A 115,343-nucleotide genomic window follows, 5' to 3' on the forward strand; every position below is an offset into this window, starting at 1 on the left:
GAAAAGGCAAAAACTTACGGAGAATTCCTTGCCCTGCTCTTTGAAGGCCTGGTAGAGGACAAACTGATAAATCCGACTTTTATTTATGATTTCCCTGTTGAAAATTCCCCACTTGCCAAGAACCACAGGTCAAAAGAAGGCTTTGTAGAGAGGTTTGAACTCTTCCTGAACGGCTGGGAACTGGCAAACGGATATTCCGAACTGAATGATCCTCTTGAACAGCAAAAAAGGTTCGAAGAACAGGACAAGAAAAGAAAGTTAGGAGACCTTGAAGCCCAGACCATAGATTACGATTTTGTAAATGCCCTCGGATACGGAATGCCCCCAACTGGAGGTATGGGACTTGGAATCGACAGGCTTACCATGATCCTTGTGGGCCTGGAATCCATCAAGGAAGTAATTCTCTTCCCGCAGATGAAAAGAGAAGACTGATTGATTTCAGACTTAATTTTGTTCTGTAGGTCCGAGTTTGTCCTTCTAAGCGGACGGTCCAGTTGGGGGAGAAAGTCCCCTTCTTTTTTATTCCGGAGAAGCCTGAACGGTATCTTCCTCGGGCAGCATAGAACTTAATTCGGATGAAGTCTACTGCTGGATGGAACAAAGAAAGTCATAAAATTCCCTGAGTTTCTGGACGCATAATCTGGAACTTATATCCCGGATGAGGACTTTCGAAGAGTTTCTAAATTTTTGTAAAGGTTTTTTAGTCTGGTGCTTAACTTATTCTTTAACTTCTATTTTCCTGCATTTTACGGAAAGTTGTCAGATGCCAGATCTTTCAAAAATACACTGGTCATAGACTTCAAAAAATATTTCATCATTCAATCTACATTTTCCATATTTTTGTATTGTCATTTACCTTAGTATCCTGCATAATATCTTTAATCATATTTTCCCCAGATCTCATCTTCGACAAAAAAATCTTTATAATAAAATGTGATAAGTATTTTTACTGTATAAAATTTGTATAGTTGTTGCTTTAAAACTTTTTATAATCATTGATTATAATTTAAACTTCTTCAATCCCGGAAAAGTGCCTTTACTGAACCTGAGATAAAAATGAGAAAATAATCCGCTTTTAAGTAAACTGGCCGAGGATAATCTAATGGCTAAAGAAGAAATATATAAGGCTCTATTTGAGCAGTCCAATGATGCAATTTTTATAACAAATGGGAAGCGTATTCTAGAAGTTAACCCTAAAGGCTGTAAACTTCTCGGATATGATAGGGCCCATCTTGAAAAAATTTCCCTCCTTTCTCTGTTTACTGAAGAATCTCTTCCCAGCTTCCAGAATGCATTGAACGCAACTCTGGAGAACAGATCGGCGTTTTTTGAGACGAAGATCAAAAGGTCAGATAATAGTATCCTCGATGTAGAGGTTAATTCCTTAGCCATGTGTGACCAAAGAAAAACTCTCCTGATAATCATCCGGGACATAACTTTGCGTAAAGAATCAGAACGTTTGGTTCAAAAAGAAAGAGAGATATTGAGTGCTTTACTGGAAAAAAGCCTTTGCGGAATATTGTTAATCGAGGCTTCTAGCCATAAAATAGTTGATGTAAACACCATTGCAATTAAAACGATAGGGAGATCAAAAGAAGAGATTGTCGGAAATATATGTCACCAATTTATCTGTCCTGCAGAGGTTGGAAAATGCCCTATCAGTGATCTTGGACTGAGTGTGGATAACTCAGAAAGAAAGATCATCAATGCTCAAAAGGGAGTCATCCCGATACTTAAGAGTGTGGTTCCAGTAACTATAGAGGACAAAGCTTATTTTGTTGAATGTTTCATTGACCTTTCCGAGCGTAAAAGAACCGAAGAGAGACTCCTCCAGGCAAAACTGGAAGCGGAAGCTGCCAGCCGCACAAAGAGTGAGTTCCTTACCAATATGAGTCACGAGCTGAGGACGCCTCTTAACTCCATTATTGGTTTTTCGGATATCCTGCTCGAAAAAGTTTTTGGGGATCTCAACGGAAAGCAGCTAAAATATGTTAATAACATCTCTGTCAGCGGAAAGCATCTCCTTGGACTTATAAACGATATCCTTGACCTATCAAAAGTAGAAGCCGGAAAAATGGAACTTAACTACAGTGAGTTTTCTATTGGCTCGGTTTTCGATGAGGTGAAATCCACTATCTTGCCCCTTGCTCAGGTTAAATCCCTTGAAATGGATTTTAATATGGATCTGGATATTGGAGATATTCAGGCGGATAGAAGCCGCCTTATTCAGATCCTTTATAACCTCGTAAGCAACGCTGTCAAGTTTACCCCGGAAGGAGGAAAAGTCTCTGTCTACTGTAAAAAAAGCGGAAACAGAGCTATATTTTCGGTCACAGATACGGGAATAGGTATATCTTCTGAAGATCAGAAATACCTCTTTGAGCCTTTCAAACAGATCGATTCGGGCATGAACCGGCAGTACGGAGGTACTGGCCTTGGGCTTGTTCTGGTAAAACAGTTTGTTGATTTGCATAAGGGCAGAGTATGGTTTACAAGTGTTCAGGGAAAAGGGTCATCTTTCATATTTGAGCTGCCCGTAAATGGTCTGGATGAAATGGAAAAACCGGATAATATATTCAAAGATAGTGCCACCAAAGTTGGGATATCTGCTAACTTCTCAGGATGAATAATTTCAGATTTTAATACGGTATAGTTATAGGAAGGCTTTTCCCAGCCCCGGCGGTGAATAATGCATCATTTATTCTGAAACCGAGGATTTGAGGAGAGATGATTGGTAATCTTCTCTGCAATTAAGGAGGGTCTATCTTTTCCCACCTCGAATACAAAGCTGTTTTTTACATTCCATCTCTGGATCACGGCTTCAAGCAGGCTTTTTCGCACCACCCAGATCATCGGGAAATCCACGAGAGATCTCAACCTGTCCACATTTTCGGCCCAGACCTCCCCATTCAGTTCGAAGCGGCCTATTTCATCGATTACAACAAGGTCTTGATCTACTTTTTCCGAGGTTAAAAGGGCATTTTTTCCATGAAACACCCCGTCAGGGTTGAAGTAAAAGGAACCATGCCTAATCCAGGTCTTGTTTTCTTTGTTGCAGAGTTCAACTGATTTTCCTGTCCAGAGATCCTTTACGGAAAAGCCGTATCTTGCACCGTTCTTTATTTTTCCGGGGGCCAGGATTCCTGAATAGCGAATTCCTTTTGCTCCGAGGAAGCAAAGGGTTTGGGTAAGGAGGGTCGTTTTCCCCTCGCCTGGCTCCCCGGTTATTATAAATATCGGTTTATGGGCTTTATGTTCCGGATAATTCCCATTTTCTGAAATCATTTTTTCGGACATTGTTTTTCCTCATATATTGTATTTTTCAATTTAATTTTAGGGACGTTCTAGAGGCCTTTTTAGGGACAGTTCTATCTACAGTTTTATCTCAGTTCTAGCTACAGTTCTAGCTACAGTTCTAGCTACAGTTCTAGCTACAGTTCTAGCTACAGTTCTATTTACTGTTTTATGGGCTGTTCTAGGCTGTTCCATAGCTGTCTCACAGACCATTTTACTGATAATTCTCAAAAAACTATATATATCGATGTGTTTATCTGAACATAACGGTTGCGCAATTCCGGAATATATCGAAAAAGAAAATGCTATTTCACCTTCAGATTTTTCAGGAGCTTAGAATGATACAAAATGAATCTTCATTGTCATTATGCGCGCTCGCACTGGTTTTTTGTGTGCTGCTCTCAACACTCCCGGGCCAGGCTCTTGCAGCCGGAACAGACTCCTCCTGTACGGTCGAGCGAACGCTTCCGCCATCTGTGGCTCCGGGTTCGGAGTTTGAAGTGCAGCTGAATGTTTCGGGTTTTGAGACAGGGGGCATTGTTGAAACACTTCCACAGGGTTTCATCTATCTCAATAGCTCCCTGCCTGAAACCCGGGTGCGGGTTGAGGGGCAACATGTCATTTTTGCTCTTCTTGAAGAGGATAAAGTAAGCTACAGCGTAAAAGCCCCTGCTTCAGGAGATGGAATTTTTAGCGGGGAGTGGGAAGAGGTTCTCGGACAGAAGAAAGGAAAAGTACAGGGTAATTCGGAAGTAGTTGTCTCATCCTCCTCTTATTCCAAATCTGGGGACTCAACCGGCAAAGCCCGGGATATGGTCTCTAATCCTGGGAATGCCTCTGACCAAAAACCCGGCAGGTTGCCTTTTGCAGGCCCAGGACTTCTAGGAGGGGCAATAGGGCTTGCGGCTGGGTTCAGGGCTCTGGGAAAATCCCGTAAGGAAAAGAAGGAGGGAATTTTGTGAATCTCAAATCCTTTAAATTCAGAATCTTAAAAGAAAACTCTTTGCAACCTGTACGCTCATGGTTTTGCTTATTATTTATCCTGGGCCTTTTTTTGCCGGCCTGTATCCTGCCTGCAGGAGCAAGCGTAATTTCCGGTGATTCCAGCGGTGACACCTGCGTTTCAGACGAGGAACTTGCAAGTTCCATTTTATCCTACATGGAATACAGCTATCTTGGAAAAGAAGGGCCTCATCTCTCGGCGGAAGAGTTATCCCTTGCAGCTCACAACTTCAGGCATATTCCTTACGGCAGAGTAGTAATCCCGGTTTCCTCGGAGAAAGATTTCATCACGCCCAACATCTGGTACAAAATGGGAGTGCCCACAGGCTCTTTGATCTATGAAGGACTTGTAACCCGGAACAGGGACGGCAACTACGACTCCTGGCTTGCAGAAAGCTGGAGCTCCTCAGAAGACGCGAAGGTCTGGACTTTCCGGCTCAAAGAAGCAAAATGGCAGGATGGAGAAACGGTAAACTCCGAAGATGTCAAATTCACCCATGATTACCTCAAGGATAAAAAGCTCAAGCTTGCTTTTGTGCTCAACTCCGTTGAGAGAGTCGAATGCCCTGATGCGCAGACCGCGGTCTTTTATCTTGAAAACCCGGATCCGACCTTCCCGGATAGGCTTTCTCATTCCCCGGGCATTGCCATCTTTCCTAAACACATCTGGGAAAACGTTGAGAATCCCGCAAGCTATGACGAATACGCATCCGGCAATACCCACTTTATAGGGTCTGGCCCTTTCAGGTACAAAGCAGCCGAGAGAGGCCAGTACTTCCTTCTGGAAGCAAATGAAGCCTACCACGGGGATTGTCCCTATGTAAAAGAGGTGGCCCTGAAACTGATCCCGGACGCTTCAAGCCGGCTCTTTGCGCTTCAAAGTGGGGAAATCGACGTGCTGCCCGAAATAACTCCCGTAGAGGCAGAGAAACTCAAGGGTAAAGATAACATAAAAGTTTACAACATTCCGGATGCTACGGGCTATGAAATCGCCTTTAACTGCGAACAGTTCCCAGCAAATGATCCCCTCTTCAGGCAGGCCTTAAGCCATGCCGTGAACCGGGAAAATGCCGCTAATATGCTGGGGAACACGGAACCTACTGAGACCGTATTCCTGCTCCCGAATCTTGCGCATGATTTTGTAAACCCGGACTGCGTCGGGAAATATGACTACGACCTTGAGAAGGCAAGGTCCCTTTTTAAGGCCTCAGATAACTTTTCCGTGGATTCCGATGGAAAGATCCGGTATAAAAATGGGGATCAAATTCGCCTGAAAATCCCACTCGGAGGTAAGTCTCACCTGAACAGGGCTGATGAAAAACTCCTGAACGTCATAAAAATGGACTGGGAGGAAAAACTGGGTTTTGATGTGGAATTAGAGGCCGTCCCAGAGGATATCTATCTTGAACAAATAGGAGAGAGTCCAATCTTCATCGATGGCATGCCCGGCACCATGCACGACGATTTGGAAGACCTGAATAATTTCTACAGAAGCCCTGCAGGCAGCAACTACTACCACTACGACAGCCCCGAATATAACCGGCTGATGGAAGAGTTGAAAAACACCGCTGACCGGGACAAAAGGAAAGAAATCGGGTACCGGATGCAGGCCGTCCTGGCCGAAGACGTACCCACCATTCCGGTCTGCAGCACGGGTACGCTCGTGGCTTACCGCACTGACCGTTTTACGGGCTGGGAAAACGTTCTGCCTTTGCAGGCTGGAATCCTGGATAAAAAGGTCTTTTTGAACATCAAACCCGTGAGTTTCCAGGCTTCCTGAATCGAAGTTTGAGGACGCTTTACTCAAAGCTCGCAGATACATGAATCGATGAGGCAGTTTAAGCTGAGTTTCCGAATCAAAAGCGTATATCTGAATTGAAAAGGCATGGAGGGAAAAAAATGGTTTTAGAGATTGGGAACAGGTACATCCTGAGAAGGTTTTTCTCAGGTCTGCTGGCTTTCCTTCTCAGCATTACCCTTACTTTTTTCCTCCTCCGCTCTTTGCCCGGGGATTATATGACCGATTTGCTGCTGGAAATCGGAAGATATGCCCCCCCTGAACTGGTAGCTTCCTTCAAACATGAGGTTGGACTGGATCTGCCCCTGCCAAAGCAATACCTCCTCTACCTTACGGGCATCCTGAAAGGCAACTGGGGACATTCTTTTGAATATGGGCTTCCGGTTTTTTCCCTTATCCGGGAAAAACTATACTGGACTCTTGTGCTGCTTTTACCTTCGACTCTCCTTTCTGCTGGCCTGGGCATAGGGCTCGGAACCTGTTCGGGCTGGAAAAACGGTTCGAAAACGGATGCTTTCCTCCTCCATTCCTTGGTTTTTGTAGGAGCGGTTCCTTCTTACTGCTGGGGCTTTGCCGGGCTTTTCATATTCAGCTTTCGACTGGGGCTGCTGCCTTTTGGGGGCTACGTGAGCCTGCCGGGTACGGAACCTACCGGGCTTTTCCGGCATGCCCTCCTGCCCGTGTTGACCCTTACCCTCTGCTCGGTTCCGGGGATCTATTACCTTATGCGAAACTCCATGCTTGATACCCTGGGGGAAGATTATATCCTGGCCGCAAGAGCAAGAGGTTTTTCCGATAGCCGGATTCTTTTCCAGCACGCTCTCCCTAACTCCGTCCTGCCCGTGCTGACCATGACCTCTCTGCACTGCGCCCACATGCTTGCGGGCAGCGTCTTCATAGAAACCGTCTTTGCCTGGCCGGGGCTTGGGCTGCTTACATTTTCCGCTCTCGAAACCCATGACCTGCCCCTTTTGCAGGGGATTTTCCTAGTTGATACCCTGCTCACAATCATCGCCAATCTCACCGCCGATCTACTCTATCCCCTGATAGACCCGAGAATCAGAAGCCGAATTAGGGGGGAGTAAGCTGGCAGAAGGAAGTAAACTGTTCCGGGAAAAAGCCTTTCTTGCTGGGCTTGCCCTTTTGCTGCTTTATTTGCTCGTAGCCCTCCTGGCTTCCTGGCTTGCTCCTTATGACCCTTTGGAAATAAGCGGCAGCCCCTGTGAAAGCCCGAGCCCGGATCATCTTTTTGGAACCAATGATTTTGGGCAGGATCTTTTTAGCATGCTGCTTTTGGGGAGCCGGGCCACTCTGTTTTTCGGCTTTCTGGGCGCCTGCATCTCCACCGGGCTGGGTACAGGCCTGGGAGTCTTTTCAGGCTTTTTGGGCGGCCGCACTGACAGGGTGATTTCAGGAACTCTTGACGTGCTCATGACCATTCCCCAGCTGCCCTTGCTCCTTGTATTGAGCATTTACCTGAGGCCGGGACTCTATCTCCTCTGCGGGGTTATGGGGCTGCTCGGGAGCCTGACGCAGGCCAGGATAATCCGAGCAAAAGTACTCTCTCTTTCCACGGAAAATTTCGTATATGCGGCAAAGGGCCTGGGCCTCAGTGATTTTCATATCATGTTCAGGTACATTTTGCCTTCAGTCTTCCCACTTACGCTTGTAAAATTCCTGTTCGGGGCCCAGCACTATATGCTGCTCGGGGTAGGGCTAAGCTTCCTCGGGCTTGGAGACCCGGAAATTGTGGACTGGGGCCAGATGCTACACCAGGTATATTCGGGAGGCGGTTTTGCTCTTGGGTTGTGGAACTGGTTTTTACCTCCCTGTTTTGCAATGGTCGGGCTTTCTTTTTCCCTTTCCCTGCTGGGTTACAGCCTGGAGCCCTGGCTTTCCCCGCAGCTGAGGCATGAAAAACAAGCCTTCTTTGAATGTGATTGAGGAATTTTCAGATTCATTAGATCTTTCCAAAGGTGTGAGGACTTTTCAAATCAATCAGTAATTTTCAAACTTAGAAGGGCTTTCCAAAGCAAAGAGGTATTCAGATGGAGCTCATAGAGATAAAAAGCTTGAAAGTAACTTTCCCGACCGAAACAGGACTTGTTAGAGCTGTGGATTGCGTAGACCTGCAACTTGGAGTGCGGGAAAAGCTCGGGCTGATCGGGGAGACCGGGTCCGGTAAGTCCGTGCTCACCCATGCAATCCTGCGTCTGCTTCAGCCTGATGCCCTCTGTGAAGGGGAAATTCTTTATCAGGGCAGGAATCTCCTAGGCCTTGCCCCGACCGAAATGCGCAGGCTCAGGGGCAGGGAACTTGCTCTGATCCCGCAAAACCGCGCTTTAAACCCCCTGCAAAAGGTTGGAAAACAGCTCCTTGAAACCCTCCGGCAGGCGGGATATTCTAAAAAAGAAGCCGCAGCAAAAATGCCCGAATTGCTTCGCTCGGTCGGGGCGATTGACCCTGATTCCTGGACAAAAGCCTATCCCCACGAATGCAGCGGGGGAATGTGTGAGAGGATTGTGATTGCGCTCTCCCTTGCATTTTCCCCTTCCCTTCTGCTCGCAGACGAGCCTACGAAAGGGCTTGATTCCCTGAACCGGGCCCGGATTATAACCTTGCTTGGCGCAGTAACGAAAAATCAGGCCTTGCTCTTTATCACTCACGACCTGGAGGCTGCGGCTATGCTTTGCACCCGGCTTGCCCTGATGTATGCCGGGGAACTTGTGGAACTTGGAGATAAGGACACAGTTTTTGAAAATCCCCTGCACCCTTATACCCGGGGTCTGCTTTTTGCCCTCCCGGCAAGGGGCATGCAGCCTATTCTAGGTCGGAGCCCTCCTTTAACAGCTTTACCCGATGGTTGCAGGTTTCATTCCCGCTGTCCCGGAGCTATGGCCCGTTGCCGGAGGCAGCATCCTCCCCTGTTTGATACGGGAAACAGACATTTTTGCAGGTGCTGGCTCTATGTTTGAGGTGATTTGTGCATACCAGCGGCAATTTGTGTATGTTCAGGATTGTGCATACCTGAGGTGATTTGTGTATGTCAGTGGTAATTTGTGCATTCTTGAGGTAATTTTATGCTTGAGGTAAAAGATCTGACTGTTAGTTTCATGACCGGCCCCTCGATGGATAAAAATCGAAAACAGAATTTCCGGGCTGTGGACAGAGTGTCATTTTCCCTGAAAAAAGGCGAAGCTCTGGGCCTGGTAGGGGAGAGTGGTTCCGGAAAAACGAGCCTGGGGCTTGCCCTGCTCCAGCTTATCCGGCCAACTTTCGGAAGTGTGTGCTTTTGCGGGATCGAGCTTACGGCTTTGGACGGCAGGGCTTTAAGGGAAATCAGGCCACGGATCCAGCCACTTTTTCAGGATCCGACTTCTTCCCTCAATCCCTGTATGCGGATTGGGACAAGCCTAGAAGAGGCCCTGAGGCTGAAAGCTCCGCTTTCAAAGGAAGAAGCAAGGGCCAGAGCCCTGAAACTGATGGAACTGGTAGAACTTGAACCGGGCCTTTATTCTCGCTATCCCTTTCAGTTAAGCGGAGGGCAGAACCAGAGGGCTGCTCTTGCAAGAGCCCTTGCGCTGGAGCCGGATTTACTTGTGGCCGACGAACCTACCTCCGCTCTGGATGTCTCAGTGCAGGCCCAGATCCTTGGCCTGCTGCAAAAACTCAGGCAAGAACGGGGGTTGACCCTTCTTTTTATTTCCCATGACCTTGAAGTCGTGAAAAAGATGTGCGACAGGGTAGCGGTTATGCATGCGGGAAAACTTGTTGAACTCGGGAAAACGGAAGAGGTTTTCAAAAACCCCACACATCCCTGCACAAAAAGCCTGCTTTTTCCGGATTTGGAAGTAGGACCGGTTCCGACCAAACGGAGTTTTTCCAAGGCTGCAGCCAGGATTCCGGATGAAAAAGGTTTCTCCGGTCTCGCTGCCTGGACTGCGGCCCGAGGAAAATTAAACTCATGTTTTTCAGGAAACGGGCCAGAAATTTCCGGTTTTTCGCTGTTGTCATTTTTGAAAGAAAAGTTCAAACCCTGCAAAAAAAGAATGCAGCAGGAGCCAGGATGGGAAAATGCAAACAAAAATGAAGAAATGGTTGAAATTTCAAAAGGGCATTGGGTTTTGAGTCCTTCTAGTTTTTCTTTCTCAGACTGAAAAAAACAGGCTCAAAACTATCCTTTTTTTCGGTTTTTCATTTGGTTTTGCAGCCAGGTTTGGTAGTGTGCCAATTTTCTGTAAAGTCAAAAATTAAGAACTTATTATTAAGAATTTATTGGGTAGAAAATTCATATCTAAAAAACGAAATTATATACAGATACAAAAACTTGATTCCAGATTTACAGCGAATTCGCGACATTGCCGGATTTCCTAATAACTTCAAACATAGAATATTTAGCAGTGTAGATGATTATTTCTATATGAGATCTTCGTTTAATGAAATAAGGAATATTTTCCCTAATTTCACCCAAAAAGGATTATAACAGGCTGTCTCAAAACTATACCCGATCGTACATTTGGGTTAGAAACCTCATAATCTTTATATTTTTTTACAGAACTTAATCCAGTGTTCTACCATGTTTAAAAAATACTATCAAAAGCAGCAATTTTTACTTCCGTTAAACCTAGAAGAGGCTGGAAATTGGCCTTCTATAGCTTCTCCAGGAATTGAAGTATTTGATTCTTTAAATATAGAAGTATTTTTGAGTTAAGCAGTTCTACAGTAACTTCATGGTTGTATTATCCAATTATTTAAGAAGAATGAATTAGAATTATCGCTTTCATTATTATTTCTTCTTTGTCAATAAGAGAGTTGTGCTGCATAAAAGAGTTTAGAATAACAATGCTTACTAACGTTCGGCCCAACTTTTAAAATTGTACTTAAATTTTGTTTTAAATTATAATTTAATTTATATATTTGAACACTCATATTGATTTTCACGTTTTTCTGAAGCTCTTCTCTTTCCTATATCTATTTCTCTCGCCCACCTTATCCATGCTTGCATAGAATTATTTATACTGGTGTCGACTAACACAATAATTGAACATCTTAACCAAAAACCGATTACAAAAACATGATATTTCGTAACATTTTCAATACCTTTCATCCAAAAATACAGGAAGCTCTCAAAACTCTTGGTTTTACAAAACCCACAGAGCCTCAGGAGAGGTCATTTTCTCACATAATGGATGGAAAGCATACTCTTTTGATAGCTCCTACGGGCTCAGGCAAGACTGAATCCGCCGTACTGCCTGTTTTTAACAGTATCCTGAAAAAGAAGCCCGAAGCCAGAAAGGGGATATCGGCCCTTTATATAACTCCTTTGAGGGCCCTTAACAGGGATATGCTTTCTCGAATTGAGATCCTCGGGAAGTTGCTCGATATCAAGGTTCAGGTTCGGCATGGGGATACCCCGCAAAGCGAAAGGCAGCGCCAGTCAAGAAATCCTCCTGATGTACTGATCACAACCCCTGAGACCTTGCAGGCAATGTTTACTGGCTCCCGCCTGCGTCAGAACCTCGAAACCGTAACCCATGTCGTAATAGACGAAATCCATGAGCTTGCAGGTTCAAAACGGGGTGCTCAGCTCGCTGTCGGGCTTGAGAGGCTTGTGGAAATCTCAGGGGAGTTTCAGAGGATCGGACTTTCTGCAACAGTCGGGAACCCCTGGGAAATTGCAAAGTTCCTGGCAGGCAACGGAAGAGATTTCACTGTAATTGAGGTAGCCCTGTTGAAGCTGCTTGAGTTTGATGTGGTCAACCCTCAAGTTTCAGCCGAGGGGAAGATCCAGGATAAAGAAGTCCTGAAAATTGCGAAAACAGTAGGTTGCGAGCCCGAATTTGCCTCTCACCTGCTCTGCATCCGGAAAATTGTGGAAGATAGCCAGTCAACCCTTGTTTTTGTAAATACGCGGCAGAGTGCCGAGGCTCTAGCTGCCGGTTTCAGGAGACTCGGAATATCCATAGGTGTGCATCATGGGTCGCTTTCTTTTGAAGCCCGGGTGGAAGCTGAGGAAGCCTTCAAATCCGGAGCCCTGAAAGGCCTCATCTGCACCTCGTCAATGGAGCTTGGAATCGACATAGGAAATGTCGATCAGGTGGTCCAGTACGGGTCTCCTCGTCAGGTTTCAAGGCTGCTCCAGAGGGTAGGAAGAGCAGGGCATAAGTTGCATTCGATTTCGAGAGGTACTATACTTTCTATGGAAGCAGACGATACTGCGGAAAGTATGGCAATTACGAAAGCAGCACTGGAAGGCAGGGTTGAAGAGGTTTCTCCGCATATAAAATCCCTGGATGTCGTGGCAAACCAGATCGCAGGCATGGTTATGGATTTTGGGGAGGTTGATATTGATAAAATTCTCAGGATTCTTCGGCGGACGTACCCATTCCGGAACTTGCAGCTTGAGGAACTGCAACGGGTTGTGGACCAGATAGGAGATTACAAACTTGTCTGGCACGAAAAAGGCTCAAACGTGCTGAAAAAACGGAGGAAAAGCTGGGAATACTATTACGAGAACCTGTCCATGATCCCAGATGAAAAGAAGTACGAGATTTATGATATTGTAAGCGGGAAATCGGTCGGCGTGCTGGACGAAGCCTTTGTCGTGAATTTTGCAGAACCAGGCGCCGTTTTCATAACGAAAGGATATATGTGGCGGGTCGTTGAGATGCCGGACCGCGAGCAGGCAAAAGACAGGATCAAAGTCGAGCCTGTTGAAGGCATGGGAGAGGTTCCAAGCTGGACCGGCGAAGAAATCCCTGTGCCTTTTGAGGTAGCCCAGGATGTAGGAAAGCTTAGAGCGGAAATTGCAGCTTTTATCCGCGCAGAACTTGACGACGAAGCCATTGCCGAAAAGCTCCAGGCAAAATACCCCGTAGCAAGGAACGCCGTGCTCGAACTGATCCGCCTAGTGCGCGAGCATGTAGAAGGAGGCTTCCCCCTGCCTGACGCAGATACAATCGTGATCGAAAACGAAGGAGACGCTGTGACTTTGAACGCTTGTTTCGGCCATAATACAAACGGCACCCTTGCTCGAGTCCTGACCTCGCTCCTTTCGGCCCGCTTCGGGAGCAGCGTAGCCCAGGAAGTAGACCCGTACAGGATTCGGCTGACCCTTCCACGCCGGGTAGGCCCTATGCAGATTCGAGATATGCTGCTTTCCCTTCGCCCTGAACATGTTGAGCCGATCATAGAAATGACCCTGAAGAACACGACTCTGATGAAATGGAAAATGGTCCACGTGGCCCGAAAATTTGGAGCCCTATCCCGGGACGTTGACTACGACCGGATAAGCATGAAAAAGCTGCTGGAAATCTACCAGGGTTCCTCGATGTACGACGAGGTTATCCGGGAAATTTTCCACGACCTGCTTGACGTCCCGAGGACAAAAGAAGTCCTTACAAAACTCGCAGCCGGCGAAATTTCTGTCGAAGTATCAGGTCCGACCCCGATCGGCTCAGCCGGCTTTGCCATGAAAAAAGACCTGGTCGCCCCGGAGAAAGCCGACCGTTCAATTGTGCTTGCCCTTAAAGAACGCATTATGAACGACAGAATTGTTCTATTCTGCACGAACTGTAAGAAATGGACCTCCCGCCGGCAGGTCAAGAGCGTCCCTGAAGAAATCGTCTGCCCTGTCTGCGAGTCCCGAATGATTGCAGCCCTCAAGCCCTGGGAAGAAGAGGAAATCAACCTTGTTAAAAAACAGGCAAAAAAGGTGAAAGTCTCTGCCGAAGAAAAGAAGCGGATACAGAGAGTTTACAGAAACGCAAGCATAGTCCGCTCGCAGGGGAAGAAGGCGGTTATTGCGCTTGCCAGCCGGGGAATCGGGCCTGAAACGGCGTCAAGGGTGATTGAAAAGATGAGGGTGGACGAAGAGGCGTTTTACAGGGATATTCTGATTGCGGAGAGGAATTATGTCAAGACGAAGAAGTTTTGGGAGTGAAATTAGAAAGAAGAGTTTTTCTGTGAAATGTAAATTTGTGTGGTAATAAGTTGTAGCAATAAAACGTTTTATCTTCCATGAAATTCATTAATTTTTATTTCAAACTGCCTTTTAGCAATCTTTTCAGCTCGATCTTTCTCTATGTACCAACTTTCTGAATTCCTTTTTGTGAATCCGCAACTAAAACATTCCCATTTATATCCTCCCCAAAATTTCCTCTTTTCTTCCAATTCCGTTTTGCATTGTGGACATCTAGGCGGGGTTTTTACTTCTATATCTTCAGGCTCTATATCTGAATAACTTCCTCTCCATGAGTATTCATTTGGAGCTTGAATTTCCCAAATTACATCTTTATATGGAAATTCACCTATCTTATTCCAACCATAAGGGGGAACTCTTATCACAACAATTGGTGAACCTTGGTTAAATATTTGAACTTCACCATATCTTTTTTTTACCAACAGCCCAATAAGCCAGATGAGCATCAATCCGAGAAAGATAATATAGAAAATTGAAGGAATTTTTTCTAACAAATTCCTCCAGTTTCCAGTAGTACACCAGGAATAAAAAGACAATGCAAATGCAGAAAAAAATGTACTAATCAAAGGTGCTAAAGCATTATTCAACATAAAATCTTTTATTTTCATAATTATGATCCTTAATGTTCTTAAATCAAACAAGCGTATATAATGCCTTATACAGTAATTTACGTTCAAAAATTGCGATCTCTAAAAAACACTTTTATACTCTGATATATAGAAATCTTTTTCCATTTCAGCCGAATCTTATGAACCTGTAAAATAAGTGAGTTTCTTTGCAATGTTCTTTCAAAGTTAAATCACTTCAAATTAACGGCACAATCTTCGAATTTCCAATCGAAGGATTTGAGGGGGGCTGGGGCGGAAACATATTAAAAAAGCTATATCCTTCCAAACCTCTTCTTTGTCAAATCTATTTTCTCCTTCTTTTGCCATCATTTCGCTCCAGCATACCTTTAAATGATCACAACGAAAATATACTGACATGGAAAATGCTGCCCGGCACAAAGAGTTGTTCGAAAAAATCTCTTCATTCCTTGAAAAGGAAGGAGCAACGAAGGTAGCTGTTTTTGGCTCTTATGCAAGAGGAGAAGAAAAGCCGGAAAGTGATATAGACGTTCTTGTGGTGTTTTCCGAAACTAAAGGTCTGTTAACCCTTGTGCGGATTGAGAGGGAACTCTCAGAGTTGCTCGGGTTAAAGGTCGATTTGCTTACCGAAGAATCGATAAGTCCGTATCTAATTGATGGGATTAAGCGGGAAGCAAAAGTGATCTCAACATGAAAAAGAATGACTTGGTTTACATCTACCATATCCTTGATTCGATCGAGTGGATTGAAGAGTATACCAAAGGTATGGAAAGAGCTGATTTCCTCTCCAACAAACTGGTTCAGGAAGGGACAATCAGGCAGATTGAGATCATAGGCGAAGCTACCAAAAATTTATCCAAGGATTTTCGGGAGAAGCATCCACAGGTTCCCTGGAGTGACATCGCAGGTATGAGGGACCGATTGATCCACCATTATTTTGGGGTTAATCTCAAAGATGTTTGGTATACTGTGAAAGTAGATATCCCGGCTTTGAAAAATGAGATTCTGGCTATACTCGATGATCTTGAGACTGAAAAATAATTAAAGTTTCACCATTATTTCTGATTCAGAAGTCTCAATATACACGCTTTCTCAAAAAATTTCCCATAACTTATATCGAATATAAAAAAATAACGTAAATCTTATAATACATCCATTCCTAATTTATACAGTCATAGTTGGACTTTTAGGGGCGTGTATATGAAAAAATACATCTATTTTATATTGTTTTTTCTGGCAGTTGCACTGATTGTCAGGGGTTTCGCTGGATCACAAAACAATGAAAACACTTCTCAGATTCGACCAAATTCACCGCTAAATACCTTCAAGTCAGCCTACCAGGACATTGCATGGGGAACTAATGTTCAGAAGCATTTGAAGATACTTAAAACAGATTTGGACGGTGTATCCAACGCTACAAACAATTCTGATTATACCACGCTCGCAGTTTATGCACAACAAATAGTAAATGATACTCAGAACGCCACTCAGGAAAATGATCAATATACCGTATCTCCCAAACTCCAAGATGCGCAGAATGAATGGCGGGAGTCTCTTCAGGACTATAATTCTGCAGGTCAGTTTTTGTTGCAGGGAGCAAATGAAGCGAAAAATGGTACTGGAGGGCTTGAAAATTTTCAAAAGGCCAGTACATTTCGCAATTCTGGTACAGATCATCTTAAGAGAGCTTCTGAGTTAGCAGGAATAACATAACACTTTTCTTTTTGAAGCAGGGAAGATGTATTGAAAAACTGTCGCCCTTACGCGGGGTTTAATTATTAAATAAAAGTGTTTTTATATAATACTATTTTGTTGTAAAAATAGTTTTTTTGCTTGAATCCGACTTTCGGCAGGTAAATTATGTTGCAGGTAAATTATGTTTTTTCTTACTATTCTGATGATCACGTTTTCGCTGGAGACTTTAGCATATATACTCTTCATTTAATTTCCTGCTCGGGCTTCATAAGACTTAGATAGAATATAAGCGCTCCTAATCTGTGCTGATTAATAGAAAACTCGTAGTTATTATTCCTATAGATGAATAAACTTCAAAACGGCGGCTTAATTGGAGAAATTCGAGGAACCTGAGGAGGAAATATAATAAAAGGATATATCTATCCGGGTTCTGTTGATTTACAGGTAGCTTTAGGATACGTTGACAGGTTTAGGCTGCTAAATATCTTTTTCGTGTATCTTGGAAAAGCCGTGCTTCAGCGCAAAAAACAAACATTTTAAAATAATCGCCTTTTATTAAATATTAATATGCTAATTCTTATATATTTTTGGATATATGTTTTTATTACCATAAATTGCTTGTTTGATAAGCAGTTGAACTGAAAAGTTAACAAGATTGGACAATTAGTTGTTTAAGTCCAATTTAGATCCAGCTTTTTATTTTACTTGATGCTGTATTTCAAGTAAATAAGTCCTATTAATAAATCTAGGAAAATCTAGGAATCAGGATTTACAAAATAATGGGTTGAGAATAAATGAAGTGGGGGAGTAAATCATACATAGGATTTTTAGCTTTTATAACTCTTCTCTCGCTTATAATTATCTTTTCATATAAGTTCGTATCTACGCCATCATCTATTGACTCCCATACAGAATATGCATATGTACCAAACGGAAAAAGTGACAATTTATCTGTAATTAATACAACCACAAACGAAGTTGAATACTGTGCGGATATAGGAGATGATCCAGAAGGAGTTGCAATCGCCCCTGACGGAAAAAAGGTATATGTGACGAATAGTTACCTTAATACTGTTTCTATAATTGATACAGCAACAAACAAGGTTGTAGCAAAGGTGCCTGTAGGCGCCAATCCTATGGGAGTTGCAGTTACCCCGGATGGAAAAACGGTGTATGTAGCGAACTATTATAGCAGTAATGTTTCTGTGATTGATACAGCAACAAACAATGCCAAATACCATTTAGATGTACAAATCTATCCTACGGGAATTGTGGTCACGCCTGATGGAACAAAGGTATATGTGGCGAACCTGCGCAGCGGCACAGTTTCAGTGATAGATACAGCATCCCTCAGTGTTTTAAAACATATAGATGTAGGAGTCAATCCTTATGGAGTTGCAGTAACCCCGGATGGATCAAAAGTATACGTGACACATGATGAAAGCGATAAAGTATCTGTAATTGACACAGCAACTAACGTTGTTGTTGCCCAGGTGGAAATCAATACAGGTAACAATACAGAAAAAAGGGTAGAATTATCTCCTCACGGCGTTGCAGTCAGTCCTGATGGGACAAAGGTATATGTGGCGAACCATAAAAGCCCTAACAGAGGAATTTCTGATACTCCTAGAGGCAGTGTCTCTATAATTGACACAGCAACAAATAAGGTTACAGATATCATACATGTAGATAAATGTCCTTGTGGAATTTCAATCAACAAAAATGGAACAAAGGTATATGTGGCAAATAGTGACAGCGATACTGTCTCCGTGATTGACACCGTAACAAACAAAATTACTGCCACTGTGCCTGTAGGAGATATGCCTTCTGCCTTAGGTCAGTTTATAGGTTCTCCTCCAAAAGTTCCTGAGCATAACCCTATTAGGGAATCTATCAATAGTGTCATTGAATCAATTAGTAGAACCATTTTCAGAATTAATGAAGTCATTAATGGTGTTGAAGGATTGATTATTGGAATCATTAGTACTGTTTCTTATGGGATATTATTAGACTCCATATCTCCGAGCGTAACAGAAATATTAGAGCCTAGAGTCAGAAAGAAATTAAAACCTCTATTAGATAAGATACTTAATAAAAAACAGCTCTAATTACTGAAAGTACGGAAAAAGAAAATAATTATCTATCCATGTTCAGGATGGAACTATCAGAAAAATTTAGACCATAGATGAACAAAATAACTCTCAGTTGCTCATTTTCCAGGCTCTATAATTTTCCAGGTCATCTTTAATAAAATTAAGTGCAAAAGCAAGCACAGCGACATCATCCACAAGTCCGATTAAAGGAAAGATATCTGGAGCAATGTCAACTGGACTTATGAGATACAGAAAAGCGAGGATTAGCACTAATGCTGTCTTCTTTGGAAGTGGGTATTTCCCTTTAAAGGAATCTAGTAACATAGAAAACAATAGTCCTAAATAATCCCAAATTTTTCTGAAATCTGCTGAACGATAACGATAGTCTCTTACTTCTTCAGGAAAACCCAGGCTAGTATCAGAAGCTTTGTTTGGACTGATATTAAAATGTTCAAGATTAGCGTCAATCTGCTTCGTTCTGACATTATTGACTTTATCCATAATAATCCTCCAGTTTTATATTGAGTAAAATATAGGGAATTTTTATATTAATTACTCTATTGAACCTCATTTCTCTTTTTTGCATCAGTTAAGGTGATCAATGGTTGTTCCATAAAATTGAGATTTACCTTTCTAAGATGGTACCATTAAATTCAGTATACTTTTCCAAGAAAATATGATAACGGGTTAACAGGTAAAAAACATATTAGGCCGCAGTAAAAATCAAAAATGCTGTCATTATCTGATATACTGTCATTATCTAATATGCTTCATTATCTAATATGCTTCATTATTTAATCCGAAACAATTTAGAAACAATTTAATTATTGAAAACCCGAGATACCGGATTTCTTGATTTCTAGCTTGACAGTCCCGAGACTAAGTGGTTTAACGTGCACCTGATAAATTCCGTTTTCTTTCACGGAAAATTCCGGACGGTAAGGGAGATAGCTTTTTCCGGAATGTGTCAATACAAATGTACTTTGGAACGCAATATCGGAACCTTTGCTTATCTTCACATCTATTTTCTCGGGACCGTTAGGATTCTCAATCCAGAGTTTATAATGTACACCTTCATTCAGTTTAACCTGGAAATCCGACTCCTGAGATACGGACTCTGAAATGACAGTATCTTCACGTCCCTGAAATGAAGCAACCGTATAAAATAAAACGATCAATATATAGAGCGGTATAAGACTCCTGGACTTTTTTGGCTGTTCTGGCATTTTTCTCCCCCACTCGACAGCTTAAGTGATCAGATAACTTGCATCAATCGCTTTCACTGAAAGATATTCTTGATGCATTTTTTCTTACCACAGTAGAATTGTAGTTTTCCAGGCGAGGCTTTATTTTGGGTCCTCTGCAACGCGCAGGACAATCTTTCCGCGAGCATGGCCAGTTTCACTCATTTCATGTGCTTTTCTGGCATCGGTTAGAGGAAGCACGGTTGTTACGATAGGCTTGATTTTCTGTTCATCTATTATAGCTGCGATTTGAGCTAGTTCTCTTCCGTCAGCCTGAGTCATGAGCCTATCTGCACGTACTCCGTATTTTTCTGGAACTCCTTTGGGAATGCTAGCTACAGTAGTTACCAGGAATCCGCCGGGCTTTAATACACCCCAGGATCTCTCTAACGTATCTCCTCCTATCGTATCCAGAACAACGTCAAGGCTGCTCACGATTTCCTCAAATCGCTGGTTCCTGTAGTCTATTACCTCATCACAGCCTATACTCTTCAAGAACTCAGCGTTTTTACTCGATGCAGTGCCGATAACGTATGCGCCTTTCCATTTTGCGAACTGGACTGCAAAGGTTCCGACCCCTCCCGCGGCGCCGTGAATAAGCACAGTCTGCCCACGCTCAAGTCCTGCAATATCGAAAAGTGACTGCCAGGCAGCCAGGCCAGCAGTAGGAATGGCAGCACTTTCGATAAACCCGATACTGCTTGGTTTTAGCGCTATCTGTGTAGAACTGACAACCGTATATTCAGCATATCCTCCCTGCCCTGCAGATGCTTTTCCAAAAACTTCGTCTTCAGGCCGGAAGGAATCTACTCCCTGCCCTACCACGTCCACAATACCTGCAACATCAGATCCCACAGTCATTGGCAAGGGCAGTTCCATATAACCTCTACGTATCTTCCAATCTATTGGATTGACCCCGGCGGCAACAACTCTAATCCGAACCTCACCCGGTCCTGGCTGGGATTCAGGAATTTCCTCATATTCCAGAACGTCGGGCCCCCCAAACTCATGAATCCTTATCGCTTTCAGAATTTCACCTCAAAAAAGAATATTTAACAAGTTATATCTTATTAATTCCATTTTAGCATGCATAATTCCGTTTTAGCATTCATCTAAATGACTTAGCAAGAACTGTAACGAAAACAAAATTCGCCATGTGCAGTTGGAAATCCTGTATTTGTGAAGTTATCAAAGGGATCAATAATTCCATCCCTATAAACTCCCCCACTGTTGTTGTTGTGTTTAATTTCTCCTTCTCTTACGCTGTCTGATGGATCTACAGCCGCAGAACTCTTATTCCCTGTTCCGGCGTAAAATTGAGTGTTTAGAGTCTGGAATGTAAGAATTAAAATGAATATAAAAGAAAGCATAACTCTCCTCAAATTAACCCCCGCCATTTATATTTTCATTATGCTACTTTAATGTTCCCTTTTTTATAAAACAAAGTATAAATTATTGACCCTTACGTTTTCTAACCATACTTACAAATCTAAAAATTCAAGTGAAGCTAGAATTACAAGATCAATAGGGAAGCAGACTTCTGATTTCGATCTAGACAGATTATAAAGGCAGATTAAATTTAGATTTTTATTTTCCTAATGTCCTGTTCCTTTGAACGCACTTTCTAACTCTTGAGTTAATTTTTTATAACAGTACAATTTTTTTATATATGCTATCAGTTCCAAAATTTAGACAGTTTCTGATGAAAAATGCTGTCAATATACGTTATAGTAACAGCTACACCGTCAGGAAAAAACAAACCGGATAAGAATGAAAAAGAGTAATATTATTTTGAGCGTTTAGTTTTTCTCATCTTATTTTTTTAAGACTGACCTCAAAGTTTGGAGTTACTGGAGCTGTGAGCGATCTATACTATCCAATCTATCCAATCTATCCAATCTAATTAATCTGACCGATTAACCAGTCAAATTTGACTAATTAATCTTACCGATCTAACTGACTAATATCAGTTCCCTCGGTTCTGAAACATTCTGCGATACTTTACATAAATTCTTTATATCCGGTTATTAACTCCAAAAATTGCTGCAAAAACAAAACCTCACGTCTTCGTGTAAAATTTAATAAGGGATTTACCATGATGCACGTAAAAGCAATCTTGAAAAATATTTTTGTAGTAGTTCTCACGCTTCACCTAATGACTGCAGGTAGTGCAGCCGCTAATATAATTTCTGTAAATAACGGTGCTGGTCAAACTACAGATTTCACCACTATCCAGGCTGCTGTATCTGCTGCAAATCCAGGTGATGAAATAGTTGTCAAACCCGGTATTTATGAGGAGAATATTGTAATTAACAAAAGAATATCTATTGTTTCCGAATCTGGAAATTTCTCAGATACTATAGTCCGGGCAGCCGATGTTTCTCAAGATATTTTCGGTGTCTGGGCAAACGGCGTAAGCATTAAAGGTTTTGGCATAAGTGGATCCAACTCCGCAGGCATTCACGTTTTTGAATTTACTGATTGCAGCATTGAAAACAACAAATTGTTCAATAACAGCTGCGGTATTGATCTATATATAATGAGTTCAGGGAACACGCTTGACAATAATGAAATTTCAGACTGTGTGACCGGAATCAGTCTTGGTGGCAGCTTGTACAATAATTTGAGTAATAATCTAATATTAAAATGCAGTAATGGAATTTCACTTTTTGACTCCTCAAATAATATCTTGGAGAATAATACAATATCTCAAAATACAGAGGGTATTTATCTCACAGGAGAATCAAATGGGAATACCCTGATAGGTAATACTATAACTCTCAATAAGAAGTCAGGACTGCACATTTACGAAACTTCAAACAATCTGATTTATAATAACTGTTTCAATAATACGGTAAACGTAGAATCCCAAATGGATTCGGACACAAACTTATGGAATATAACTAAGACCAAGGGTATTAACATTGCTGGGGGACCTTACCTCGGAGGCAATCTCTGGGCAAGACCTGATGGAACTGTATATCCAGAAAAAACCAGGGATGTTGATCTTGACGGAATTATTGATTCGCAGTATAATATAGAAAGCAGCCAGTTCATAGATCATCTTCCTCTCAAAGGAGTAGAGTCAGTAGTACTTACCGTAAATAACAGTACAGGACCAGTTGCGGATTTTACCTCGATCCAGGATGCAATAGAGAACGCATTGCCAGGTGACACGATCCTTATTTATCCGGGAATCTATGAAGAAAACATCGACATATACGTAGCAAACCTGACCCTTATTTCCGAATCTGCTAGTCGTGGGGACACCATTGTCAAGGCAGCTAGCAGTCTAGATGATATTTTCTATATTGTTGCGGACGGAGTGACAATTCATGGGCTGAACATAGTAGGGCCTATAGACTCCTACAGTGCAGGCATCCATCTTAACGGAGTTAAGTACTGCAATATCGAAAGTAACCAACTATCCAACAGCAACAACAACAATATTCAAGATGTTTTCAGTGGAAACAGTTCCTCACCTCTCAATAACTCAGGTTCAAATGCAGGATTTGGAATCCGACTTGATTCTTCCAGCAGTAATCTCCTGGGCAATAATACAGTCTCAGGGAACGGAACCTCAATTCTCCTGCGTAATTCCACGGAAAATATGCTTCTTAACAACTCGGCATCCGGCGGCAATCATGGTATCTGGATAGATTCTTCAAGCAATAATACGCTGGACGGAAATATTCTGTCAAACAATAAAGTCGGAGCCTTTCTGAAAACTTCAAGCGGAAATGTACTTAACAACAGTAAGGTCTCAAACAATACAGACTCTGGCATCAATCTGTGGTATTCGGTCGGAAACACGTTAAGTAACTCTACGGCCTCGAAAAACAAGAATTCTATCGTTCTAAGGAATTCCAGTGAAAACCTGCTTAATAATAACACGGTGTCGGATAATGACTATGGCTTCTGGCTGTACTCTTCGAGCAACGATAATGAACTGAACGATAACAGGGCATCAAATAACCAGATAGGTATCCACGTGAAAGGATCAAGTGGAAATACGCTTACAGGCAATACTGCATTAAACAGCACCGGATCCGGAATCAGTGTATGGGATTCGGTTGAGAACGCAATAATTAACAATGCAGCCTCGAACAACTATGTCTCGATTTATCTGCAGAATGCCAGCAAAAGTACACTTTTTAGTAACGTGGTATCCGGCAGCAATTACGGGATGTGGATTGCCTTTTCCAGTAACAACAACCTGAGTGATAATAGTGTATCGAATAACAAATTCGGTTTCTATTTGAAAAATTCTAGTGATAACAGGCTGTCAAGTAATCAGGCAAATTCGAATTCCAGGTACGGAATCTATCTAGGTTTCTCAAGGAATAATATCCTGAACAGTAATAAGATCATTTCAAATTCGGAATATGGGCTCTACCAGTGGGATTCGGGAAATAGCTCAATCTATAATAATTATTTCAACAACGCAAAGAATATCTTCCTTCAAGGCTCAAACACAGGTACGAGCTTGAATACAAACCTGACACCGGCAAAGAATATTATTGATGGGGCTTACCTTGGTGGAAACTTCTGGGCTACCCCAAAGGGAGATGGCTTCAGCCAGACCCATGCGGATGAAAATGGTGACGGCATTTGTGATGTAACTTATGCTGTAAATAAAGAGAGTATTGATTACTTGCCTCTTGCAGGCTCTCGTACCACAAATTAATCTTTAGTGCTGCAAAAGAGATATCCCGACTGTCAGCATATAGACAGCAGGATAACTGGCACGACCGGAAATCAAGGCTGTACAGTTTCCTAATCGCTCTCTGAAGAAACTGTACAGTTTCTCAGGAATTCTTCTTTTTAGCATCCTAGAACAGAACGTCCAGCAGATTTGCTCCCAGGTCTTTTCTTTTATAGTCTGACCGCGCGAACTATCCGCTAAACTAATCCGGCAAGTATTTAGCTTACCGGATTCCAGAGTAAAAAGCTTAAGTAAAATAGAGAAAACATTTAACAAGATTTCATGACCGAGTTTGAACGCATGCTTGTAAACTCATTTAATGCATACATTGAAGAAAACGGGATAAGAGCTATTTCCTATAGGCTTAAACAGCATAGATTCACTCCGCAATTCCTTGATGTTCTTGTAGATTCTCTTAATCCGGACTTATACCTGGGAATCGAATGCAAAAGCATTTCAGTGGAAAAAGGTGCAAACGCACTTTACTTCTCTCAGCACTTTACCGTAGATAAAAATGGTATTCATCAGATAGAAAGGATTTCAGACTACCTGAATAAATCAGGGAGACGTGGGTTTCTTGCAGTGGAACTTCGCCTGGGACCCGGACATGGCAGGGAAGCATACATGGTTCCCTGGAATGAACTGCAAAAAAAATATTATTCTCAAGACCTCAAACTTACATTGCAGGAGATCCGAAGTTTTCCAGAAATTAAAAGAGAAGGAAAAGACTATAGGGTTGATCCGAGAGAATGGGAAAGAAAATAAGGTTGGGAATAGCACTTAAATTTAGGTAAGTAAAAAGTCATGGAGAAAATAATGTCTGAGACAATGAAAGCACTTCATAAAGAAGCAGCAAAGTGTGCCGAAGAGATTAAAAAGTACAAATCAGTCCACGTTGTATCCCATATTGACGCTGACGGGCTGACTTCTGCAGGAATTATTTGTACTGCACTAGAACGGAGTAATTTTGACTATACAACACGCTTCGTCAAACAGCTTGATGAAAAAGCTCTTGATGCCGTCGCAGATGAAAATCATGATATTGTCATTTTTACAGATTTGGGAAGCGGGATGTGCGAACAGATAGAATCTCGCGGAATTCATGCAGTGATCTCAGACCATCACCAGCCCCAGGGAAACCATAAATTTCACCTGAATCCCCATATCTTTGGAGCAAACGGTTCCTATGAACTGAGCGGCTCGGGAACTACTTACCTGCTGGCTTCAGCACTTGGAAGAAATAAGGATCTCTCCTCACTAGCCATAGTAGGAGCAGTGGGGGATATGCAACATCTAAAAATGGGACAGCTTGTTGGGATCAATAAAGAAATTCTTGAAGAAGGAGTTAAAGAAGGCATTCTCCAGTTCAAAAAGGACCTGGCCCTATTTGGAAAGCAAACCCGCCCTATTTACAAATTGATGCAATATTCTTCAGACCCTTATCTTCCTGGGCTTACAGGAAACGAGGAAGCCTGCGTTGAGTTTCTTCATTCCCTTAACATTTCCTTCAGCCAGGATGAACACTGGAGGCGATGGATTGACCTTGAAACCCCGGAAAAGCAGAGAATTGTCTCAGGACTTGTCCAGTACTGCCTGAAATCAGGGATGCCTTCGTATAAGATCGAGCGCCTGATAGGTGAGGTGTATGTCCTTCTAGGAGAAAAAGAAGGTACGGAAATGAGGGACGCTTCCGAGTTTTCTACCCTTCTTAATGCCACTGCACGATACGACCATGCCGAGATAGGACTTGCAGTCTGTATGGGAAACAGAGAAGAAGCTTATGAAGATGCCCGCAAATTGCTTGCTGAACATAGACAGAACCTTGTTAACGGGCTCATATATGTTAAAGAAAATGGAGTCGTCCAGCTTGAAAATATTCAGTATTTCGATGCAGGCTCGGAAATAAAAGAAACCATAGTTGGAATTATTGCAGGTATGAGTTCTACATTAGTTGAAAATAGAAATCTTCCTATTATTGCTTTTGCAAAAGCCGACGGAGGGATCAAAGTCTCAGCTAGAGGAACGCAGGATCTGATCCGCAGGGGAGTTAACCTTTCAGAAGCAATGTCAGTAATCTCGGCTGAAGTTGGAGGTGCAGGCGGCGGACACGATATCGCAGCAGGAGCAACTATTCCCAACGATAAAAAAGAAGAATTTGCAAGAAAACTGGATCTGTTTATTGGAGAACAAATTCGAAGAAAGGCAAATTCAAAGTAAAGAAGCCAGTTTTCAAAAATATACATCGAGAAACTGAATTGAATAGAAAATAAAAGCTCAATAAAAACGAAGAAATTTTAAAATAAGGTCTACCATTGAGCCTTAAACCAGATCTTCAATCCTGCTCATTTCTTTGAACGGAATTAGCTGTGACATTGCACTTGTATCTATGGCAATCCCATATTCCTGTACAACAGCCATAGGATTTGTACCTCCTATGACGACTATTCCGAGATGGTCTCTCTCGATTGGAACGTCCAGAACCCGTGTATTTGGTTCCCCAACTTCCAGAATTCCACTGAAGCCTGCATCCAGAAGATCAGAAAGACAGCTTTCAATTTCATCTCTTGCAACCATAGGAGCTTCCCTGAGATTTGCAAGAACCTTACCTGAGCCTGTCCTGAGCATTTCCGACACAGAAGTAATACCCTGTGACATAAGGATTTCAAGCGGATCTACAGTCGTACTTACATAGGTCAGCACATCAGTAAAACGCACCGGAATTCCGTTTCGAATCTGAACAACTCCTCCAAGTTTGGGGTTTACAGGAATTCCTGCCTTGAGCAATACTCCGTCAATAGTAATGCTGCATACTGTCCCGATGCCTACCTTTCCCTTTTCAATAGTCAGGTCTCCGATAGATTCTCCCTCGGAAACAATTTTAACATAGGGAGTCACCGAAAGCCCGCTTGAGATTACCATCTTAAAGATCCCAAGCACATCATCCAGATCTTTTTTATCAATAAGAGAGAGATTAAGTATAATATCTCCATCCATTTTTATAGGGTCAAATGTGGTCCTGTACATGAGATCCTTTATTCTGGACGACGTAAATTGAATACGGTATCCACTTTTTTGCATTTCAAACCTCAAGTAATTGAAGGTATTTATACCTATTATAAGTTATGTATTGGTTACCATAATATATTCTTGGGCCTTTATTATTTAGTTCCAAGACTATCACCTGCTCTTAGAATCAGGTTCTACTCTAAGGCAGGAAAGATAAAAAATAAAAGTCCAGTCTATTTAAACTGGAAAATAGCCTTATTCTCGAAGCACTCCTGTTAAGAATCCTGTAAAATCCTGAGGAGCAGTCAAGAATCTCAGTTTTTCAATTCTATGTACTAGCTCATACATACTTTCTCCAGAGCTAAGTCCTATTTCATTGTGTTCAAGTGGTTTAAGGTGACGGATATGTGGGATATTTCTATAAAGGGGATTTTTGACAAAACCATCTTTAAGCAGGAAATAAGAAGCTCCGGAAAGTCTTTTAATAGGCTCATAAACCGAAGAAAAGTCGCGGCAAACCCAGTTTGCCATTTCAAGAGTTTTATCGGAAGCGTTTATGGTCACATGCCCGTATCCAGGGGGAACAAGCACTAAATCTCCTTTTTCTGCTGTTATGACTACAACATCCAGAACGAGATCTTCCTCTCCGGTTTTCACTTTTTGTAGAAGATAAGTAGCAGAACCTTCAAGTACCTGATAAATTTCAGGATAGTAGATGTTTGTTCCTGGAACACGCGGATGGTAATGACCTACAGTTTTAATATATTCCGATCCAAGCATTGCGGGAGGAATTACAGTGATGTCATATCTCAGGTGATGAGCTTTAATTGTTTCAAGTTCAGAATCGTTTTTCGCAAGGTCCCGGAACATGTAGTACACATCGCGATTTCGTACCTCTGTTTCTTCAAACCACTCCCTATCAAACACTACGTCTTCCATATCATGGAGTTTTCGGACGTCTGCCATTGTGACTTTATCCCCGAACTTCATTGTAACTTCCATTGAATTCCCCTTTCCTACCAGAGCATATAGTTATTCGAATTACAAACAATAAATTGAAATTAAACGCGCCAATACATTACCAAGCTAGACTATCAGAAACAGTACTAAAAGTATAATAAACTAACTGATGTTGATATTATTGGAGCCTGATTTTTTTACTTTTTGTTATTCTGAACCTGAGAGGTTATACCTATTAGATATTCAAAGCTTTCTCAACCATTTTAGGGTAGGTGAGCTCTATAATAGTTTTCAGATTAACTGTATCTTCTATGTTATATTTAATAAGTGTATTCAGAGCTTCACGATCTCCTTTCTCATATTTTTTCCAGAGCCTTACGGCATCAAATCCTGTTATTCCCTCGGTACCATCGCTTCGGGTGATCCCGAGAAGCTTTTCAATGTTTTTTAAACCTCCATTATACCCTATTCGCCTTAAAGGATACATAAGGTCTATGTGGAGCTGATTGAACTCAATTTCTGGAAATTCGGATTTTATGAAAGGTAAATCAAAACGAGCGCCATTGAAGGATACAAGTAGCCTGTATTTTGAGAACTCTTCTACAATGTCATCAAGATTAATATCTTTTATATACGTCTTTGATTCTTTTCCATCATAGATTCCAACAATGGTTATTTTATCCCGAGATTTAGAGAGGCCCGTTGTTTCAATATCTACAAATGCGGCAGAATCGGAAAATAAAGAATAGGCTCTCCAGTGTTCTGCAGAAGGAAGGCATTGTGAAAAAAAACAGTAATCTTTTGCTGCCAAGTGTTCAGAAGATTTTCTTACCTCCTCACAAATTCTGGCCTTTCGCGATGAAGGTATGGAGATCCTATCTTCCATCTCAAGAAATTCTTTCCAGGTGTGTATACCTTGAGCCCAGATTTTTTTTTCAAGGCTCTTTCCTACACCTGGAATATGAATGTATGTATTATTCAGCATGTTTCCCCTGAACCATTTGGGGATAATATTTAATAAAAATACTGCATGAAATCAGTATTCTAAAGAGAAAAACAACAAATTCAAGAACTAATATAGTATAAAGTGCGAACACAGAGACTAATAATAGTATCTGTAGCTGACCGGTAATAAAGAACCATACTACAGAACAAATTTTTAAATATTGAAGTTCCAAAATTAGTCTAAATAAATTGTTTAATACAGGTGTCAGTTAATGACTAAAATTTCCGTGATTGGTGCAGGGAATGTAGGGGCGACTACAGTCCAACGGCTAGCTGAACTTGAGCTTGGCGAAATTGTCATGACAGATATTGTGGAAGGGCTGCCGCAAGGAAAAGCCCTTGACCTTATACAAGCAGGGGCAATAAAAGGTTATGACACGCCAATACTTGGGACTAATGATTATGCAGATATTGCAGACTCTGATCTTGTAATTATTACAGCAGGGATTGCAAGAAAACCCGGAATGACTCGGGAAGATCTGATTAAAACAAATTCGAAAATAATATCTGAAGTTTCTAGGAACATTGCAAAGCATGCTCCAGAATCCATAGTAATTAATGTCACAAATCCGCTTGACATTATAACCTACATAGCTATGAAAGCAACTGGTTTTGAGACAAAGAAAGTATTCGGGATGAGCGGGGTTCTGGATTCGGGACGTTTTGAAAGTTTTATTGCAGAAGAACTAAAGTGCTCGAAAAAAGATGTACAGGCGATGGTTATAGGAGGACACGGGGATCTAATGGTACCTCTTCCTCAATATACAACAGTATCAGGAGTTCCGCTCACAAACCTGCTTCCAGAGGACAAAATTGCCAGAATGGTAGAGAGGACAGTAAATGGAGGAGCCGAGATTGTAGAGCTCCTTAAACAGGGCAGTGCTTTTTATGCCCCATCGGCGGCTATTGTCTCAATGGCTGAAGCTGTGATTAAAGACTCAAAGAGAATTCTGCCTGCTTCGGCTTACCTTGAAGGGCAGTACGGACAGGAAGGCATTTACTTCGGTGTACCTGTAAAGCTTGGAGCATCCGGAGTCGAAGAAATCCTTGAACTCAAGCTCGATGAAAGCCAGTACGATATACTCAGGAAATCCTCAGAATCTATTCGAAATGTCATTTCAAAGCTGGAAATATAAAAGAGAAAACTGGAATAAGAGATTTGAGATTCAAAATGGTTAGATTAGAGTAAAAAGAAAGGTTATAAAACGATAAAGAGTTCTGCTCACAGGTAATTCAGAAATTACTTGTGATTTACCTGTGAACAAGAAAATTATCAAAAGATATCATTCTCAATGTGGGACAGCTATAGGAAAGCAGTAAATAAGCTGTAAATAAGCTGTATACTTTGATAAATAAGAGCAAAAGCAGCTTAACACACATTTAGAACTCCCTCTTCTTAACTCAAACTTTGAACAAAAATTAAAAAACAAGACTATTTTTACCTCTCGCTAGTTTAAATAAGAAGATTTATTATAATAAAACTGAGATTCCATTTTTACCTGGAAATGTGAGATAAAACTGCAATAATATAATCGGCAAAACTGTAAGATATATAAGTATGTTTTTCATATAAGGTTAGGAGAAAGATTTAAATTAATTTACAAAGCAGGGATATAATGCGCGCAGAACTTACATCACTTTTTGGTTTAAATATATACACAAACGCTGGTGTTTATGTAGGGAAGTTGCAAGACTTCGTGATTGATATAGAAGATCAGAAAATTACCGGGCTTGCAATTTCGGATATTAATAGGGAACTTTTTGACCTGACTAGCAGAGGCATAATTATTCCATACCGATGGGTTATAACGGCAGCAGATATCATTATAGTAAGAGACGTTATCCAGAGATACAAAAAGAGAAAAGAAGATTAAACAAATCTGAAAGGGTACATGAAAGACCGGGAAATTTATGCTGAGATGCGCTGTATTCCTCCGGTGGTTGTGCGCGCGGACGGCAGGAATTTTAAAAATACACTTAGGGGCTTGGGCTTTGGAAAACCCTATGACCAAAATTTCGCCAGGGCGATGGCGAATACTGCAGAGCTTTTTATTAAGAAAAGTGGTTTAAGCCCTCTCTTTGCCTATACTTTTTCGGATGAAATTAGTTTTCTTTTTATGGAACTTCCCTTTGAGGGAAGAGTAGAAAAAATTGATTCTGTCACCGCAAGCTTTCTGGGAAGTGCACTTATGATAAATCTGCAGCTTGAAAGCCCTATAGCTTTTGATTCCAGAATAGTAGCTCTTCAAAAAGAAGAGATTCCTGCGTATTTTCACTGGAGGCAGCTTGAAGCCTGGCGCAATTTTGTGGCAGCCTGGGGATATTATACCCTGAGGAATGAAGGAATTGATAAGATTGAGGCTTCAAAATATCTCAGAGGAAAAAAAGAATGGGAGATCCATGAAATGCTTTTTGAGAGAGGAATCAATCTTACAATGCTTCCTGCCTGGCAAAGGAGGGGAGTCATTATTTCAAAAGAAGAATACGAAATCTCTGGCTTTAATCCTGTACTTGACAAAGAGACAAAATCTCTGCGCAGAAAGGTCGTTCAAAACTGGGAAATCCCGAATTTTAAATCCGAAGAAGGTATGATGTTTTTACAGAAACTTATTAATATGAATTAAGGGTTTGAGAATAAGAAAATAAAAGGAACGTAGAGGCAATGGACAGACTCGAACTTATAAAAAGAAATGTTCAGGAAATCGTAACTGAAGGAGAACTTGAAGAGCTTCTTAATAAAAAAGAAACTCCCCGTGCCTATGTTGGATACGAGCCTAGCGGAAAAATCCATATGGGGCACGTTCTCACAGTAAATAAACTAATTGATCTTCAAAAAGCCGGATTTAAAATTACTGTCTTGCTTGCGGACGTGCACGCTTATCTCAATCGGAAAGGCACACTGGAAGAAGTCCGAAAGATTGCAGACTATAACAGGCGCTGCTTTATTGCCCTCGGGCTTGATGAAGAGAAAACCGATTTCGTTTATGGGTCTGACTATCAGCTTGGAGCAGAGTACATGTTAAATGTTCTCAAACTTTCAAGGGCAGTAACTCTGAACAGGGCTCGCAGGAGCATGGATGAAGTAGGGCGTGCTATGGATGATCCAACCGTTTCTCAGATGGTATATCCACTGATGCAGGCTATTGATATTGCCATGCTTGGAGTTGATGTTGCAGTTGGAGGCATTGACCAGAGAAAAATTCATATGCTTGCCCGTGAAAATTTAAAGAACCTCGAATTTGAAACTCCAATCTGCATTCACACGCCAATCCTCTTAGGATTAGATGGAACCAAGATGGCTTCATCAAAGGAGAATTTTATTTCGGTGGATGACACTGAAGAAGAAATTTATAGGAAATTTAAGAAAGCTTACTGCAAGATAGGAGACAAGGAAGAAAACCCGATTCTTGCCCTTTTCCGCTATCATATATTTCCCAGATACGAAACTGTTGTCATAGAGAGACCTGAGAAATTTGGTGGAAATATAACATATACGAGTTACGAAGAAATGGAAAATGCTTTTGTAGCAGAGAGTGTCCATCCAATGGACCTGAAAAATTCAGCCGCAAAGTATATAAATGAGATATTGGACCCTGTCCGAAAAGTTCTGCTCTAAGTTTTGAGATGGCCGAGCTCTCCTCGGCCACTTCAGAGAAAAAAATAGATGCATAGGGTTTATTTCCAGAGTATATGTTCAAAATATGAGAACATATCCACATAAGATTTGTTGCTTAAAATAAGAGACTTTTTTAGAAAAGGATAAAGCCTCTGGATAAAACGTTATATAGCTAAAGGTCATAGAATATTTTAAGGGTTGCTTAGCTATTCAGGGTGCTTTTATGAAATACATTTACCAGGACTCTACGGAACTGCCTATACAGCGGGATTTCATTGAGGATCTGAAAACTTTTTTAGATATAACTTCTCGAGTAATCCCTCTGGAAAATTCCATAATAGAGATAAAGTGCAAGCAGAAAGAAACTCTTCATGAATTGAAGAGTAGAATAAAAGGAATGAATAATTTTGAAGAGAAACTTGAGACTTTACTCAGAAAATTGGTAAATGAAGTTGATATAGAGGATGTCATACCCTGTACTAACGCTGTCCTGCAAAACTGCAGTGAGAATATAGGGAAAAGAAGAGAAATCCTCAAAGCCGAGTGCACAAAGATAGAAAATGAGACTCCTGATAAATATAGAAAATTTGAAGAAAAAATACTTGAGGTTCTTAGCAGTTTTTTAATCTCAGGGGTTTACGGAGCTGAAAAGAGATTTGAACTTTCAAGCAGTACAAACGACATTTCAGGAGAGATGGAAGGCTGGGTTTCGGGTTTGCAGTACCATTACAAGCTTGGTTTTACAGAAGAAAACCTGACAGTAGAAAAACTGCTTGGAGGCTTAATACTGCCAGGGTGGACGCGGGCAGGCATCCTGCGAAAAGAAGAAAAAATAAAAATGCAGAACCTTTCCGAATTCATTGTAACTTTCCTGGAATATGATACTCAGAAAAACGTACGCATAGGTATGGAAAACAAAAAAGCAAACCGAAAATTCAGGATAGAAGGCGGTGATCACAGGTATTTTGTATATGAAGACGACAAAGAAATCACCGCTGATAAAGAGCTTGGGGCTTTTGTTGATATGGGAAGCCTGGAAAAAATTCCTGAAAAAGTTCAGGCCTATTTCAGGGCAAATATTCGCACTTATACCCTTTCAAAAGTCCTCCTTGATGAAGAGGATGCCATTTCCACGAATCAGATCTTCGACTGCCTGAAAGTGATTGCCGAGCAGTATGGAGTAATCGTTCAGGAGTGCCTGGCAAAAGGACATAATAAAGAAGAGATAACCATTAAAATGGAAGAAGCTGATGGCACACGGACTGAAAAGTACATAACAAGATCTGAAATCTACACTCAACTTGCAGAGGTTGGAAGTGAAGGTATCGAGATTGCAGGGATACTTGGTGTCGATAGCAGAACTCAGACCAAAGACAAAAAATATTTCATTGTCTAAAATTTTCCTGAATTTTATTTTTTGAAATTTAAGTACTATTTTAAGAGTTAGATAAAATTTTAAATTTTGATAATATAATTCTCTTTTTACTATTTCTTTATCAATTTTACATTGCAATATTTAGCATTTCGGGATTTTTGTTTAAAAATTAGACAGAAATGTCTCAAAAATAGAAATATTGGTATAAAAATTTACATATTCATATAAAAATTTATATATTTATATAAAAATATGATGACCTAATCTCGAAGATGAAGAGCATAAATGAAAAATTCTGAATAAAAAATAGAAATCTAATTATAGAGAACTACCGTAGGGAGTGGAATAATAAAGTCTTGCATCTGGAGAATAAACTTTAATATAGAAAGAATATGATAGATTAAATTTTTTATACTTATAAAACAATTTTAGGAAAAATATAAATCAAGAGACTTGAGACCTTTCGACAAAGACATAAAAATTTTAGACAACAAGGATTTTGTGTGGAGCAAAAATTTTCAGGACCTGTACAGACGTACCGGGAATTTCGGTTTACGGATGTAGGGTGGAGGCCTATAAAAATGAAAGTCAATTTTTTTAGTTCTGTAATTTCTGTATTAGTTATAACGTTAATAATTTCTGGGATGATCCCAGGCATGGCATTTGCTGTAGATGAAGAGGGAACGGATCCCGGCGATTCTACTAGTGATCTGATAATTGAGGATATTTCATGTGATCCAGGGAATCCAGAATTAGGAGAACCCGTAAATGTTGCAATAAAAGTAACAAACCAGGGAACTGAAGTCTCAGAGCCAACAGAAGCAGTGTGCAAAATAGGAGACGAAGATCTGAAAAATATACCAATACAGGAGATAAAGCCAAAAGACAGCTTAATAGTCTCATTTACTTGGACTCCGAAAAAAGAGGGTACAGTAGATATAAAGGCAACGTTGGAAGATAGCGAGAGAACGATTCAAGTGGTAGTGGGGAAAGAAAAGTCTGCAAATCTAATAATAGAAAGCCTTTCCATTGATCCAGAAAATCCGAAACCTAATAGCGAAGTAACCGTTAATGCATTGGTTAAGAATGTGGGAACTGTAGCCTCGGAGCCAACAGAATTAACGTACGAAATCGGAGAACTAGATCCCAAAACGGAAAAAGTAGATAAAATAGATCCGGAAGCTAGCTCGTCAATCTCATTTAAGTGGACTCCAGATAAAGAAGGCACAGTAAACATAAAAGCAAAAGTTGGAGATAGCGAAAAAACGATTCAAGTGGTAGTGGCGAAAGAGAAATCTTCGAGCCTCACAATAAAAAGCCTATCCATTAACCCTGAAAATCCAAAGACTAATAGCGAGGTAACCGTTAGTGCATCGGTTAAGAATGAGGGAACTGAAGTCTCAGAGCCAACGAACATAATATTCACAATAAACGGAGACGAAAAAAAAGAAGCAGTGTCTGAAATAGAGGCTGGGTCCGAACAATCAATTTCTCACAAATGGACAACTTCTGACAAGGAAGAAACTGTAACAATAAAGGCAGCTTTAGAAAACGTAGAGAATAGTGAGAAGGAAATTACTGTAGAAACTATAGGGGAGCCCACAGAGGATCCTCTTCCGGATCTGATAATTGAAGACTTATATCCAGAGTCATCAACACAACCTGAAGCCGGAAAACCTTTTAACTTTACTGTGAAAATAAAGAATGGGGGAACGGCAACCGCCAGTAGTAGTACTGCAAAATACAGTTTTAACGGAACTTCAGAAGGTGAAATTTCTATCCCTGAACTTTCAGCAGGGTCAAGTACAAGTGCAGGATTTCCTTTTACCCCTGGAAATGAAGAAAACATAAATGTACTCGTGGTTGCAGATTCAGGGAATACTGTTAACGAAAGTAATGAAGAAAATAACGAAATGTCAAAAGTAATAAACATAAAAAATGAGCTTCCGGACCTAAAAATAGAGTCGATTTCTATGAGTCCTGAAGAGCCGCATCCAGGGGAGAATATAACATTTACTGTAACAGTGAAGAATGACGGTTATGCAGCGGCTGGAAGTAGTGAAATTAATTATTATATCAAGGGAAACAATGAAGATTATAAGGGGGTTACATCAGTACCAGCCCTTGCAGCAGGGGAGTCTGGAGTAGGCACTTTTTTCTGGACTCCTGGAAATCAAGGGCAAATAGAAATAAAAACCGTCATAGATCCCGGAAATGCCGTCTCCGAAAGTGATGAAACCAATAATGAACTCAAAAAAACAGAAACCGTATATGAAGAGATGGTTTCAAGCAGTGATGGAGGAAACGAAAGTTCCGAGTCCTCCAGCAGCAGTTCAGGAGGTGGAAAATCCAGTTCCTCCAGCGGTGGTTCAGGAGGAGCAATCGTCTCTAAAGAACCAGCAAGCAATGTAGATGCTAAGGAGCTTTCCACCAAAAACGTTCTAAGTGGTTATCACGTCAAGTTTGATTTTCTGGAAAATGCCACATGCATTGCATATATCGCATTTGATCCAATAAAGACATTAAAGAAGACAACGACAACTGTAGAAATGCTTAAAGATAAATCTGTTTTTGTCTTAGAAGTCCCTCCAGGGAAGATATATAAGTATGTGAATATCTGGGTAGGAAATCATGGAGCAGGAGTTGCCGATTATTTTGAAAATGGAGTTATAGAATTCAAAGTCGAAAAGGACTGGCTTGAAGAAAATAATATTAAGCAGTCACAGATAACTCTTCAATGGTACAATGAAGGCTGGCAGCCTCTGGATACCGAAAAAGTAAAAGAAGATACGAATTATGTTTATTTTAAATCAGAAACACCTGGCTTTTCCTGCTTTGCAATAACCAAATATACAGATGACAAAAACGTATCTGAAACCAGTGGGCAAGAAGAAGAAGGAGTTCTGACAAACTTGGATGATGAAGCAAAAACGGATGTCCACAATGTAAGCTCAGAAAAGAGTAGCAAAATCAAAAACCCAATGGGAAAGGCCAAAATACTTATGGCAATCTCTTTGCCCCTGTTCTTGATTCTTGTAGAATACTTTGTAATGAGGAAAAAGATTTGAAAAACTTTTTCTTCAGAATTTATTTTTTATTAAGTACTATTTTTAGAGACAGATTACTTTTCTAACTTCTAATTAGAGTAAAGTTACCGTCAAACTGCCCCTTTTTCAGCCAGAACAGCCCCAATTACCGAGCCAATTATACCTATCACAGCGGTATGAGCTACAATGACCATAGTAATTATAAATGCAGAGGCAGCGACGAATCCACCAAGAATAGGAGCGTCTCTGAGTAACGATCCAAAAAATCCCCCTAGAAGAAAACCCGGAATAATCATGAAAACGGTCATCAGAACTCCGGTCTTAAGCCCTCCTCCAGAGCCTCCGTCTGCGTAATAGCCTCCTAAAAGGCCGCCCAGTAAGGGAGCTATGGAATTCACGAATGGAATAAAATAGAAAATAAAAGTGCATACCATACCTATCAGTGAGCCACCCAAAACTCTAGCTATTATTTCCACCCCCAATAAAAGTAAGCACAAATCATAGTTATTATAATAACATTGATTTAATTATTCATAAATATATAGTTGAATAATTAAATAATTTATTAAAGGTATTTAGCTAATTTATTTTAGATATTTAAGTAATTCATTTTTAAAGGAAGAATTAGTACTTTCCGGATTTTTATGCTTACTACCGAAATTAAGAACAAAACTCGAATAGTCATTTTTAAGCTTCAACCCCAGAAGGAAGAAGGCAAGCACGAAAGAAATACTGTTTGCAACGATCAGAGCTGGATCTTTTACTATGATACCGTGAAACATCCAGAGAAGCATACCTGAAGTAGAGCAAAGCAACATCATAAGAGACACGTCTTTTGTAGACTTAGTAGTCAAAGCTCTTAGAAGCTGTGGAGCAAAAGCTACAGTTGTAAGCGCACCTGCAACATAACCGATCATGGGGATTTCACTTCCCGAATTTAGTTGGGAGCACGATACCCTTTTAACTACCCGAGTTTCCTCTCTAGAGAATGGTGCCCTTTTCGTTCCGCTCAAAAGGGTTGAATTATAATGAAGATAATGAGCTGAGCTAAAAAAGGCTAAAGCTCCCAATTTAATAAAATAAAGAACGCCAACACATTAATAATTTATTATTATAGTTAGGAGTTACGAGAGAAACAGGAAGTTATGGGTTACGAAAAAAACAGAACCCTGATATAAGTGTATTCCCTAAAACTCTAAGGGGATATGGTTATGATGGAAGATTGCCTTTTTTGCAAGATAATAGCGGGGAAAATTCCTTCAGAAAAGATCTATGAAGATGATGCCGTTTTTGCATTTTTAGATGTTTTTCCAGCGAGTGAAGGGCATACTCTAGTGGCTCCTAAAAAGCACTTCATCAGGTTTACGGATATGGATGCGGAAAGTATTGCTTCGCTTTTTGAGGCTGTAAGGAAGATTACAGCTGCAATCGAGAAGGCATTTTCGGCAGAGGGATCAAATATTGGAATCAATAATGGAAAAGTTGCCGGACAAGAGGTTCCCCATGTACATGTACACGTAATTCCTAGGAAAAAAGGAGACGGCGGGAGAGGAATAAAATCAATAGTATGGACTGAGCCTGATACTACCAATCTGAAAGAAATCGCAGAAAAAATCAGGAGAGCGCTCTGAAAAGAAAGACGATTCAGGATAAGAAAAGGAATTTCCATATAGAACTTCTCAGATAGAGTTTTCAATAAGAAACGATAATATATTTTTTGGAATATAACGAATTTGGGGAAAGATGACAGGAAGAACTGTTGTCAACTTCTTCTGTCTCTCTTACTTTGGGGATAAGAATAATGGCAGAAATGGAAATTGATGTTAGGGGGCAAACCTGCCCGATTCCGCTGGTAGAGTGCAGAAAGGCCTTAAAGAAAGCCTCTCCAGGGGATCTTGTTATTGTTAAAGGGACACATCCGGCGTCAAGAAAGGAAATTCCTATGGCATGTGAAGCGATGGGGCTCAAAGTGTTGGGTATTGAAGATAAAGAAGGAGGTAAAGAGTGGGAGATAAAGATCCAAAGATAAGCCGGAAGAGGAATGAAAATGGGAGAAAAGACGGTCATTATCCTGCACAGTGGCGATATGGATAAGGTATACAGCGCACTTATAATTGCTAACGGAGCCTTAGCAATGGGTATGGAAGCCTCCATATACTTTACCTTCTGGGGGCTGATGCGCTTGAAGAAAGGAGAACTTGATAAGGGGCCACTTTCCAAAATGAATATGCTGGGGCTTGGCAGGCAGATGATCAAACGAAGAATGGACAGAGCCAATGTTGCTTCACTTGAAAGACTGATGAATGATTTCAAGGAACTTGGTGGAAAAATAATCGCCTGCGAGATGACAATGGAGATCATGGGATTAAGTAAAGAAGATCTTCGAACGGATTGGATAGATGAATGGGGAGCTGTGGGTTCGTATATTCAGGAAGCAAGGAACGCTAATGTAACTCTCTTTATCTGAGGCTTAAAGAAATTTAGGATCTCATTTAGCCTTGATTTTAGGGTTTAAATTGTCACGAGAATGTAGATTTTTCCATAATTTGACCTGGTTTAGATGTAGTCAGCTAATATTACTATTCAGGAAATTACTACCCAAAGAATTTATTGGATTGAAAACCTTGAAACTTACTGGAGAACCTGAGATTTAACTGAAAAATTCAAACTTAATTATTTCAAATGGGGAGGGAGAAAAAATATTTGAGAATGTAACATATCTTGACAATGCCGCATGCACCCGGTTGGATGAGCGGGTACTTGAAGCAATGAAACCCTATTTTTTTGATATCTATGCAGTAGCAACATCAGAATTTGGCTATTCTATGGGTATAGATGCAAAAGAAGCACTTGAAAGGTCCCGCGAAAATATAGCTTCAAAGCTTGATGCAAATTCGGAAGAGATTATCTTCACTTCAGGATCCACTGAGTCAAGCAACACCGCGCTGAAAGGAGTAACACTGGCTCTTAAAGAAAAGAAAGGAAAGCATGTTATTGTCTCGAAAATCGAAGATTTTCCTGTGCTAAATACTGCAAAAGCCCTCGAAAGACAGGGCTTTGCTGTGACTTTCCTTGATGTTGACTCGGAAGGATTTGTAGATCTTGAAGAGCTTAAAAACATTATTACAAAGGAGACGGCTCTTGTCTCAATTCAACAGGGAAACCAGGAAATAGGGACAGTGCAGGATTTGAATGCTATCTCAGAAGTATGTGAAGAAAAAGATGTTCTTCTGCACACAGATGCCACTCATAGTTTTACCCGGCTCCCTCTCAATGTAAAGGAACTGCCCGTAGACCTGATAACTATGTCCGCCCATACCATCCACGGCCCAAGAGGAATAGGTGCTCTTTACATCAGGAAGGACACTCCGATAACTAAGTTCATGGATGGAGGTTTTCAGGAGTTTAACCTCAGGGCAGGGGTAGAAGATATTCCATCAGCCGTCGGTTTTGCAAAGGCTATAGAACTTGTAACCGAAGAGGAAAACAGAAGGCTAAAAGCGATGAGAGATCGCGTAATTGAAAAATCCCTTTCCGAGATTCCGGAAGTTACCCTCAACGGAAGCTGGGAAAAACGCCTGCCTCAAAATGCAAATCTGACTTTCCACTACGTAGAAGGCGAATCCATAACTTTGCATATGGATATGAGGGGTTTTGCAGTAAGCACGGGCTCGGCCTGTTTTAGCCGCTCCCTTGAAGCCAGCCATGTAATCAGGGGTATAGGAGGAGATCACGAGAGAGCACACGGTTCTGTGCGTTTTACCTTCGGGCGCTATAACCATATGGAAGACGCTGATGCAGCAATCGAAGCAATGAGTGAGATCGTAGCAAGACTCAGGGAAATAAGCCCCCTTGCAAGAAAATGAGTGGAAATCGATGGAAAGAAAGCGCACAAGGGGAAGCAGACTATAGGCATTTTAGACGATTTAGGCATTCTAGACGATTAGGAATAAAAATTAGAGAGAAAGAGAGAGTGAGACAATGAAGTTTCCTTACAGTCAAAAAGTGCTGGAACATTTCAAGAACCCACACAATGTTGGGCAGATCGAAAATCCTGACGGAAAAGGCCTTGAAGGAAGCCCGGCTTGCGGAGATATGGTAGCGGTTTACATTAAAGTAAATCCTGATACTAAGGTTATTGAAGATATAAAATTCGAATCTTACGGCTGTGCATCAAATATTGCTACCGCGTCGATTATAACAGATCTTGCACGTGGAAAAACTCTCGACGAAGCAAAGAAAATAACATGGAAACAGGCTTCGGAGGAACTTGGAGGGCTTCCTCCAATCAAAGCCCACTGCTCAGTACTTGCAGTTGAGGGTCTGCGAGCCGCAATCAAGGATTATGAGGAAAAACACGGGCTTGTAACCGAGAAAGAGCCTACAACCGAGGAAGTTATTAAGAAAAGACTAAAGCATGTCATGAACCCTCTGACCGGCCTTGATATAATTCGCACGAATCTAATCCTTAAAACGAGTATCGAGGACGGGGTTGTGAGAGTGGTTGTAGACCTGCCTGCAAACCATCAGTTTGCTCCAGCGATAAAAGAGGATATTATGGAAAAACTGGGGTCTTTGTGGGATGTCGAAAAGGTTGATGTTGTGTTTACAGCCTGATTATCAGGTGAGATCCGATCCGGTTAAAAATGAAGAGAGGAGTCTTTTCTCCTCTCAAATGAAGTTTAGCTCAAATAAGCTCAGAGATGAGAAAGGCTTCATGAATAAATAAAATTTTGGCTATATGAAACAAAAATCAAAGTGTAGAGTGGGAATTCTAAAAAGGAGTTTGATACAAAGCTGGAAACCTGGAGGTTTTAAGACGATAACCCGCAATAAACCTATAATCTTTGCCCTGCTAATAGTGTCACTTCTTGCTATGTAGACGGATTTTGCAACGGCAAAAGAGACAACAATAGTTGTAAAAAGTGCTGATACCCCTGCTAACAGGGTAGTTATTTTCAATGCATTTTCGCCCGAGGAAATTGAGATACACTCAGGAAAAGTGTTACCTGGACTAATTTTAAGAAGCCAAAAGGATCATTAGTGCTTGTAAGTGCCGATGAGCTTTAGGAAGAGACAACGTTTACTCCAAATCTCATAAAGATAGAAAAGGTAGTGACTATTTCGTGGGTAAATTACAAAAAGCCAAAGGGACCCTCAGTGCTTCAGAGTGAGGATGGTTTGTGGGAAAAACAAACTCTTAACTACGGAAAAGCATTTTCATATACATTTAAAGATTCAGGAACTTACACATTTAGTCTAGAAGGAGTCCCAGAAGCAAAATCTACTGTTGTAGTAAAGTAAAAAAGATATATTGTCCAAAAAGTTGAAGAAACTCACAATAAGAATCCGTGTTAAGAAACCCAATAAAAACCTAAAAAATTACCACCTACGCAAAAACATAGAGAAATATAAAATAGATGTACGGTAGTGGGGGATTTACTATTTATTCATGAAGTGAAATCAGTCAGTGTAAAGTTGAATAATCAGGAAAAATAAGTAACGGTTTATTTCTCGAAAACATTTACAATATTTTTTAATATTTCCCAGATAGGAGTTTGCTGAGGGCATTTTCTTCACATTGCCCGCACTCCGTACATTTTGAAGCCTTTCCTGCTTGGAAGTTTTCATCCATAAAATTGTACTGGATTTGACACATACTCTATGGATAAGAGTCAGCGGTTTCATTAAATAGCCAGATTATCATGGAAAGAAAAGCCTATATGTTTTATTCTCCCATCTTCAATAGAGGATTTAAGGAATTTGAAGGTTCCTTACATAATTACAAGGGTCCAGAAGTCACTGTTTAGCGCGTGAAGCAGATTAAAATCTATATAATCTCTCCTGAGCCTTTCAAGTTGCTCATTTAAATAACGTATAGTTGACACCGCGATCTATGGCGTAGCGAATTATATATGCAGCTTTTTCCTTGTCGGCTTTTGAGTTGTCTCCTTCAAGTGTAGGAAGCCTCATGGTATCGAACCCAAGTATTGAGACACTTTTCTTCGTTTGACCAAGCTTTCTGTATAGCATATACGCCTACCCCTCAATATAAAAATGAGAGATTCACGCCCTAACCAGACCCTTAATACATTTTGTCAGGATAGAATATAACACTCTATGGGTTCAGCAGCAGGACATATGTAAGCAAAAAGGAGTTCAATAAAAAGAAAGGAAAATATCTGGGGAAGTATATGAGGAGTGATTGGACTTAATAAGGAACTCAAATCAGAGCTTAATGTCAAAGAAACAGCATAATAACAGGTATTATATAAAAAGAGCCTAAAAATAGAATGGGGATTACGGTAGAAGAGGAGAGATATCTTTGATGAGTTATAGCATCGAGTACATAAGAGAACGCTTAAAAAGTATTCTTTTTCTGATCAGGAAAACTGCCAGATAAAGAATGTAAATAGGTCTCATATAGGTAAAGTCTCATCAAGGCAGATTTTAATAATGAAAAATCATACACAATAAGATTTCATTCTGAACTCCTTGAAGGTGTATTTTTGGACAAGGGAATCTTAAAGAAAGCAATACTAGCCCTCTTACTGCTCACAGCAGGAGTATTTCTGATTAGTATTTACTGGGCAGATATTGTACCTGTTCTGAGAGAAAGCTTGAAAATTCTTAGCAAAACCAAAATAAGTTATTTCATTCTGGCATTCTTAGCCTACCTTCTGAGTGTATACTTATTCGCTGTCCGCTGGCAGCAGGTTCTCTCCTGTCTAGGCTATGATCTTAAACCTACAGATCTTGTTCCCGTTATTTTCGGAGGGATATTCGCAAATAATTTAACTCCGGCAAGCAGGGCAGGAGGCGAACCACTACGTATAATTTGGGTTAATAAGCAGTTTGGAATAAGTTATACTAATGCTTTCGTGTCAATTCTCTTTGAAAGGTTGGTTGAAGCAATACCTATTACCATGCTATTAATTTATGTTCTATATTCATTCCCTTCGCTAGATATCAAATTCTTGCCCGTAAAAACTAGTTTTAATTTAAGCTCAACCTATTTGCTGCTTTTAGTCTTCCTCGTAGTAGGAGTCATAATATGGATTTTCCGAAAAAAGTTATCTTCACTTCTCGAGAGTATTTATGAAAATTGGAGACAACTTCGCAAATCGTTTGTTTCTGTTCTTCTTTTATCCTCTGGAGTCTGGATTCTTGACATAATACGTCTCAAGCTGATTGCTTTAGCTCTAAATCTTCCTCTTTCTCTATACTTGATTGCAACAGCCTCTATTTTATATCTGCTGCTTGGAAGCCTGCCAATAACCCCTGGAGGACTTGGAATAGTGGAAGGCGGTCTGATCTCTGTCCTTCGCTACTTAGGATTATCACTCGCCTCAGCAAGTAGCTTCGTCTTTCTTGAGCGTTTTATTTCCTTTGGGCTCAGCAGCGTGATTGGATTCCTGTGCCTGTTTTATTATGGAGGGTTTAAAATATGGAAAAATATAAAATCGCACTGATCAGTGACTGGTATTTTCCAAAGGTAGGAGGAATCGAGTATTCCATGCACACCCTTGCTAAAACTCTGAGCACGTATGGATATGAGGTAAATGTCATTACAAGGAGCTATCCGGGCGTCCCTGAATACAGTATAAGAGATGGGGTATCAGTGATAAGGGTCAAAGGTAGACCTTTACCAGGGCAGAGTCGATTTCTCATGCCCAGTGCATACAAAGAACTCTTCAGTCTTTTGAAGAATGGGAATTATGAGATTGTCAACCCTCATGGGCTGGATTCTCCACTCAGCATGGGAGCTCTTCTTGCATCCAGAAAGCTTAGAATTCCTGTAGTTGTTACTAATCATTCCCTTGTGGGAAATACGCCATATCATTCTTTCCTTTATCTTGCAGGCAGATTGCTTCTAAAAAATACTGACGCTATAATTGCTGTCAGCTCGGCAGTTGAAAGAGATTCAAAACTAATGACAGAAAAACCTATTTACCGGATTTTCAATGGAGTTGATTCTGAAGATAAAATCGTCAAAGTCCCCCTTCCTAATAATACTGAAGGAAAACTCGTGATCGCCACAGTTGCGCGTATGACAAAAAAAAAGGGTGTTCAAAACATTGTAGCTCTCGCCCCTTCTCTTCTGGAAAAGCATAAAAATTTGCTATTTGTAATGATAGGAGACGGCCCACTCAGGGAAATGCTGGAGAGTACTGTAGAGGAAGCAGGTTTATCCGGGAATTTCTATTTTACAGGGGAAGTATCCAGGGAAAAAGTGCTGGGGTATCTGGATCAGGCTGATATTTTTGCCCTTCCCTCGAGTAATGAGGCTTTTGGAATTTCAATTCTGGAAGCAATGTCAAGAAAAGTTCCTGTTGTCGCAATGAATAATAGTGGGGTTTCGGATATCATCAAGAACGGAGTAAACGGTTACCTTGCAAACAACCTTACCGAATTTTCCTCCTTCCTAGAAAATTTGATAGAAAACCCAGCCCAGCGAGCCTCCTTTGCCAGGGAGGCTTTAAGCGGGATTTCAAATTATGACTGGAACCGGATCTGTGAACAGACAAGCAGAGTATATACAAGTGTTATTTATGAAAAATATCACAATAACCGTTGATGTGGAAGAAGATTGTCCTCCCATGCTTACAAGTACGAGAGGAATGGAAGAAGGGTTGCCTGAGTTACTAGACCTTTTCAAAAAAGAAGGGATAAGAGCAACCTTTTTTGTTACCGGAATGATGGCTGAGCAGTATCCTGATCTTATAGACAGAATTCCGGGAGAAGGACACGAGCTTGGATGTCATGGATATACCCATGCACGTTTTGACAGGATGGAAAAGGAAGAAGCAAGGCTTGCTCTTAAACAGGCTGGAAAAGTTCTGAGGCAGTTTGAAAGGAAACTGGTCTCTTTCAGGGCTCCAAATCTCCAGTTCCCAAAAAGTTACCTCGGACTTCTGGAAGAAGAAAATTTCCTGTACGATTCCTCTATTGCATCATATAAGCCTCCGTTTCTCCGGAGCAAAGTAAAAAGCAAAATAATAAGGATTCCTGCGACGATTACGTCTTCATTTATAAGGCTGCCTCCAGGACTTTTCATCCCGCTAATCAAGCACTGGGAGTCTCCGGTTATATTTGTTCATCCCTGGGAATTCGTGGATATGTCAAACACGCCCATACGCCTGGATTGTAGGTTCAATACTGGAGAAAAAGCCCTTAACAACCTCAAAATCCTGATTCGCGCTTTAAAAGCTCAACACTACATCTTTTTAACTTTGCAAGAAAGAGCAAAACTTGAAAAATATCAGTGACTCCCTGAAGAAGGTAAATACAATCCATTTTTTCTGTAAAAAGTTCTGATTAGGAAAATGGTTCAGAACTCTTATTGATGTAGAATATAATAGAAATATAATTGGTTTTGGGATGAGCTCCCAATCTGCAAGTTAAAGATCAGGTCGCTTTGCCTTGCTGACAGAAGTGATTATTGGGATCTGCATTTTTGAGATCATACTCATTCCAGACCTCACAAGAACCGCAAATGCATTTTCTATCAAATTTAAGGTCCTGGCATCGGGCTTCACCTATAGAACAGTATGCTCCCGGGAAGTTTTCAGGATTAGGAACTTCACCTGCTGGCATATTCTCCATTGCTTGTTTTGAACTCCTGATTTTGTCTTGTGCACATTTACTGTCAGCCTGAACCGGGCACTGTGGGCATCTACATCTGCTAATATTTTCCCGTTCATAAGGAACTATAAAATCTGCATCCCTTTCAAAAGTTACATTTCTGTCTCGAGGTGTTATAGAGTCACTTTCTCCGATTGATGTATCTCTTCCTTTATTCACATTATTCCCCCAAATTAAGCTATTTAAATAAAAACTTAAAAAAGATCAAAAAATAGAAGAAATTAAGAAATATAGAACTTACTTTACAAAATAATTAAAAGTTAATTTTAAGATTTATATTAAACAAATTATGTCGCTCTACCGTGCTGACAGAAGTGATTATTTGGATTTATCTCTTCGAGACCATACTCTTTCCAGACTTCACAGGTACCACAAATGCATTGTCTGTCGAAATTAAGGTCCTGACAGGTAGCTTTTCCTGTGGAGCAGTATATTCCTGGAACGTCCTCAGGATCTGGGACTTCTCCTCCGGGCATATTTTCCATTTCCTTTCCTGAACTCTGAAGTTTTTCCTGAGCACATTTACTGTCGGCCTGAACCGGACACTGCGAACACATACATTTTTCGATATTTGACCGTGCATAAGGGACTAAAAAATTAGTACCTCTTCCCTTCTCTTCTGTAAAGCGGTTTTCTGCCTCTGTAAAAGATCTTTTCTCAGTCGGCTTACCTTTATTTGTATCCATCTTATCCCCCAAATAGAGAATATATAAGGTTAATTTTATAATTTTTACTTCATTGTAGTTTAAGAGATCGAGAGAATAAAAGCCTTTTCAGTTATAGAACGAGTATAGAGTAATCATAGAATGAGTAGGTAATAGTGTTCTGAAGAAGTTACTTTACTTATAATCAAATATATTTCAATTGGAAAATACCGAAAAAAAGCAGGAAGAAATTAAAGTTATTTAATAAATGGTAATGAAAACTTCAAGATTTTCTCCTTGATCAAAGTTATTTAAAAGTCAGAGATTTAGAAAGCTTCCAAAATAAAGTATCTCCAGATAATAAGATTTAAGAAAATAAGAAATTAGACACATTCGTAAACCAATTTCGAGAACTGCGAGCCAGCTTCAAGAAAGGAATTACGCAGTTTAACTGAAGAACCAGTCGCATGAGACTTCATTACTACTTAAGCTCGTAAGTCCTGTTAAAAATATCCCATAGAGATATTAGATTGAATAATTGAGGAATTTACTGTCCCTGCAATCCGATACAAGGCTTTACGAATGGGTCACCATTTGTTTTCACTTTATCATGCCAACCTGGTTATCACCAGTCGCCAAACCAGTTACAATTTCCTCCGAAGAAGCAGCTCTCTCCGAAGAAGTATTTGAAGAAGATATTGAAGTCAAAGTCGTCACATTTACATTTTTTCTTGCAGTCACATTTATCCTTGTGGCAGTCACACTTATTCTTCCAGTCGCAGTCACACTTATTCTTCCAGTCACAGTCACACTTATTCTTCCAGTCGCAGTCACATTTATTATTCCAGATGCCTGCACTGGCTGATGTAGCTGTCAGTGAAGCTACGAAAAAGACCAGCACTAAAGCACTCATTGTCCTTTTAAGTATTCCCATTTGTATACACTCCTCCAATTTGATACGACTTTAAAGCTGTTGGTAATCATTTTTGTCGGTAATTGCAGCATTCAAATATTACTTTATCAGTTAACCATCTATCTAGTTTATAGATGGAAGATACGTACTATTAAATTTTACACAGCGAATTTTACGCTCAGTTTAAGTGCTGAAAAAAATATATACCGATGAAAATGATCTCAAGTTACCCCAACAAATTGTACGTACAACAGGAGATTATACTCAAAGAATATAATAGATATAGAAATATAAATTAGAAACCATTATTAATGTAAAAGATATATTTAATAATATATAATTTGTAGTTTATTTTAAAGGGGTTTTATAATTACATACTTTATTATTGTGATTAGTATTACTTTTTGTTAATAACGTATTTCAAAACTCAATTTATGCTTAATCCAAAGAGCCTTCATGATTGATCCAATATTCGAAATTGAATTGATAATTCAAAAGATGAAGTTCAAAAAACGGGTTTAGAATTACGTAATAACCTGCAAGTCTGTCTGAGTCTTTGCCTAAAAAATGATAGAAAAAGAAGATTTTAAACAGGATTCATTTTTAATGTGATTAGAGCGATCTAATAAGTATTAGGGCTACTCTCACTGAGATAAGGGGACAATAACGGGCTATGTTTGCTTTTTAAGAATACAAGTATGTAATATTCATAATTGAGCAAAGGGTAGTATAGTTCTTTAGGGGTATAAAAAGGAGCTCTAAGTAAACATTTTTATCCAATTTATGGCATAATTCTACTCATAATTTTGTTTGTAATTGATATTGTTCTGCAAACCCCTGAAGAACCCATTGTAATGCTACGCCGATTTGCAGGAGCATTAGCTTATTTGACGATGTTCCTTGCAATGATCTCATCCGAGTACATGGCCAGAATGAGAAAAATATCAGGACTGCCTTTTATAAAAGCCCACCACAATCTGGCTAGAATTGGAATCCTATTAATTTCTTATTCACCCACTGACTTTTGTATTACAGGGGCGAGACATTCAGATATTTTCCCCAATTTCTCCGACAAATATTTATATTGTATTAGGAGAGCGTCCGGCTCTTTATCTGCTCCTTCTGGTTGCCGGAATTGCGATATACAGGAAGAAATACAGGAACTGAAAGCAAGTTCACAATCTTAGTTATCTGGCCTTCTTGCTGGTTTCAATAAATGCGGTGATGATAGGCGCTGACTTCAGATTTAATATAATGAAAATACTTGCACTTGCAATGGCAGTTACTGTGATAGCTATGTTTATACAGAAAAGGTCAGCATCAGGGCAAAAAAGGTATAAACAACTAAAAATCCAGAACAAAGCCGTATGTCAACTGATATAATGCAAAAATATATAAAAGTAAAAAATATATTGTCTATAGATGATTGAACTTTCGGTAATTGTAGGCTCAACAGGTGTACTTCTGTTGCTGCTGGCCTTTTTTCTCAATCTATTTGAAATACTGAGACAGGATACGAAAACCTATGCAGTTCTTAATGTCGTGGGAGCAGGGCTTTCGTGTTATGCATCAATTCTTATTGATTACATGCCTTTTGTAATTCTCGAAGGAACATGGGCACTTGTAGCCTTTACAGGCTTAGTTCGGCTGCTCAAGAGACCAGACAGGGAATAAAAAACAGGATAAGGACTGATAGCAAAAAATTGCAAAGAAATATAAAGGAAAATCATGGAACAAAATATTTAACCGGAAAAACGATTGTTTTAAGCTAAACTTCTATTCGTGTCAGCAATTTTTCAAATAAATTCTTTTATGAGTATGTTCCCTCACCTTTGGTACTGCCTGCCATCTTCCAGTCGTAATCATGTCCCAGTTTGGTTCCGGTCAAATTTTCATTCTGATTTCTAACTGACTGTAGACATTAAAAATGCATAAATAATGTAATGAATACCGGAAATAGTTGAAAAAAGATAAGTAAGAACTGTAAACTGTAAAATTACAAGTTTGCAGCCTCACTTTTAAGCTGAAATCTCTAATCGAAACTTACTTCTAAGCTGAAATTTCTAATCGAAATAATACTATGCATTACTCATACTTCATTACTAACATTTTACTGTCAACAGTTACGTCAAATTACCTATTTCCAGCCGCCATATTCCTGACCGTAGACACGTTCTCAGTAATGTTGCACGTAATGTTTTTAGTTATTATTTGAGTAGTGTCACCCATATTTCGAATTATAATTACCTTTCCAGCTACATTACCCGTTTGCCCGCTAGTTCCGGTTATATTATCCATTTTTCCATCCGTTCTAGTTAGGTTATCCGCGTCTCCGATTATAGCAGTATTTTCGTCAGTTTCGAGAATATAATTCATTTTTTCAGCTATTCCCATGTTATCGATTCTTTCGGCCATTGAAGCCATCTTATCCATATCTATGAATACAACCATGCGTCCGGTCATGTTACATACCATGGGTCTAGTCATGTTTTCCGTTCTTCCAGTTACATTCTCCATTCTTCCGGTCATGTTCCCCATTCTTCCGGTCATGTTCTCCATGCGTCCGGTCATATTTTCAATTCTTCCGGTCATGTTCTCCATGCGGGCGGACATGTTCCCCATTCTTCCGGTTGTTTCGGAGATATTACACATCTTTCCAGCCACTTCGGCCATACTACCCATGTTTCTGATTATAATCATTTTTTCAGTCAGATCATATTTTAAGGTCCCAGTAAAACTCCCATTCATGAGTACATTTATGTTCTCCGCTCTTCCGGAGGTTCCGGTCATGTTCTCTGCTCTTTGGGCAATTCCGGTCATGTTATCCATATTTCTGGCTGCTTCACATGTCATGGTTCCAGTCACATTTCCAACCATGAGCACAGCCATGTTATCCATTCTTCCAGCTATTCCTGCAGCTTTGTCCATTCTTTCGCCCATTCTGGCAGTTGCAGCATCCATCTTTCCGAACATAACCATTTTTCCGGGCATATTATCTATTTTACCGATAATAATCGCGCTTTCGGTCATATTACCCATATCTCTGATTATAATGACCTTTCCAGTCACATTACATGTCACAGGTCCGGTCATATTTCCAATTCTTCCAGTTACGTTCTCCATTCTTCCGGTTATGTTATCGGTTCTTCCAGTAACATTGTCCATAGCAACCATAACCGCATTTCCGGTCACGTTACATGTAATGTTTTCAGCTGTATTTCCGGCCATAATCATATTCACGTTATTCATGTTCTCGGCCGTATCAGTCTGTGCTTGTACAGATACAACAGACAATGTTAGACACAGTACAAGTAGAGAAACTATTAATTTCACTTTCATTCTTTACCCCCCGTTACGAGCTTGACCATCGGATCGCTCATGCACTAAATTAAATAAAAAGTAATTTAATATAAATTCGATATATAATAAATGATCAGCTTATAAATAATTAATCTCTATTAACTATAGAGACTAGTTGGGTTTTGAGGATCGGATGGCATAGTAAAAGTAATCATTCTGTCATATATTTATAAAATTCATCCCAAAATTAGAGATTATCTCTATGAATGTTATGTTCTGAATAATTAATCGAATCATTGATCATGAAAATAGTTATGGAACTACACTAGTTAAGAATAAAATTGATTGTGAATGAGCTTATCATATGTAATATGACAGATATTGAGTAGCATATGTAGAAATAACAAAGAAAAATCGTATTTAATGCTTACCTCAAATTGTCTGTAATCAAGTTTTTGCTTTCAGATAAACATTGTCTAAAACTTCTTTTGAGCTATCTACCACATTTTTTACGTATTTTGATGTTTTCAGATTCATTCTTCACCAGATAAACGGCACAAGACGGTATCTTACCTTCTTTGTGTATTCTCTATATCCTGGAAGATCCTAGTAGAGCATTACTGTCTTCGAAATATGTGCGGAAAATAAAAGCTACAGCAATTAACAGTGCAGGGATCAGTCCGTAAAGGGAATCAATGATGAACGGAGCGCAGCCATAAAACAGAATCATACCGACATAACCAGGGTGTCGGACAATGGCATAAGGTCCTGTGGAAATAACCCTGTGTTCTTTCTCTTTTTGGACGCGGACTGCAGTTTCAAAAAACTTGTTTTCGACCATTGCCCAAACTAAAAACCCCCAGCCCACAACGGAAAATATTACTCCAGCAACCAAAAACTCCATCCCGATGCTGGGAACACGTAATTTTCCCACATCGAGACCGCATACAATAAACATTATGAAAAGAAACATGAAATAGAACACCGCAAACAGCTTATCCCATCACATCATTTTTCCCATTTCATTTCACTCCGTGCTTTTATGATCTCCGGATTGAACTTAAGGAAAATAACCATGTCGAAGAGCAACGAGATGAAATAAAGGCTAAAGAAAAACCATGCTCTAGGCAGGTCAACTCTACCGGCAGAAAGAAAAAAACACCACTATAAACAAGAATAGGACTGAAATAACCTATGCAGCCCTTTTGACAACTGCATCCCAGAACAATGCATCTTTTTCCACTTAAACCCTAGGAATAAATTGTTTATGGTGTTCAAAAAGATTTTGATAGTTAAATTCGGGGCCTGCGGAGCTTGGCAGGAATTTAACCTTTTCCCCATAAAACAGCCATCCTTGACATTCCTTCTTCGTTACCGAAACCTTTAATATCTAAAAGATGCATGAGAAGAATACACATCACTTCTATACATCTTTATGCGACTGTGGTTTAGTGGCTATGACCTGAGCTTCCCAAGCTTAGAACCCGGGTTCGAATCCCGGCAGTCGCATTGAATACGTTTTTAAATCAGCCCTTTTTAGATTCAGACTTAAATCCAAACTCTATTTATATCCTAACTTTTTTAGACTTAAATTTCGTTTTAAGCTTTAATTTCTTTCTAAAATACTGGTATTTTATCTTTATTTGAGCCTTCTTAATTTTTAATATTATTTTTTAACAAAATCTTAAAAAGGCTCATAGAACTCCCTTCTGGAAATTCACTTCTCTTGCTAGGTTTCCTACTTAGATGCCTTCTCTACTTAGATATTCTCTCTACTGAAACCTCTCCTATCATTCCTGCTGAGAGATATCTGCTGTTTTAAATTCTGGAAAGATCTTCAAGTAAAATCTTTTTCCTGTAGCCCATACCCTGAAATATTGCTACAAGATCTCCTTTATCGTCAGTTATGTTTACAGTATATGTTGAAATTTTGGGATTTATTGAGGTTTCTTTTGCCTCGGCTGTGAGGACTTTGCCTGTTGCGGCTTTTACGAAAGAAATGTTTGCATTGATAGCAACAGCAACATTGCCGTACGCATTTGAGGCTGCAGCAAAAGTAAGATCTGCAAGGGTAAATATTGCTCCTCCCTGAACGGTTTTCAGAGCATTAAGGTGCTTTTCCTCTATATTCATGATGGCTTTTGCATATCCTGGGGAGACTTCCAGAAGTTTTATTCCTGAAATTGCAGCGAAATTATCTTTCTTAAAATACTCTTTAATATTTTCCATGTAATTACTCCAGTTGTTGTACGTAAAGTCGTGCTATATTCTTCATATTTTTAGTTAAAGTTATTCTCTTAAATGTAAACTTCCTCTTGGATCTCCCATTTTAAGAGAAGGAAAAACTCTATTTCTGAAATTTGAGGGTGCAAAGCGATAAGACCGGGAATATAATAAATAGTATAGAGAAAAATTTCAAAGCGTTCTTTTCGGAGAGAGGGTAATGGCTCGATTCATAAAGCTTGCGGAGCTTTTTGAGGAACTTGAAAAAATAACATCCCATAAGGAAATCGTCAGTAAAATTGCTAAATTTTTTTAGGGGCTTGAAGGGAAGGAAGTAAAGGACAGCTCATACCTTTTTCTCGGGAGCATAGGCCCTGCCTTTGAGAATACGGCACTTGGAGTAGGGGATAAGCTTGCTTTAAAAGCTATTGCCGGAGCTTATGGAATTTCCGAAGAGGAGGTTAAAATAAGATATTCAAGGACAGGAGACCTTGGAGATGTGGCCTTTGAGATAAACCGGGGAGAAGAAAAGTCGCTGGAAATTGATGAGGTATTCGGAAGTCTCAGAGAGATAAAAGAAGCCTCAGGAAAAGGCAGCCAGGAGGAAAAGACCAGACTGCTTTCCAGTATCCTTCAGCGGGCCAGCCCTGAAGAAGGAAAATACATAGTCAGGATTGTGCTTGGGAAGCTCAGGCTCGGGTTTGGGGACCAGTTTTTGCTTGAGGCATTCTCTATTGCTTTTACAGGGGACAAAAAATATGCTGTCAAGATCAAAGAAAGCTACAGCGTCTGTACTGATATAGGAGAGCTTGCAGAGTCCCTTGCAGAATACGGTCCAAAAGCTCTTGGGCGCTTCTCGATAAAACTGGGCCGGCCTGTCAGGTCAATGCTTGCGCAGCGTGTGGAAACTTTTGAAGAGCTTGAAGAAAGAATCCCAGGAAAAAAAGCAGCCGAAGAAAAATATGATGGAGAAAGGGTGCAGATCCATAAAAACGGAGAAGAAATTAAAGCTTTTTCTCGAAGGCTTGAAGATATAACTGCCCAGTATCCCGATCTTGTGGAAGCGGTCAAGAAAGGTATTCTAGCGGAGAAAATCGTGCTTGATGGGGAAATCCTTGCATATGTTGAAGGCAGGAAAGCCGACGACTCTACTGAAGAATTTTATTCATTCCAGAGACTGATGAAGAGGCGTAGAAAATATGAGGTTCAAAAATATACTGAAATCTGCCCTGTTGCCGTATTCTTTTTTGATATCCTGTACCTTGAAGGAAATTCGCTCCTGAAGAAATCTTATCCGGAAAGACGAGCTCTCCTTGAAGAACATGTAAAGGAATCGGAAATTCTTCGCCTGACTAGAAGAATTATTACGGATAATCTGGAAGAAATCGAGGACTTTTTCAATGAGGCTCTGGAAAAGAGACTCGAAGGAGTTATAATCAAATCTATGGACAGGAACTCGGTTTACGAGGCAGGAAAACGGAGCTGGCTCTGGCTCAAATGGAAAGAAGAATATGCTGGAGGAATGAGAGAGACCTTTGACCTTGTAGTTGTAGGAAAATATTATGGCCGGGGAAAAAGGAAAGGCTCATTTGGGTCACTCCTCTGTGCAATTCTTAATGAAGAAGAACAGCGTTTTGAAACTTTTACAAAAGTAGGAACCGGGTTCACAGAAACGGATGCGAAAGAAATCGATAGCCTGCTTTCAGAGCATATTATTGCCGAGGCCCCGAAAGATGTATTCATAAAAAGTAGAATGCTTCCGGATATCTTCGTTGAGCCTGCTGTAATGATTGAAGTACTTGGTTCGGAAATAACGGAAAGCCCAGGCCACACTGCCGGACAGGAAGAAGGAGAAACAGGACTTGCTCTACGCTTTCCTCGCTTTTTACGCATAAGATATGATAAAGGGCCTTATGATGTCACCACACTTAGAGAAGTCAGGGATTTGAAGGAAGGTAAAGGCGTTTGATGACTTGTGGAAGGAAAAGAGAGAAAGAAGAAACTTAAAAAGAAAATAAGGGAAAAGAAATAAGGGGCAGGGGGAAGCAATTGAGAAATCGCGAGATTGCTGAGTTATTTTATGAGGCTGCCGATATTCTAGAGTACCAGCAGGTTGAGTGGAAACCACGGGCTTATCGGAAAGCTGCTCAGATGATAGAAAATCTTGGGGAAGACATCGAAAAAATCTATGCCAAAAAAGGAAAAGCCGGGCTGACAGAGATTCCAGGCATCGGGGAGTCAATTGCCGATCACATTGCCGAGTATCTGGAAACAGGCAAGGTGGAGAAATTTGAAAATCTTAAAGGGAAAGCTCCTTCAGGCACTGTGGAATTGATGGAAATTCGGGGACTTGGGGCAAAGAAGATGAAAAAGCTTGCCGATGCCCTTGGGATAAGGACGCTCTCAGACCTTAAAAATGCGATTGACACCCACAGACTTAGGAGGCTCGAAGGCTTCGGAGAAAAAAGTGAAGAAAATCTGGCAAGAGCAATTGAACAGTATGAAAAAAGCCATGTTCGGATAGCTCTCGGAAAAGCGCTTCCACTCGCAGATGAGGTCATATCCGCTTTAAAAGACCAGTGTGGGAGTACAGGCTCTAAAATCGACCTCTCGAAGATAATCTACACTGGCTCGCTTCGCAGGTTGAAAGAGACAATAGGGGATATCGATATCCTGGCAGAAGCCGATAAAGGAGAGGCCTTGAAGGTAATGAATTGTTTTGTCTCCCTTCCGGATGTCGAGCAGGTGATCTTAAAAGGAAGCACAAAAAGCAGTGTGATTCTGAGAGAAGGGATAGCTATTGACCTGAGAGTAGTCCCGCCTGAAAGCTACGGAGCATCTCTTCAGTATTTTACGGGCTCAAAGGAACATAATATAGAACTTAGAAATGTTGCCATCAAAAACGGTTACAAACTTTCGGAATATGGGCTGTACTTAAAAGAATCCGGGAAACAGATTGCAGGCAGCAGTGAAGAAGAAATTTATGAAAAACTTGGCCTTGCCTACATCCCACCCGAGCTCCGGGAAAACCGGGGAGAGATTAAAGCCGCTGCAAAAAATTCCCTGCCCAAACTGATAGAAGCAGGCGATCTCAGGGGAGATCTCCATATGCATACAGAATACAGTGAGGGAAGAGACAGCCTTAAAACCATGATTGAAAAAGCAGAGGCTCTTGGTTATGAGTATATCGCAGTAACCGATCATTCCCGCTCCCAGAAAGTCGCAAACGGCCTGGAAATCGAAAAATTAAAAGACCAGTGGGAAGAAATTGGCGAACTCTCAAAACAATTCAAGATAAAAATTCTCAAAGGATCGGAAGTTGATATCCTGAGAGATGGAAGCCTGGACTATCCGGATGAAATTCTCAAAGAACTCGATGTTGTGGTAGGAGCCGTACACTCCGGTTTTGCATTACCTGAGAGGAAAATGACTGAAAGAATTATTACGGCCCTGGAGAACAGGTATCTTGATATCTTTGCCCATCCTTCAGGTAGGCTGTTTGGGAAAAGAGAGGCTTATGCCGTCAATTTTGAAAAGGTTTTTGAAACTGCCGCTGCAAACGGAAAAGTGATTGAGATCAACAGCCAGCCTTCAAGGCTTGACCTTAATGATGAGCTGATCCTGCGTGCAAAGAACTTTGGCCTTAAATTCTGTATATCTACAGACAGCCATTCTACTGAGGGTCTTGCTCTAATGCGATATGGACTCGGACAGGCGCGGCGTGGCTGGCTCGAGAAAGAAGACGTTGTTAATACCTACCCCTACCCCAAGCTTAAAGAAGTTTTCAAAAAACATAGACCCAGCCAGTGACTGGCCTGCGCCGCAACTGTAGCGTCGGATGATCACGCCATTGCTTGGTGTTTTCGGTCAAGCCTTTTTTGAAAAGGGTTGTGCCACAACCGTTGCGCCGCTTGACCACGCCGTCGGAAGGGTTTTCGATTAAACTTTTTAAATCAGCCGTCCGGAGTGAATTGAAGATATAGCCTTTCTTGCCCGTAATTCAGCCCTCTTGAGCGAACGAGGTGAGCGAAAAGGGCACCGTCCTCCCGAGACGGGACTTGGGTGACGGGACTCGGGTGACGGGACTCGGGGCAGAAAGACTAATAAAGGAGTAAAAGTTCAAATTGATACAAACCCCATTAAAAAAATCGATAAAAGGTAATAATATGGTTTCAAAGGACCTTCCCTTCACGAAAGAGGAAATTCTGGAAATAATAAAAAAGTATCCTACCCCGTTTCATATCTACGATGAAAAAGCCATTCTGGAAAATGCAGAGAGAATGAAGGCAGCCTTCAAGGAAGTACCTGGATTTAAAGAGTTCTTTGCAGTAAAAGCCCTTCCAAATCCCTTTATTCTCAAAATTCTCAAAGATGTGGGCTTCGGTACGGATTGTAGCTCTTTGCCGGAGTTAATTCTTGCCGAAAAAGCAGGAATGACCGGGGAGGACATAATGTTCAGCTCAAACGATACCCCCTCTGAAGAATTTTTAAAGGCAAAAGAGCTTGGAGCATACATAAACCTTGATGACATAAGCCATATTGACTATCTTGAAAAGTATGCCGGACTTCCTGAAATTGTTTGTTTCAGATACAATCCTGGCCCCCTTAAAGAAGGAAATGCCATTATAGGAAAGCCTGAAGAGGCAAAGTACGGCTTCACTAGAGACCAACTTTTTGAAGGTTATCGCATACTCAGGGACAAGGGAGTAAAGCGTTTTGGAATGCACACGATGGTGGCCTCGAATGAACTAAATGCTGATTACTTTGTGGAAACCGCAAGAATTCTCTTTGAACTTATAGTTGAAATCTCAAAAGAACTCAACATAAAGTTCGAATTTGTTAACCTCGGTGGAGGCATAGGCATACCCTACAGGCCTGAAGAGGAACCTGTCTCCTTCGAAGCCGTGGCAAAAGGAGTCAAAGAAGCTTATGAAGCCACAATAACAGCCAACGGGCTTTATCCGCTCAAAGTATTCCTAGAATGTGGCCGTGTAATCACAGGCCCCTATGGCTACCTGATTTCCCAGGTTAGGCATCTCAAGCATACCTACAAAGACTATGTTGGAATGGACTCCTGTATGGCAAACCTGATGCGGCCGGGCATTTACGGGGCTTATCACCATATAACCGTGCTCGGAAAGGAAAACGAAGCCCCTGCCCATAAATACGACGTTACCGGCTCCCTCTGCGAAAACAATGACAAGTTCGCTATCGACAGACCGCTTCCGGAAATTGAAATAGGAGATATCCTTGTAATCCACGATACAGGAGCTCACGGACACGCCATGGGCTTCAATTATAACGGAAAACTACGTTCTGCCGAACTCCTTCTTAGAAAGGACGGAAGCGTTGTGCAGATCCGGAGAGCCGAGACAATTGAGGATTACTTTGCAACCCTCGATTTTGAAGCCCTGAAAGATTTCAAGTAAGAAAGTTCTTCAGCAAAAATCGGGAAACATTTCAAAAAAGAATTTACCAAAGAATTAAAGACAGGTGAGTAGCAGGTAAGTTTCATTGCGGGATTCCGCTATTGGATCTCACTGCTGCACCTGAATTAACCCTTATCACAACCCTTATTTACACGAGTATTTGGGTTATGCTGAAGTATAAAATTAAGCGTAATAGATGTTGTGGTCAAATTCGCGTTTTAGACAGTAGAAGATTTTGATGTTATTGATTTCTCTATTCAACTGCTTAAGTCCTATTCCCTATAAAATCTAGAAAGTCAAAAATATGATCATCATACTTCAGAGAAGTCATCTCCATACTGTCTGCACTCCTGCGCACTTATCATTCCACAACTCAAAAGGCTCAGTGATTCAAATATACCTTCACCTACACTTATTCCTTTTAGAGCGCACTTCTTCACCAAAAGGTCGTAAAGAACTTCATTTTCGTTTTTAATAAAGTCGCACATTTCTGAAATAAATTCATCTGTCATAAGTGGCTCTTTCTTGTTTACCCAATTATCAATTGACTCGATCAGATATTGGCGCATAGATTTATTCTTGCCAAGATCCATGAGATTCATAAAGGCACATTCATCTATGCTTAGAACCCACTTACCAAGTTTATACTTAAACATATCTCCATTATTGTCTTCCAAACATACCCCTCCACAATAATCGAATTCTCATAATAACTAGAGAATTCATGATATTTAACTCATCATAGGGCGTAAGCTGCCTGGGGATTTAATAATGCACAATAGCCTACTATGATAAAATTTATCTTTGGACAGTTAAAGGTTTAACTGAACCAGCAGCAAGAGATTGCGAGTTTTACTTTTCACAAAATTATTTAGATACTGAGAACAATATATTAATGATTAAATATGACTCCTGAAGAAGCTGCTAAAAGAAAAGAAGAATGGGTCTCAAAGATGAAGCGCGAAGGTAAAATGAAAGAGGATATGACCGAAGACCACAAGGCCTGTCTTAATGCCCTGCAAAACCCTGTACGTAGAAACATCCTCAAAGCCCTGGTAGAGCAGAAAAAATCGCTGGAGGAAATTAAGACCGAACTCAAGCTCACGGATTCCCAGGCGAGTTACAACCTTAATATGCTAGAAAGTACTCTATGTATTGAAAAAGAGGAAAGTGAAGGAATTGTGTATTATGTCCTGACTCCTAGAGGAGAAGGATATGTGGAAAATGTGGAACTGAAAAAGTAAAGGTACTTGGACTCAGTAAAAGTACACGGACTCTGTGAATAAATTTGGCAGATATTCCGAATGCATTTTTTGCACATTTTTTTTCATACTTATCCTCTGGAATCTTGAATCTTTGAATTTATCTGTTTTAAAAGGCAAGGGGAGATTCAGAATCAGAGTCATGAGTCTGATTGAGTTCTCCCGGACGTAAAATATCGACGGTTTAAACAACCTTAAATATCCTCATATTTTTTCAGAATATCCTCAAAGGAATCCACGACAGCTTCAAGTTTATCTCTACCAAGCCCGAAAGTGCTAAGTTTGAAATATTTGGTGAGCCCTGACTTAATGCCGTGAACATTGCGGGCTTTGAGCTCCTTGTAGAGGAAGTATCTTCCGTTCTTGACCTTCTCGGAAATCTCATAGAAACGAGGGGCTTCGAAGAACATAAGGTCATGAGAATGGGGTTTTTGCCCACGCTGGATAAAGCCCATTTCCTCTAGCCTTGCCGAAAACCAGCGGGCATTTTCGACTTCCTGGTCCCAGTTCCGAATGCGCTTTACAACATCCGGGAAAGATGCGATAAGGGTCATAACTGTAGCGCCCCTTGCAGTGCACCCCAGAAGTTCAACTTCTTTTACCTTGTTGTGTTTGGATTTTCTGAACACAAGAGGAGCATATTCATCACTTACGCCAAGCACTCCGATAGGCCCTGACGCAGCCATCGATTTATGCCCGCTGCCTACAATAAAGTCGGCACCGATTTCTTTTGCAGATACCGGCATTCTTCCGACTGCATATGCGCCATTCAGAAGGAGGGGGACATCGTATTCATGGCAGACCGACGCTATCTTTCCTGCATCTGGCAGGTTTCCATAGCTTCCGTCAGGATATGTTACAAGTGCAAGCGCAGGCGGTTTTCCACTTTCCTTTGTAACCTCTTCGATTGCTGTGGCATACCCTTCAGGGTCGAGGTAATAATCGGGACTGCCTGAACGCGGTACGGTTTTGATATTCAGGCCGGCTCTTTCGGCTGCAACGTATGAAGAGTAATGGGCAAGCCCGTCAAGCACAATCCAGTCACCCGGCTTGCCAATAGAATGCATGACAGCAAACTTGGACTCCCGAGCCCCATTTGTAACCCTTGCTTCATCACAGCCAAGAAACTCTGGAAGGGCGTTATGTACGAAATCATAAATTGGAGGTTTTTTTATTTGGTCCAGAACTCCTCCGCAAAAATCGCATACAGAGTACCCGTCTCCCCATTCTACAAGAGCCTGTTTTGCAGCCTCGGTCAAACATCCGCCTGTTTGAAGAGGATCGATGTTTATGCTGCCAAGGGTCTCTCTTTTTATAAAACCGAACTTCTGAAGGGATGAGTCATCAAGTTTCATTTTATTTCATACCTCAAGTTATCTTTCATACATCAGTATTAGTTACAGATTAACCTCAACATTAGTTACAGATTAGTTTATAATTTTTAACTTGCAAATGCAGGAAATAATCTTTGAAATAAAAAAATCTGAATTATTCAATCCAGTTTAATGCTTTTACCCTAATTCCGCGTTAAGATTTTTTATTTACTCTGGATACGCATAGATTCATAAAAAAGTATTCCAAAATCTATGATATTTGAAGATAGCAAAGGCTCCTTAATAAATATCAAGAGCCCCCTGCTGGAAAGATTCCGGATTTACCGGAAAAGAAAGCAAAACGCCTTTAAAAAGACGTTATGCGACCATTTTTCAGCTATTTCAAGCGTTTACTGCCTTGTTAAATACATCAGTAAACTCGTCGCACTGAGCAATTATTTTCGAAGCAGCGTCCTTTAAGACCTCAATAGGGTTTGTACCATCGGTTTTGATGTAAAGGATCGGGTCACTGATACTTACGTATTTCATATCATAGAAGGCAATCTCAACCCTTTCGTCTTTAATCAGAAGATCCTTGAGCAGATTTAGAAGGGTATGTGTCTCGCCTTTGAACTCGACTTCAAGCTCATTGTCTGTTTTGGAAAGAATATTCAGTTGCATTGGTGACCACCTGTAAATGGTAAGTAATGTAATCTACTGATAATTTACTGTGCAGAAGTCCATGCCTGTAGGAGAAAGAAATTACTGGATCCCTTTCCCGTACTCGGTTGAGATTTTGCGAGTTTCGGTCATATTGCATACAGGACATTTAAGCTTTTTCCCTTCGAGCACAAGTTCTCCTCTGCAATTTGAACAGTAAGCTTTTACAACTCCAAGGGAATCTTCAGCTGTTGTCAGGCGCATTCTTTCAGTATCAATAACCCTGGCCCTGATTATATCAAAGTGCCTGAACTCATCTGAAAGTCTCTTAACGTAAGAGTCCCGCACATTTGACACGTGGACGTCTCCAGACCGCACATTGACAATTTCCCTGTCTTCTTTGCCTTCTATTCTTGCAACTTCTACCATTGCTCCGGATTCGCGCACGTCAGTTATCTTTCCATAGACAATATCCCCTACTTTAAGAATATTCGGAGTTATCGTGCTTGGCCTGACCGAGACTACTCTTGCTTTCCTATCAATAATTACTATTCCGGTAGCTGTAGAGTAAATATCTCCGGCAGACACTGTTGTTCCTTCCCCGGACTTGAACTCCTCAGTCGTTCCAACAAGCTCTCCAGGAAGCACAAAATCACCTTTCTCAAGTTCTTCTTCTGGAGTCTCGACTTCGTAAGGAGTCCTGGATTCAGGCATGTCCGACCTTTCCCTTGAGCCTTTTTTCTGATAAGGGAACCTTCTTTTTTTGCCCTGGTCTCCCCTGAACTGGTCCTTTGACTGCTCCCTGGACTGCCCTTTAAACTGGTCTCTGGGATGTCCCCTGAATCGTTCTCTTGATTGGCTCTTATATTGATCCCTAGACTGTTCCCTCGGTTGACTTTTAACAGCCTGTTCCCTGGGCTGGGCCTTAAACTGATCTCTTGACTGACCTTTGAATTGATCCCTGCTTTCTGAAGCAATTTGAGTCACCTTTTCGGCAACTGGCTTTCCTTCACTCGGGCCAGTCAATTTTTTTCTTGTAGTTTTACTTTTTCGAATTCTAATCATGATCCCTCATTTGGACTATCTTTAGTAGTCGATATAAATCGTAATCACAGCAACTATCAATGATATGGAATACTGTAGCCATTCAATAAGATACTGTAGCAATTCAATCTGATATTAACACACTCAATTGACAGATAACTAACCTCAATAGATGAGATAGATTATCACATTCGTATTATCTGTCACTTTTGCCCCTATTGACGCACCGTATGGTTTGGTAAAACACAGGCATACTAATTATAATCAGTGTCATAGTTCGCCTTTAGAGGTAAAATCCTGACACTGTCTCTATAAAGTCTGATACCTTATAACAGTACCTGCGTCTGAATTATTCAGAGACCTTAATCCTGTAGATCTCTACTTCAATAACCTCTCGTTCTTTTTTATGGAAATTGAAGGTTCGTTTTATAGGGAATTTCGCAACGTAGGAGTGTGTAATGATTGCAGGCTTAATGAACTTTTGGATAAAAGCAAGGCTTCCGCGGTTGTGAATTGAATATATCACTTCACTTGTTCTTAACGCTGACGAAAGGAAAGGCCTGTCTCTGCCTTTCACTCTTGCCCCGAAAGGGGGATTCATAACCGTCGTTTTTACATGCCCTTTAACGTCGGCAATGTCTGATAACACGAACTCGACCTCTACTCCAAGTTTTTGGGCATTTTTTTGTGCGGTCTCAAGTGCTTTTGAATCCGTATCATACCCCACAACCGTTCTGGCTCCTAGAAGCTTCGCCCCTATTGCAAGGATTCCAGTACCGCAGCCCAGATCCTGCACCGATTCATCAAGATCTCCCTGCATATAAGCAAAGTGAAGAATTTCCGCAGCTAGAAGAGGAGGTGTCTGGTACTGCTCCAGCTCAAGTTCAGGATTGGAGAAGTTTTCCAATTCTTCAAGCAGCATCTCAAGTTTTCTCTGTTTCATTTCCTCGACTTAAATTCCCTATTTATATATATTTTAATTCTTTATTTATATATTTTGATTTGGCATCTAGATCTAAACTTATTACCTGGACATTTCCAACCGTAAAAAATTACACTGGTTCTTCGGTAATTTCGTCCAGCACAAGCTTTTCCCAGTCTCTTTCTCCAAGCACGATCTCAAACTCCTGAGGAGTAAGCATAGGAGAGGGAAAACGCCCAACTTCATCGATTGCAAGCCTAGGGCAGGCAGTATTCACGAAAGCATCTACCTTGAACTGAAGAAGCTGATCTGGAGTTACAAGATCAATCAGAATAAGGTATGCCTCTTTTCCGTGCTTTTTTGCAAGCGCTTTCAAGGAGAAAGCCAGATTCATTCTTTCCTGCCCGTTTTTGCTTGAGACGATTATCCCAAAAACTTCCGCATCAAGGGACTTTGCAATTACTGCACTCCGCTGGCGAAGGATTCTTGAAGGATCTACCTCGCGAACGTCTCCGGAAAAAGGATCAGCTGCAAGAACCCTTTTTTTTGTGGAAAGGGATACTCCTAAAGGATGGAAATCTCCGCTTCCGATATACAGGTATTCGTCACAGACCTCAGCCCTTGCTACCGAAAAATTGCAGCCGAGTACCTGGCCTGGATATGCAAGCCTAGAATCCCCATGCCCGATTATGCAGGTCTTTCCATTTGCCTCCAAGACAGCACAGGCTTCAGGAAGTTTATGTACATGCTGGACCGTAGTAATTAGCCCTATAATCTGCCCTTTAAGTTCAGATGCTGCCTTTTCAACAACCGGCCGAATGTCAACTGCAGAACGCGTTTCTATGAAATAGACCTTTTCGGAAAGCTTCGTATCCTCAAGCTCAGCGTGCCCGAAGTGGAAAAGAATATCAACCTTTTCTAGCAGGGTTTTATCTAAATCGCACGCCCCAAAACATGGGTCTCCAGAGATGATAATCTCAGCCCCGGTAGCTTTTTCAACTATTTTTGCGAGCTCCGGACTTTTTCTTTTAAGCCCCTCAGGAAACTGAAAGCCTACGGTTTTTGCGCCCAGTTTATCTATTACACTGATAATATATTCAGGCCTTAAGTCAAAAGCGTCACTCATTCCCAAAGACATTCTTGATCTCCACACCTTTCTCGCTCACGTCGATAGTAACGAGAATTTTGGGCTCAACTCCGAGCTCCTTTATTTGTAAATAGCCGTCCCCTCTTCCGATAACAGAAATAACGTCCAGAATTTCCACACCCATAGTTTTTAGGGCTTTTACGAGTGCTATCAGCGTCCCGCCAGTACTGATGACATCATCCACGATAATTACTCTGTCCCCTTTCTTGAGCCCGTTTATGTAGAGAGCTCCTTTCGAGTACCCTGTACTCTGAGACAGTTCCACTTCTCCTTCAAGGAAATAAGGCCGCTTTCGAACAATAGTCAAAGGAATTCCTGTTTTCAGAGAAAGGGCATTTGCTACAGGAATACCCATAGCTTCTATGGTAAGAATAGTGTCAACTTTTTTAATATCGGTAATCTGGAGAATATATTCGGCGATCTCTTCAACCATATGGGGGTCTATGGATGGTACACCATCAGAGATAGGATGGATAAAGTAATTATATTCTCCTCGCTTGATCACAGGAGAATTAATGAGTGAGGTTTTTAGTTTTTCAAGCATGGTATTAACTCTTTTTTTGGCCGTTGCGATATTTCCGGTATTAAGAATTATATTGTATAATAAAGAGTCCTGTTCTATTAATAAGGAATCCTGTTCAGGTAATAAAGAATTCTATAGTATTAATGTAATTCACATAATGTAATTCACATACATTTAATTCCTTTTCAGAAAGCTTAAGGCCTGAATACTCCAGGAAGAGAGTAAACTGACACCAGAAAAATGTCAAAATATTATATACCTTTGGTTTTCCAGTCCCTGTGTGCACATGCAACAGAAGGGGATTGAAGAAGTAATTGTGTTAATGTTAACAAGTCTAAAGATATAGATAAGGAAATTCAGAGAGTTGAATTGAGAGACAAAAATACCAAAGGTAAAAGGGAGCCGCGAATAAAAAAATAAAAAAGGAAGGGAAAAAGAAGTTAAAGAATTGTCAGAAGCTCCTAGTTTTAGGACATCAAATTTTTTGCGCGGGTTTAGATCCGTTAGTTAAGTTGCCTGTTCCATCAGCTCCAATTTTCAAGAGATTAGTACGACCTGCAGGATCAAGCAGTCCTAGGACTACATAAGGGTTATTATTCGCCTGTTTCATTTCAGCCAGGGTATCGGCATCAATGTCAAAAACTGCAATTACCGAAACAAGTCCTTCTGTATCCCAGTTTTCCTTGTCCATAAGCCAGAGATCAGCTAAATATTTCGAGACCCATCCTGGATCATCGGCTTTTGCACCGGAGTTCGCATTGACAACGTCAAAGTTAAATCCTAGAACTACTGCTTTCATAGTTCCGGCATTTTTATCTGTGACCACGAAAATACCTGCAGGAGAACCTCCAAGAGCTTCTTTTTCGTCATCCGTCAATGAAGATACCCAGATACCTCCTTTGCCCGGAGTCGCGTCCCAACGCTTTAAGAAAACATCTTCTTTGCACCAGTTAGGGCAGGAGAAAACCGTATAACTTACGCCTTCCTCAAGAGGGTAGTTTTCTTCCATCCAGTTTGCAAGCACGTGACCGCTCGAAACTCCCGGACAGAAATGATTGTGCAGCTCAAGGCACTGCATAAGCTCATAATCGAGCTTTCCGGTAGACCAGCCATTCGAAATTGTAAGAATGGCAAATTCGCGCCCATCAAATACTGTTGCATTTACCTTTTCATTCCATGCAGCTCTCGATTTCGGAGTTTTCGAAAGTGTATCAAAGTTTATATTTTCCGTCACCTTATAACTGATTTCGCTTTTGTTTTCATAAGAGACCTCGATATAAGTACAGTTCCCGCTGCATTTATCGAAGAACGCAAACCATAAAGGACTATTCCTTGAGTTCTGGACAACAAGGAGATTTTTTGTGTACAGAAGATCTCTCTCATAAAACTCCGAATAGAATTCATCCAGGAAAACATAAGACTCTGCAGGAGAGCCTATATCCGTAATAATAAGTGTATTTTCTGGTCCAACAGCTCCAAGATCTGCTTCGGCTGCAGCAAAGACCTGAGTCATTAAGCCACAATTATCAATTTCGGCTGCCGCCCCTGGAATAGGACAAAGGGAAAGAATGAGGGCTGTCAGGAAGACAAGATAAATGAATTTCGCTTTGATTCTCTTTATATTCATCACGCCTTCTCCTATCATGATTTTTCCTCCACTAATCATTAAACCGATTTCTTCATTATCTAACCGTAAAAATAGCACTTACTAAAAAATAGTGCTTAATTGGTAAGATAAAGATCAAACTTAGTAAGTAATAATATTACAAAGTATAATAAAAGTATTAAATAAAACTTTTGGATTTTGTTAACAGTGTGAATATAAAAATGCTATGCACGAAGTGAAAAGGTGAAAGGAAAATAAATAGAGAATAGGATGGGATAAAATCAAAATCAATTGGCCTTTATGATAATTATATAGAATACAAAATAAAATAAACATAAGAAATTATTAGTAAATTAAAAAGTATATAGGTATAAATGTAAATAAAATGGATTTGTCTTTTTTTTGAAATAAAGACATGATATATAATAGGGGAGTTGGAAATATAATGGAGGAAATGACATCTAGAGAAAGAGTTCTTGCAATGCTTAACAGAGAACCTGTGGATAGAATTCCGGTAATTTCAGGATCTGCAATGGTAGTAGAATACATACAAAAGAGTGGAGTAACGTGGCCTGAATATCACAGGAATGCTGAAATGATGGTAAGTGTTGCAAGCCTGATGCATAAGGATGCAGGGATTGATAATATTGTTGTGCCCTTTGGCATGTTTATAGAATCTATTGCCCTTGGACTTGAAGTTAACATGGGAGCAATTGATATACAGCCTTCAGTCAGAAGTGCCTTTGAAAAACCTGAAGATGTAAATTATGAACACTTTCTTGAAGACAGATATGTCCAGACTACAATTGAAGCCATAAAACTTGCAAAAGAAAAATTTCCTGATGCAGCGATTTGCTCTTTTCTTGTAGCTCCTGTCACTTTGGCGGGAAATCTTATGGGAGTAGAAAAACTTCCTGTGCTCAGTTTAAAATGCTTGAAACAGGAAAAGAAGATGAAAGAAATACAGGAATGGATCTCTACCGCCCTCCAGATAAACAAAATTTATGCGAGGGCCTGTATCGAGGCAGGAGCAGATGTGCTTTATTACTCAGATGCCTCTGCGTCTCCTAGTCTTGTTATGCCACAGTTTTATTACAACGTGGCAGTTCCTGCGACAAAGGAACTTGGAGATTTCATCCATTCTCTGGGGTGTCCCTGGGAACTGCATATCTGTGGGCAAACACTGCCAATTATTGAGGGTATGGCCTCCACTGGAGCAAACTGTCTCAGTATAGAGCAGGCAGTCAAGATGAATGAAGCAACAAAACTTGCAGGTAAAGTACCAGTGGTTGGGAACGTGACCCCACTTCTTATGATTGAAGGTACAGAAGAACAGATCACAGGAGCAGTTAGGAAAGCCCTTGATGGTGGAGCAAAGGGAAGTATGCTTGGTTGTGGAACTCCCCCTCTCAGCACTTCTGACAGGCTTAAAATGTGGGTCAGAGCCGCAAAAGAGTGGTCAATCGAGAACCTGTAAACTGGTCAGAAGAATTTGACATTTGGTAACAGATTCATTAGAATAATTAGCATACCTGAACCTCCAAGTTTAATAGGAGCTTGGAGGTTCAGGACACCTGCTCTTCCGTTCTATATAACTCGACGATAATTAATTTTATATTTTATAGTTTATATAGCGGATCAAAAAGTAAAAACTTGATTATTTAAAATTTTATTTCTTTGGAACTCATGTCCCTAATTGTCAATCAACTATTATCAATAACTTTTGTCAATCAAGTTTTTGACCTCAAAATTTTGGCATAAGCTAGAAAAAGAGATTAGTGAAAATTAAGGACAGACAATAGTATCAAACAGCCCTACTACTAATTCTGCCAGTTCCTTGCTTTTTTCAGTTGAAGTCATCAGGGTGTCAGCACGGGTAGCATGGCATCCAATTTTCTCAAATGCGAATTCATCCGCCTGATCTCGTTCATCGAAAACAAAGACATCCAAGAAATCCTGATAATATTCCGCAACCCCCATTGAAGAGACCTCAAGCCCCGACGCCTGCATCAATTTTCCGGCAGGCCCGCTTACAGGGGCATTGCCAATTATTGGACTGATTGCCACGACTTTTTTCTTTTGCAGCAGATTTTTCATGCCTGGAAGAGAAATGATAGGCCCTATACTCGTAATAGGGTTACTTGGACCTATTAGGACGTTATCGTCATTTTCCAGGGCTTCGAGCACCTTTGGAGAAATTGAAGCTTCGGAAATTCCCGTTATGTTAACATCCAACACTTCGGGTTCTCCATGCTTTCCGATCCAGAAATCCTGAAAATGCAGAATCGCTTCAGGGGTTTCTATATAAGTGGAAACAGGATCATCAGACATGGGCAGAATCTTTGCATCAATTCCGAAAAGGGAAGCAAGCTCTAAAGTCGCGTCTGTAAGAGAGATTCCACTTCGTATAAAATTAGAGCGGATGATATGGGTTGCTCTGTCACAGTCCCCAAGCTTCATGCTCTCCGTGACACCCAGTTTCTGCATACGCTCATAAGTCAGAAATGTGTCGTCTTTTATGCCCCACCATCTATTCCGATCGATCTGACCTGATAACAGATAGAGCACTGTATCCAAGTCAGGACAAATCAGATTTCCCGAAACCCAGAGGTCTTCGGCAGTATTTACAACAACGGTCAGTTCCTCCGTTGGGAGGATCTCCTTGAGGCCATCAAGGAGTTTTGGAGTTCCGGTGCCGCCTGAAAATATAATCATGATAATACCTTTTCCGGCTTTCTATTAAACTTTCGGGTAACGGTATTTCTGCAAAATCTACAGTACCTGAGTAATAGTAACAACAATATATAATGAGATCTGTCTAAAGAATAATGAAGGTTGTCCTTGATCCTGTACATGGTTATATAGAGCTGGATGACTTAGTTCAGGATCTTCTTTCCATCCCTCAGATGCAGCGCCTAAGAAGGGTCAGACAGCTTGGGTTTTCAAACCTCGTTTACCCGGGAGCTAATCATTCTCGTTTTGAACACTCGCTTGGAACAATGCATCTTGCCTCCATGCTAACTAGAAGTCTCGATTCGATTGAAGAGGATAGGAAAACCGAAATAAAAGCTGCTGCTCTTCTGCACGATGTAGGGCACGGACCTTTTTCTCATGTTACCGAGAATGTTATTGACAAATACACGCGGCGCAGGCACGATGATGTAAAAGAAATCCTGGGAAAGGGAGAAATAAAGGAAGTTTTGAGCAAATATGGAATTTCTCCAGGAAACCTTGTAAAGCACATAAAAGGAGAAACCTCTCTGGGGCAGATCCTTAGCAGTGAGATTGACGTGGATCGAATGGACTATCTTGTTCGAGACGCCCATTACACAGGCGTAGCATTCGGGGTCGTAGATTACAACCGCCTGATAAATCAGATGAATTTTTATGAGGATAGACTCGTTGTAGACTACGGAGGATTGAAAGCTGCCGAATCTCTACTGGTCTCACGTTTCTGGATGAACGCGTCTGTATACTATCATCACGTAACCAGGATCTCGGAAGCTATGTGTTCCAGATCGGTGGAGTACATGATAGAAAATAATGAGCTTGATCCGTTCAAGCTCAGGCAGATGGATGATATAGACCTTGTTGCGTCCATGAGAAGAGCAACCGGATATGCAGGAGAACTTTCACGGCTGCTGGATGCCCGTAAACTCTATAAGCGGGCACTATACGTAGGCCTGGTAGATGTAGGAAAAGCCGTACTCAGACATCGCGACCGGATCCGAAGGGTAGAAAAAGAGATTGCAGAGCTAGCAGGAATTGATCCTGAGTATGTGCTTGTAGATATTCCGAAGATGCCTGAAATGGTGGAAATGCAGGCAATGATAAAGACTGATCACAAAATGATCCCTCTTAATGAAGCTTCCCATTTTGTATCTATCCTGCAGGAAGCTCATATGGACAACTGGAGAATGGGGGTATATAGTCCGAAAGAGCACTGTGAGGCTGTAGGAAAAGCCGCCAGAGACTATTTTGAGGTTAAAAAGCCCATAAAACAGTTTAAACTGAGTGATCTCTGAAGGTAGAATAAAAGAAAAATAGAATTTAAAAAAGGAACTTTAAGGGCAGAGGTAGGAATTTGTTCCAGATTAAACGAAAAGTGGGAAAAATCAAAATTGTACTTGAGGTAAAAAAGGTCGGAGAAGATTACCTGCTGACCCTTACAGGTGGAGAAGAACATGTGGGAGCTGTTGCCGTAGGGCTTTTTGACGAAAAAAGTCAGAGAACAAGTTCATCGGTAATAACAATGCCCGGTCATCGAGAAGAATATCTTGCCCTTGATGGGGCAAGGAAGGTAAGCAAGGCCACAAGGAGGACTTCGGTATTTGTTGCCGGAATACACCAGGATAATATAAGCTCTGAAGAGATAAGGGATATAGTCTCAACTGCAGGAGAAATGGTGGAAAGCTTCATTGCCTTTTACGAAAAAGGAAACGAACTGGAAGGGCAAGATAAAGATTTGAAATAATTGACGGCAGGATAAAATGGAGATAACGGTAGGAATCAGCGGAGCCTCAGGGGTTCAGTATGGAATTCGCCTTCTTGAAGTACTGGCGGAAAGAGGAATTAAAACCCATCTGGTTTTGACGGATGCCGCAAGCCAGATTATTGGGATCGAAACGGATTACGCGCCAGAGGCAGTGGAAAAACTTGCAACCTGGAGCTATGCCCAGAAGGATTTTTCAGCGCCAATTGCCAGCGGCTCTTATAGGACAAACGGAATGGTTATCGCTCCTTGCAGCATGAAAACCCTTGCAGCCGTAGCAAATGGGCTATCCGATACTCTCCTTACGAGAGCTGCAGATGTCTGCCTCAAAGAGGAGAGAAAACTTATACTGATGACCCGGGAAACTCCGCTTAGCCTTATACACATTGAAAATATGCTTCGGGCTAAAAAAGCAGGAGCGAGTATTCTTCCAGCCTGTCCGGGCTTCTATTCGCGACCCAAAACCCTTGAAGACCTAACAGATATCATGGTAGGAAGGGCACTCGACCTGCTCGGGATAGAAAACGAGATCTATCACCGTTGGAAATAATGAAAAGAACCTCAGAGAATCAGGGAAAAATTAGGAATTCCAGAAAGATAAGTCAGAAGAAATTTTTATTTTCCGAAGAAAACTTTTGAGAGATCGTGTCACAGGCCTATGTTCTAACGAAAGCTATATAAAGGATAATCTCCTTTGAGAAGAAGTGCCCCTTGGGATAGTAGGGTAGCTTGGTCCATCCTCGAGCGTTTGGGACGCTTGGACCGCGGTTCAAATCCGCGCTATCCCATTTACATATTTTTCTAATGTATCTATTTTGTATCTATGTTAGAATTATTATTTTTTGAACTCTGTGATTTTTTCCTTCTTTCTCGCTATCATTTATATATACTTGATAAATTATTGGTCAAGTGACACATGATTATGTTTTCCATTAGAAGATGGGCATCTAGTTTTAGATTTTCTTTGACATGAAAATGCCTGCAAATGCTTTCACTTATTTGTGCCTGTTACTCGAAGAATATCATGCTCATTTTTCATAATTATCCATCCCACTTTCCACAGTAAATATTCGTTTTCGAAAACGCTGCGGATTTAGGTATCCAGAGAAGAATCCAAAACATATAAAACAGTCAAAAAATTTTTATACATAAACATATTAAATATATTAAGAAATTGGAGGAAAGAAAAATGAATTTTTTGGAGAAAATGGATATTTTCTGGTACCAGTTGGGTAAATTAATCAAATTATCAGTATGGATATTTCTTCTGCTAATTTTAGTTTGGATACTGTCTAGAATAATTGAGAGCTTTCCCCAGTAATTAATAGTATTTAACCTAATGGCTTTCAGCCACAATTTCACATAAATATCAGAACCAGCCACTCATCAGCTTAGCGAAGTTTTCACATAGCCCAAACCAAAAATCCACAACAGTGAGAATCACATCATAAAATCCAGAGTACTCCAAAAGGCCATATTTGCTTTGTTTTACTAGATTTGAAAGCTGCCTTTATTGCAAGCTTTCAGTAACTTACTTTCAGGGCTCATTTTCTACAAATTTCTTTTTTGAAGTTTCCGTTTAACTGAATATCTGTAATATAAAAATTATACTTCAAAGAAAATATAGAATAAGATAAATAATTGATTGAGCATATTTAGTAACAGATTATGAAAAACATTTATAGCGATGTACATATAATATAAATTTGAGCTGTATAAATTACGATGTTGTATAAGTAGGGGAAAAACGGGGATAAAATAAATTAATTTGTACTCGGGTAAAAAATTTGTACCTTAAAACGGGTACTCAAAAACAATACATTTTGAATATTTAAATTATGATTTAGAGAAAACCGCTGTACAAGTAATACACTTTTGGCATTTTGTATTAACCGAAGAAAAAAGAGAAATTTTGTTGTTAAGAGGGTTTTAGCCTGGCAAATTATCGGGAAGACAGCAGGTTCTCTTGGTTATTTTTTATGAACCTAATATAAGGAAGGCAAATAATCTTTCGCTAGCAGGAGAAAATTCTCCGGTTGAGGTTTATGAAAATAATAATACCTGTACTTTATGAAAGTGAGGTAATATCGTGAAAATTAGTCCAAGAGTGGTATATCTGTTAATAGTCTTTAATTTTCTGATGATTATGACATCAAACGTAACAGTTGCGGATACCCTGGAAGCTGGGAAATTAACAAAGGTAGCCTCCAATGTTGCGTCTGATTCAAATCCAGTTTGGTCTCCAGATGGGAAAGAAATCCTTTTCTCACGGGAAGATGGGCTGTATAAGGTATTTTTAGGTGGTTCGGGAGAAAAGAAGCTTACCTCTACAATGGGAGATAATTTTACTTCCTGTTATGCATGGTCTCCAGATGGAAGCAAAATTTCGTATATTGAAAACAGATACGATGACACTAATGGGCCGACGAGTGATTTATGGGTAATGAATGCAGACGGGACAGGAAAAACCCAATTGCTCGACACAGCGTGGTATAAATATTATTATATATACACCTGGTATCCCACAGGTTCAAAAATACTCTACGCTGAGATTTATGAAGAGATTGGGGGCTCCTATTGGGAAATGGATTCCGATGGATTCGATAAACATACCCTTGGGAACATAGGTATTGCTAGCAGTATTGCCCTATCACCCGATGCATCAAAAATAGCAGTTTGTACGCATGGGCCGGCTGACATTGACTATTATATTGATAGTGGAAAGATAGGTAAAGATTTGACCAGGTCTCAACCTGGATTAATTGCTCATCAAACTCAATCCAAGCAGTCACAGATATGGTCTCCAGATGGTTCAAAAATAGTATACTATGCAGGGGAAGGCGAATCCTATTATGAGGGTGGAAACTCGGAGATATATACGATAAAAGCTGACGGGACCGGAAAAACTCAAATTACCTCAGACTCGGCAAATGCTAATTCTCCTATATTCTCACCGGATGGAAGTAAAATCGTATTCGTATCGAATAAGGCTGGCAGTAAAGACATATGGATTATGAACGCCGATGGAAAAAATAAAGTGCAGCTAACATCAGATTCAGCATCGGATTCGTTTCCGGTATGGAGCCCAGATGGCAAAAAAATTGCTTTTTGGTCTGATAGAGAAGGAAAAAATAGTATATACGTTATGCCGATAGAAAACGAAAACTCACCAATTGCTGCCTTCTCTGCATCTTTAACTTCAGGAAACGCACCGCTGAAAGTTAGTTTTACTGACAGAAGCACAGGAGCACCCACCTCATGGAAATGGAGTTTTGGAGATGGAAAAACTTCAACAAATAAAAATCCTGTATATACATACAGTAAAGCCGGAAATTACACTGTCAGTTTAACGGTAAAGAATGCAGCCGGAACAAATACCAAAACAATAGAGAATTATATAACTGTAAAAGCAGCTCCACAAAAACCGGTTGCTGCTTTCTCTGCAGCGCCTACCTCCGGAAATGCTCCACTGAAAGTAACATTTACTGACAAGAGTACAGGCTCACCTACATCATGGAAATGGACTTTTGGAGACGGAACAACTTCAACAGTTAAGAATCCTGTACATACATACAGCAAGGCAGGAAAATATACTGTCAGCTTAACAGTAAAGAACGCTGTCGGAACAAACACCAAAACAATAAATAACTATATTATCACAACCGCTTTGAAAGCTCCGGTTGCTGCTTTTTCTGCTGCTCCGACATCAGGAAAAGCCCCACTGAAAGTGCAGTTTACCGACAAGAGCACAGGATCACCAACTTCATGGAAATGGAACTTTGGAGATGGGACATATTCAACAGCCAAGAGTCCTAGCCACACATACAGCAAGGCAGGAAAATACACTGTCAGCTTAACAGTGAAGAATGCTAAAGGCAGTAATACTAAAACTATTTCTGGCTATATCATAGCCTCTAAAAACAAATAACTAAGATTAAAAAACGGAAGGGTAGATTTCGAAGGATAGAGAAGGAATAGTAATCAAATTTAGAAAAAATTTCAGGTTATCTAAAACAGTTAGATAACCATTTTTTGAAAAGTATTTATGCTTCGGCACATAGATTCCTCGTGATTTGGAAGATAAGTGAACTGCAGAAAAACACCCTTGGATTTCCTTTCTCCACTCTTTCTCACACTTTCCTTTATTATGAGATATAAGTAATTAAAGTAAGATGATCATGAAGTTTTTGTATAATTAAACTTGAGTGGTTACCAAGCTCGAATAATCAAATAAAGAATGGGTAAAATATGAATAATTAAGATATCAAAAATATATAAGGGGAATAAGTATTTTATATCAATCCAAAAAAATACAATTATTCTCCTTATTACATATTTTTTATTAACAGATAAGAAATATTATATCTCGAGTTATCTAAGTAAACAGTAGAGTATATTTTCAGTAAGATCCAAGTCTAAATCTAAATCTAAATCTAAATCTAAATTTAAATCTAAATCTAAATCTAAATCTATCCAGTTATCGGACTCGAGATAAGCGAAAACATCTTAAAAATTGAAGTATGTATTGACTATATATTCGACACATAAAATAAAAATCTAGGTATTATAATTTTTTATATCCTATTTCAATAGTTTATCTCTATTTTTTATATTATAGGATGTCTTTTTATAGTCTAATCTGGTTAATGAATTTATTTTTGTGGCTTCTCTTCTTGATTATATCGTGTAACAAAGCACTAGATGTATAAGTTCAGAAGTATTTTATATCTGGACACCAATCATTAAATGATTTCTGTATCTGTAAAAAAGTTGAGTGCCTGCAGGTTGGCCTTAAAACATCATCAACCGGACAAAAGGCTCGGTATTATAATACTGTTGATTGCAGGCTCTGGAAACATAAGTGGTTGGTTACAGAAAGCCATATTCCATAGTGAAATAAGAATGAATATTGGAAAGGAGTGTGAATAGGTGGAAAAAAGTCGAAAGCTTTTAAAAAAAACGGTTTCTAAACTATTATTTACTATCTGTACATCATTGTTGTTGATATCGCTGTTTTCATTTACTGCGTTAGCTGGAGATGTAGATTTAAACCAGGAGGCAAATTCTGATAAAATATCAGCAAGTTTGTCTTCAAAAATTACTAAAATTCCAGAGACTGAGCAAATTCCTGTAATTATAATGTTATCAGATCAGAATATCGCATTTAAGACTGCTGCTGGGAAATCTCAAATTGAGAATAATCAGAAAGATCTGATAAAATATCTCGAGAGTGAGAAATCAAAAAACCATGTACAAAAAATAAAATCTATTAAGATTATTAACGCTGTTGCAGCTAGGGTAACACCGGGAGTTTTAGCTTCTCTTGCCGGGAGACCCGACGTTCGGAAGATTGAACTTGATGAAGTTGTTTCTATAGTAGAACATGCCGAGACATCCTCCGAAAAAATAGAGGCAGCGACTACCCAGCAGATAAAGGTATCTACAAATGCGTGGGGAGTAGACAAAATCGAAGCACCTGCAGTCTGGCAGCGGGGTATAACTGGAAAAGGGATAACCGTTGCTGTTGTAGATACGGGAATTGACGCAACACATCCTGACCTTAACGACCTTGACGACAACCCCAATACAAACGATCCGAAAATTGTAGGTTGGATTGACTACGTAAACTCGAGGTCGTCTCCATATGATGATCATGGGCACGGTACTCATGTATCCGGGACAATTTCAGGAACCGGTGCTAACGGTGTGCAAACCGGAGTTGCGCCAGGTACAAAGCTGATTGAAGCAAAAGTATTCGACGGATACGGTTCTGGATATTTATCTGATTGTATTCTTGGCTTTGAGTGGGCAGTTGCTAATAATGCCCGTATTATAAGTTTTAGCGGTGGATCATCAGCACATAGTTCGGCGTTTACGACTACAATAAACAATGTTGTTACAGCAGGTATAGTTCCTGTCATAGCGGCTGGTAATAACGGCGAGTATGGATCTGGCTCAATCACGTGCCCCGGTGATGAACTTAATTCGTGCACTGTCGGTGCAACAGATTCTTCCGATGTAGTAGCATATTTCAGTGGTCGGGGTCCTGTTACTCTTGATGGGCAGACATACATTAAACCCGATGTATCTGCGCCCGGAGTAGATGTCACTTCAACACTCCCAGGTGGAGGATATGCAGACTGGTCCGGAACTTCCATGGCAACACCGCATGTTTCCGGCGCTGCAGCATTAATTCTGGAAAAGAGCCCGACTATGAAGCCTTCTGCGGTAAAGCAGAAATTAGAAAGTACAGCAGTAGATCTTGGATCGGCAAGAAAGGATAATGATTATGGTTCAGGCCGGATCGATGCATATGATGCAGTATTCGGCGGAGTACCTGTTGCAAACTTTTCTGCAAAACCTATCGAAGGGAAAGCACCATTAACGGTTGCCTTTACTGACAAAAGTACAGGAAACCCCACGTCATGGAAGTGGACTTTTGGAGACGGAACAACATCAACCCAGCAAAATCCAACGCATAAGTATTCCAAAGTAGGGAGATATACTGTTAAACTTACAGTAACAAATGATGAAGGCAGTAACACATCAACAAAAACAAATTATATAAAAGCGGTAACAAAACCGGTTGCTGCATTTTCTGCGACACCCACCTCAGGAAAAGCGCCATTAACGGTTGCCTTTACTGACAAAAGTACAGGAATACCAACTAAATGGAAATGGACTTTTGGAGACGGAGCATCTTCAACAGAACAGAATCCAAAACATCAGTATTTACAGGAAGGAAAATATAAGGTTGCACTTACAGTAATCAATGTGGCAGGCAACAATACGACAACAAAAGCAAATTACATAAATGTGACAACAAATACCAGGCCAGGTATATACTCTCAAAACAAATAAGTCCTAAATCGAAAAATGATAAAAATATCAAGGCTAAAGGGTAGTGGGGGAATTATTTATCAAATCTGACAAAAAGGTCACCTTTACCTTGTTTGACCAGATTTGAGAGCTGACATTTTCTTTGTGATTTAGAGTGACTGATCTTATTATCTTATTTTTAGTTATCCGAGAGTTATTTAATCGGAAAATCAGGCATATACCCCAACTATTGGAAACTGATGAAACTCACCGATGTCGGACTACACAATTTGAAAGCCCTATTATTTCCACGATATCACTATTATCCGGAGAATGAATAATCATCTGTCCTTTCTTAAGATATGGAATTCTCCTCTCGTATTCTTTCGGGACTTTTAGAGAGGTGATAGCTGCATCGTTGTTGAGGTTAAGGATCAGTTTCGTATTTATTTGCTTGAAAACCGTATCATCGATATCCTGAGGGTCCTGGGTGATCAGGAAAAGACCAAGTCCTTCTTTTCGACCCTGACGGGCTGCGTCTGCAAAACGAGAAATAATAAGACGAGAATGTTCCCCGTTTGCCTTCGAGAGGTATCGATGGGCTTCATCCAGGGCAAGGATAATAGGAGTTTCTTTAATAGCTTTTTCTCCTGTGGTACTTAATTTATTGTCCACGATCAAGCTCATTATTGTGAGTACTATAAGGTCGCGGATTCTAGGAGCACTTATGTATTCGGTCGGGAAAACCGAAACCTGTCCTGGCTTGAAGATCTTGTCCAGAAGATCAGTAATTGAGGTCGCATCCCGGTCGAAAACCTTCGAGAAGAAAGGATTCCTCACTCTTCTTACAATCCCATCATAGGAGGACTCATGAAGCTTTCCACTGTCAACGTAGTAGGAGCGAGTACCTTCATTGTCAATATGATTGATAAAATTCTGGTAAGTATGAGACACACTTGATTTGAAGAAATCTCCGAGAAGCACTTCAAGCCCTATGTACTGGAGTTCGGACATTCCGGCTGCTGCAATAAGCCAGGAATTGTGTTCTACAAGCGAAAAGGGAATTGTAAACTCAATCTGCTCGGCTCTGGACTTATCCCCGGGATATTTCTGCCCGTCAACTTTCGCCACGAAAGCCTTTGTAGAGAGAACCCGACCATAAGTTACATTTTCGGATTCGAAACGGAATTTGTCGTTCTCAGTCAGGGTCTCGTTGTCCTCGAAAAGCTGGGAATATTCATCCTGAGGGTCCATGATTACCAGACAGGGGTTTTTCCGGGCCTTATCAGGAGAACTCCGCAGCCTGTATCTGTTGTTTTCATTCAGGAACTGACGGAGGATATTCTTTGAGAGAAAAGTTTTTCCTGTCCCTGTGCTCCCGCAAATAAGTATATGCCTGAAAATAAGAGGGTCACCCATTGAATAGTCGTTTCTGAGATAGTATGCAACCGTTTCAGGCTCGGAATTAGTTTTTAAAAGTTCGCCGCCTACGCTCAGGTGACCGAGAAAAATTCCTTCTTCAGGAATATTGAGCCCTGTTTGGACTTCAAGCCTGTCAGTAACAGGCAGGATAGGAGTATTAGGGTGGGGAATCCGGTCTGCCATACGCCGGGTGAGTTTACCTTCGGTCTTCCGGTAAAGAATACAGAGCGGATCAAGACAGGCAAGGAATTTGTAATCATCTTCATTTACAGAGTTTCCAAGAGCACTGAGCATACGCCTGGAGTGAATCTCAGTTGCGTCGTCTACCACAAACTCCTGCCTGTACTGAAGTTTTCCCACCCTGGCAAAGAGTTTTTCTCCATTTTCATAAGGCACGACTACATATGTGCCTAGCCTTATCTCATCCCGACGGGCTGATGTAATATAGCCTGTGATTACAGCTCCTGAGGGAGTCAATTCAAGGGGCTCTATGCCTGTAGTAACAATCCCGAAAGCCTCTGAAACTGGAGAAGCCTTCAGGATGTTATCGCTATAACTGGCAAAGCTTTCAAAGGGGAAAGCTTCCTGTACGGAACGCCCAAGAACTTCAGATTCAAGAGAGAGATCTGATAAAGGCGGAGAAGAAGTCTTAGATAGAGAAGCAGTCTTAGATAGAGGAGCAGATTCAAGAATTGCTTCAGCAGGAACTGAAAAAAGATCGGATTCAATATCAGATTCAATACTGAATCCAATATCGGGTTTAATATCTGATTTAATATTGGATTCAATATCTGATATAATGTCAGATTCGGTTGGGATAAAATCCGGTACCTCCTCTGGACAATCTTTCCTGAGAGTATCGGACAATGGCGCTTGCAGTGTTTTATCGTTATCAGGTGTGAATATCGGAGTAACCAGGCTGGAAGCTCCTTCAAAGTCAAGAGATTTCACGAGCTCGCCCTTATCGCTGCCTTCGGTACTTATCTCGTCAGGGCTTTCCTTTGAACTTGGAGTTTCTTCCGTTCCTGAATCCACAGGAACTGGATTCTGTTTCGGTTTGTAAGAGTTAAAAGTAAAAATATCGACATCTTCATATTTCATTTATCTTACCCCACCGAGTGTCATTATAAGTGGTATCGGGATTCATGTTTTCAAAGAATTTATCGATCTCTTGCCTCTCCACCTTGCGGATTTTTGCCAGATGGTCTGCCTTTGTGAGGGTAAGAGGAAAACCATACAAAGAAAGGTCAAATAGCACTTTTTTGGTAATTTGCATGCGGAGGAAATCGTCCTTAACAAGCCCATATGGGGCTTCTACCTTGAAGACCACATTTTTAGAGGGCACATAAAGCATGAAAAAACAAAGAGCATAATCCTCAGACGGGAAATTGTGCCTGAGTTCCTGCTGGAGCGGATCTGCGGCTGCAAGGGGTGAAGTCCCGTCAAGCAACTTCTCATAAAACCTCTTGGGCTGCAAAAACCAGTTGGTGTAAGTAATATAATCATTTCTGGAGCCAATGTGCTTGCCATTCTTCCCGTTATTTATCGAGTTCCTTCCCTCATGTCCGGAGGCATTATCAACTTTTTCTAAGGATAGAAGATTCTTGAAAAACTGGGAGTCAAGCATCCAGGGAAGGTCGAAAGCATCCCCTTTTTTCCGGACGCTGTCCATAATCTGCACGTCAGTAGGATTTTTTACAAACCCGATCACAGGCTGCCGATTTTTCAGGAAATGATCCATGATATCAATGTAATTCTGGAGGATTTTTCGGGCGTCGGTGTTCTGCCGAACCCTTACTTCCTCATCGTCCAGCACCATCCAGTACATTAGCTGTTTTGGATAAATCGGCCCGTCCATTATGAAAAAGCTCTCAGGTTCGAGCTTGTCTTTCATGAAAAGAATATGTTCGGATTCTGCCAGGTACATGGCAAAACTGTGCACCATATCAGGGGCTTTTCTTTTTAACTCATCAGGTGCGATTGTAACCAGTTTTGCCCTTCCAAATTCTTCATCAAAGGTTTCCCAGCCTGCTGTAGCCTGTATGGACACCTTCAGAGAAGAAGAATAAGCAGCACATACGATTGTTCGAAATCTTTGAATATCGAGATCAGTAGGCGTTGCAGCCAACCCACAGTGACAGAAATCTACAAAAAGTCCGCTGTCATAAGTCTTTGGGTTAGTACTTCCGCTGTCACAAGCATAAGTAAGTGGATACGGATCCTCGCTCTGTGCCATCAGCTCAGTTCTTACAATCCCTCGAAAGAGCCTGTCTATGGCTTTAAGAACGACCTTCCCATCTAGCTCCAACTCCTCAAGTAGAGAATAGATATCCGCAGCCGTTTTTACCTCCTCAGATTCAAACGAGCGGTCAATCTTTTTTGCAAGCTCCGAGATCTTATGCATATGCACAGGCTCAAGGGTCATGGATAAAAGATACTTTGAGGAGTTTATATATTTGTTGAGTGGAAAGGGGAAGATGCAGATTCTTTTCTGAAAAACGAGTGATGGAGATAAGGAAATATACAATTGCTTTTTTCATGAAATCCTCTCACCGACAGAAAAGCTAGAAAAAGGAAATCACAAGATAACTGTAATTTAGAGGGTTATCTTAGTATACAATCCTTCCAGAGAGATTTATGGGTTAATGATTTAGTTTAGAAAAGCGCCACGTTCACAAAACGGAGATTATTTAACTGTTTATTTTATCTGGTTGCTGCAAGGAATTTGGATAATTCTGAAGAAAAAAGAAACAGCGAAGGGCTGTTAAGTTTACAAAAGATTCTTTAGTTGGCTGAAGATTCCAAATGGATTCTTCATGTCGATGACCGTTTTGAATGAAACGGTAGTTCTTTCCTCATTGACTTTTTCAGTGACGTTTTTATAGTTTGTATGGTCTAATTCTATTTGAAACATGTTTTGTTTTCCTTCGGTTAAGACCCTGATCCGGTCTTTTCCGAATTATACTTCAACTCGTTTTTTTCAACTATAACTTGAACGGTTTTTTCGTATATAAATTCTTTCTTTATAATGTAGTCATCCGATTGCGTTTTGCGTACAAAGTATATATTAGTTTGTACTCAGTGTTTTTGAGATGTTTTGCTGATGGCGTTTTTAATAGCAGAATTGTTGAAAAATAATATCTATGTAATAGTTATTAGATTTCTTTAAGTTCTGCGTTAGGATTTGACCTTTAACAATCAAAATGCCGTTATATAGGAAAGTAGTGTATGTAAAAAGAGGATCAAACAACAATGAAACTACTAACGTGGAACATCAATCATCGCACATTCAATAGAAAGATTCCATTCATATGGCTAAGGCGATTGCTTCACTGACACCAGATGTCATCGTGCTTACCGAATATGTCCCTGGTCCGTCATATCAAAGATTCATTGAGCAATTTGACTCATATGGATTCACACACCATGCTATGTCGAAGAGGGTGCTCAAAGAAAATCAAGTTTTCATCGCTGCGAATATGACACTGGAGTCGGGGAATATCCTAGCTCCTACGAACATTGAAAAATCAGTTCCTTCAAATGTGTTGCATGTTCACCTACCTCAGAAGGGTCTCGACATTTTGGGCCTACGTGTGCCCGATTACAGCAATAAACTCAAAATCAAACGCAAAAACTGGGATTGGATTATGGAGGTCGCAACAGAGAATAAGGATCTCCCATTTGTGATTATGGGTGATTTCAATACCGATCCAGAATATCAACCAGCCAAATGCGGTGATCGAATAAGTCAACTTGTGGATGAAGGCTGGCAACATGCAATGCCAAAATCAGGTGCAAGTTATTGGGACATTAAAATTGGTAATGGAAAGCGACTTGACCATGCTTTTATCAGCAGGCATTTTGATGTTCTTGACGCAAATTACATCTCAGAGTCAGGTAGCTATGTATTTGCAGGAAAAAAATCAGATGCAATGTCAGATCATGCGGTCCTATTAGTAGAAATTAATAGAAAACTGGATAATCAACTGTAAAGTTCTGTATTCAGCTCTGAAAGTTGACCGTCTACTTGTGCACTCAGGTTGTGTTTGTTCTCAAGTATTCCCTCAATTGCTCAATTGAAAACTTAGCTTTATGCAGCATAGAATGGCAGTTGGGACATACAGGTCTTAAATCATTGATAGGGTCTACCTTATATCTTTCATTTATTTCATTTAAAGGCTTTAGATGATGAACATGAATATACCCGGCTCCTATTTTTCCATAGACTTCTTCAAAATCGAACCCGCATACACTACATTTATATCCGTATTTCTTAAGACACTTTTTCCTGGCAGTTGGATTTCGTTCATAAGCATTCACAGTAACTTGTTTTTTGGCTCCCTCAAATAAATTAGCATTTTCGTTGGCAGGTATCTCTTCTGCAGTTTCGAATTCTGTATCACTATAATTCGGGATAGGAATATTTTGTAATCCAAGTTCATCCTTTAGATAATATAGCAACTTGTCTGAATGGGTTGATTGGCTTTTATAATTTAGCCATTTATATTTATTTGCCACTTTTTCAATATATCTAAAATGGAGATCCCTTATTAAAGACCAAAGATCTAGATCTTCATTTGAAGGAGTATAATATCCATTCTTTGATAGAACCGGTTTATACTCAGAATAATCTCCAGTTTCCCATTGCCACAAACGACTTTTTTCTAATATCTGAGTAGCCTTCATCTCATTTAATGACTTTTTATCAAGAGCCATCCAAATACTATTTTTATGAATGGTGAGAACAATAAGATTGCCAACTAGAAGACGAACACCTTCATTATAAGAATACGCACCCCACTTGTTATTACCACATGAATTGGCTTTGTTGAGTGCTTCGAGAAATAAGCTCAGACAAATTTTTCTATATTCATCGTTGGGAAAAAGTGAGATCATTGCTTCTTTAAGTTCATCAATATTATGATCAACCATAAATTTCTCCAAAATATTCAGCTCATTTTAGCATATATTTAGTACATCAACTTAATCATATTGGAATGTTGCCGAAATTACCACTAATGTTTATTTATTTTTGTATTATCAGATAATAGCTTCATGTTCAATTAATAGCTTCATGTTCAATTTGCTATTTTCCTGAATGGGACTTAGAATTTGTACTACCTGTTTCCATGTGACTTCGCTAAGCTATTTACTCCGTCATCCTTCCAGCGTATTTTGTCGTTTATCAGGTCGATCTGCTTTCTTAATTATTCAATTCTTACTTGCTACAAAACAATTGAGTTAAGTATTGAGAACAGTTATTTCAAACGACAGTATATTTATATTAAGATATTCTTTTAATTAGCAAACGGCTCTCAAAACTTAAACTGTCTTTTGCTAGAGAGGTATTTGTGGATTACACCATACAAATGTCATATTAAGTAAAGGAATATCTTGGCCGAAATTCACATAAAGTTTGAGATTTTCTGAAAACAGAAAATCGCCCCGAGATTTAGAGCCTATCCTAAAAGTCGGTATCTACTGTAACCCTTACAGTATGCAAGATGAAAGATCATAATAGATACTCTGAGATCATAGTCAGATTGTGACTTTTCAACATATATTATGGACTTGTCGGTAGACTCTCAAAAACAGAGGGAAGTACATTGATGAAAACGGGAAAGAGAGGAAAACAAAGAAAACAAAGTCGATCTGGTAATGGACTACTTAATATTATGTTACATCTTTTCGTAAAATCAATGAGACTACTATTTAGTTTTTCAATTTACTTACTGAAACTAATGTGGCAATTGCTTAGATTCCCGATGTATCTACTGTACATTTTTACAAAACGACTTATTAAATCTATGTGGCTACTGCTTAGTTTTCCAATTTGCTTACTGTATAGGTTTATAAAACGACTGCTTAAGAAAAATCCATCAAACTCAGCACTAAGCACATTAGCCGAAATCGACGAAATGGATGGATACAAATTTGAAGAATTTATGAAATACGTTTATGAACAGTTAGGATATTCAGTCTGTCAAACTCCACGATCAGGGGATCAGGGTGCAGATCTGATCCTAACATCAAAAAAAAGAAGAACCGCTGTTCAGGTAAAAAGATACACGGGGAAAGTCTCAAACAGTGCAGTACAGGAAGTTGTAGCTGCAAAAGGTTTTTACAAATGCACTGAGGGTATAGTAGTTACAAATAGTTATTTTACCGATTCCGCCAAACAATTAGCTAAGGCGAACTTTATTGATTTAGTTGATAGAAATGAACTTGAAAAGATGATCAATACTATCCTGAATTAAGAATACTCCAAAATAAGAGATTCCGTATTGATATTTATTGTCATACTTCTATCAATTATTCATAAGATCATATTGATTATCGTCATTTTAAGTGATGATTTATATAATTGTTCTTTTAATTAGTAACTTACTCGAATATTTGAAATTTCTATCACTATAAAAGGCGCGTGTGTTACAATATGTAAATCTCTCATACAAAACAAAGATAAATCCTAAAGGATAAACTTTGGACAAAGTTTAAATGAAGTCAGAGAATTTCATGAAAACAGAAAATCGTAGAGCGTTTCAATATTTATTACGCTTCCAAATAGTACTATATTCAATACTAATAAAGTATGTGATTACAGAGCCAAAGATTCGTGGAGCTGGACTAAATGAGCATAGTATGGCTAAGAAAGAAAATAGATGCGCTCAAAAAAGCAATAAATCCATTCACGGTTATATTTTGGATATTTGCGTCTGTAACTGTAGCCCTGATATTGTTAGTGTTGAAACGAAAGAAATGCAATGAAAAATAATTTTATTATTCTTTTTATCCCAAAAATTATGTCCTGAAGCTGCCTAGCTGGGCCTAGCCTGGCACAGGATAAATTAAGTCATGAATGTTTAATCCAGCTTACTTGATCTACTAATTCTTAATTCGTCTCTGATCTCTGACAGTTTACCTCGAGCAGAATTATATTCACTTCTTAGATTTTCGATATCTGCTGGTACGGTTTTCATCCTTGTCTCTACCAGTTCTCTCATCTGCTCGTTTTCGATCTCATCCGATAATTTGCAGCTTAAATCTTCTTTAATTACTCCAACTTCTCCAATAAATTCATTAAATATATCGATGGAATCTGTCATTTTCAATTCTCTAGCCACGGCTTCCAGACTCTCTAATTCGTCTATCAGAGCATCTGCACTCCTATCCAGGTCGTTCATTTTCTGTTCTAGCTTAGTTAATCTGGACATTATATCCTGTTTAGCTAATTCAGACAATATACTTCCCCCCTTAAATGCTACAACGAGATGATAATTTATTATAGTAACAGTAAGATTTTAAAGTCTCTCTATAATTGTTAAGAACTAAAGTCCCTGTTTATCTGTTAACGACGACAGTTTTTGTATTCACAAATTCCTTGAGCCCATAGTGGGAAAGTTCTCTCCCTACTCCGGATTTCTTGATCCCACCAAAAGGAATCCTCGGGTCGGATTTGATCATTCCATTGATAGACACAGATCCGGATTTTATTCTTTTTGCCAGACTTTCGGCCCGATACAGATCTCCAGACCAGATTTTCGCCCCGAGTCCATACTCTGTAGAATTTGCAATCTCCACGGCTTCATCGTCATCTTTTACCGTAATCACCGGAGCAATTGGCCCGAAAACCTCAGTCCTGCATACTTCCATATCCGTACTGGCAGCAGGAATGAGGGCAGGCCTGAAGAAGAATCCCTTTTTATGTCCTTCTCCATAAAAATGAATTTCTGCACCTTTCATTTTTGCGTCTTTCAGGACTCTTTCAAGACTTTCTAAAAACTCCTTCTTTGCAAGAGGCCCGATATCGGTCTCCTCATCCATAGGATCTCCAATCTTCAGTTCCTTCACCCGGCGTTCAAATGCCTCGATAAAATCCGCAACAACATCTTCTACGACAATTAATCGTTTGGCAGCGATACAGCTCTGTCCGGCATTTAGAAAACGAGACTTTACAGCCGCCTGAGCAGCTTTCTCAATGTTTGCATTCTCAAGCACAATGAAAGGGTCCGAGCCTCCGAGTTCAAGTACTAAAGGCTTGATAGCTCCCCCTGCAAGTCTCCCAATTTTTGAGCCCGCGCCTACGCTGCCGGTAAGCGAAACTCCGTCTACCAGTTCTTCTTTAAGAATTTTCATGGCAATTTTCGAGTCAATTAACAGGGTATTAAAAACGTTTTCAGGAAATCCGGCCTCAATAAAGACTTTTTCAATTTCCAGCGCAGACTGTGGCACGTTTGAGGCATGTTTGAGCACACAGACGTTGCCCGCACAGATCGCAGGCACTGCAAACCTGAAAACCTGCCAGAATGGAAAGTTCCAGGGCATGATCCCAAAAATCACTCCAAGAGGCTCAAAAGTCACGTAACTTTTCTCAGCTCCTGTATCCACAATTTCGTCCTTCAGGAGTTCGGCCGCGTTTTCCGCGTAATAATCACAGAGCTGAGCGCATTTCTGAACTTCATTCTTTGACTGCCTGATAGGTTTTCCCATCTCTTTCGTGATAATTTCGGCGTAAGTATCGGTGTTTTTTCGAAAAATCCCGGCAGCAATCTTGAAATGCTTCGCCCTTTCCTCCGCAGGCAGTGAGCCCCATACGGAAAAAGCAGCCCTGCAATTTTCAATCCTGGCTCTACATTCCCCAATAGAGAATGAATTATAGGTCCAATTTACCTCTTCCGTGTAAGGGTTAATGGATTTAAGTTTCATACTCTCCCCCAAAAAAGAGTTATTACTAGTATTGAGATTCCCAGTATTATAAATTAAGGAGAAATAAAAAGAGAAAAAAAGAGAAGAGGAAAAAGAGAAGAGAAAAAATATCTGAAACTTGACTGTAGCTGAAACTTGATTGTAGAGATCTACTTCGGGAAAATACTGACTGTTTATTCAAATAACCGCACAAGTCCTGTATAGATTATTTCAACACTCCATTTTTCCAGAAAAAGGGCTTTCCAGGCTTCCTTTCAAACTTTTCAAATACGCTTGGATAAAGAGCAGGATACTTTGCTTCCCCAAGAGGCATACAGAACATCCTTTCCGGATAAGACGAATCTCTGCCAAATCCTATGACAATAAAGAAAGGAAGCCTTTTTTCCCTGGCAAAGACCTGATAACGTTTTAATTTCTGAGGGTCGGACCACTGGAGTTTGCCCTCAAATAAACTGGACCTGAACTTACACTCAACACAAAAAATTTCGTCTTTCGGGAGATAACGGACAATAAGATCCGGACCGGCATCCGATTCCACAAATCTGTCGTGCTTCCGTGTAATATCTGTGCTCCACTGCACAATCGAGAAGTATTTGTCATCAAAAAGGCTCACAACGTATTTTTCAAAATCATTTCCCTTTTCTATGGATTCGTCCTCTTTCAAGACTTCAACTACTCTTTTAAGTTTGCCAACAAACCCCGTAATAAACCCCCTAAACAGTACATAGAAATAAATTATGTTTCATTGTTTTAAAACATATCGACAACCTGATGATCTGAAAGAAAACGCATATGAAACTCTTCGAATAACAGGCACAAAAATATGAAAGTACTTGAGAGGACTTTCATGCCAAATAGAGAAATATTTCAGTGTATTTATAAATGGAATAGTGTGAACAGAAAAAAGTGGGTACAGTAGGCTGAAACATGAAAACTACTCATAGCAGCTTTTTTATACTGGGATCAGGCAAACCTGAATCCGGACTCAGATTTTTACATAGATTTCCCATAAATTTTCCCGCAATTTTCCCACAATTTTTGCCATAATTTTCCCACAAATCTTTCCGAAATATTTCCACAGATTTTTCCAAGAAATCTGTCCGGAAAACCTTAATCTAAAAAAGAATATACTATATTGGGGATAAATTTAAAACTTGATAAAAATATTCAAAATAGAATTAAAATGCAGGGTTTACGCCTATGGGGAGAGGGCCGAGAAATTACGAGGAGAAGCTGATAACTCCGGAACAAGCAGCTGAGATTATGGAAGAGGGCTGGAAGCGAGCAGACCTGCACGTTCACACCACCTGTTCTTTTGACGTGCTTCCTGTAAGAGACCTTCATCCTGAGAGCCTTTATGAGAAAGCTCTAAAGATGGGAATGGATTACATTACATTTACAGACCACGAGACAATAGAGGCATATGAAATTCTCGGGTGGAACCGTGAAAAGCTCGTCCCAGGGGTTGAAATAAGTGTGTATGACCCGGAATTTGCAGGGCACGCTCTGCATATTAATATTTTTGAGCTTAACAGAGAGGAATTCTTTGAACTCATGGAAATTGCGGAAATAGAACATGACCTGAGAAACTTTATCAAATATCTCAAGCGGCATAAACTTCCTTTTATTTATAACCATCCTTTCTGGTTTGAGTTTCACAGTGAACCTAATCCGTCTTCAGTACCCAGGCTAGCAAAACTTTTCCCTGTACTGGAGTACAATATGCACGAACTCAAGCAAAAAAACGAACTTACAATTGCTCTTGCAGAGAACCTTGGCAAAGGTATTGTTGCGACAACCGACACTCATACAGGGAGCTTAGGGAAGGTATACACTCTCGCAGAAGGAGATAATTTCAAAGAGTTTTTCAGGAATATAGCAATGGGAAAAAGTTACATAGTTCCCGAAGATCTTACTAGAGAGCTTTTGATCGATGAGATGAACACCTGGATAGATCTCATTTTTGAAAAAAGCCAGAAAAACAGTGATATAAAGAACTACCTTACGGGAATAAAATCCCTGGATACAATGGTTAGAATTTCGAGAAGTGAATTATTAAGTTACTCTCCGAAACTTAATAGAACTGCAATGTACCTGCTTTATATGATCTCAAACACAGGGCTTCCTGCATCATTCTACCTTCATTCTGCAGAGAATCTGGCAAGGGAGATTGAAAGACAGATCGAAATAGAAAAACAAGAGTAAAAGCATTTTTCTTATTTTTTCAGTTTAATTTAAACTAGATATTTTCTAAACTAAGATTTTCCTTAATCTGTTTTCTGAATGAATTTGAAAAAAATCAAAAGATTTATATTACGAAATTGTTTAGATTCATTAGCATAAAAAATGAGTTTTTTGTGTTATTTTTAACTATTTCTAAAGAGAATAATGTTAATAGATATGTAGAGATAAAGGAAGAAAGTACATTGAGATCACAGTAATTAATCATGGCTTCATGCACAGTGCTATATGCGACATCTGTTGCTGTAGAAAAAACAGGTAACCGGAATTTTCCAAAAAACCTCGCTCAAAAATGAGCTTTTAATTGGCTCAAAAGTGAGCTTTACCAATACACATAAGATTCAGATGCAGAGCCGCAGAGATCATTCAGAAAATAATTGTGACCATTTAATACTTTTAGATTCCAGAAAAACTTAAAACCGGGAAGGCAGCGGAATGAGACAGAAACAGTATTTTACAGGATCAGGATTTAGGGCAGGATTGAAGCGGCATATAGTTATTGCAGTGCTCATTCTCACCCTTTGTTCAAATATACTTCCTGCAACAGCAGAGCAAGAAGATTCCGAAAGTAACCTTACCGTTTCAAAAGAAGGATTTTTTGATCGGTTTATTGCATACGTAAAGAGTCTTTGTCCCGGAGAAACAGGAGAACCGCAGGACTCAGAAGCAATCTCCGGAGCAGCAACTGCAGATATGCAGCAATCAGCAGGTTCTGAAGAAGCGATCCTGAAAATCGCAACCCCGAACGTAATAAAATCTGCATCCTTGATTGGAGATTCAAATCTGGGGATTTTTGTCCATCTTTCAAACCCACCGCTTATGAAAATGGACGCTGAAGGGCACCTTATAGGGCAGCTTGCAGAAAGCTATAATGTCTCGGAAAATAACACCTGCTGGACCTTTTACCTTAGGGACGACCTCTACTGGAGCGACGGTGAACCAGTGACTCCCGAAGACGTTGAGTTCTCAATCCGCTACTACGGGAAAGAGACGCCCTGGGCAAGCTGGATTAACGATACCTTGGAAAGTTCAACGGTTTCGGATGCCGACAATTCCGTGACCTTCAGATTTAACAAGCCTTACACCCGTATTAATCTGGAGTTTGCAACCTACAATATCCTCCCTGCCCATGTATGGGAAACAATAGAAGACCCCATAAAATATATAAACGAAGGCCCATATGTGGGCTGCGGGCCCTACTACCTCAAGCAGATAGACCTTAAGGCCGGAAAACTCGTTTTTGAGAAAAACCCATATTGGAAAGGGAAGGCTCCGGAATTCGGGAACGTGGAGATCCACTTTTATTCAAATGTGGATGTAGCCACCCTGGCCCTTGAAAAAGGGGATGTTGATACTTATTACAAGTACGCAAGCTCTTACCCCTATCCCAACATAAAACAGCTTGAAAAGACCGGAAATTTCGACTTCCTTGAGAAAACAAACATCGGACTTGCCTTTCTGGCCCCTAATTTAAAGAAAGCCCCATTTTCGGACCTCAAATTCAGGAACGCGCTTTCCTATGCCATTAATTACGAGGAAATTATCAGGCTTGAGACTCTCGGGTACGGGGAAGTCCCTAACTGCGGTTTCGTGCCTCCATCAATGGAAGGTTTCAAGGAAACAGAAAAACTGGAGTACAGCCCAGAAAAGGCCAGGGAAATTCTGGAAAAGGCAGGATATTCGGACAGTAACGGAAATGGAATCCGTGAAGGAAAAGATGGGAAGGACCTCAAACTTGAAATCCTGATCAAGCCTGATAGCGCCCGCGTAGGCGAGCTTCTTAAGGAATACCTGGAGGAGGTGGGCCTTGCCGCAGACCTGAGGACTGTGGATGAAGATACGTGGTTCACCTTAAAGGACAGTTATGACTATGACCTGACTGTAACCCGCACCACACCCTGGGGTATGCTCATGCACGCAAGCTGGGGAAGTGGCTATTTTGATTCCAGACGGACAGGCCAGGGAGTTATGCATAACCTGGATGATCCTGAGTTCCTGCAGCTTTGCGATGACATCCTCGCAACTACTGACCCTGAAGAGCTTCAGGACTATGCATACGAGCTTCAGGACTACTATGCAGAGAACCTGCCCGCAATCCCCCTCTATTGGAGTAAAGTGATCACTCCCTTCAACACACAGTTCGAAGGTTGGTATGCGGACCCCCTCTACGGGATATATAACCTTGATAACTTCGTGAATGTAAGAAGAAACTCTGCTTAAGGAGAGAGGTGTATGGAGTGGACAAAGAACAAGTTGCTCGGTATTGCAGCCCTCTTTATACTATTTTTAGGCGGGATTTGCCTGGTAATCCTGCCTTCAGGGGATGAAAGGGATTTTGGCATCGAAACTCCGGAAGCAGACGCAAATACTTCTGCGAAACCTGAAAAAGTCCTGAGGATTGCGACCCCGAACGTTATAAAATCCGAATCTCTGGTAGGGGATTACTACCTGGGCATCTTTGCCCATCTCTCCAATTTTCCCCTAATGCAAATGTCCGAAGACGGCAAGATAATTGGTAGGCTTGCCGATCATTATGAAGTCTCAGAAGACCATAAGGAATGGACATTCTATATTCGGGATGACCTTTACTGGAGTGATGGAGTAAAGGTGACCCCAGAAGACGTACGGTTCAGCATGCTCTACTACGGAGAAAAAGACCCTGCCGGACGCTGGATAAACGATACTCTGGAAAGTTCCTCCGTTTCGGAAAACAACAATTCCGTGACCTTTAAATTTAACAAACCTTACACCCGCATTGACCTGGAATTTACAACCTACATGATCATCCCAAGGCATATATGGGAATCAATTGAGAACCCCATGGAATACTCAAGTAAAGGCCCATACGTAGGCTGCGGGCCCTATTATATAGAATCCGTAGACCTGAACACCGCCCGGCTCATCTTCCAGAAAAACCCTTACTGGAAAGGCAAAACCTGTACCTTTGATAAGGTCGAGGTGGACTGGTATGCAAGTGAAGATGCGGCCTGCCTGGCACTTGAGAAGGGAGAAGCCGACACCTATTACAAATACGCCTCTTCCTACCCATATGCAAACATCGGGCGCCTGGAAAAAACAGGGGATTTCAGCTTTGTTGAAAAGGACAGTACCGGAATTTGCTATCTAGGAATTACCTTAAATGAAGCTCCCCGTTCAGACCTGCAGTTTCGGGAAGCTCTGGCTTACGCTATAAATTACGAAGAACTTATGCAGCTCGATACTCTGGGCTATGGAAGCGTCCCCAACAAGGGACTTGTTCCCCCAGGCATGGAATACTACAAACCTACGGAAAAATGTACTTATGACCCGGAAAAAGCCAGAGAAATCCTGAAAAAGGCAGGATATGAAGACCGCAATGGAAACGGGATCGTAGAAGACAAAAAAGGAAAAGATATTCTTCTGGAACTCATGATCTGCCCAGGCTACGAAAGGGATGCCGAGCTTTTCCAAGAGTACTTCCGTGCCGTGGGAATAGACATTGAAGTCGAAAACGTTGATCAGAACACCTACATGGACCGAAAGGACACTTCCAGGTATGAGCTTGTCTTTTCGAGAACTACGCCCTGGGGAATGCTCATGCATTCGGGACTGGGCACCGGGTACTTTGATTCCAGGCGCTACGGTTACATTGAAGACCCAGCCTTTACAGGACTTTGCGACCAGATCCTGAATACGACGGATTCCGATAATCTGTGCTCTTGTGCGTACTCCCTGCAAGATTACTATGCAGAGGAACTGCCTGTAATTCCGGTTTACTGGAAAAAGGTTGTAACTCCCTATAACAAAAAGTTCGAAGGCTGGCACTACAACAACTTGGATGGGATTTACACCCTGGATACCTTCCTCGATTTACATGAGGTATGAGGCAGGAGCAACCTTTGAAGGCAATACTTTGAAAACAGTAAGTGGTACGATGCGTGAAGTAGTTAGAAAAACACTCAGGTATGCGACTTCCTTTCTCCTCATAATCTCCCTCAACTTTGCACTCCCGAGGCTCATGCCAGGGGATCCCGTAAAGAATCTTATAGGAGAGGACGTCTACGTTTCAGAGGCTGTAATGGAAGAGCTGAGAATCGAGATGGGGCTGAACAGGCCGCTTTACGAGCAGTTCACTGCTTACATCGGAGACCTCCTCCGGTTTAACCTGGGTTACTCATATCACCTTCACAGCCCAGTGGCCGAGGTTTTGAGGGAGAGGATTGGCTGGACCCTCCTTTTTGTGGGGGTTTCCATATTTCTGGGAGCAGCCCTGGGAACCCTGCTCGGGGCATATGCAGGCTGGAAACCGGAAACAAAGGCAAACCGTCTCATATGCTACGGCTTTATTGCGCTTTCCTGCACACCTCCATACTTCCTTGCCCTGATTTGCTTGGATATCTTTGCCTTTGAGCTGGGGCTGTTTCCTTTCAAGGGATTTTATGATGTCCCGACCCCTGGAAGTGTTATGTATCACATGTTTTTACCGGTAACTGTGATGGCCCTCTTTTCCGCCTCCAGGAACTTTCTTATAATGAGGGGGAGTGTCATACAGGAAAAAGGACAGCTTTATGCCCTCTATGCCCGGGCAAAGGGCCTTTACGATATATCCATTCTTTTCAGGCACGTCATAAAGAATGCCTCCCTTCCTATCATTACCCTGCTGGCCCTTGATTTTGGTTTTCTCTTCAGCGGAGCCCTTTTTACAGAGATCGTTTTTTCCTTAAACGGTATGGGGACCCTTATCTACGATGCAATAATCGGAAAAGATTACCCCGTTCTCCAGGGATCTTTTCTGGTAATAGCCCTTGCAGTCTTGCTTGCTAATATGCTCGCGGACTTGCTATATGCGATTGCTGACCCAAGAGTTAGGAGGCCGACATGATGCAAAAGGAAGCATACCTGCAGGAAAGTACCCGGCGTTGGAAAGATTCTATAGCCCATTATTTAAACCTCGATATCCGGAAATACGGAAGAACCTTAAAAAAACTAAACCTTGGAGGGTTTTTACTCTTTGCCTTTTTCCTCGTCCTTGCCCTGTTTCCTTCCCTTTTTGCCCCTTACTCCCCAACTGAACGTTTCTTTTCATATGAATCACCATCAACTGCTCACCTTCTTGGGACAAACGATATCGGAAATGATATACTCTCTGAACTGGTTTACGGGGCCAGAATCTCGATGATGGTGGGCTTTGCCTCGGCCTGCATATCAACCTTAATAGGTCTCATGATAGGGCTTTGTTCAGGTTACTTCAGAGGGACTCTGGACGAGCTGCTTATGGGCTTTACCGATGTTGTCCTGACAATCCCTAAGATCCCCCTGATCATAATCCTGGGTGCTTTCCTGCACCCAAGCATCTGGACCCTTATTCTTGTCCTGGGGCTTCTTTCCTGGGAGTCCATTGCAAGGGTTGTACGCTCAAAAACCCTGCAGATAAGAGAAGCAGGCTATGTTAAAAGTGCCCGATGCATGGGCTTTTCTTCGTTTCATATCATGAGGTCGGAAATCTTCCCGAACCTCACCCATGTCCTGCTGCCCAAGTTTATGCTGGCAACGGCTTCAGCAATGATTTCCGAAGCCTCGCTTTCTTTCCTGGGACTTGGGGACATAAGTATGAAAAGCTGGGGAATCATGCTTTCCTTTGCCTTTTCCCGGGGTGGCTTTATCAGAGATATGTGGTGGTGGTACATACCTCCTGGGGTCTGCATCACGCTCTGTGTAATGTCCATTGCACTGATAGGGTTCGGGTTCGAAGAAAGAGACAAAGAATATGGAAAAAGAGGAGTGGATGCAGAATGAACACCCTCCTGGAAGTAAAAGATCTCAACGTTTCTTTTCAGGGAAATGAAAACGAAACCGTAACTGCAGTTTCCGGCCTTTCATTTTTTATCAGGGAAAAAGAAATCCTGGCCCTTGTGGGGGAGACTGGCTGCGGCAAATCCGTTGTCGCACATGCGGTTGTGCGTCTGCTTCCTTCGGAATCAAGAGTTATGGGGACAATAAAGTTCGGAGGAAAAAACCTTCTCGAACTGAGCGAAAAAGAGATGTCCGGGCTCAGGGGAAAAGAGATTTCCATTATTTTCCAGAACCCTTCTCTTGCTTTAAACCCGGTATATTCCATAGAGCACCAGCTTGCAGAACCCCTCCGAATTCACGGGCAGAAAATGAAAAAAAAAGTGAAAAAAACGGAGGGAAAGAAAGAAAATAATGCCCTTTCAAAAGTTGTAAAAGCCCTTGAGTCCATGGGTTTTTCAAATCCACATGAATGTATGAGATACTACCCTTCCTGGTGTTCAGGCGGGATGAACCAGCGCTTTTTAATAGCAGCCTCGAACATGCTTGATCCAGTCCTTCTCATAGCAGACGAACCCAGTAAAGGGCTTGACAGGAGCCGCGTAGCCGAACTGGAAAACGAACTGAAAGGACTTAAAGAAAGGAGTGGAACCTCCATGCTCCTGATAAGCCATGACCTCAGCTTTGTGCGTCGGCTTGCGGATAGAATTGCTGTGATGTATGCGGGAGAAATCGTTGAACTTGCCGAACCGAAGCAGTTTTTTGAAAAGCCATTTCATCCCTATGCGCTTGGCCTGCTAAAAAGCCTTCCAGAGAACGGTTTTATCCCTATCCCGGGTTCATCTCCCTCACTTAGCAGCCTGCCAGAAGGCTGCAGGTTCCATCCGAGATGCTCTTTTAAGGAAAAACGCTGCATGCAGGAGCATCCCGAACTTAAAGAAAGCAAGGGAAGGGCAGTGAGGTGTTTCCTGTGGGCTTGATTGCCAAAAACCTTGCCAGGACTTACAGAACCGGCCTTTGGAAAGAAAAGTGCATTTTTCGGGGTGTTACTTTTGAGCTAAAGTCAGGAAAAACCTTTGGGCTCATGGGGCCTTCAGGAGAAGGCAAAAGCACCCTTGGAAGAATTGTTGCCGGGCTTGAAAAACCTACGGAAGGCACTGTCTGTTTTAACGGAAAGCCCCTTTCCGGGATGAAAAAAGCCGAGTATGCGGCTTTTAGGCGCAGTGTCCAGATGATGTTTCAGGACCCAACTGAGGCTTTTAACCCAAGAAAGAGAATCGAGCAGTCGATTTTTGAGGTTCTGAACCTGCTCAAAACTCCAGAAACTGAACATGCCCTGAGGACAAAAAAGATGCTTGAGACTGTAGGCCTCTCGGAAGAGCTGCTTTTTCGTTATCCTTCCCAACTCTCTGGCGGCCAGCTCCAGCGCCTTGCCCTCGGTAGAATTCTCCTGCTTGAACCCGAATACATTGTACTTGACGAGCCAACCTCGGCCTTAGACGTCTCGGTCCAGGCCCAGGTTCTTCACCTTTTAAAAAGGGTTCAGGCCGAGCAAAAAATTGGCTACCTCCTGATCTCCCATGACGAGGCTGTAGTCCACTTCATGGCCGACAGCTATGGGATTATTAAAAATGGACAGTTGAACATTACGGACGCTTGATGCAGCTGTTGACCATAAAAAAGTGCAGAAAAAAGAATGTGGAAAATGAAATGACAATAAAAGTGAAGAACTGAAACAAAAAACTGAAACAAAAAACTGAAACAAAAGAAGGTTTACCATGGAAAGATTAGCAGATGCACAACCTCTCCTGGAAGACAAAAGCCCCTTTCTCAGGGACCTTGCTGCAAATTTTAAAAAAGGGCAGGTCTTTCAGACAGCTCTTGAGCTTGACGTTTTTGCAAAACTCAAGACCCCAAAATCTCTAGAAGCCATATCCCGGGAAATAGATACAGATGCGAGACTTACTGGCAGGTTTCTGGACGTGCTCGTTGCCCTTGGCCTTCTTGCCAAAAACGACGGAGCCTACGTAACACCGGCAGACCTATATCCTTTTCTTGCAGCAGGAGAGCCTTATTTTTCAAAGCAGCTGCTCCTGTCAGAAGAAGAACAGCGCAACTGGTTGAACCTGAAAGAACTCTTAAAACAGGGCCCCTTTAAGAAGGAAAAACCGGATTATCAGTATTTTTATGACCGGGAATCTATGGAATTAATTGCAAGGTCAGCCTTGCTCGGCAGGCTGCAAAAGATCCTGAAAATCGTTATCGAGCTTCCAGAATTTCGGGAATCGAGGCGCCTGATAGACCTTGGAGGGGGGCACGGTCTCTTCGGGATAGGACTTGCCCAGGAAAACCAGGACCTGGAAGTGGTTATCTTTGACCGCCCGGGAATAGTAGAACTTTCCAGCGAATTTATTAAGAAATATGGAATGGAAAAGCGCATAAAAACTATAGCAGGGGACTACATCACAGATGAACTGGGGACTGGATATGACCTTGCCCTTGAGATCTCCTCTTTTGAAGGTAACCTGGACCAGGCCAGGCAGTTTTTTCAAAACGTGGAAAAGGCCCTGCGGCCTGGAGGACTTTTCATAATTCAGACCTTTGCAATTGAAGCCAATAGGACCGGCCCTCTGCTCCCTCTTCTTCATGACCTGTATAAAAAGATGGAAGGCCGCAATATGTACATGATGGACAGGGCAGAAATTATAGGAATCCTTGAAGATACCGGATTTGAAGAAGAAACTGTAATCGTATTTCCCAAAGAGATGTCCTCGCAGCTTATTATTGCAAGAAAAAAGAGGGAAAAACTAGAAAATAGTTGAGATAAAAAGAAAAGGATTTAAGAAGTTCTCAAAGTCCAACTTAGAATTTCTGTCGGAACTTGAGGAACCCCTGTCAGGATTTAAAGAACTCCAATCAGGCTTAAAATCCATTTAGAGACTTGAAGAATCAGCTTAAGAATTAAGAATCTATTTCAGGCGTGAAAAACTCAAGGATTTTCTCCGGGCTTTCAAGCACGGTTATCCCCTGCAAACCTTTGACAATCTCAACATTGCGCATATCCACATCCCTGACCAGGACTTCCACAGGCCCGCCTTTGATAGCGCCATAAGGGCAGAGTTCCTTACAGATTCCGCAGCCCTTGCACTTTAGGAGCTCTATCTGGTCTGTAGAGCCATTTTTCTCAGTGATTGCTCCCTGAGGGCAGTTCTCTCTCGGAGGGCATTCTTCACAATGCCTGCACAGTTTCCGGTCAATATTATAGGGCATTTCCGAGATGATTGAACCTTCGATATCCACGGGCACGATGTAAACAGGCACTCTTCCTTTCACAGCTTGAGCAACGGCATTGGTAACAAGGGAATCCGCAATCCCATACGCAATCTTTGAAACCGTGTTTGAGGTTGCAGGCGTAACGAAGAGGGCATCGTACCTGTCAAGACCGAAACGCCCGACCTTTGGAGAACTCGAACCCTGCTCGCTTTCCCGAAAGATTTCTTCAAGGTAGTCTCCTCCGGAGATTTTAACAAGCTTTTGCTCAAGCCCATACATACGTAGCACCTCCTCTGCAGCCCTGGAGATAAATGTGTTTACGGAAACCTCGGGGTTTCGGAGCTTGATTTCCTTGAAGACCTGGTAACTGCGGTCCAGGAAATGTCCGGCACCTGTAATGCCCCACGCAATTCTCTGAAAACTCATGAGAAATAGTCATACCCGAGGAGGATAATATAATTTTCTAAAAAAGGTTCGAAATAATGAAAATGAGAAGTTATAAACTTTAAAAGGGAGCCCTATCACAGCCACAAAAATTCACAGCCCCAGGACTTCATAAAGCAATTTCATAGCTTTTTTCTCGTTTTCTCCTCCGCATCTGGAAGCCAGCGACTCATAATGACGGATCAGTTCGAGATATTTCTTCTCTCCTGAAAGCTGGTAGCGAGTTGCATGGACAGTAGCCTCAAGCACGGCATTGAAGCCGCGGTTAGGAGCTGGAATTGCTCTCCTGTTCGCCTCACAAAAGCCTGCCCCGAACGGAATGAGGTCGGATACCACAGTCTGTTCCGTATTCTTGAAGTTGGTGCACCTGAAAGCCACCCAAGAAATGGCTGATTTCAGGACAGGGAACTTTTTCCCACAAATATCCACAAAATCGAATTCGGAAGGTTCGATATCAAAAAAGGTGGAACGTACAAGGAGCAGGGAGTCATATACCACGTTTGCTACAAGAAAACCTTCCCGAACCAGGTTTTCCCCGGTTTGGCTGCCTTTGAAAATCCGGACAAAGGTCTTTTTGTTTTTCCTGATAATCCCTATAGGGGCCGCATTGGGAGTCTCAAGCCCCGTACTTACGATTGTCTCAGAGATACCTGCCAGAATCCCATATTCAGAGAGGTCAATATCTGGTTTACAGCTATCTCCGGATTCATCAAATTTTTTCAAAAACGTAGTCCTCCAAGAAGGGCAATAAAAAGCCCTGCAATAATAATATCTGCCGTAGAGCCCGGATTGATCCTTTTCTCCAGAAGCTCGGAATCAAATTCCTGCACTTTAGGAAGAATGGAAGCAAAATCCTTTGCGCTCTTCCCTGAAATTTCCCAATCTGAAAGAAGTTCGCCTGCTCTGGAAGAGACGTAATCTGCAGTTTCGGTATCAAATTTGGTCTGGATAAAGGTATCCCTATTCCTTGAAAGCAGTTTCAGAAAAGTGTATACTATAGCCTCATTGATTCCTGTGCCCGAACAGTTGGAAACTGAGCCGCTGGTCAAAGCTTCTGCTCCGCAGTTTCGCGCCTGCATGAACTCAAGAATGCTTCTTGCGCCCTCAAGGCAGCGTCCGAAGCCCGAAGTCCACTCATTTGCAATCAGGTCATATCCCCTGGATATATCCATAAGCTCGTAAAGGGTGACGTCCTTTGCTCTGAGCTCGGCTGTTGAATCCGGATCTCCAAGGCTGAATTCATCTACATCGTTAACTCTGACACCTGCCACTCCAAAAGCCCTGTAGAACTCAACAGCATCCTCACAATCCGTTGCCTGAACAAAAGCGTGTGCACGTGAAGTAAGGGCTTCTAATTCCTCAAGTAAGAGCTTAGAAGGAATTTTTTCGTAGGAATTGAAGAGATCTCCTGCAGCCATTGAAAGTGGGATAAGTAGCAGAAAAGCACCGAAATGGGTATTTCCCCCTTTCTGCCAGGCAGAGCTTTCGCAAACCGCGCTTCTGATAAGTTCACCTACTCCGTCCCTGCTTTTTGCAGCTAGTTCGAGAACAGGATACACGCTTACCGAAGAAGCTACGAAATGCTCAAAGCAGGTATCAGGATAATTATGCTCCCTATCCACGTTTCCTGGCTTAGGAGAGGCCGAAACCTCAAGCAGCATGGCAAGCTGGGCACAGCGAGCAATAAAACTTGAAATCTGTGGGTTTTCTGCCCGTCCAGGTACTGGGCAGGTGAAACCAGTATTAATGGGATTCATTTACCGGAATTCTGGCATGGTCCAGTACGTATTTTGCCAGTTGTTGTTTAAGCTTCATGTATTCTACATCAGAGAGACCGATTGTGTTTAAAACCCCATCCCTGATCCAGCAGGGCTTGGTGATTTTACAGCACCAGGCAAGGCTTCCGAAGCATGTGTCTCCGCCGTATTCCAGCATTGTGCCTTTGGCAAAATCAAGCTTTGTCCTGGCGAACTCCTCTGCCGTATATCCCAATTTTCGGAACTTTTCATGCACAGGACAGGGTTTTACAGGCAGGCAGCAGAAAGCCAGCCCTCTGAAGTCCCCTTCACTGCAAACGTGCTTGGGAGCATTATACCAGCCTATTGATCGCTGGTAAGAGGTAACGCTTTCTACCAGTTCCTGTATAAGCCCGGAATTTTCAAGGACTCCTCTAGCAACAGAGACCATATCAGCTCCTCGGGTAAACATCTCCTTTGCGGCCTCAAAATCCTTGACCGAATTGTTTCCGATCAGGAAGAGTCTTGTGGCGTCCTTGTAATTGAGGATTGCATCAAGATCGGTCCCAAATCCTTCCAGCCCGGCATCAACATGTATGATATCCGCACCCGACTTATCGATAAGCCTTGCAAGTTCGATATCGTCGACCACGTTTGCCCTTACTTTTACTGAAAGCACGACTCCGGTTTCCTTTATCGCCCTGATCCACTTTGAAAGCCTTGGAAGATCATGGAGAAGAGCTTCTCCCAGCCCGGCTTCGAGCATTTCGGGCTGCCTGCAGTGAGCGTTTAACTCAAGAATTGCTCCCTCTTCTTTGACAATTTTTGCAGCTTCGATGAGGGGTTCAAGTGTAGCGCTCCTGACATTTACTGCTACAGCACTTCCGGACGTTACTGCTCGGATTTCCTCTTTTATAAGCTTCATAGGTTCATCGGAAATGAACTCTTTTCTACCCCGGGCTACGAGAGCTGAGGCAACATCTATTGAAGCCTTATCCAGATTGAAGGCCCCAAGAATTACCAGCCCGGCATTGTTTGCATACTGGTTGGCAAAAGCACTGTCAACAGTTCCTGCCATAGGCGCCAGTGCAATGGGGTTTCTAAAACGTACATATCCAATATGCAAATCGAACAGACAATCACTCATGTTTTACCTCTTGAAAAATAAGCCTGCAAAATGACATAAATTATTAGCTACTGCCCGATATTAAAGTACCGATAAGATTTTTTCGGACAAGCCATGGAGACGGAAAAAGTCTATCCATAGCTTATGAATTACAATGCATATATATTAATATTTTGACGCGCCTAAAACACACAAGATTTATATAAATAAAGAAATTGTATACCGATAACTGCCTTGAAAAATTATAAATATAAAATGCAAAAAAATATAAAATAAAAGAGACATCTCGGATTTATAGAAAAACATATTCAGTTATTCACAGATACGATTTTCCAAAAAATATATATAATTAGGAAATATGTAGAGGCTACCAAAAGGTAATATGCGAGAGAGGCTGGATGGCTAACGGGCCTTCAGGTCTGAGGAAAGTCTCCCCACCACTCCGGATACACGAACATCTGTAAAGGATGTCGGGCGAGAGCCCGGGCCCTGGCACAGAAACGAGAACCACCCTCTGAAAATGCGATGATGCGAAAGCTGAGGTCTCAGGGGAAGTGGATGAAACGGCGAATCCTCGTGGGTGCAAGTTGGAAATCGGGAGGAAAGAGCATTCCGGACTCTCCCGGTTGTTTTAGAAAACGCATAGCCGAATGCCATCACTGCAAGAGTCTTAAGGACCATTTCCTCTACTGATTGGTGGCAGGAAATCTTTGCAGGAACAGAAGGGAGCTTACGTGCCTCACTCGCATAAACTTACTTTCTTTTCTTCCCTTTTTCTATTCATTTTCTCTCTATTTCGGATTCCTTATTCAGTTTTCTATTCATTTTTTCTCATCTCGGTTTCTTCATTATCTTTTCTATTCTTTTTATTCTTTCTTCTTTATTCATTTTTTCTGTATTCTCATTTTCCTTGTTTTTCCCCATATTATCTTCCTTTATTTTTAAATCAGTCCTTACCGGTTCCTTCCAGTTTAAGAGATTTTATTTTGGAAACAGATTCAATCAGGCAGAAATTCAGTAGTAGCCAACGGATATAATCTTTATAATTTCTATTGACTACCACTTCATCCAGATACTTATCTAAAATATCTCTGTTGCTAACAGCCAGTTTAAAAGAGATCTCAGGAAAACGATGCATTATTTTCTCCATTTTAAGAGAACTGGCAAGGTAACTTCCGAATTCCTGCCTGCAGGCGGACTCGTAGGCTTTGAGGCTACTTAACTTCAGACTGTACATAACAAGGTTGGCAACAGTCTCTGCAGCAAGCTGTCCTGATCGGATAGCATATGAAATGCCTTCTCCTGTGAAAGCATCGACAAACCCGGCAGCATCTCCGCTTAAAAGCAGCCTTGAACTGAGAGTTTTTCCTTTTATACCTCCCTTGGGAATAATATGGGAACGAACTGGAAAGTCACCTGACAAGCCGTTTTCCTCCAGAAAATCCAGCAGTACCTTTTTCGGATGCCCAAGATATTGAGCTGTTCCTACAATACCTGCAGAATAATATCCTGCATGAGGAAAGATCCATCCATATCCTCCCTGTGCAATCCCAAAATGAACATTTATAGTGCCTGGAAACCGACTCCTTATAGTCTCATCTTTATCAGGAATTTCCGACACCAAACCCAGCCCGTATTCTGTTTTTTTATCTCTCGGTCTTACCCTATATTTAAGAGTCCCACCTGAACCTTCTGAAATAAGAACGAACCTTCCCAGATAGGTGTTATCAGTGGTTCGGACTTCAACCCAATCTTCTTTTTCAATCAAGTCCAGAACCTTTTCCCCGGTATGAACCTCAATTCCAGTTTCCCTGGCTTTCTCAAGCAAAAAAGTATCAAAAATTTTTCTTGAAATCAGTACGGCTAAGTCCGTTTCTTTCGTTCCTTCTACAAATCGACCTCGAAAATGAACCCTTACCTTTGAGATATTTCTCTCGATTACGGACTCAGGTATCTTGAAATCCAGGCAAGATAAACCATAAGAAGAAAGAGCTCCCCCGCAGGGTTTGTATCTGGGGAAATTTTCTTTCTCGATTAAAAGGGTTAAAAGTCCCCTTTTCCCGGCTGTCCTTCCTGCCGATGCTCCAGAGGGTCCTCCCCCTACTATAATCAAATCGTACATGCTAAGCCCCCCGCTTACGGAATAAGTGAAACTTTATAAAGGCAGGAGTAAACTGCCCTTAAAATATATATAATGGCTGGAGCGATAAAAAGGTAAAGGAAAGAAAAAGAGTACTCTAAAAAGTTCTTATTGGTTTTATTACGTGAGCTTGAACCTTATGAAGAAAAAGAGAGAGCAAGCAATTAATGACCAATAAAGATAACCCTTATAATCAATACTTGAATCCATAACATCAAGAGATTTGCTTAAAATCTCTCTGTTTTCTAAACGCCTTCTGAATTACCTGAGTTTGAAGTTTAAAAGACACCAGCGCAGGTAATCCTTATAATCAATCGTGAAATCCATAACCTCAAGATATTTATCAAGCATTTTATTACTTGATGTGAAAATCTTAAATGTCCGGTCAGGGAAACGATGCATTATCTTGGAAAACATAAGCGAATACTTGAGGTGAGTTCCAAACTCATTCCGGCAGAGAGTCTCATATTTGCTTAGATCTTTCAGATTTTTGCCCTGTAGGCAAACCCCTGCAACTGTCTCAGCCGCAAACTGCCCTGAACTGATGGCATAGGCAAGCCCCTCACCTGAAAAAGCATCGACAAATCCGGCAGCATCTCCGCTTAGAAGGACCCTTGAACCCATTACTTTTCGCTTAAGTCCTCCCCAGGGGATCTTGTGCCCGTGAAGTTTATACTCTCCGGAAAAGCCATTTTCCTTCAGAAACTCAAGCATGGACTCTTTCGGATGTGGAAAATCCTTGATAATCCCGCCAATTCCAACGGAATAATAGGTTTTATGAGGGAAAATCCAGCCGTATCCGCCGCCTGCGGCCCCAAAATGCAGTTCCGTGGCTTTTCCCAGGCGCTTTTCAATTTCACTCTCGTCGGCAGGAACTTCAGTGACAAGGCAAATTCCATATTCGTCTTTATTATCCGTGGGCCGTACACAGGTTTTGACAAGTCCTTGAGCGCCTTCTGCAATTATCGCGAATTTTGCCTGGTATGTCCCCTGCCTGGTATCAACTTCAATGCAGTCAGGCATTTCCCTGCAGCACAGAGCTTTTTCTCCTGTATGGACTTCGATCCCCGTTTCTTTTGCCTTTTCAAGAAGGAAATTGTCAAATTTGCTCCTGGATACGAGCACAGATACCCGATGATCCTTGTGTACCTCGATTGATTGATCCCTGAAAATAATCTTTGCCCCTGTAACACCCCATTCAATAATATCCTGAGGAAGTTCAAAATCGAGATAAGACATCGCATGCTCTGAAAGTCCACCTCCGCAAGGTTTGTATCTAGGAAAATTTTCTTTCTCAAGCAGAAGTGTTTTTAGTCCAAGTTTTCCTGCCCTTCTTCCAGCCGAGGCTCCGGAAGGACCACCACCGATAATGATTACATCATACATGCAAGTAGCACCTTCAAAAGACCCTGAAATATCCTCATATTATATGTGTGTAATTGGAAGCATTTAAAGTGTTGATATTAGTTTAAAATTACGATAGAATGGGGAAGGCAAATAAAATGAAAGGAAATTCTGGGTAAATAAGATAGATTGCTGGCAAATCAAAGAAAGGTTCTCCTGAGAAATAAGATTGATTTTCAAAATAAATATAGAAGATTTGCTTTTTTATTGATTCAGCTCAATTTTTAAAAGTTTCAAAAACATCAAGGACATTCTGATAATTCACTTCTGTCCCGAAGCAGCCGTCCCTTTCCATAGGAATTCCGTAACTTATAACTCCCTTACCTTTAAGCGCACGCATTACCTTGTTGATTTCGTAATCGCAGGCGATCATAAGGACACCGTCGGCACTTTCCATTTTAAGGATATTCTTTACATAGGAGGAACCTGTAACAATGAATAATCTATACCCATATTTCTCAGCATCTTTTTTCAACTGAGTAAAGACGCATTTCCCGCAGGATTTACACTGTATCCCTGTCTGAGTAGAATAAGCCGGGCAGTCAAGACTCCGCATGCAGTGTGGAGCCAGAAGAATCCTCTTTTTTGTTTTTGCAAAATCAGACTTATAGGCTCGATTTTTCAGAGATGCCATCCATTTATCCAGAACTCGTGTATCGGAAAATTTAAGGAAAATATTCCTTAGAGGCAAATAAAAAAAATCAAGTACATTTGCGAAAAAGCCTGCAAGGTACACGTTTCTTGTAAGACTTCTTTTACTGACAACCAGAGCTATGCCAGAGAGAATAAGGGAGGTGACGATGAAATAAAAAAGAGTTTTTCCAATGAAATTATACATTGCACATCTCCATTTTTTGAATAATTTCCTCAACATTGGCTTCAGTATTGAAGCAGCCATCCTTTAGAAGAAGAACACCCTGGACTGGAACAAAAGACACAGCCTGCATATCCTCGGAAAGCTCATTATAGCAGGCAACGCCTATACAAGCTTCAGGCCTGTATTCCTTAAAGATTTTTTTAACAAAACTTCCCCCAGGCACTACAAAAACCTGGAAATTGCACCTATCGGCAGCTTCGGAGATTTTTGAAACATCACATAATCCGCATCTTTTGCATTCATACCCGTGAACCGGGTCGCATCTAGCTTTACAGCTCGGATGACGCAGGCACTGAGGAAGAAGCAAAATTTTCTTTCCTTTAACACGCACGAAATCATCATACATGGCAGCATTCCGAACGTCAATGAGGATATCGTCAACAAGGGTATCCCTAATCCTAAAAGCTCTGCAGAGCCATTTTGAAGGGGAATAAAAGAGGTAAAGCATGAACAGAATGAACCCTGGAAAAATAATCCTGTGTTTTTTAACTGAATATGCCCCTATGAACAGAGCGATCCCGATTCCTACAAGAGAAAAAAGAACCAGATATATAAAAATTTTTCCAAGGAATTCATAAGGAATGTACATGTTGATGGGAAAGCAATTATCGGTATTTAAGTTTTGCTATATGAAAATAAAAAGAAAGAAAAGAGAAATAAAGAAAGCTGGAAATCCAGCCTTTACTCTTTAAGCTTACAGTTTTGAAGTCTAAAACCTCTGCTTTTGCTCAAACCTTTTCTGAAAGGATTTGAAAGGTCAAGCCTTTTTTAAAATGGTTTTACTGAGTTTTGAGGTTTAGAGCCTCTGCAACCAGCTCGATGACATCTTCTACAACAATGTCAGCTTTAAGGGCATCCCGACCATCCGAGAGGTTCCTCTTACAGAAGGGACAAGCACTAGAGAGGATGTCTGCATTGGTTTCAAGGGCGTCCTTAACTCTGGCTTCTCCAATTGCCACAGCAAGATCACCCATTCCTGCCTTTACACCACCTCCAGCTCCACAACAGCGCTGGAATTCTTTTACCCTGTCCATTTCAACGAACTTAACGCCCGGAATATGGGAGAGCACATACCTGGGAGCATCAAAGACGCCAACATGGCGGCCAAGGTGACAGGGGTCGTGATAGGTAACTGTCTTGTTAATAGACTTTTCCCATTTGATTTTGTCCTCTTTTATTAGGCCTGCGAGGAATTCTGTGATGTGAACAACCTCAAAAGGCAGTTCTTTACCTAGAAGCCTGGGCCAGTCAACCTTTGCAGCACGGAAGCAGCCTGCACATGCAAAGAGAACCTTTTTGGCACCTTTTTTCTGAAGAGCTTCAACGTTATGTTTTGCAGCTTCGTGGGCTACATCCTGGTAACCTATTTGGCCTGTCCTGATAGGGTTTGAACCGCAGCACCATTCTTCTTCCCCAAGCATGGCAAATTTAATGCCCAGCTTGTTAAGCACACGTGAGGTCGCAAAGGCAAGAGAAAGTTGCTTGTATCCTGCAGTACAGCCAGTGAAATAGACAATATCTGCTTTATCTGCAATTTTCACATCTGGGGGAACCCAGGCAAGCCTGTCCTTCTGGTCAAGCATGTAAGCATTATGGTACTGCTTTATTGTTTTAGTTGTACCAGCCAGCTTTCCATAAGGCCCGATTCCTTTCTTGACAAGGTTTGCCCTCATGGCTTCCCAGAGTTCCACGGTGTTAATACCTGCCTCACAAACGGTTCCACAGACACCGCACGTAGTACAACCGTAGATATCGTCTTTGAATTCTTCAAGTTCGGACTGAGGAATTTCCTGCGGACCAAAGAGTTTTGCTTTAAACCCGTAGGACTTGTTCATGAACTGCCTCCAGCGCAGGATTTTATCCCTGGGGGCCAATCCTGGTTTCCCACCGGAAGCGTCATAAGTCGGACACCATTTTACACATTCACCGCAGCGAACGCAGGCGTCAAGCTCCATGAGCTGAACTGCGGTAAGATTCTTCGTATCGATTGAAGGGGTACGTTTTGCCATATTTTTATTCGCCTCCTTTATTTGCAAGAAGTGCAAGTGGCATGGCGATTGCATGAATATATTTAGTGTATGGGATACATGCGATACAGAAGATCAGGGAAAATATAGAATGGAAGAGCGCTGCCGGTGGTGCTACTGAGGGGTCAAGCCCAAAGCTCCAGATAAATCCTGTTCGGATTCCATCGGCGAGAAAACCGGAAATCGTAACTATGAAAATGACTCCGAGCAAGACCCAATCATACATAATGGAAGCTTCCCTGACTTCAGAGACAAACAGCCTTCTTACTATTGCTATAAGAAGCCCGATAAGCAGGATATACCCAAAGATATAGTTCGGAATGGCGAGCATATCTCTAAACTCGGCGGGGGTAAACGGGAGTTCGATTCCGATCTTTTCGATCATTTCGACTGAAAACATCAACCCTGATAGGGCAAAGAGGGTCATCCAGCCTCCAAAAATACATAAGTGCATGATCCAGCGAATAGGACTTCTCTTGAGAATTCTCCTCTGGAAGAGAATGTCAAGTATGAGAATTTCCAGAATAGGCTTTCCATGTCCGTTATGGGGTTTTGCTGTTACCTGCTTCCACCAGGTTTTTAAGAATGTGATCGCACTTCCTTTTTTTCCTTCCTGAGGTTCAAGAGCATAACCTGTGACTCCTGTCCCCCATTTCTGGAAGTCAGTTATCAGACCATATAAGAAAATTACAAGGGCTATTGCACTGAATATCATAATCTGGACAAACGTCATTCTTAGTGCATCCGAGAGCCCAGAAAAATAAAGCATTTCCTCACTGATAGTTTATTCCTCCTATGTACGAATCAAAAACTGGGGACTAGTACTGCTTTTACAATTGTCACGTTACAGAACATCAATGATAGTAAAGACAGAATGATAGCCGTAGCGACTGTCTGCATAAGGTTTGTATAGTCTGTTAGTGTTTGTATCTATTATATTTAAACATTATCTTTATTAAACAGAAGATTAAAAAGCCCACTGAGTCGCAAAAATGAGTGGAGTGAAAGTAATCAAACGAGAAAGAAAAAAACGAAAATTATAAAATAATAGTTAAATTATAAAAAATAAATAATAAAATAATCTTATAGAATTCTTCCAGACGGAAGAAATAAAAAATTAGGCGGCAAAAAAGTAAAAAGTGAAAATGCAGAAAAAGAAAAAGTCAATTACAAATCTTTTCAAAAAGGCTTGATGTTGGTCCGTTTGAAAAGCTCCCTGAAAGCCAGGAGAACTTTTTACAATCCGATCTCTTCTTTGAATTTTTCAAGCCCGATCTCGTCAATTACTTCTCCGATTCTTCTTGGCCTTGGGTATCCTTTGTAGAAGTTAATTATCCTTTCAACAAGATCTAGAGCCTGCTCTTCGGAAAGGTCTTTTGCCACTACACTTCCTAGTCTAGGGCGGGGTCCTGCACTGCCACCAACGGATAAAGTAAAACCCTTTGCCGTACCCATGAGCCCTATATCCTTAATCATAGGTTCGGAGCACGAGTTCTGGCAGCCGGAAACCCCCATTTTTAACTTAGAAGGAAGCTGCATCCCGTGGTACTTTTCATCAAGCTTTAATCCAAGACCGACTGAATCCTGTTTGCCTCTCTTGCAGAAAGTAGTGCCAGGACAGATTTTAACACTGCGGACACAGAGTCCTATAGCAGCTCCGGGTTTTAGATTTAGTTCTCCCCATGCCGCGTCCAGATCTTCTTCTTTTAATCCTACAATTGCAATCCTCTGGGCCGAGGTAATCTTGAGGGCTGCAGCCCCATACTTTTCTGCAATATCAGCTATTTTTCTAAGCGTTTCAGGATATACGATTCCTCCAGGAATATGGGGAGCAATTGCATACGTTTCGCCATCTCTTTGCAGGATTGCAGCTTTCTCGGGAAGATCACCTTTAACATATTCACGACTTACCATATTATATATTCCTCCAACTCAATTGATCCATGTTTACTTCAAGATTGTTTAGTTTACTCTTTATTTCAAATTTGTTCGATTTAATATTTTATTTTCAAAATTTGTTTGATTTGATGTCTGTTTCACAATTTTATTGTTACTAGTCTTAGATTTGATATCATTATTAAACCTAAGACCTGCGTCGAAAATCGGAAGCAAAAGCTAAATTCATAGATCAGAGCTGATCGATTACTGAATCAATTAACAGACACAGCGAATTTTTGATTCAGCTCCCCCTGAAATTAGACCCCTATACAGAAGGTGAAGAATCCGATATTCCACCACTTATCCGGATTAAATATATTTAGAATCCAGGAAAAGATTTCAGACCCAGAGACTATATTATTCGAAATAATATAAAACTGTATGCCTGATGTAACCCAGCTTTTTATAATTAACCAACCGAATTACGGTAAGCAGTGCAGCTAATTATTAAACTTATATTTAAAAATTATAAATATGAAAAAAAGAAGGATCAAAAGATCCGTTTTTCTTTACTGCTGTTTTTTCAGCCTTTCAAGGAATCCATTAAGACCTGCTTTATGCCTGGCTTCGTCCAAAGATGCTCTCTCAAAGAAAAGAGCAGCTCTTGTATTGCCCTCTTTCCTAGCTAGTTCTGCAGCTTCAGCTTTCTCGACTTCGGCTTTACTCTCTCCTTCAAGCATCATTTCCAGATTTTCAAGGGTTGTTTCTTTAACAAGTCCGAGAATTTCAGCTACTTCAGTAGCATGCCATGCCTCGTCCATGGCGATCTGGCGGAGATAAACTGCAACATCAGCAAATCCTTCCCTCTCGGCAATCTTTGACATTGCAAGATACCAGCCAACCTCGGTCGTTTCTCCTTTAAATGTATTTTTTAAAATCTGTTCAAGAGTCATTTAATCACCATTTCTTATTAAAAATAACTATATTTATAATTTAAACATAGAACAATCTTTGAACTTAAACTTTAGATGCAGTTGAAGCCAATATAGTAACTGAACCTGTGGTTTGATTTTTCCACCTCATCTGCCAACTTAAGACTTAATATATCTGAGTATATAGATAAGATTTCTGAATTCAAGAAGAGAAGAAATTAAAAAGAAAACAAGGACTAAAAAATCAAATTTAAAACAGGGAAGGAATGAAACAAGAAAAAGAGATCACAACAAGACCTTACAAGCCCAATACACTAACAACAATGAAGCAGAAATATATGGAAAAATAATCTTGGAAAAATAATCTGCATGAAAATATATATTGATGAGAAGAAATGTACAGGCTGTGGCAAATGCAAGGCCGCCTGCCCGAAAGGTCCGAGGGTTTACTCAATAGAAGAGAAGCACGGAAGAAAGGTCTGTGTCTTAAAGGACCCGTCCTACTGCCTTGGTTGCAGAATGTGTGTGACTGTCTGTATGGAAGATGCAATCACACTTGAAAACTGATTTTAAAAAGGATTGAGAAAATTGTCACTTGAGATTCGTATAATACTTGTAGAGCCTATGTACCAGGGAAATGTCGGATCCGTTGCAAGAGCAATGAAAAACTTCGGATATACTGATCTTGTGCTCGTAAATCCCTGTAAACTAGAAGGGGAAGCAAGAGCCATGTCATCCCATGCAAGAGACGTCCTTGAAGGAGCAAGAATTACCTCAACGCTTGAAGAGGCCGTAAAAGGCGCAAGCCTGAAAATAGGAACTACTGGAGTAACAAGCTTGAAAACTGGAGAGCACATCCGGCTTCCACTTTATACCTCCAGAGAACTCAAAGAGAAACTTAAAGATTGTAGCGGGACAATTGCAATTCTTTTCGGGCGTGAAGATGTCGGTTTCCGGAATGATGAGCTCAAAAGTTTTGATATGATTTTTACGATTCCAACTTCTGAAATCTATCCTGTTATGAATCTTTCACATGCTGTTGCAGTGGTGCTTTACGAACTCTCAGATCTGGAAGGAGGAAATAATCCCCTTGCCGATGGGTTTGATCTCCAGCTTCTATACGAGCATCTAGGAGAACTGCTGGAGGAAATCGACTATCCCCCCCATAAAAAAGATAAAACTTTTTTGATGCTGCGGAGAATATTCGGAAGAGCAGGACTAACCTCGAGGGAAGTTCAGACTTTACGGGGCATAATAAGAAAAACCGAAAGAAAAATGGGATATGCATTAAAAGAGTCTGATAGCCATGAAACAGAAGCTTCGGAAAGCATGGAAAAGTTCATATGAGAATAAACCTGTTCTTACATCAGGATTTATGATACGTATTTTTAACTTTTTTTAAAATATTTTTTAAACAGAAAATCTTGTAACGAAGAATGAAAATTTTACCTAAAGCCAGATAGAGAACGATATGACTGAAACAGAAAGCAAGTGGGATGAAAGGCTAAAAAGGTTTTTTAAAGACTATTACTGGAATGAAATTCTCCAGCTTGCAAACGAGTATCCAGATCAGCGAAGCCTTGGTGTGGATTTTACGGATATCGAGAAATTTGACAGAGAGCTCTCAAAAGAGTTTCTAGAACATCCGGGAGAACTTATACAGGCGGCTGAAGCTGCCCTGAAAGAAATCGACCTTCCTGTTGAGAAAAGCCTTGAATATGCTCATGTAAGGATAATAAAAATCCCGAACAGAGTATCTATAAGGGAGCTCAGAAGCAAACATCTCTCCAAATTTGTCGCAATCGAGGGAATGATAAGGAAAGCAACAGAAGTGAGGCCAAGGATTACTAAAGCTGCCTTCCAGTGCCTCAGATGCGGACATGTGACTATTGCGGAGCAAAACAGCTTCAAATTCGAAGAGCCCTTTGCAGGCTGTGAAGAAGAAACCTGTGGAAAGAAAGGGCCTTTCAAGGTAATAATTGAAGATTCCACCTTTATCGATGCTCAGAAGCTCCAGA

At 40.9% G+C, this 115,343-nt stretch carries 99 protein-coding genes, 2 tRNA genes, 1 other RNA gene and 1 pseudogene (1 of these 103 running past the window's edge); 58 read left to right on the forward strand and 45 right to left on the reverse strand.

Annotated elements, in window-relative coordinates; translation table 11 throughout:
• Positions 1-432: amino acid--tRNA ligase-related protein (locus BP861_RS01110; RefSeq protein WP_292371726.1), on the forward strand; the 432-nt coding region annotated here is incomplete at its 5' end.
• 670 nt (positions 433-1,102) lie between these two features.
• Positions 1,103-2,626, forward strand: coding sequence for a PAS domain-containing sensor histidine kinase (locus BP861_RS01115; RefSeq protein ID WP_292371728.1), 1,524 nt, complete (start codon positions 1,103-1,105; stop codon positions 2,624-2,626).
• A 68-nt stretch (positions 2,627-2,694) separates the two neighbouring features.
• Here the strand turns inward: BP861_RS01115 and BP861_RS01120 are convergent, their stop codons facing one another.
• On the reverse strand, positions 2,695-3,297 hold the full coding sequence (locus BP861_RS01120) for a nucleoside-triphosphatase (protein WP_292371730.1): 603 nt from the start codon (positions 3,295-3,297) through the stop codon (positions 2,695-2,697).
• A gap of 335 nt (positions 3,298-3,632) precedes the next feature.
• Between BP861_RS01120 and BP861_RS01125 the strand changes: the two genes are divergently transcribed.
• The 7 genes from BP861_RS01125 to BP861_RS01155 all read left to right on the forward strand — a co-directional run bounded on the left by BP861_RS01125 (position 3,633) and on the right by BP861_RS01155 (position 14,036).
• Positions 3,633-4,256, forward strand: coding sequence for a hypothetical protein (locus BP861_RS01125; protein WP_292371732.1), 624 nt, complete (start codon positions 3,633-3,635; stop codon positions 4,254-4,256).
• Positions 4,253-6,076, forward strand: a complete 1,824-nt coding sequence (locus BP861_RS01130) for an ABC transporter substrate-binding protein (protein ID WP_292371734.1) — start codon at positions 4,253-4,255, stop codon at positions 6,074-6,076. Before BP861_RS01125 ends, BP861_RS01130 begins: the two co-directional genes overlap by 4 nt.
• Positions 6,077-6,195: 119 nt before the next feature.
• Complete coding sequence (locus BP861_RS01135) at positions 6,196-7,179, forward strand: ABC transporter permease (RefSeq protein ID WP_292371736.1); 984 nt, start codon at positions 6,196-6,198, stop codon at positions 7,177-7,179.
• Between the two features lie 19 nt (positions 7,180-7,198).
• Positions 7,199-8,038 carry an ABC transporter permease gene (locus BP861_RS01140; RefSeq protein WP_292372062.1) on the forward strand — a complete coding sequence of 280 codons (840 nt, stop codon included), beginning with the start codon at positions 7,199-7,201 and terminating at the stop codon, positions 8,036-8,038.
• 104 nt (positions 8,039-8,142) lie between these two features.
• Positions 8,143-9,069 (forward strand): ABC transporter ATP-binding protein, encoded by a 927-nt coding sequence (locus BP861_RS01145; RefSeq protein ID WP_292371739.1) that lies wholly within the window; start codon positions 8,143-8,145, stop codon positions 9,067-9,069.
• A gap of 105 nt (positions 9,070-9,174) precedes the next feature.
• Positions 9,175-10,251 carry an ABC transporter ATP-binding protein gene (locus BP861_RS01150; protein ID WP_292371741.1) on the forward strand — a complete coding sequence of 359 codons (1,077 nt, stop codon included), beginning with the start codon at positions 9,175-9,177 and terminating at the stop codon, positions 10,249-10,251.
• 917 nt (positions 10,252-11,168) lie between these two features.
• A complete protein-coding gene (locus BP861_RS01155) occupies positions 11,169-14,036 on the forward strand; it encodes a DEAD/DEAH box helicase (RefSeq protein ID WP_292371742.1) in 2,868 nt (955 codons plus the stop codon).
• 68 nt (positions 14,037-14,104) lie between these two features.
• Here BP861_RS01155 and BP861_RS01160 read toward each other — a convergent pair whose 3' ends face one another.
• Positions 14,105-14,683, reverse strand: coding sequence for a hypothetical protein (locus tag BP861_RS01160; RefSeq protein ID WP_292371744.1), 579 nt, complete (start codon positions 14,681-14,683; stop codon positions 14,105-14,107).
• A 376-nt stretch (positions 14,684-15,059) separates the two neighbouring features.
• Here BP861_RS01160 and BP861_RS01165 point away from each other — a divergent pair, with 376 nt between their 5' ends.
• The 4 genes from BP861_RS01165 (at position 15,060) to BP861_RS01180 (ending at position 18,465) form a co-directional block, all read left to right on the forward strand.
• A complete protein-coding gene (locus BP861_RS01165; RefSeq protein ID WP_292371746.1) occupies positions 15,060-15,356 on the forward strand; it encodes a nucleotidyltransferase family protein in 297 nt (98 codons plus the stop codon).
• A complete protein-coding gene (locus BP861_RS01170) occupies positions 15,353-15,703 on the forward strand; it encodes a DUF86 domain-containing protein (RefSeq protein WP_292371747.1) in 351 nt (116 codons plus the stop codon). The genes BP861_RS01165 and BP861_RS01170 overlap by 4 nt, the downstream gene beginning before the upstream one ends.
• A gap of 159 nt (positions 15,704-15,862) precedes the next feature.
• Positions 15,863-16,375: a hypothetical protein gene (locus BP861_RS01175; protein WP_292371749.1), complete on the forward strand. Its 513-nt coding sequence runs from the start codon at positions 15,863-15,865 to the stop codon at positions 16,373-16,375.
• A gap of 776 nt (positions 16,376-17,151) precedes the next feature.
• Positions 17,152-18,465 (forward strand): YncE family protein, encoded by a 1,314-nt coding sequence (locus tag BP861_RS01180; RefSeq protein ID WP_292371751.1) that lies wholly within the window; start codon positions 17,152-17,154, stop codon positions 18,463-18,465.
• Positions 18,466-18,558: 93 nt separating this feature from the next.
• Here the strand turns inward: BP861_RS01180 and BP861_RS01185 are convergent, their stop codons facing one another.
• The 4 genes from BP861_RS01185 to BP861_RS01200 form a co-directional block, all read right to left on the reverse strand.
• Positions 18,559-18,951 (reverse strand): YkvA family protein, encoded by a 393-nt coding sequence (locus tag BP861_RS01185; protein WP_292371753.1) that lies wholly within the window; start codon positions 18,949-18,951, stop codon positions 18,559-18,561.
• A gap of 323 nt (positions 18,952-19,274) precedes the next feature.
• Positions 19,275-19,676: a hypothetical protein gene (locus tag BP861_RS01190; RefSeq protein ID WP_292371755.1), complete on the reverse strand. Its 402-nt coding sequence runs from the start codon at positions 19,674-19,676 to the stop codon at positions 19,275-19,277.
• Between the two features lie 120 nt (positions 19,677-19,796).
• A complete protein-coding gene (locus tag BP861_RS01195) occupies positions 19,797-20,726 on the reverse strand; it encodes an NADP-dependent oxidoreductase (RefSeq protein ID WP_349680985.1) in 930 nt (309 codons plus the stop codon).
• A gap of 89 nt (positions 20,727-20,815) precedes the next feature.
• Complete coding sequence (locus BP861_RS01200) at positions 20,816-21,091, reverse strand: hypothetical protein (protein WP_292371757.1); 276 nt, start codon at positions 21,089-21,091, stop codon at positions 20,816-20,818.
• A 698-nt stretch (positions 21,092-21,789) separates the two neighbouring features.
• Between BP861_RS01200 and BP861_RS01205 the strand changes: the two genes are divergently transcribed.
• The 3 genes from BP861_RS01205 to BP861_RS01215 all read left to right on the forward strand — a co-directional run bounded on the left by BP861_RS01205 (position 21,790) and on the right by BP861_RS01215 (position 26,616).
• Positions 21,790-24,381, forward strand: coding sequence for a right-handed parallel beta-helix repeat-containing protein (locus tag BP861_RS01205; protein WP_292371758.1), 2,592 nt, complete (start codon positions 21,790-21,792; stop codon positions 24,379-24,381).
• A gap of 300 nt (positions 24,382-24,681) precedes the next feature.
• On the forward strand, positions 24,682-25,164 hold the full coding sequence (locus BP861_RS01210; protein WP_292371760.1) for a hypothetical protein: 483 nt from the start codon (positions 24,682-24,684) through the stop codon (positions 25,162-25,164).
• Between the two features lie 51 nt (positions 25,165-25,215).
• Positions 25,216-26,616, forward strand: coding sequence for a single-stranded-DNA-specific exonuclease RecJ (locus BP861_RS01215; protein ID WP_292371762.1), 1,401 nt, complete (start codon positions 25,216-25,218; stop codon positions 26,614-26,616).
• Between the two features lie 102 nt (positions 26,617-26,718).
• Here the strand turns inward: BP861_RS01215 and nrpRII are convergent, their stop codons facing one another.
• From nrpRII to BP861_RS01230, 3 genes are all read right to left on the reverse strand, one after another.
• Positions 26,719-27,477 carry a global nitrogen regulator NrpRII gene (gene nrpRII, locus BP861_RS01220; RefSeq protein WP_292371764.1) on the reverse strand — a complete coding sequence of 253 codons (759 nt, stop codon included), beginning with the start codon at positions 27,475-27,477 and terminating at the stop codon, positions 26,719-26,721.
• Between the two features lie 183 nt (positions 27,478-27,660).
• Positions 27,661-28,407, reverse strand: a complete 747-nt coding sequence (locus tag BP861_RS01225) for a glucose-6-phosphate isomerase family protein (protein WP_292371765.1) — start codon at positions 28,405-28,407, stop codon at positions 27,661-27,663.
• A gap of 193 nt (positions 28,408-28,600) precedes the next feature.
• Positions 28,601-29,350 (reverse strand): ribonuclease H-like domain-containing protein, encoded by a 750-nt coding sequence (locus BP861_RS01230; protein ID WP_292371766.1) that lies wholly within the window; start codon positions 29,348-29,350, stop codon positions 28,601-28,603.
• Positions 29,351-29,582: 232 nt separating this feature from the next.
• Between BP861_RS01230 and mdh the strand changes: the two genes are divergently transcribed.
• From mdh to BP861_RS01260, 6 genes are all read left to right on the forward strand, one after another.
• Positions 29,583-30,506 carry a malate dehydrogenase gene (mdh, locus tag BP861_RS01235; protein ID WP_292371767.1) on the forward strand — a complete coding sequence of 308 codons (924 nt, stop codon included), beginning with the start codon at positions 29,583-29,585 and terminating at the stop codon, positions 30,504-30,506.
• 480 nt (positions 30,507-30,986) lie between these two features.
• Positions 30,987-31,244, forward strand: coding sequence for a PRC-barrel domain-containing protein (locus BP861_RS01240; protein ID WP_292371768.1), 258 nt, complete (start codon positions 30,987-30,989; stop codon positions 31,242-31,244).
• A gap of 18 nt (positions 31,245-31,262) precedes the next feature.
• Positions 31,263-31,994, forward strand: coding sequence for a tRNA(His) guanylyltransferase Thg1 family protein (locus BP861_RS01245; RefSeq protein ID WP_292371769.1), 732 nt, complete (start codon positions 31,263-31,265; stop codon positions 31,992-31,994).
• A gap of 38 nt (positions 31,995-32,032) precedes the next feature.
• Positions 32,033-32,986 (forward strand): tyrosine--tRNA ligase, encoded by a 954-nt coding sequence (locus BP861_RS01250; RefSeq protein ID WP_292371771.1) that lies wholly within the window; start codon positions 32,033-32,035, stop codon positions 32,984-32,986.
• A 223-nt stretch (positions 32,987-33,209) separates the two neighbouring features.
• Entirely contained in the window at positions 33,210-34,382 is a 1,173-nt protein-coding gene (locus BP861_RS01255) for a chromosome segregation ATPase (RefSeq protein ID WP_292371773.1), read from the forward strand.
• 635 nt (positions 34,383-35,017) lie between these two features.
• Entirely contained in the window at positions 35,018-37,429 is a 2,412-nt protein-coding gene (locus BP861_RS01260; RefSeq protein ID WP_292371775.1) for a CARDB domain-containing protein, read from the forward strand.
• An 89-nt stretch (positions 37,430-37,518) separates the two neighbouring features.
• Here the strand turns inward: BP861_RS01260 and BP861_RS01265 are convergent, their stop codons facing one another.
• Together BP861_RS01265 and BP861_RS01270 are read right to left on the reverse strand one after the other, a co-directional pair.
• The gene (locus BP861_RS01265; protein ID WP_292371777.1) at positions 37,519-37,842 is read right to left on the reverse strand and encodes a DUF5518 domain-containing protein; all 324 of its coding nucleotides are present in this window, start codon (positions 37,840-37,842) and stop codon (positions 37,519-37,521) included.
• 150 nt (positions 37,843-37,992) lie between these two features.
• Positions 37,993-38,325 carry a SemiSWEET family sugar transporter gene (locus tag BP861_RS01270; protein ID WP_292371779.1) on the reverse strand — a complete coding sequence of 111 codons (333 nt, stop codon included), beginning with the start codon at positions 38,323-38,325 and terminating at the stop codon, positions 37,993-37,995.
• A gap of 294 nt (positions 38,326-38,619) precedes the next feature.
• Here BP861_RS01270 and BP861_RS01275 point away from each other — a divergent pair, with 294 nt between their 5' ends.
• From BP861_RS01275 to BP861_RS01300, 6 genes are all read left to right on the forward strand, one after another.
• On the forward strand, positions 38,620-39,039 hold the full coding sequence (locus tag BP861_RS01275; protein ID WP_292371781.1) for an HIT family protein: 420 nt from the start codon (positions 38,620-38,622) through the stop codon (positions 39,037-39,039).
• Positions 39,040-39,209: 170 nt separating this feature from the next.
• Positions 39,210-39,437 carry a sulfurtransferase TusA family protein gene (locus BP861_RS01280; protein ID WP_292371783.1) on the forward strand — a complete coding sequence of 76 codons (228 nt, stop codon included), beginning with the start codon at positions 39,210-39,212 and terminating at the stop codon, positions 39,435-39,437.
• Positions 39,438-39,455: 18 nt separating this feature from the next.
• Positions 39,456-39,875 carry a DsrE/DsrF/DrsH-like family protein gene (locus BP861_RS01285; RefSeq protein WP_292371785.1) on the forward strand — a complete coding sequence of 140 codons (420 nt, stop codon included), beginning with the start codon at positions 39,456-39,458 and terminating at the stop codon, positions 39,873-39,875.
• Between the two features lie 232 nt (positions 39,876-40,107).
• A complete protein-coding gene (locus tag BP861_RS01290; protein WP_292372066.1) occupies positions 40,108-41,274 on the forward strand; it encodes a cysteine desulfurase family protein in 1,167 nt (388 codons plus the stop codon).
• A gap of 115 nt (positions 41,275-41,389) precedes the next feature.
• Positions 41,390-42,025 carry an iron-sulfur cluster assembly scaffold protein gene (locus BP861_RS01295; RefSeq protein ID WP_292371787.1) on the forward strand — a complete coding sequence of 212 codons (636 nt, stop codon included), beginning with the start codon at positions 41,390-41,392 and terminating at the stop codon, positions 42,023-42,025.
• 543 nt (positions 42,026-42,568) lie between these two features.
• Positions 42,569-42,712: a hypothetical protein gene (locus BP861_RS01300; protein ID WP_292371789.1), complete on the forward strand. Its 144-nt coding sequence runs from the start codon at positions 42,569-42,571 to the stop codon at positions 42,710-42,712.
• Positions 42,713-43,270: 558 nt separating this feature from the next.
• Here the strand turns inward: BP861_RS01300 and BP861_RS01305 are convergent.
• Positions 43,271-43,441, reverse strand: coding sequence for a hypothetical protein (locus BP861_RS01305; protein WP_292371791.1), 171 nt, complete (start codon positions 43,439-43,441; stop codon positions 43,271-43,273).
• Positions 43,442-43,917: 476 nt separating this feature from the next.
• Between BP861_RS01305 and BP861_RS01310 the strand changes: the two genes are divergently transcribed.
• The 3 genes from BP861_RS01310 to BP861_RS01320 are packed head-to-tail and all read left to right on the forward strand — an operon-like array spanning position 43,918 to position 46,677.
• Positions 43,918-44,880, forward strand: coding sequence for a lysylphosphatidylglycerol synthase transmembrane domain-containing protein (locus BP861_RS01310; RefSeq protein WP_292371793.1), 963 nt, complete (start codon positions 43,918-43,920; stop codon positions 44,878-44,880).
• Complete coding sequence (locus tag BP861_RS01315; protein WP_292371795.1) at positions 44,856-45,986, forward strand: glycosyltransferase family 4 protein; 1,131 nt, start codon at positions 44,856-44,858, stop codon at positions 45,984-45,986. Before BP861_RS01310 ends, BP861_RS01315 begins: the two co-directional genes overlap by 25 nt.
• The gene (locus BP861_RS01320; RefSeq protein ID WP_292371797.1) at positions 45,961-46,677 is read left to right on the forward strand and encodes a polysaccharide deacetylase family protein; all 717 of its coding nucleotides are present in this window, start codon (positions 45,961-45,963) and stop codon (positions 46,675-46,677) included. Before BP861_RS01315 ends, BP861_RS01320 begins: the two co-directional genes overlap by 26 nt.
• Before the next feature lie 139 nt (positions 46,678-46,816).
• Here the strand turns inward: BP861_RS01320 and BP861_RS01325 are convergent, their stop codons facing one another.
• From BP861_RS01325 to BP861_RS01335, 3 genes are all read right to left on the reverse strand, one after another.
• Positions 46,817-47,212, reverse strand: a complete 396-nt coding sequence (locus tag BP861_RS01325; RefSeq protein WP_292371799.1) for a DUF2769 domain-containing protein — start codon at positions 47,210-47,212, stop codon at positions 46,817-46,819.
• 128 nt (positions 47,213-47,340) lie between these two features.
• Entirely contained in the window at positions 47,341-47,739 is a 399-nt protein-coding gene (locus BP861_RS01330) for a DUF2769 domain-containing protein (protein WP_292371801.1), read from the reverse strand.
• A 583-nt stretch (positions 47,740-48,322) separates the two neighbouring features.
• Positions 48,323-48,631 carry a hypothetical protein gene (locus BP861_RS01335; protein ID WP_292371803.1) on the reverse strand — a complete coding sequence of 103 codons (309 nt, stop codon included), beginning with the start codon at positions 48,629-48,631 and terminating at the stop codon, positions 48,323-48,325.
• A gap of 1,401 nt (positions 48,632-50,032) precedes the next feature.
• Between BP861_RS01335 and BP861_RS01340 the strand changes: the two genes are divergently transcribed.
• A complete protein-coding gene (locus BP861_RS01340; protein ID WP_292371805.1) occupies positions 50,033-50,284 on the forward strand; it encodes a CBU_0592 family membrane protein in 252 nt (83 codons plus the stop codon).
• A gap of 459 nt (positions 50,285-50,743) precedes the next feature.
• On the opposite strand, the gene BP861_RS01345 is transcribed toward BP861_RS01340, so the two are convergent.
• Both BP861_RS01345 and BP861_RS01350 read right to left on the reverse strand, forming a co-directional pair.
• Positions 50,744-51,904 carry a hypothetical protein gene (locus BP861_RS01345; RefSeq protein ID WP_292371806.1) on the reverse strand — a complete coding sequence of 387 codons (1,161 nt, stop codon included), beginning with the start codon at positions 51,902-51,904 and terminating at the stop codon, positions 50,744-50,746.
• A gap of 595 nt (positions 51,905-52,499) precedes the next feature.
• Positions 52,500-52,883, reverse strand: coding sequence for a methyltransferase family protein (locus BP861_RS01350; protein WP_292371808.1), 384 nt, complete (start codon positions 52,881-52,883; stop codon positions 52,500-52,502).
• A gap of 464 nt (positions 52,884-53,347) precedes the next feature.
• Between BP861_RS01350 and BP861_RS01355 the strand changes: the two genes are divergently transcribed.
• Positions 53,348-53,419 (forward strand) — tRNA-Gly (locus BP861_RS01355).
• A 309-nt stretch (positions 53,420-53,728) separates the two neighbouring features.
• Here BP861_RS01355 and BP861_RS01360 read toward each other — a convergent pair.
• Positions 53,729-54,139: a PaaI family thioesterase gene (locus BP861_RS01360; RefSeq protein ID WP_292371810.1), complete on the reverse strand. Its 411-nt coding sequence runs from the start codon at positions 54,137-54,139 to the stop codon at positions 53,729-53,731.
• Between the two features lie 355 nt (positions 54,140-54,494).
• Between BP861_RS01360 and BP861_RS01365 the strand changes: the two are divergent.
• From BP861_RS01365 to BP861_RS01375, 3 genes and pseudogenes are all read left to right on the forward strand, one after another.
• Positions 54,495-56,102: pseudogene (locus tag BP861_RS01365) on the forward strand (ATP-dependent DNA ligase); the annotation flags it as partial.
• Positions 56,103-56,182: 80 nt separating this feature from the next.
• Positions 56,183-57,943, forward strand: coding sequence for a DNA polymerase/3'-5' exonuclease PolX (gene polX / locus BP861_RS01370; protein ID WP_292371812.1), 1,761 nt, complete (start codon positions 56,183-56,185; stop codon positions 57,941-57,943).
• Positions 57,944-58,299: 356 nt separating this feature from the next.
• Positions 58,300-59,562: a diaminopimelate decarboxylase family protein gene (locus BP861_RS01375; RefSeq protein WP_292371813.1), complete on the forward strand. Its 1,263-nt coding sequence runs from the start codon at positions 58,300-58,302 to the stop codon at positions 59,560-59,562.
• Between the two features lie 311 nt (positions 59,563-59,873).
• On the opposite strand, the gene BP861_RS01380 is transcribed toward BP861_RS01375, so the two are convergent.
• Entirely contained in the window at positions 59,874-60,239 is a 366-nt protein-coding gene (locus BP861_RS01380; RefSeq protein ID WP_292371814.1) for a hypothetical protein, read from the reverse strand.
• A gap of 228 nt (positions 60,240-60,467) precedes the next feature.
• On the opposite strand from BP861_RS01380, the gene BP861_RS01385 reads away from it, so the two are divergent.
• Complete coding sequence (locus BP861_RS01385; RefSeq protein ID WP_292371815.1) at positions 60,468-60,806, forward strand: winged helix-turn-helix domain-containing protein; 339 nt, start codon at positions 60,468-60,470, stop codon at positions 60,804-60,806.
• A 212-nt stretch (positions 60,807-61,018) separates the two neighbouring features.
• On the opposite strand, the gene pscS is transcribed toward BP861_RS01385, so the two are convergent.
• From pscS to BP861_RS01420, 7 genes are all read right to left on the reverse strand, one after another.
• A complete protein-coding gene (gene pscS, locus BP861_RS01390; protein WP_292371817.1) occupies positions 61,019-62,179 on the reverse strand; it encodes an O-phospho-L-seryl-tRNA:Cys-tRNA synthase in 1,161 nt (386 codons plus the stop codon).
• 360 nt (positions 62,180-62,539) lie between these two features.
• On the reverse strand, positions 62,540-62,818 hold the full coding sequence (locus BP861_RS01395; RefSeq protein WP_292371820.1) for a DNA-directed RNA polymerase subunit L: 279 nt from the start codon (positions 62,816-62,818) through the stop codon (positions 62,540-62,542).
• 81 nt (positions 62,819-62,899) lie between these two features.
• Positions 62,900-63,862: an exosome complex RNA-binding protein Csl4 gene (locus tag BP861_RS01400; protein ID WP_292371822.1), complete on the reverse strand. Its 963-nt coding sequence runs from the start codon at positions 63,860-63,862 to the stop codon at positions 62,900-62,902.
• Positions 63,863-64,190: 328 nt separating this feature from the next.
• The gene (locus BP861_RS01405; RefSeq protein ID WP_292371824.1) at positions 64,191-64,784 is read right to left on the reverse strand and encodes an METTL5 family protein; all 594 of its coding nucleotides are present in this window, start codon (positions 64,782-64,784) and stop codon (positions 64,191-64,193) included.
• A 109-nt stretch (positions 64,785-64,893) separates the two neighbouring features.
• A complete protein-coding gene (dph2, locus tag BP861_RS01410) occupies positions 64,894-65,901 on the reverse strand; it encodes a diphthamide biosynthesis enzyme Dph2 (protein ID WP_292371826.1) in 1,008 nt (335 codons plus the stop codon).
• Positions 65,882-66,454 (reverse strand): hypoxanthine/guanine phosphoribosyltransferase, encoded by a 573-nt coding sequence (gene hpt, locus BP861_RS01415; protein ID WP_292371828.1) that lies wholly within the window; start codon positions 66,452-66,454, stop codon positions 65,882-65,884. Before hpt ends, dph2 begins: the two co-directional genes overlap by 20 nt.
• 454 nt (positions 66,455-66,908) lie before the next feature.
• Complete coding sequence (locus BP861_RS01420; RefSeq protein ID WP_292371830.1) at positions 66,909-68,078, reverse strand: FmdE family protein; 1,170 nt, start codon at positions 68,076-68,078, stop codon at positions 66,909-66,911.
• Between the two features lie 406 nt (positions 68,079-68,484).
• Here BP861_RS01420 and BP861_RS01425 point away from each other — a divergent pair, with 406 nt between their 5' ends.
• A complete protein-coding gene (locus tag BP861_RS01425; RefSeq protein ID WP_292371832.1) occupies positions 68,485-69,516 on the forward strand; it encodes a uroporphyrinogen decarboxylase family protein in 1,032 nt (343 codons plus the stop codon).
• Positions 69,517-69,824: 308 nt separating this feature from the next.
• On the opposite strand, the gene cofD is transcribed toward BP861_RS01425, so the two are convergent.
• Positions 69,825-70,754, reverse strand: a complete 930-nt coding sequence (cofD, locus tag BP861_RS01430) for a 2-phospho-L-lactate transferase (RefSeq protein WP_292371834.1) — start codon at positions 70,752-70,754, stop codon at positions 69,825-69,827.
• A 113-nt stretch (positions 70,755-70,867) separates the two neighbouring features.
• On the opposite strand from cofD, the gene BP861_RS01435 reads away from it, so the two are divergent.
• The 6 genes from BP861_RS01435 to BP861_RS01460 all read left to right on the forward strand — a co-directional run bounded on the left by BP861_RS01435 (position 70,868) and on the right by BP861_RS01460 (position 79,392).
• The gene (locus BP861_RS01435; protein WP_292371836.1) at positions 70,868-72,064 is read left to right on the forward strand and encodes an HD domain-containing protein; all 1,197 of its coding nucleotides are present in this window, start codon (positions 70,868-70,870) and stop codon (positions 72,062-72,064) included.
• 59 nt (positions 72,065-72,123) lie between these two features.
• Positions 72,124-72,513 carry a hypothetical protein gene (locus BP861_RS01440; protein WP_292371838.1) on the forward strand — a complete coding sequence of 130 codons (390 nt, stop codon included), beginning with the start codon at positions 72,124-72,126 and terminating at the stop codon, positions 72,511-72,513.
• A 16-nt stretch (positions 72,514-72,529) separates the two neighbouring features.
• A complete protein-coding gene (locus BP861_RS01445; RefSeq protein ID WP_292371840.1) occupies positions 72,530-73,081 on the forward strand; it encodes a UbiX family flavin prenyltransferase in 552 nt (183 codons plus the stop codon).
• Between the two features lie 163 nt (positions 73,082-73,244).
• Positions 73,245-73,319, forward strand: a tRNA-Pro gene (locus BP861_RS01450).
• A 1,352-nt stretch (positions 73,320-74,671) separates the two neighbouring features.
• Positions 74,672-76,459, forward strand: coding sequence for a PKD domain-containing protein (locus BP861_RS01455; RefSeq protein WP_292371842.1), 1,788 nt, complete (start codon positions 74,672-74,674; stop codon positions 76,457-76,459).
• Positions 76,460-77,670: 1,211 nt separating this feature from the next.
• Positions 77,671-79,392, forward strand: coding sequence for a S8 family serine peptidase (locus tag BP861_RS01460; RefSeq protein WP_292371844.1), 1,722 nt, complete (start codon positions 77,671-77,673; stop codon positions 79,390-79,392).
• 225 nt (positions 79,393-79,617) lie between these two features.
• Here the strand turns inward: BP861_RS01460 and BP861_RS01465 are convergent, their stop codons facing one another.
• The gene (locus BP861_RS01465; RefSeq protein WP_292371845.1) at positions 79,618-81,873 is read right to left on the reverse strand and encodes an ATP-binding protein; all 2,256 of its coding nucleotides are present in this window, start codon (positions 81,871-81,873) and stop codon (positions 79,618-79,620) included.
• A complete protein-coding gene (locus tag BP861_RS01470; RefSeq protein ID WP_292371847.1) occupies positions 81,863-83,197 on the reverse strand; it encodes a DNA double-strand break repair nuclease NurA in 1,335 nt (444 codons plus the stop codon). The genes BP861_RS01465 and BP861_RS01470 overlap by 11 nt, the downstream gene beginning before the upstream one ends.
• Before the next feature lie 886 nt (positions 83,198-84,083).
• On the opposite strand from BP861_RS01470, the gene BP861_RS01475 reads away from it, so the two are divergent.
• On the forward strand, positions 84,084-84,764 hold the full coding sequence (locus BP861_RS01475) for an endonuclease/exonuclease/phosphatase family protein (RefSeq protein ID WP_292371849.1): 681 nt from the start codon (positions 84,084-84,086) through the stop codon (positions 84,762-84,764).
• A gap of 43 nt (positions 84,765-84,807) precedes the next feature.
• Here the strand turns inward: BP861_RS01475 and BP861_RS01480 are convergent, their stop codons facing one another.
• The gene (locus BP861_RS01480; RefSeq protein ID WP_292371851.1) at positions 84,808-85,704 is read right to left on the reverse strand and encodes an HNH endonuclease; all 897 of its coding nucleotides are present in this window, start codon (positions 85,702-85,704) and stop codon (positions 84,808-84,810) included.
• A 986-nt stretch (positions 85,705-86,690) separates the two neighbouring features.
• Here BP861_RS01480 and BP861_RS01485 point away from each other — a divergent pair.
• Entirely contained in the window at positions 86,691-87,029 is a 339-nt protein-coding gene (locus BP861_RS01485) for a restriction endonuclease (protein WP_292371853.1), read from the forward strand.
• 606 nt (positions 87,030-87,635) lie between these two features.
• On the opposite strand, the gene BP861_RS01490 is transcribed toward BP861_RS01485, so the two are convergent.
• The 3 genes from BP861_RS01490 to BP861_RS01500 form a co-directional block, all read right to left on the reverse strand.
• A complete protein-coding gene (locus BP861_RS01490) occupies positions 87,636-88,013 on the reverse strand; it encodes a hypothetical protein (RefSeq protein WP_292371856.1) in 378 nt (125 codons plus the stop codon).
• Between the two features lie 100 nt (positions 88,014-88,113).
• The gene (locus BP861_RS01495; RefSeq protein WP_292371857.1) at positions 88,114-89,478 is read right to left on the reverse strand and encodes an NAD-dependent succinate-semialdehyde dehydrogenase; all 1,365 of its coding nucleotides are present in this window, start codon (positions 89,476-89,478) and stop codon (positions 88,114-88,116) included.
• Between the two features lie 205 nt (positions 89,479-89,683).
• The gene (locus BP861_RS01500; RefSeq protein WP_292371859.1) at positions 89,684-90,142 is read right to left on the reverse strand and encodes a hypothetical protein; all 459 of its coding nucleotides are present in this window, start codon (positions 90,140-90,142) and stop codon (positions 89,684-89,686) included.
• A 536-nt stretch (positions 90,143-90,678) separates the two neighbouring features.
• Between BP861_RS01500 and BP861_RS01505 the strand changes: the two genes are divergently transcribed.
• The 8 genes from BP861_RS01505 (at position 90,679) to BP861_RS01540 (ending at position 100,310) form a co-directional block, all read left to right on the forward strand.
• Entirely contained in the window at positions 90,679-91,683 is a 1,005-nt protein-coding gene (locus tag BP861_RS01505) for a PHP domain-containing protein (RefSeq protein WP_292371860.1), read from the forward strand.
• A 471-nt stretch (positions 91,684-92,154) separates the two neighbouring features.
• Positions 92,155-93,939: an ABC transporter substrate-binding protein gene (locus BP861_RS01510; protein ID WP_292371862.1), complete on the forward strand. Its 1,785-nt coding sequence runs from the start codon at positions 92,155-92,157 to the stop codon at positions 93,937-93,939.
• A gap of 12 nt (positions 93,940-93,951) precedes the next feature.
• A complete protein-coding gene (locus BP861_RS01515) occupies positions 93,952-95,583 on the forward strand; it encodes an ABC transporter substrate-binding protein (protein WP_292371865.1) in 1,632 nt (543 codons plus the stop codon).
• Positions 95,537-96,580 carry an ABC transporter permease gene (locus BP861_RS01520; RefSeq protein ID WP_292371867.1) on the forward strand — a complete coding sequence of 348 codons (1,044 nt, stop codon included), beginning with the start codon at positions 95,537-95,539 and terminating at the stop codon, positions 96,578-96,580. Before BP861_RS01515 ends, BP861_RS01520 begins: the two co-directional genes overlap by 47 nt.
• Entirely contained in the window at positions 96,577-97,494 is a 918-nt protein-coding gene (locus BP861_RS01525) for an ABC transporter permease (RefSeq protein WP_292371870.1), read from the forward strand. Before BP861_RS01520 ends, BP861_RS01525 begins: the two co-directional genes overlap by 4 nt.
• Positions 97,491-98,468: an ABC transporter ATP-binding protein gene (locus tag BP861_RS01530; protein WP_292371872.1), complete on the forward strand. Its 978-nt coding sequence runs from the start codon at positions 97,491-97,493 to the stop codon at positions 98,466-98,468. The genes BP861_RS01525 and BP861_RS01530 overlap by 4 nt, the downstream gene beginning before the upstream one ends.
• On the forward strand, positions 98,450-99,148 hold the full coding sequence (locus BP861_RS01535) for an ABC transporter ATP-binding protein (RefSeq protein ID WP_292371874.1): 699 nt from the start codon (positions 98,450-98,452) through the stop codon (positions 99,146-99,148). Before BP861_RS01530 ends, BP861_RS01535 begins: the two co-directional genes overlap by 19 nt.
• A gap of 118 nt (positions 99,149-99,266) precedes the next feature.
• On the forward strand, positions 99,267-100,310 hold the full coding sequence (locus BP861_RS01540) for a methyltransferase (protein ID WP_292371876.1): 1,044 nt from the start codon (positions 99,267-99,269) through the stop codon (positions 100,308-100,310).
• 139 nt (positions 100,311-100,449) lie between these two features.
• On the opposite strand, the gene BP861_RS01545 is transcribed toward BP861_RS01540, so the two are convergent.
• The 4 genes from BP861_RS01545 to BP861_RS01560 all read right to left on the reverse strand — a co-directional run bounded on the left by BP861_RS01545 (position 100,450) and on the right by BP861_RS01560 (position 104,088).
• Entirely contained in the window at positions 100,450-101,187 is a 738-nt protein-coding gene (locus BP861_RS01545) for a dihydromethanopterin reductase (acceptor) (RefSeq protein ID WP_292371878.1), read from the reverse strand.
• 111 nt (positions 101,188-101,298) lie between these two features.
• Positions 101,299-101,928: a DUF447 domain-containing protein gene (locus tag BP861_RS01550; RefSeq protein ID WP_292371881.1), complete on the reverse strand. Its 630-nt coding sequence runs from the start codon at positions 101,926-101,928 to the stop codon at positions 101,299-101,301.
• Complete coding sequence (locus tag BP861_RS01555) at positions 101,925-102,962, reverse strand: triphosphoribosyl-dephospho-CoA synthase (RefSeq protein WP_292371883.1); 1,038 nt, start codon at positions 102,960-102,962, stop codon at positions 101,925-101,927. The genes BP861_RS01550 and BP861_RS01555 overlap by 4 nt, the downstream gene beginning before the upstream one ends.
• Positions 102,949-104,088 (reverse strand): methanogenesis marker 9 domain-containing protein, encoded by a 1,140-nt coding sequence (locus BP861_RS01560; protein WP_292371885.1) that lies wholly within the window; start codon positions 104,086-104,088, stop codon positions 102,949-102,951. Before BP861_RS01560 ends, BP861_RS01555 begins: the two co-directional genes overlap by 14 nt.
• A 365-nt stretch (positions 104,089-104,453) precedes the next feature.
• Here BP861_RS01560 and rnpB point away from each other — a divergent pair.
• An RNA gene (gene rnpB / locus BP861_RS01565) (RNase P RNA component) lies at positions 104,454-104,812 on the forward strand.
• 201 nt (positions 104,813-105,013) lie between these two features.
• Here rnpB and BP861_RS01570 read toward each other — a convergent pair.
• The 8 genes from BP861_RS01570 to BP861_RS01605 form a co-directional block, all read right to left on the reverse strand.
• Positions 105,014-106,189: a geranylgeranyl reductase family protein gene (locus BP861_RS01570; protein ID WP_292371887.1), complete on the reverse strand. Its 1,176-nt coding sequence runs from the start codon at positions 106,187-106,189 to the stop codon at positions 105,014-105,016.
• Between the two features lie 279 nt (positions 106,190-106,468).
• Positions 106,469-107,593 (reverse strand): geranylgeranyl reductase family protein, encoded by a 1,125-nt coding sequence (locus BP861_RS01575; RefSeq protein ID WP_292371889.1) that lies wholly within the window; start codon positions 107,591-107,593, stop codon positions 106,469-106,471.
• A 235-nt stretch (positions 107,594-107,828) separates the two neighbouring features.
• A complete protein-coding gene (locus BP861_RS01580) occupies positions 107,829-108,449 on the reverse strand; it encodes a DUF116 domain-containing protein (protein ID WP_292371891.1) in 621 nt (206 codons plus the stop codon).
• A complete protein-coding gene (locus tag BP861_RS01585) occupies positions 108,442-109,077 on the reverse strand; it encodes a DUF116 domain-containing protein (RefSeq protein WP_292371894.1) in 636 nt (211 codons plus the stop codon). The genes BP861_RS01580 and BP861_RS01585 overlap by 8 nt, the downstream gene beginning before the upstream one ends.
• Positions 109,078-109,267: 190 nt before the next feature.
• Complete coding sequence (gene hdrD / locus BP861_RS01590; protein WP_292371896.1) at positions 109,268-110,497, reverse strand: dihydromethanophenazine:CoB--CoM heterodisulfide reductase subunit HdrD; 1,230 nt, start codon at positions 110,495-110,497, stop codon at positions 109,268-109,270.
• 4 nt (positions 110,498-110,501) lie between these two features.
• Positions 110,502-111,284: a dihydromethanophenazine:CoB--CoM heterodisulfide reductase subunit HdrE gene (gene hdrE / locus BP861_RS01595; RefSeq protein WP_292371898.1), complete on the reverse strand. Its 783-nt coding sequence runs from the start codon at positions 111,282-111,284 to the stop codon at positions 110,502-110,504.
• Between the two features lie 467 nt (positions 111,285-111,751).
• Positions 111,752-112,429 carry an NAD(P)/FAD-dependent oxidoreductase gene (locus tag BP861_RS01600; protein ID WP_292371900.1) on the reverse strand — a complete coding sequence of 226 codons (678 nt, stop codon included), beginning with the start codon at positions 112,427-112,429 and terminating at the stop codon, positions 111,752-111,754.
• Between the two features lie 533 nt (positions 112,430-112,962).
• Positions 112,963-113,346 carry a ferritin-like domain-containing protein gene (locus BP861_RS01605; RefSeq protein ID WP_292371902.1) on the reverse strand — a complete coding sequence of 128 codons (384 nt, stop codon included), beginning with the start codon at positions 113,344-113,346 and terminating at the stop codon, positions 112,963-112,965.
• Between the two features lie 348 nt (positions 113,347-113,694).
• Here BP861_RS01605 and BP861_RS01610 point away from each other — a divergent pair, with 348 nt between their 5' ends.
• From BP861_RS01610 to BP861_RS01620, 3 genes are all read left to right on the forward strand, one after another.
• Positions 113,695-113,892, forward strand: a complete 198-nt coding sequence (locus BP861_RS01610) for a 4Fe-4S dicluster domain-containing protein (protein WP_292371904.1) — start codon at positions 113,695-113,697, stop codon at positions 113,890-113,892.
• A 21-nt stretch (positions 113,893-113,913) separates the two neighbouring features.
• The gene (locus BP861_RS01615; RefSeq protein ID WP_292372069.1) at positions 113,914-114,672 is read left to right on the forward strand and encodes an RNA methyltransferase; all 759 of its coding nucleotides are present in this window, start codon (positions 113,914-113,916) and stop codon (positions 114,670-114,672) included.
• A gap of 124 nt (positions 114,673-114,796) precedes the next feature.
• A protein-coding gene (locus BP861_RS01620; protein WP_292371906.1) for a minichromosome maintenance protein MCM crosses the window boundary here: on the forward strand, positions 114,797-115,343 show its 5' portion. 1,562 nt of this gene lie beyond the right edge of the window; only the first 547 of its 2,109 coding nucleotides appear in the window; it begins with the start codon at positions 114,797-114,799; its stop codon lies beyond the right edge, outside the window.

Origin of the sequence: Methanosarcina sp. UBA411 (assembly GCF_002495725.1) — an archaeon.
Lineage (GTDB): Archaea > Halobacteriota > Methanosarcinia > Methanosarcinales > Methanosarcinaceae > Methanosarcina.

What these genes read in the sequence shown, in the direction of transcription:
- hpt (WP_292371828.1), bottom strand. Translation starts at nt 66,454, where the DNA reads ATGCTTGAAAAACTAAAAACCTCACTCATTAATTCTCCTGTGATCAAG.
- BP861_RS01470 (WP_292371847.1), bottom strand. Translation starts at nt 83,197, where the DNA reads ATGACCCTTGAGCCTGTGCATATGCATAAGATCTCGGAGCTTGCAAAA.
- BP861_RS01445 (WP_292371840.1), top strand. Translation starts at nt 72,530, where the DNA reads ATGGAGATAACGGTAGGAATCAGCGGAGCCTCAGGGGTTCAGTATGGA.
- BP861_RS01275 (WP_292371781.1), top strand. Translation starts at nt 38,620, where the DNA reads ATGATGGAAGATTGCCTTTTTTGCAAGATAATAGCGGGGAAAATTCCT.
- BP861_RS01215 (WP_292371762.1), top strand. Translation starts at nt 25,216, where the DNA reads ATGTCTGAGACAATGAAAGCACTTCATAAAGAAGCAGCAAAGTGTGCC.
- BP861_RS01120 (WP_292371730.1), bottom strand. Translation starts at nt 3,297, where the DNA reads ATGTCCGAAAAAATGATTTCAGAAAATGGGAATTATCCGGAACATAAA.
- BP861_RS01210 (WP_292371760.1), top strand. Translation starts at nt 24,682, where the DNA reads ATGACCGAGTTTGAACGCATGCTTGTAAACTCATTTAATGCATACATT.
- BP861_RS01185 (WP_292371753.1), bottom strand. Translation starts at nt 18,951, where the DNA reads ATGGATAAAGTCAATAATGTCAGAACGAAGCAGATTGACGCTAATCTT.
- BP861_RS01510 (WP_292371862.1), top strand. Translation starts at nt 92,155, where the DNA reads ATGAGACAGAAACAGTATTTTACAGGATCAGGATTTAGGGCAGGATTG.
- BP861_RS01575 (WP_292371889.1), bottom strand. Translation starts at nt 107,593, where the DNA reads ATGTATGATGTAATCATTATCGGTGGTGGTCCTTCCGGAGCCTCGGCT.
- BP861_RS01520 (WP_292371867.1), top strand. Translation starts at nt 95,537, where the DNA reads ATGGGATTTACACCCTGGATACCTTCCTCGATTTACATGAGGTATGAG.
- BP861_RS01320 (WP_292371797.1), top strand. Translation starts at nt 45,961, where the DNA reads ATGAAAAATATCACAATAACCGTTGATGTGGAAGAAGATTGTCCTCCC.
- BP861_RS01225 (WP_292371765.1), bottom strand. Translation starts at nt 28,407, where the DNA reads ATGGAAGTTACAATGAAGTTCGGGGATAAAGTCACAATGGCAGACGTC.
- BP861_RS01570 (WP_292371887.1), bottom strand. Translation starts at nt 106,189, where the DNA reads ATGTACGATTTGATTATAGTAGGGGGAGGACCCTCTGGAGCATCGGCA.
- BP861_RS01505 (WP_292371860.1), top strand. Translation starts at nt 90,679, where the DNA reads ATGGGGAGAGGGCCGAGAAATTACGAGGAGAAGCTGATAACTCCGGAA.
- BP861_RS01395 (WP_292371820.1), bottom strand. Translation starts at nt 62,818, where the DNA reads ATGCAACTGAATATTCTTTCCAAAACAGACAATGAGCTTGAAGTCGAG.
- BP861_RS01180 (WP_292371751.1), top strand. Translation starts at nt 17,152, where the DNA reads ATGAAGTGGGGGAGTAAATCATACATAGGATTTTTAGCTTTTATAACT.
- BP861_RS01145 (WP_292371739.1), top strand. Translation starts at nt 8,143, where the DNA reads ATGGAGCTCATAGAGATAAAAAGCTTGAAAGTAACTTTCCCGACCGAA.
- BP861_RS01115 (WP_292371728.1), top strand. Translation starts at nt 1,103, where the DNA reads ATGGCTAAAGAAGAAATATATAAGGCTCTATTTGAGCAGTCCAATGAT.
- BP861_RS01135 (WP_292371736.1), top strand. Translation starts at nt 6,196, where the DNA reads ATGGTTTTAGAGATTGGGAACAGGTACATCCTGAGAAGGTTTTTCTCA.
- BP861_RS01435 (WP_292371836.1), top strand. Translation starts at nt 70,868, where the DNA reads ATGAAGGTTGTCCTTGATCCTGTACATGGTTATATAGAGCTGGATGAC.
- BP861_RS01330 (WP_292371801.1), bottom strand. Translation starts at nt 47,739, where the DNA reads ATGGATACAAATAAAGGTAAGCCGACTGAGAAAAGATCTTTTACAGAG.
- BP861_RS01600 (WP_292371900.1), bottom strand. Translation starts at nt 112,429, where the DNA reads ATGGTAAGTCGTGAATATGTTAAAGGTGATCTTCCCGAGAAAGCTGCA.
- BP861_RS01560 (WP_292371885.1), bottom strand. Translation starts at nt 104,088, where the DNA reads ATGAGTGATTGTCTGTTCGATTTGCATATTGGATATGTACGTTTTAGA.
- BP861_RS01190 (WP_292371755.1), bottom strand. Translation starts at nt 19,676, where the DNA reads ATGCCAGAACAGCCAAAAAAGTCCAGGAGTCTTATACCGCTCTATATA.
- BP861_RS01495 (WP_292371857.1), bottom strand. Translation starts at nt 89,478, where the DNA reads ATGAAACTTAAATCCATTAACCCTTACACGGAAGAGGTAAATTGGACC.
- BP861_RS01170 (WP_292371747.1), top strand. Translation starts at nt 15,353, where the DNA reads ATGAAAAAGAATGACTTGGTTTACATCTACCATATCCTTGATTCGATC.
- pscS (WP_292371817.1), bottom strand. Translation starts at nt 62,179, where the DNA reads ATGAAACTTGATGACTCATCCCTTCAGAAGTTCGGTTTTATAAAAAGA.
- hdrD (WP_292371896.1), bottom strand. Translation starts at nt 110,497, where the DNA reads ATGGCAAAACGTACCCCTTCAATCGATACGAAGAATCTTACCGCAGTT.
- BP861_RS01295 (WP_292371787.1), top strand. Translation starts at nt 41,390, where the DNA reads ATGAAGTTTCCTTACAGTCAAAAAGTGCTGGAACATTTCAAGAACCCA.
- mdh (WP_292371767.1), top strand. Translation starts at nt 29,583, where the DNA reads ATGACTAAAATTTCCGTGATTGGTGCAGGGAATGTAGGGGCGACTACA.
- BP861_RS01200 (WP_292371757.1), bottom strand. Translation starts at nt 21,091, where the DNA reads ATGGCGGGGGTTAATTTGAGGAGAGTTATGCTTTCTTTTATATTCATT.
- BP861_RS01155 (WP_292371742.1), top strand. Translation starts at nt 11,169, where the DNA reads ATGATATTTCGTAACATTTTCAATACCTTTCATCCAAAAATACAGGAA.
- BP861_RS01270 (WP_292371779.1), bottom strand. Translation starts at nt 38,325, where the DNA reads ATGATCGGTTATGTTGCAGGTGCGCTTACAACTGTAGCTTTTGCTCCA.
- BP861_RS01480 (WP_292371851.1), bottom strand. Translation starts at nt 85,704, where the DNA reads ATGGTTGATCATAATATTGATGAACTTAAAGAAGCAATGATCTCACTT.
- BP861_RS01240 (WP_292371768.1), top strand. Translation starts at nt 30,987, where the DNA reads ATGCGCGCAGAACTTACATCACTTTTTGGTTTAAATATATACACAAAC.
- BP861_RS01385 (WP_292371815.1), top strand. Translation starts at nt 60,468, where the DNA reads ATGACTCCTGAAGAAGCTGCTAAAAGAAAAGAAGAATGGGTCTCAAAG.
- BP861_RS01460 (WP_292371844.1), top strand. Translation starts at nt 77,671, where the DNA reads ATGTTATCAGATCAGAATATCGCATTTAAGACTGCTGCTGGGAAATCT.
- BP861_RS01315 (WP_292371795.1), top strand. Translation starts at nt 44,856, where the DNA reads ATGGAAAAATATAAAATCGCACTGATCAGTGACTGGTATTTTCCAAAG.
- BP861_RS01280 (WP_292371783.1), top strand. Translation starts at nt 39,210, where the DNA reads ATGGCAGAAATGGAAATTGATGTTAGGGGGCAAACCTGCCCGATTCCG.
- BP861_RS01485 (WP_292371853.1), top strand. Translation starts at nt 86,691, where the DNA reads ATGGATGGATACAAATTTGAAGAATTTATGAAATACGTTTATGAACAG.
- BP861_RS01580 (WP_292371891.1), bottom strand. Translation starts at nt 108,449, where the DNA reads ATGTATAATTTCATTGGAAAAACTCTTTTTTATTTCATCGTCACCTCC.
- BP861_RS01260 (WP_292371775.1), top strand. Translation starts at nt 35,018, where the DNA reads ATGGCATTTGCTGTAGATGAAGAGGGAACGGATCCCGGCGATTCTACT.
- BP861_RS01540 (WP_292371876.1), top strand. Translation starts at nt 99,267, where the DNA reads ATGGAAAGATTAGCAGATGCACAACCTCTCCTGGAAGACAAAAGCCCC.
- BP861_RS01545 (WP_292371878.1), bottom strand. Translation starts at nt 101,187, where the DNA reads ATGAGTTTTCAGAGAATTGCGTGGGGCATTACAGGTGCCGGACATTTC.
- cofD (WP_292371834.1), bottom strand. Translation starts at nt 70,754, where the DNA reads ATGATTATATTTTCAGGCGGCACCGGAACTCCAAAACTCCTTGATGGC.
- BP861_RS01255 (WP_292371773.1), top strand. Translation starts at nt 33,210, where the DNA reads ATGAAATACATTTACCAGGACTCTACGGAACTGCCTATACAGCGGGAT.
- BP861_RS01165 (WP_292371746.1), top strand. Translation starts at nt 15,060, where the DNA reads ATGGAAAATGCTGCCCGGCACAAAGAGTTGTTCGAAAAAATCTCTTCA.
- BP861_RS01335 (WP_292371803.1), bottom strand. Translation starts at nt 48,631, where the DNA reads ATGGGAATACTTAAAAGGACAATGAGTGCTTTAGTGCTGGTCTTTTTC.
- BP861_RS01515 (WP_292371865.1), top strand. Translation starts at nt 93,952, where the DNA reads ATGGAGTGGACAAAGAACAAGTTGCTCGGTATTGCAGCCCTCTTTATA.
- BP861_RS01245 (WP_292371769.1), top strand. Translation starts at nt 31,263, where the DNA reads ATGAAAGACCGGGAAATTTATGCTGAGATGCGCTGTATTCCTCCGGTG.
- BP861_RS01425 (WP_292371832.1), top strand. Translation starts at nt 68,485, where the DNA reads ATGGAGGAAATGACATCTAGAGAAAGAGTTCTTGCAATGCTTAACAGA.
- BP861_RS01305 (WP_292371791.1), bottom strand. Translation starts at nt 43,441, where the DNA reads ATGCTATACAGAAAGCTTGGTCAAACGAAGAAAAGTGTCTCAATACTT.
- hdrE (WP_292371898.1), bottom strand. Translation starts at nt 111,284, where the DNA reads ATGCTTTATTTTTCTGGGCTCTCGGATGCACTAAGAATGACGTTTGTC.
- BP861_RS01230 (WP_292371766.1), bottom strand. Translation starts at nt 29,350, where the DNA reads ATGCTGAATAATACATACATTCATATTCCAGGTGTAGGAAAGAGCCTT.
- BP861_RS01530 (WP_292371872.1), top strand. Translation starts at nt 97,491, where the DNA reads ATGAACACCCTCCTGGAAGTAAAAGATCTCAACGTTTCTTTTCAGGGA.
- BP861_RS01405 (WP_292371824.1), bottom strand. Translation starts at nt 64,784, where the DNA reads ATGAAACAGAGAAAACTTGAGATGCTGCTTGAAGAATTGGAAAACTTC.
- BP861_RS01350 (WP_292371808.1), bottom strand. Translation starts at nt 52,883, where the DNA reads ATGTTTCTTTTCATAATGTTTATTGTATGCGGTCTCGATGTGGGAAAA.
- BP861_RS01265 (WP_292371777.1), bottom strand. Translation starts at nt 37,842, where the DNA reads ATGGTATGCACTTTTATTTTCTATTTTATTCCATTCGTGAATTCCATA.
- BP861_RS01465 (WP_292371845.1), bottom strand. Translation starts at nt 81,873, where the DNA reads ATGAAATATGAAGATGTCGATATTTTTACTTTTAACTCTTACAAACCG.
- BP861_RS01150 (WP_292371741.1), top strand. Translation starts at nt 9,175, where the DNA reads ATGCTTGAGGTAAAAGATCTGACTGTTAGTTTCATGACCGGCCCCTCG.
- BP861_RS01125 (WP_292371732.1), top strand. Translation starts at nt 3,633, where the DNA reads ATGATACAAAATGAATCTTCATTGTCATTATGCGCGCTCGCACTGGTT.
- BP861_RS01360 (WP_292371810.1), bottom strand. Translation starts at nt 54,139, where the DNA reads ATGGAAAATATTAAAGAGTATTTTAAGAAAGATAATTTCGCTGCAATT.
- BP861_RS01250 (WP_292371771.1), top strand. Translation starts at nt 32,033, where the DNA reads ATGGACAGACTCGAACTTATAAAAAGAAATGTTCAGGAAATCGTAACT.
- BP861_RS01475 (WP_292371849.1), top strand. Translation starts at nt 84,084, where the DNA reads ATGGCTAAGGCGATTGCTTCACTGACACCAGATGTCATCGTGCTTACC.
- nrpRII (WP_292371764.1), bottom strand. Translation starts at nt 27,477, where the DNA reads ATGCAAAAAAGTGGATACCGTATTCAATTTACGTCGTCCAGAATAAAG.
- BP861_RS01525 (WP_292371870.1), top strand. Translation starts at nt 96,577, where the DNA reads ATGATGCAAAAGGAAGCATACCTGCAGGAAAGTACCCGGCGTTGGAAA.
- BP861_RS01375 (WP_292371813.1), top strand. Translation starts at nt 58,300, where the DNA reads ATGGTTTCAAAGGACCTTCCCTTCACGAAAGAGGAAATTCTGGAAATA.
- BP861_RS01175 (WP_292371749.1), top strand. Translation starts at nt 15,863, where the DNA reads ATGAAAAAATACATCTATTTTATATTGTTTTTTCTGGCAGTTGCACTG.
- BP861_RS01585 (WP_292371894.1), bottom strand. Translation starts at nt 109,077, where the DNA reads ATGTACATTCCTTATGAATTCCTTGGAAAAATTTTTATATATCTGGTT.
- BP861_RS01400 (WP_292371822.1), bottom strand. Translation starts at nt 63,862, where the DNA reads ATGATTAGAATTCGAAAAAGTAAAACTACAAGAAAAAAATTGACTGGC.
- BP861_RS01610 (WP_292371904.1), top strand. Translation starts at nt 113,695, where the DNA reads ATGAAAATATATATTGATGAGAAGAAATGTACAGGCTGTGGCAAATGC.
- BP861_RS01285 (WP_292371785.1), top strand. Translation starts at nt 39,456, where the DNA reads ATGGGAGAAAAGACGGTCATTATCCTGCACAGTGGCGATATGGATAAG.
- BP861_RS01605 (WP_292371902.1), bottom strand. Translation starts at nt 113,346, where the DNA reads ATGACTCTTGAACAGATTTTAAAAAATACATTTAAAGGAGAAACGACC.
- BP861_RS01555 (WP_292371883.1), bottom strand. Translation starts at nt 102,962, where the DNA reads ATGAATCCCATTAATACTGGTTTCACCTGCCCAGTACCTGGACGGGCA.
- BP861_RS01420 (WP_292371830.1), bottom strand. Translation starts at nt 68,078, where the DNA reads ATGATAGGAGAAGGCGTGATGAATATAAAGAGAATCAAAGCGAAATTC.
- BP861_RS01340 (WP_292371805.1), top strand. Translation starts at nt 50,033, where the DNA reads ATGATTGAACTTTCGGTAATTGTAGGCTCAACAGGTGTACTTCTGTTG.
- BP861_RS01160 (WP_292371744.1), bottom strand. Translation starts at nt 14,683, where the DNA reads ATGAAAATAAAAGATTTTATGTTGAATAATGCTTTAGCACCTTTGATT.
- BP861_RS01455 (WP_292371842.1), top strand. Translation starts at nt 74,672, where the DNA reads ATGATTATGACATCAAACGTAACAGTTGCGGATACCCTGGAAGCTGGG.
- BP861_RS01205 (WP_292371758.1), top strand. Translation starts at nt 21,790, where the DNA reads ATGATGCACGTAAAAGCAATCTTGAAAAATATTTTTGTAGTAGTTCTC.
- dph2 (WP_292371826.1), bottom strand. Translation starts at nt 65,901, where the DNA reads ATGTCTTTGGGAATGAGTGACGCTTTTGACTTAAGGCCTGAATATATT.